This is a genomic window from Rhodococcus gannanensis, from assembly GCF_042681175.1.
In the GTDB taxonomy this organism is placed as follows: domain Bacteria; phylum Actinomycetota; class Actinomycetes; order Mycobacteriales; family Mycobacteriaceae; genus Rhodococcus_G; species Rhodococcus_G gannanensis.
In genome coordinates this window covers 1-115,343 of record NZ_JBHUFB010000002.1, presented here as the reverse complement: position 1 = coordinate 115,343, position 115,343 = coordinate 1, and the positions used below count along the sequence as shown (strand labels likewise).

82 protein-coding genes and 2 pseudogenes (1 of these 84 running past the window's edge) are annotated in these 115,343 nt (G+C 69.1%); 51 read left to right on the top strand and 33 right to left on the bottom strand.

The genetic code is table 11. From position 1 onward, the window contains the following. A protein-coding gene (locus ACFSJG_RS01560) for an FtsX-like permease family protein (RefSeq protein ID WP_378483443.1) crosses the window boundary here: on the bottom strand, positions 1–797 show its 5' portion. 271 nt of this gene lie to the left of the window's left edge; the window shows 797 of its 1,068 coding nt (coding positions 1–797); the start codon lies at positions 795–797; its stop codon lies off the left edge, out of view. Positions 798–924: 127 nt separating this feature from the next. Here ACFSJG_RS01560 and ACFSJG_RS01555 point away from each other — a divergent pair, with 127 nt between their 5' ends. The 3 genes from ACFSJG_RS01555 to ACFSJG_RS01545 all read left to right on the top strand — a co-directional run bounded on the left by ACFSJG_RS01555 (position 925) and on the right by ACFSJG_RS01545 (position 4,050). Continuing rightward, positions 925–2,109 carry a sensor histidine kinase gene (locus ACFSJG_RS01555; protein WP_378483442.1) on the top strand — a complete coding sequence of 395 codons (1,185 nt, stop codon included), beginning with the start codon at positions 925–927 and terminating at the stop codon, positions 2,107–2,109. Beyond that, positions 2,106–2,756 (top strand): response regulator, encoded by a 651-nt coding sequence (locus tag ACFSJG_RS01550; RefSeq protein WP_378483441.1) that lies wholly within the window; start codon positions 2,106–2,108, stop codon positions 2,754–2,756. The genes ACFSJG_RS01555 and ACFSJG_RS01550 overlap by 4 nt, the downstream gene beginning before the upstream one ends. A 94-nt stretch (positions 2,757–2,850) precedes the next feature. Beyond that, the gene (locus ACFSJG_RS01545) at positions 2,851–4,050 is read left to right on the top strand and encodes an arginine deiminase (protein WP_378483511.1); all 1,200 of its coding nucleotides are present in this window, start codon (positions 2,851–2,853) and stop codon (positions 4,048–4,050) included. A 21-nt stretch (positions 4,051–4,071) separates the two neighbouring features. On the opposite strand, the gene arsC is transcribed toward ACFSJG_RS01545, so the two are convergent. Next, positions 4,072–4,443, bottom strand: a complete 372-nt coding sequence (gene arsC, locus ACFSJG_RS01540) for an arsenate reductase (glutaredoxin) (RefSeq protein WP_378483440.1) — start codon at positions 4,441–4,443, stop codon at positions 4,072–4,074. A 57-nt stretch (positions 4,444–4,500) separates the two neighbouring features. Here arsC and ACFSJG_RS01535 point away from each other — a divergent pair, with 57 nt between their 5' ends. The 5 genes from ACFSJG_RS01535 to ACFSJG_RS01515 all read left to right on the top strand — a co-directional run bounded on the left by ACFSJG_RS01535 (position 4,501) and on the right by ACFSJG_RS01515 (position 8,087). Then, positions 4,501–4,941 (top strand): nuclear transport factor 2 family protein, encoded by a 441-nt coding sequence (locus ACFSJG_RS01535; RefSeq protein WP_378483439.1) that lies wholly within the window; start codon positions 4,501–4,503, stop codon positions 4,939–4,941. 73 nt (positions 4,942–5,014) lie between these two features. After that, positions 5,015–5,374 (top strand): GntR family transcriptional regulator, encoded by a 360-nt coding sequence (locus ACFSJG_RS01530; protein WP_378483438.1) that lies wholly within the window; start codon positions 5,015–5,017, stop codon positions 5,372–5,374. A 102-nt stretch (positions 5,375–5,476) separates the two neighbouring features. Then, a complete protein-coding gene (locus ACFSJG_RS01525; RefSeq protein ID WP_378483510.1) occupies positions 5,477–5,827 on the top strand; it encodes a DUF2784 domain-containing protein in 351 nt (116 codons plus the stop codon). Positions 5,828–5,913: 86 nt separating this feature from the next. Continuing rightward, a complete protein-coding gene (locus tag ACFSJG_RS01520; RefSeq protein ID WP_378483437.1) occupies positions 5,914–6,342 on the top strand; it encodes a DoxX family protein in 429 nt (142 codons plus the stop codon). Positions 6,343–6,422: 80 nt separating this feature from the next. After that, positions 6,423–8,087: a BCCT family transporter gene (locus ACFSJG_RS01515; protein ID WP_378483436.1), complete on the top strand. Its 1,665-nt coding sequence runs from the start codon at positions 6,423–6,425 to the stop codon at positions 8,085–8,087. 11 nt (positions 8,088–8,098) lie between these two features. Here ACFSJG_RS01515 and ACFSJG_RS01510 read toward each other — a convergent pair whose 3' ends face one another. Beyond that, positions 8,099–9,676 (bottom strand): dolichyl-phosphate-mannose--protein mannosyltransferase, encoded by a 1,578-nt coding sequence (locus ACFSJG_RS01510; protein ID WP_378483435.1) that lies wholly within the window; start codon positions 9,674–9,676, stop codon positions 8,099–8,101. A gap of 23 nt (positions 9,677–9,699) precedes the next feature. Here ACFSJG_RS01510 and rsmI point away from each other — a divergent pair, with 23 nt between their 5' ends. Next, positions 9,700–10,530, top strand: a complete 831-nt coding sequence (rsmI, locus tag ACFSJG_RS01505) for a 16S rRNA (cytidine(1402)-2'-O)-methyltransferase (RefSeq protein ID WP_378483434.1) — start codon at positions 9,700–9,702, stop codon at positions 10,528–10,530. A gap of 391 nt (positions 10,531–10,921) precedes the next feature. Further along, on the top strand, positions 10,922–14,965 hold the full coding sequence (locus ACFSJG_RS01500; protein ID WP_378483433.1) for an nSTAND1 domain-containing NTPase: 4,044 nt from the start codon (positions 10,922–10,924) through the stop codon (positions 14,963–14,965). Positions 14,966–14,973: 8 nt separating this feature from the next. Here the strand turns inward: ACFSJG_RS01500 and ACFSJG_RS01495 are convergent, their stop codons facing one another. The 3 genes from ACFSJG_RS01495 to metG are packed head-to-tail and all read right to left on the bottom strand — an operon-like array spanning position 14,974 to position 19,030. After that, positions 14,974–16,239 (bottom strand): aminodeoxychorismate synthase component I, encoded by a 1,266-nt coding sequence (locus ACFSJG_RS01495; RefSeq protein WP_378483432.1) that lies wholly within the window; start codon positions 16,237–16,239, stop codon positions 14,974–14,976. Between the two features lie 58 nt (positions 16,240–16,297). Next, positions 16,298–17,416, bottom strand: coding sequence for a DUF2786 domain-containing protein (locus tag ACFSJG_RS01490; RefSeq protein ID WP_378483431.1), 1,119 nt, complete (start codon positions 17,414–17,416; stop codon positions 16,298–16,300). Positions 17,417–17,473: 57 nt separating this feature from the next. Then, complete coding sequence (gene metG / locus ACFSJG_RS01485) at positions 17,474–19,030, bottom strand: methionine--tRNA ligase (protein WP_378483430.1); 1,557 nt, start codon at positions 19,028–19,030, stop codon at positions 17,474–17,476. Positions 19,031–19,050: 20 nt separating this feature from the next. Between metG and ACFSJG_RS01480 the strand changes: the two genes are divergently transcribed. Next, a complete protein-coding gene (locus ACFSJG_RS01480; RefSeq protein ID WP_378483429.1) occupies positions 19,051–19,878 on the top strand; it encodes a TatD family hydrolase in 828 nt (275 codons plus the stop codon). 1 nt (position 19,879) lies between these two features. Here the strand turns inward: ACFSJG_RS01480 and ACFSJG_RS01475 are convergent, their stop codons facing one another. Further along, complete coding sequence (locus ACFSJG_RS01475; RefSeq protein WP_378483428.1) at positions 19,880–20,632, bottom strand: amino acid ABC transporter ATP-binding protein; 753 nt, start codon at positions 20,630–20,632, stop codon at positions 19,880–19,882. Next, positions 20,629–22,122, bottom strand: a complete 1,494-nt coding sequence (locus tag ACFSJG_RS01470) for an amino acid ABC transporter substrate-binding protein/permease (RefSeq protein WP_378483427.1) — start codon at positions 22,120–22,122, stop codon at positions 20,629–20,631. Before ACFSJG_RS01470 ends, ACFSJG_RS01475 begins: the two co-directional genes overlap by 4 nt. 172 nt (positions 22,123–22,294) lie before the next feature. On the opposite strand from ACFSJG_RS01470, the gene ACFSJG_RS01465 reads away from it, so the two are divergent. The 3 genes from ACFSJG_RS01465 to ACFSJG_RS01455 all read left to right on the top strand — a co-directional run bounded on the left by ACFSJG_RS01465 (position 22,295) and on the right by ACFSJG_RS01455 (position 25,505). After that, positions 22,295–23,422 carry a transglycosylase family protein gene (locus tag ACFSJG_RS01465; RefSeq protein ID WP_378483426.1) on the top strand — a complete coding sequence of 376 codons (1,128 nt, stop codon included), beginning with the start codon at positions 22,295–22,297 and terminating at the stop codon, positions 23,420–23,422. A gap of 23 nt (positions 23,423–23,445) precedes the next feature. After that, complete coding sequence (gene rsmA / locus ACFSJG_RS01460) at positions 23,446–24,351, top strand: 16S rRNA (adenine(1518)-N(6)/adenine(1519)-N(6))-dimethyltransferase RsmA (RefSeq protein WP_378483425.1); 906 nt, start codon at positions 23,446–23,448, stop codon at positions 24,349–24,351. A gap of 467 nt (positions 24,352–24,818) precedes the next feature. After that, positions 24,819–25,505, top strand: a complete 687-nt coding sequence (locus ACFSJG_RS01455; protein WP_378483424.1) for an NrtR DNA-binding winged helix domain-containing protein — start codon at positions 24,819–24,821, stop codon at positions 25,503–25,505. Between the two features lie 57 nt (positions 25,506–25,562). Here the strand turns inward: ACFSJG_RS01455 and ACFSJG_RS01450 are convergent, their stop codons facing one another. From ACFSJG_RS01450 to ACFSJG_RS01440, 3 genes and pseudogenes are all read right to left on the bottom strand, one after another. Further along, the gene (locus ACFSJG_RS01450) at positions 25,563–27,800 is read right to left on the bottom strand and encodes a heavy metal translocating P-type ATPase (protein WP_378483423.1); all 2,238 of its coding nucleotides are present in this window, start codon (positions 27,798–27,800) and stop codon (positions 25,563–25,565) included. Positions 27,801–27,823: 23 nt separating this feature from the next. After that, positions 27,824–28,737 (bottom strand): annotated as a pseudogene (locus ACFSJG_RS01445) (hypothetical protein). Then, positions 28,734–28,937 (bottom strand): heavy-metal-associated domain-containing protein, encoded by a 204-nt coding sequence (locus tag ACFSJG_RS01440; protein WP_378483422.1) that lies wholly within the window; start codon positions 28,935–28,937, stop codon positions 28,734–28,736. The pseudogene ACFSJG_RS01445 and the gene ACFSJG_RS01440 overlap by 4 nt, the downstream one beginning before the upstream one ends. A gap of 611 nt (positions 28,938–29,548) precedes the next feature. Here ACFSJG_RS01440 and ACFSJG_RS01435 point away from each other — a divergent pair. Beyond that, positions 29,549–29,818: a hypothetical protein gene (locus ACFSJG_RS01435; RefSeq protein ID WP_378483421.1), complete on the top strand. Its 270-nt coding sequence runs from the start codon at positions 29,549–29,551 to the stop codon at positions 29,816–29,818. 251 nt (positions 29,819–30,069) lie between these two features. Here ACFSJG_RS01435 and ACFSJG_RS01430 read toward each other — a convergent pair whose 3' ends face one another. Together ACFSJG_RS01430 and ACFSJG_RS01425 are read right to left on the bottom strand one after the other, a co-directional pair. Further along, the gene (locus ACFSJG_RS01430) at positions 30,070–32,097 is read right to left on the bottom strand and encodes an acyltransferase family protein (RefSeq protein WP_378483420.1); all 2,028 of its coding nucleotides are present in this window, start codon (positions 32,095–32,097) and stop codon (positions 30,070–30,072) included. A gap of 142 nt (positions 32,098–32,239) precedes the next feature. Further along, positions 32,240–33,166 carry a UTP--glucose-1-phosphate uridylyltransferase gene (locus ACFSJG_RS01425; RefSeq protein WP_378483419.1) on the bottom strand — a complete coding sequence of 309 codons (927 nt, stop codon included), beginning with the start codon at positions 33,164–33,166 and terminating at the stop codon, positions 32,240–32,242. 634 nt (positions 33,167–33,800) lie between these two features. On the opposite strand from ACFSJG_RS01425, the gene ACFSJG_RS01420 reads away from it, so the two are divergent. The 10 genes from ACFSJG_RS01420 to ACFSJG_RS01375 all read left to right on the top strand — a co-directional run bounded on the left by ACFSJG_RS01420 (position 33,801) and on the right by ACFSJG_RS01375 (position 47,618). Next, positions 33,801–35,333, top strand: coding sequence for a sugar transferase (locus tag ACFSJG_RS01420; protein ID WP_378483418.1), 1,533 nt, complete (start codon positions 33,801–33,803; stop codon positions 35,331–35,333). Positions 35,334–35,419: 86 nt separating this feature from the next. After that, complete coding sequence (locus tag ACFSJG_RS01415) at positions 35,420–36,745, top strand: UDP-glucose dehydrogenase family protein (protein ID WP_378483417.1); 1,326 nt, start codon at positions 35,420–35,422, stop codon at positions 36,743–36,745. A 56-nt stretch (positions 36,746–36,801) separates the two neighbouring features. Further along, positions 36,802–37,764 (top strand): glycosyltransferase, encoded by a 963-nt coding sequence (locus ACFSJG_RS01410; RefSeq protein WP_378483416.1) that lies wholly within the window; start codon positions 36,802–36,804, stop codon positions 37,762–37,764. Positions 37,765–37,798: 34 nt separating this feature from the next. Further along, on the top strand, positions 37,799–38,848 hold the full coding sequence (locus ACFSJG_RS01405; protein ID WP_378483415.1) for a glycosyltransferase: 1,050 nt from the start codon (positions 37,799–37,801) through the stop codon (positions 38,846–38,848). Further along, the gene (locus ACFSJG_RS01400) at positions 38,845–40,323 is read left to right on the top strand and encodes a lipopolysaccharide biosynthesis protein (RefSeq protein ID WP_378483414.1); all 1,479 of its coding nucleotides are present in this window, start codon (positions 38,845–38,847) and stop codon (positions 40,321–40,323) included. The genes ACFSJG_RS01405 and ACFSJG_RS01400 overlap by 4 nt, the downstream gene beginning before the upstream one ends. Before the next feature lie 55 nt (positions 40,324–40,378). Further along, positions 40,379–42,664, top strand: coding sequence for a glycosyltransferase (locus ACFSJG_RS01395; RefSeq protein WP_378483413.1), 2,286 nt, complete (start codon positions 40,379–40,381; stop codon positions 42,662–42,664). A 50-nt stretch (positions 42,665–42,714) separates the two neighbouring features. Then, the gene (locus tag ACFSJG_RS01390) at positions 42,715–44,061 is read left to right on the top strand and encodes a hypothetical protein (protein WP_378483412.1); all 1,347 of its coding nucleotides are present in this window, start codon (positions 42,715–42,717) and stop codon (positions 44,059–44,061) included. Next, on the top strand, positions 44,058–46,112 hold the full coding sequence (locus tag ACFSJG_RS01385) for an acyltransferase family protein (protein WP_378483411.1): 2,055 nt from the start codon (positions 44,058–44,060) through the stop codon (positions 46,110–46,112). The genes ACFSJG_RS01390 and ACFSJG_RS01385 overlap by 4 nt, the downstream gene beginning before the upstream one ends. 68 nt (positions 46,113–46,180) lie before the next feature. Further along, on the top strand, positions 46,181–46,972 hold the full coding sequence (locus ACFSJG_RS01380) for a polysaccharide pyruvyl transferase family protein (RefSeq protein WP_378483410.1): 792 nt from the start codon (positions 46,181–46,183) through the stop codon (positions 46,970–46,972). A 133-nt stretch (positions 46,973–47,105) separates the two neighbouring features. After that, positions 47,106–47,618, top strand: coding sequence for a YdcF family protein (locus ACFSJG_RS01375; RefSeq protein WP_378483409.1), 513 nt, complete (start codon positions 47,106–47,108; stop codon positions 47,616–47,618). Positions 47,619–47,664: 46 nt separating this feature from the next. Here the strand turns inward: ACFSJG_RS01375 and ACFSJG_RS01370 are convergent, their stop codons facing one another. Next, entirely contained in the window at positions 47,665–49,449 is a 1,785-nt protein-coding gene (locus tag ACFSJG_RS01370) for a DUF4012 domain-containing protein (RefSeq protein WP_378483408.1), read from the bottom strand. Between the two features lie 256 nt (positions 49,450–49,705). Here ACFSJG_RS01370 and ACFSJG_RS01365 point away from each other — a divergent pair, with 256 nt between their 5' ends. Both ACFSJG_RS01365 and ACFSJG_RS01360 read left to right on the top strand, forming a co-directional pair. Next, a complete protein-coding gene (locus tag ACFSJG_RS01365) occupies positions 49,706–68,464 on the top strand; it encodes a non-ribosomal peptide synthetase (protein WP_378483407.1) in 18,759 nt (6,252 codons plus the stop codon). After that, positions 68,464–70,041 carry a tyrosine-protein kinase domain-containing protein gene (locus tag ACFSJG_RS01360; RefSeq protein WP_378483406.1) on the top strand — a complete coding sequence of 526 codons (1,578 nt, stop codon included), beginning with the start codon at positions 68,464–68,466 and terminating at the stop codon, positions 70,039–70,041. Before ACFSJG_RS01365 ends, ACFSJG_RS01360 begins: the two co-directional genes overlap by 1 nt. Here ACFSJG_RS01360 and ACFSJG_RS01355 read toward each other — a convergent pair. Beyond that, positions 70,021–70,545, bottom strand: coding sequence for an arsenate reductase/protein-tyrosine-phosphatase family protein (locus ACFSJG_RS01355; protein ID WP_378483405.1), 525 nt, complete (start codon positions 70,543–70,545; stop codon positions 70,021–70,023). The genes ACFSJG_RS01360 and ACFSJG_RS01355 overlap by 21 nt on opposite strands. 202 nt (positions 70,546–70,747) lie before the next feature. On the opposite strand from ACFSJG_RS01355, the gene ACFSJG_RS01350 reads away from it, so the two are divergent. Then, the gene (locus tag ACFSJG_RS01350; protein ID WP_378483404.1) at positions 70,748–71,053 is read left to right on the top strand and encodes a hypothetical protein; all 306 of its coding nucleotides are present in this window, start codon (positions 70,748–70,750) and stop codon (positions 71,051–71,053) included. Positions 71,054–71,125: 72 nt separating this feature from the next. On the opposite strand, the gene ACFSJG_RS01345 is transcribed toward ACFSJG_RS01350, so the two are convergent. Next, positions 71,126–76,597 (bottom strand): ATP-binding protein, encoded by a 5,472-nt coding sequence (locus ACFSJG_RS01345; protein ID WP_378483403.1) that lies wholly within the window; start codon positions 76,595–76,597, stop codon positions 71,126–71,128. Between the two features lie 701 nt (positions 76,598–77,298). On the opposite strand from ACFSJG_RS01345, the gene ACFSJG_RS01340 reads away from it, so the two are divergent. From ACFSJG_RS01340 to ACFSJG_RS01300, 9 genes are all read left to right on the top strand, one after another. Continuing rightward, complete coding sequence (locus ACFSJG_RS01340; RefSeq protein ID WP_378483402.1) at positions 77,299–78,672, top strand: WS/DGAT/MGAT family O-acyltransferase; 1,374 nt, start codon at positions 77,299–77,301, stop codon at positions 78,670–78,672. Continuing rightward, entirely contained in the window at positions 78,669–78,887 is a 219-nt protein-coding gene (locus tag ACFSJG_RS01335) for a hypothetical protein (RefSeq protein ID WP_378483401.1), read from the top strand. Before ACFSJG_RS01340 ends, ACFSJG_RS01335 begins: the two co-directional genes overlap by 4 nt. 102 nt (positions 78,888–78,989) lie before the next feature. Next, on the top strand, positions 78,990–79,931 hold the full coding sequence (locus ACFSJG_RS01330; protein WP_378483400.1) for a 4-(cytidine 5'-diphospho)-2-C-methyl-D-erythritol kinase: 942 nt from the start codon (positions 78,990–78,992) through the stop codon (positions 79,929–79,931). Beyond that, entirely contained in the window at positions 79,931–81,727 is a 1,797-nt protein-coding gene (locus ACFSJG_RS01325) for an ABC-F family ATP-binding cassette domain-containing protein (RefSeq protein WP_378483399.1), read from the top strand. Before ACFSJG_RS01330 ends, ACFSJG_RS01325 begins: the two co-directional genes overlap by 1 nt. Positions 81,728–81,853: 126 nt before the next feature. Further along, positions 81,854–82,348 (top strand): nuclear transport factor 2 family protein, encoded by a 495-nt coding sequence (locus ACFSJG_RS01320; protein ID WP_378483398.1) that lies wholly within the window; start codon positions 81,854–81,856, stop codon positions 82,346–82,348. A gap of 139 nt (positions 82,349–82,487) precedes the next feature. Beyond that, complete coding sequence (locus ACFSJG_RS01315) at positions 82,488–84,278, top strand: ABC transporter ATP-binding protein (RefSeq protein ID WP_378483397.1); 1,791 nt, start codon at positions 82,488–82,490, stop codon at positions 84,276–84,278. Then, the gene (locus tag ACFSJG_RS01310) at positions 84,278–86,017 is read left to right on the top strand and encodes an ABC transporter ATP-binding protein (RefSeq protein ID WP_378483396.1); all 1,740 of its coding nucleotides are present in this window, start codon (positions 84,278–84,280) and stop codon (positions 86,015–86,017) included. The genes ACFSJG_RS01315 and ACFSJG_RS01310 overlap by 1 nt, the downstream gene beginning before the upstream one ends. A 24-nt stretch (positions 86,018–86,041) precedes the next feature. Next, positions 86,042–86,692 (top strand): TetR/AcrR family transcriptional regulator, encoded by a 651-nt coding sequence (locus tag ACFSJG_RS01305; protein WP_378483395.1) that lies wholly within the window; start codon positions 86,042–86,044, stop codon positions 86,690–86,692. Positions 86,693–86,758: 66 nt separating this feature from the next. Then, positions 86,759–87,610: an SDR family oxidoreductase gene (locus tag ACFSJG_RS01300; protein ID WP_378483394.1), complete on the top strand. Its 852-nt coding sequence runs from the start codon at positions 86,759–86,761 to the stop codon at positions 87,608–87,610. Here the strand turns inward: ACFSJG_RS01300 and ACFSJG_RS01295 are convergent. Further along, a complete protein-coding gene (locus ACFSJG_RS01295) occupies positions 87,584–87,748 on the bottom strand; it encodes a hypothetical protein (RefSeq protein WP_378483393.1) in 165 nt (54 codons plus the stop codon). The genes ACFSJG_RS01300 and ACFSJG_RS01295 overlap by 27 nt on opposite strands. Positions 87,749–87,755: 7 nt before the next feature. Between ACFSJG_RS01295 and ACFSJG_RS01290 the strand changes: the two genes are divergently transcribed. Then, positions 87,756–87,923 carry a hypothetical protein gene (locus ACFSJG_RS01290; RefSeq protein WP_378483392.1) on the top strand — a complete coding sequence of 56 codons (168 nt, stop codon included), beginning with the start codon at positions 87,756–87,758 and terminating at the stop codon, positions 87,921–87,923. On the opposite strand, the pseudogene ACFSJG_RS01285 reads toward ACFSJG_RS01290, so the two are convergent. The 5 genes and pseudogenes from ACFSJG_RS01285 to ACFSJG_RS01265 form a co-directional block, all read right to left on the bottom strand. Then, positions 87,864–88,568, bottom strand: a pseudogene (locus ACFSJG_RS01285) (histidine kinase dimerization/phospho-acceptor domain-containing protein); the annotation flags it as partial. The gene ACFSJG_RS01290 and the pseudogene ACFSJG_RS01285 overlap by 60 nt on opposite strands. Positions 88,569–88,867: 299 nt before the next feature. Continuing rightward, positions 88,868–89,557, bottom strand: a complete 690-nt coding sequence (locus tag ACFSJG_RS01280; protein WP_378483391.1) for a response regulator transcription factor — start codon at positions 89,555–89,557, stop codon at positions 88,868–88,870. A gap of 25 nt (positions 89,558–89,582) precedes the next feature. Next, on the bottom strand, positions 89,583–89,999 hold the full coding sequence (locus ACFSJG_RS01275; RefSeq protein WP_378483390.1) for a hypothetical protein: 417 nt from the start codon (positions 89,997–89,999) through the stop codon (positions 89,583–89,585). Between the two features lie 94 nt (positions 90,000–90,093). Beyond that, the gene (locus tag ACFSJG_RS01270; protein ID WP_378483389.1) at positions 90,094–90,756 is read right to left on the bottom strand and encodes a nicotinamide mononucleotide transporter family protein; all 663 of its coding nucleotides are present in this window, start codon (positions 90,754–90,756) and stop codon (positions 90,094–90,096) included. A gap of 4 nt (positions 90,757–90,760) precedes the next feature. Further along, a complete protein-coding gene (locus tag ACFSJG_RS01265; RefSeq protein ID WP_378483509.1) occupies positions 90,761–92,389 on the bottom strand; it encodes a peptide chain release factor 3 in 1,629 nt (542 codons plus the stop codon). Between the two features lie 266 nt (positions 92,390–92,655). Here ACFSJG_RS01265 and ACFSJG_RS01260 point away from each other — a divergent pair, with 266 nt between their 5' ends. From ACFSJG_RS01260 to ACFSJG_RS01250, 3 genes are all read left to right on the top strand, one after another. Continuing rightward, positions 92,656–94,287 carry a fatty acyl-AMP ligase gene (locus ACFSJG_RS01260; protein ID WP_378483388.1) on the top strand — a complete coding sequence of 544 codons (1,632 nt, stop codon included), beginning with the start codon at positions 92,656–92,658 and terminating at the stop codon, positions 94,285–94,287. Positions 94,288–94,474: 187 nt separating this feature from the next. Continuing rightward, positions 94,475–94,960, top strand: a complete 486-nt coding sequence (locus ACFSJG_RS01255; RefSeq protein ID WP_378483508.1) for a flavin reductase family protein — start codon at positions 94,475–94,477, stop codon at positions 94,958–94,960. A gap of 12 nt (positions 94,961–94,972) precedes the next feature. Continuing rightward, complete coding sequence (locus tag ACFSJG_RS01250) at positions 94,973–95,677, top strand: alpha/beta fold hydrolase (RefSeq protein ID WP_378483387.1); 705 nt, start codon at positions 94,973–94,975, stop codon at positions 95,675–95,677. Here the strand turns inward: ACFSJG_RS01250 and pth are convergent. The 3 genes from pth to ACFSJG_RS01235 all read right to left on the bottom strand — a co-directional run bounded on the left by pth (position 95,674) and on the right by ACFSJG_RS01235 (position 98,445). Beyond that, positions 95,674–96,252: an aminoacyl-tRNA hydrolase gene (gene pth / locus ACFSJG_RS01245; protein WP_378483386.1), complete on the bottom strand. Its 579-nt coding sequence runs from the start codon at positions 96,250–96,252 to the stop codon at positions 95,674–95,676. The two genes, ACFSJG_RS01250 and pth, sit on opposite strands and share 4 nt — an antisense overlap. 93 nt (positions 96,253–96,345) lie before the next feature. Beyond that, positions 96,346–96,972: a 50S ribosomal protein L25/general stress protein Ctc gene (locus ACFSJG_RS01240; protein ID WP_378483385.1), complete on the bottom strand. Its 627-nt coding sequence runs from the start codon at positions 96,970–96,972 to the stop codon at positions 96,346–96,348. A 210-nt stretch (positions 96,973–97,182) separates the two neighbouring features. Further along, positions 97,183–98,445 carry a GAF domain-containing protein gene (locus tag ACFSJG_RS01235; protein ID WP_378483384.1) on the bottom strand — a complete coding sequence of 421 codons (1,263 nt, stop codon included), beginning with the start codon at positions 98,443–98,445 and terminating at the stop codon, positions 97,183–97,185. A 176-nt stretch (positions 98,446–98,621) separates the two neighbouring features. Here ACFSJG_RS01235 and ACFSJG_RS01230 point away from each other — a divergent pair, with 176 nt between their 5' ends. Next, entirely contained in the window at positions 98,622–100,457 is a 1,836-nt protein-coding gene (locus tag ACFSJG_RS01230) for an NAD(P)-binding domain-containing protein (protein ID WP_378483383.1), read from the top strand. Between the two features lie 36 nt (positions 100,458–100,493). Here the strand turns inward: ACFSJG_RS01230 and ACFSJG_RS01225 are convergent, their stop codons facing one another. Continuing rightward, positions 100,494–101,666, bottom strand: coding sequence for an aminotransferase class V-fold PLP-dependent enzyme (locus tag ACFSJG_RS01225; protein ID WP_378483382.1), 1,173 nt, complete (start codon positions 101,664–101,666; stop codon positions 100,494–100,496). Between the two features lie 150 nt (positions 101,667–101,816). Between ACFSJG_RS01225 and egtA the strand changes: the two genes are divergently transcribed. Genes egtA through ACFSJG_RS01200 form a run of 5 tightly spaced genes read left to right on the top strand, consistent with a single transcriptional unit; the run spans position 101,817 to position 106,698 of the window. Next, entirely contained in the window at positions 101,817–103,064 is a 1,248-nt protein-coding gene (gene egtA / locus ACFSJG_RS01220) for an ergothioneine biosynthesis glutamate--cysteine ligase EgtA (protein ID WP_378483507.1), read from the top strand. Beyond that, complete coding sequence (gene egtB / locus ACFSJG_RS01215; protein WP_378483381.1) at positions 103,061–104,371, top strand: ergothioneine biosynthesis protein EgtB; 1,311 nt, start codon at positions 103,061–103,063, stop codon at positions 104,369–104,371. Before egtA ends, egtB begins: the two co-directional genes overlap by 4 nt. After that, positions 104,364–105,131 (top strand): ergothioneine biosynthesis protein EgtC, encoded by a 768-nt coding sequence (gene egtC, locus ACFSJG_RS01210; RefSeq protein WP_378483380.1) that lies wholly within the window; start codon positions 104,364–104,366, stop codon positions 105,129–105,131. The genes egtB and egtC overlap by 8 nt, the downstream gene beginning before the upstream one ends. Continuing rightward, positions 105,128–106,099: an L-histidine N(alpha)-methyltransferase gene (gene egtD, locus ACFSJG_RS01205; protein WP_378483379.1), complete on the top strand. Its 972-nt coding sequence runs from the start codon at positions 105,128–105,130 to the stop codon at positions 106,097–106,099. Before egtC ends, egtD begins: the two co-directional genes overlap by 4 nt. Before the next feature lie 44 nt (positions 106,100–106,143). Next, the gene (locus ACFSJG_RS01200; RefSeq protein WP_378483378.1) at positions 106,144–106,698 is read left to right on the top strand and encodes a dihydrofolate reductase family protein; all 555 of its coding nucleotides are present in this window, start codon (positions 106,144–106,146) and stop codon (positions 106,696–106,698) included. A 10-nt stretch (positions 106,699–106,708) separates the two neighbouring features. Here the strand turns inward: ACFSJG_RS01200 and ACFSJG_RS01195 are convergent, their stop codons facing one another. Continuing rightward, positions 106,709–107,590 carry a hypothetical protein gene (locus tag ACFSJG_RS01195; protein WP_378483377.1) on the bottom strand — a complete coding sequence of 294 codons (882 nt, stop codon included), beginning with the start codon at positions 107,588–107,590 and terminating at the stop codon, positions 106,709–106,711. 405 nt (positions 107,591–107,995) lie between these two features. On the opposite strand from ACFSJG_RS01195, the gene ACFSJG_RS01190 reads away from it, so the two are divergent. Beyond that, complete coding sequence (locus ACFSJG_RS01190; protein WP_378483376.1) at positions 107,996–108,517, top strand: hypothetical protein; 522 nt, start codon at positions 107,996–107,998, stop codon at positions 108,515–108,517. A 212-nt stretch (positions 108,518–108,729) separates the two neighbouring features. Then, the gene (locus ACFSJG_RS01185) at positions 108,730–109,263 is read left to right on the top strand and encodes a glutathione peroxidase (protein WP_378483375.1); all 534 of its coding nucleotides are present in this window, start codon (positions 108,730–108,732) and stop codon (positions 109,261–109,263) included. 89 nt (positions 109,264–109,352) lie between these two features. Here ACFSJG_RS01185 and ACFSJG_RS01180 read toward each other — a convergent pair whose 3' ends face one another. Together ACFSJG_RS01180 and ACFSJG_RS01175 are read right to left on the bottom strand one after the other, a co-directional pair. After that, on the bottom strand, positions 109,353–110,231 hold the full coding sequence (locus ACFSJG_RS01180; protein WP_378483374.1) for an RNase H family protein: 879 nt from the start codon (positions 110,229–110,231) through the stop codon (positions 109,353–109,355). Between the two features lie 263 nt (positions 110,232–110,494). Further along, a complete protein-coding gene (locus tag ACFSJG_RS01175; protein ID WP_378483373.1) occupies positions 110,495–110,626 on the bottom strand; it encodes a hypothetical protein in 132 nt (43 codons plus the stop codon). Between the two features lie 481 nt (positions 110,627–111,107). Between ACFSJG_RS01175 and ACFSJG_RS01170 the strand changes: the two genes are divergently transcribed. Both ACFSJG_RS01170 and ACFSJG_RS01165 read left to right on the top strand, forming a co-directional pair. Continuing rightward, positions 111,108–111,644, top strand: coding sequence for an HNH endonuclease (locus ACFSJG_RS01170; RefSeq protein WP_378483372.1), 537 nt, complete (start codon positions 111,108–111,110; stop codon positions 111,642–111,644). Between the two features lie 19 nt (positions 111,645–111,663). Beyond that, entirely contained in the window at positions 111,664–111,894 is a 231-nt protein-coding gene (locus ACFSJG_RS01165) for a WhiB family transcriptional regulator (protein WP_378483371.1), read from the top strand. 31 nt (positions 111,895–111,925) lie between these two features. Here the strand turns inward: ACFSJG_RS01165 and ACFSJG_RS01160 are convergent, their stop codons facing one another. The 4 genes from ACFSJG_RS01160 to ACFSJG_RS01145 all read right to left on the bottom strand — a co-directional run bounded on the left by ACFSJG_RS01160 (position 111,926) and on the right by ACFSJG_RS01145 (position 115,180). Further along, positions 111,926–112,414: a GNAT family N-acetyltransferase gene (locus ACFSJG_RS01160; RefSeq protein ID WP_378483506.1), complete on the bottom strand. Its 489-nt coding sequence runs from the start codon at positions 112,412–112,414 to the stop codon at positions 111,926–111,928. Positions 112,415–112,446: 32 nt separating this feature from the next. After that, positions 112,447–113,124, bottom strand: coding sequence for a hypothetical protein (locus ACFSJG_RS01155; protein ID WP_378483370.1), 678 nt, complete (start codon positions 113,122–113,124; stop codon positions 112,447–112,449). A 163-nt stretch (positions 113,125–113,287) separates the two neighbouring features. Then, complete coding sequence (locus ACFSJG_RS01150) at positions 113,288–114,508, bottom strand: serine hydrolase domain-containing protein (protein WP_378483369.1); 1,221 nt, start codon at positions 114,506–114,508, stop codon at positions 113,288–113,290. Positions 114,509–114,547: 39 nt separating this feature from the next. Then, positions 114,548–115,180 (bottom strand): DUF2461 domain-containing protein, encoded by a 633-nt coding sequence (locus ACFSJG_RS01145; protein WP_378483368.1) that lies wholly within the window; start codon positions 115,178–115,180, stop codon positions 114,548–114,550. Positions 115,181–115,343: the final 163 nt, after the last annotated feature.

Genomic DNA, 115,343 nt, shown 5'->3' with positions numbered 1-115,343 from the left:
ACGGCGAGGTCCTGGCCGCGCTGGATCGTCCACACCGTGAAGAACGTGCCTACGACGAGCGAACCGACCACCACCAGCATGCCCTGCATCAGCAGCAGCGAGCCGCGTTCGGAGCTGTAGCCACCGATGGCGCCGAACGCGCCGGATTCGTCGGTGATCGCGGTGCCGGTGGCCGCCCCGGTCGCGGTTGCGTCGAATCCGGCTGAGGTCCGCAGGGCTACCGTGGTGCCGTCGCTGCCTGCCGCGGTCGGAAGTGTCCGCCAGTCCGCGAGGTCGAGCCACACGACGGGCTGATGGCTGTACGACGAGTTGTCGACGAGCGCGGTGACCGTGACGGCGCGGCCTCCGACGTCTACCTGCTCGCCCACCTGCCATCCGTGGTCCTCTGCGAATGCACGGTCCATCGCGATGCGGCCGGGATCGAGTGGGACCGGTGACGCGAACGACGCGCCGTCGACGCCGAACGCGCTGATTCCCACCTCCGTGCCGTTGACACCCACCCGGGACGGCGCAACGCCGACGAGGGTTGCCTCCTCGACGCCGGGTTGCGATGCCATGGCGCCGACCTGCGCCTCGGTGACGCGGGAGTCGGAGAACGACAGCGGCTGATCGGGTCCGGGCTCCGCGAACGCGTAGTGGTCCGCGCCCATGCGTTGGACGGCGGAGATCGACTCGTGTCCGAGCCCCGCCGTCAGGCCCGACAGCAGCACCACCATCAGGGAGACGAGGAAGCCGGCGGCGATGGTCAGGGCGAAGCGGCCGGTGGCGAAGCGGAGGTCACGAACAGCGAGGAACATGACTCCAGAGTCGTCGTCCGCGGCGCCGCATGCATCGCGCGACAGTAGGGTTCGGCGATCAATCGAAAGTTGGAATCCGCTGGTCGGAGCCCGTTCTTGAGCTGGGGTGGATGTTAGCGTGGACGAAATGCAGCACACGTCCGCTCCGATGTTGCGCGTCATGACAGTCGGCGCGCACGTCCTCTTCGTCCTCCTGCTGGGTGTCGGCGTCGCCCGCGTCGTCGTGGGCGCGTCGAATCCGGTGCCTGCGTCGGTGCTGGCGGCCGCGCTCCTCGGGTGGTACGCGCTCGGCGTCCGGTTCTCCAGCCGTGCGGTGTCCACGGCGTCCACCGGGCGGTCGACCGGTGGCCTGCTGTGGCTCGGTGTTCTCGTCGGAGGCTGGCTGGTTCTGGTACTGCTCGACTCGAGCTTCGTGTGGGTTGCGTTCCCCCTGTACTTCCTGTGCTTTCACCTGCTCCCGACAGGGCCGGCGCTCGCTGCGACGGTGGGGATCACAGCCGCCGGGATCGGTGCGACGCTGCTGCAGGGCGCGACGAACACTGTTGCGTCGATCCTCGGCCCGATCTTCGGTGCCGCCGCCGCGGCGGGGATGGCGCTGGTCTACCAGCAGCTGCTCGAGGACGCACGGCAGCGCGGCCGGCTGTACGAGGAGCTGTCGGTCGCGCACAACGAATTGCTCAGCGCCCAAGACGAACTCGCGGCGTTGCAGCGGAAGGCGGGTGCTGCAGAGGAGCGGGCACGGCTGGCCCGCGACATCCACGACACGCTCGCGCAGGGTTTCTCGTCGATCGTGTTGCTTGCGCGTGCCGGGCAGCGGGGAGACCCCGAATCCGCACTCGGCCAGATCGAGGAGACGGCCCGCGCCGGTCTCGACGAGGCCAGGCGGGTCGTCGGGGCGCTGACTCCCGCGGTGATGGACGGTGCGTCGCTGGTCTCGGCGCTCGACCGGGTGACCGCACAACTGCACGACCACACCGGGATCGACGCCACCGTCGTCGTCGACGGCGCCCCGGTGTCGGTGCCGATGGAGTACGACGTCGCGCTCCTGCGGGTGGCGCAGGGGGCGCTGGCCAACGTGCGTCTGCACTCCGAGGCCGAGCGGGTCCGGGTGACGCTGACCTACGGGGAGGACGAGGTTCGCCTCGACGTCGTCGACGACGGTGTCGGATTCGATCCGGCCGCACCGCGGGGTCGTTCGTTCGGGATCCGGTCCATGCGCGAGCGCCTCGACTCGCTGGGCGGCTCCCTCGTGGTCGAGTCGGCTCCGGGCGACGGGACCGCACTGGCCGCGACCCTCCCGGTGCCGTCGTGACGGCGCCGTCGGGGCCTGGGCAGGCTGCGCTCCGGGTGGTGCTGGTGGACGACCACCCCGTGGTCCGCGCCGGGATGCGGGCCCTGCTGTCCTCCGTCGACGGTCTGGAGGTGGTCGGGGAGGCGTCCTCGGGGGAGGCGGCGTTGGACGTGGTCGCGGAACAGCGGCCGGACGTCGTCCTCATGGACCTGCGGTTGGGGCCGGGGATGGACGGCGCGGAGGCGACGGGGGCGATCATCGCGGGCGACACGCCCCCGAAGGTGCTCGTGCTCACCACCTACGACACCGACGCCGACATCCTGAGGGCCGTGGAGGCGGGGGCGTCCGGCTACCTGCTCAAGGACAGTGACCCGGAGAAGCTGATCGACGCGGTCCGTGCCGCGGCCCGAGGGGAGACGGTGCTCGATCCTGGTGTGGCGCAGCGACTCTACCGCCGGATCCGGGCACCGCACGAGGATCTCAGTGCCCGCGAGACCGAGATCCTCACGCTGGTGGCGCGGGGGTTGTCGAACCGGGCGATCGCGCGGGAACTGTTCGTGACCGAGGCGACGGTGAAATCGCACCTGGTGCACGTGTTCTCGAAACTGTCGGTCGACAGTCGCACCGCTGCGGTCGCGGTGGCCCGCGATCGTGGCCTGATCCGCTGACGAGACCCGCGCGTCACCGCTCGCGGCGGCCGTCGGCTGGCACTACCGTCTACTCATGACGAGCGAGAATCCGGCCGCTCCACCGTCGACGCCTATGTCGCAGCCCCTCCGCGTCGATTCCGAGGTGGGCCGACTGCGGACGGTGCTGCTGCACCGGCCGGGGGACGAGCTCAAGCGCCTGACGCCGCGCAACAACGACCAACTGCTCTTCGACGGGCTGCCCTGGGTCGACCGCGCGCAGGAGGAGCACGACGCGTTCGCGGAGCTGTTGCGGTCGCGGGACGTGGAGGTGCTGTTGCTGGCGGACGTACTGACCGAGGCGCTGACGGTCAGCGGAGCGGCCCGGGTCCAGGGCATCGCCGCCGCCGTCGACCCGCGCCGACTCGGGCACCCCCTGGCGCAGGAACTCGCCGCACACCTGCGCACCGTCGAACCGGCGGTGCTGTCGACAGTGCTGACCGCGGGGATGACCTTCGACGAGCTCCCCATCGGGCCGAGCGGGTCGTCGCTGGTACGGCGGATGCACCACGGCGGCGACTTCGTCATCGAACCGCTGCCGAACCTGCTGTTCACCCGCGACTCGTCGTTCTGGATCGCGGACCGGGTCGCGATCACCGCCCTCGCATTGCCGGCGCGGGTGCGGGAGGCGTCGCTGACGGACCTGATCTACGCGTACCACCCGAGGTTCCGCGGTGTGCGCCGCGCGTACGAATCGCACACGGCCCCGGTCGAGGGTGGGGACGTGTTGCTGCTGTCGCCGGGGGTCATCGCCGTCGGGGTGGGGGAGCGGACCACACCGGCGGGAGCGGAGGCGTTGGCGCGCAGCGTGTTCGAGGACGGCCTCGCGCACACCGTCGTCGTGGTCCCGATCGAGCAGCGGCGAGCCTCGATGCACCTCGACACGGTGTGCACGATGGTCGACGTCGATGCGGTCGTGATGTACCCGGCTGTGGCAGACACTCTTTCGGCGTTCACCCTGCGGTTCGAGGGGGACGGGGTCACGATCCGCGGCGCCGAGCCCTTCCTGGACGCGGCGGCCGCCGCGATGGGAATCGGCAAGCTCCGCGTCATCGACACCGGGCTCGACCACGTCACCGCCGAGCGCGAACAGTGGGACGACGGCAACAACACCCTCGCCCTCGCGCCCGGGGTCGTCGTCGCCTACGAACGCAACGTCGAAACCAATGCGCGACTGGAGGCGTCGGGGATCGAGGTGCTGCGCATCGCCGGTTCCGAGCTCGGGTCGGGCCGGGGTGGTCCCCGCTGCATGTCCTGCCCGATCGCGCGGGACTGACACGGCCCGACGGTCGGCCGGCTACAGGATCGTGGTGACCTTCTCGACCGGACGGGCGAGGACGGTGCCGCGGTCGGTGACCACCAGGGGACGCTCGATGAGGATCGGGTTCTCGACCATCGCGTCGATCAGCTCGTCCTCGGTGGCGTCGGCGAGGCCGAGGTCCTTGTAGACGGACTCCTTCTTGCGGATCGCCTGGCTCGGTTCGAGACCGGCGTCGTCGAGGAGCTTGCGCAGTCCGTCCCGCGACGGTGGGGTGTCGAGGTACTTGACGATCGTCGGGACGATGCCCGCCTCCTCGATCAATGCGAGTACCTTGCGTGAGGTCGAGCAGCGCTGATTGTGGTAGATCGTGGCCCTGGTCGCGGGGGAAGTGGTTGCCATGAGGGACATTCTGCCTCGCGGCCCGAATCCGGGACAGCGGCGACCGCGGTGCGGTTACATGTCGGCATGGACCTCCGGACGATCGCCGACCGCATCGAGATCACCGACCTGCTGACGCGCTATGCGCATGCGGTCGACACCAAGGACTGGGCGCTGTACCGCACGGTGTTCACCGCCGACGCCGCCATCGACTACTCGACGACGGGCGGACCGGCGGGGTCCCTCGAGGAGGTCGTCGAGCAGCTGACGCCGATGCTCGACCTGTTCGTCCGCACCCAGCACTACGTCTCGAACATCGCGGTCGATCTCGACGGCGACACGGCAAGTGTGCGGGCCATGTTCTTCAACCCGATGATCCTGTCCGAGGCGAAGGACGGGGCTCCGGCCAAGCAGTTCTTCTGTGGCGGCTGGTACAACCACGAGCTCGTCCGGACCGAGGATGGCTGGCGCAGCCGCAAGCTGTACGAGGAGTCGGCGTGGTTCGACGGGCTGGACCGGCTGGCCTGAAGCGGCGGAGGCCGTACACGGCTCGATGGGCGTGTGGCGTGCCGTCGGGGCCCGGCGGGGTTAGCCTCGCGACATGCGCATCGACATCGAGCCGGATTCGTCGACGGCACCCTACGAGCAGGTGAAGTTGCAGATCCTCGATCAGGTGCGGAACGGCCGGCTGATCGCGGGGACGAAGCTGCCGACCGTCCGTGCGCTGGCCGAGCAGTTGGGTCTGGCGGCGAACACGGTCGCGAAGTCGTATCGCGAGCTGGAGGCGCTCGGCGCCATCGAGACCAGGGGCAGGCTCGGGTCCTTCGTCGCGGCGACGGGTGACGCGTCGGAGGGGGCGGCGGCGCGGGCGGCCACGGAGTACGTCGCGACGGTCCGCGGACTGGGGCTGTCCGACGACCTCGCCCGCTCGTTGGTCGAGGCGGCGATCAGGGGCGCATAGCGCCTGCTTGGGGCTACGCTCGAACCCGGACGTGCCGAACGCCGCGAGACCGCGTGCGTGACGGAGGTGAGGCCGGTGTACCTCGTCGTCGAGGTGTTGGTGATGGCGCTGCACTTCGCGTTCATCGGATACCTGGTGTTCGGGGGATTCGTGGCGTGGCGATGGCCGCGCACTCTCGTTCTGCACGTCGGAGCCGTCGTGTGGGGCATCGGGTCGGTCCTGGTCGGATACGAGTGCCCGCTGACCTGGTTGCAGAACTGGGCCCGGGAGTCGGACGGGCGTCCGCCGTTGCCGTCGTCGGGGTTCATCGCGCACTACCTGACGGGTGTGGTCTATCCGGAGTCCGCTGTGAACCTGGTGCGACTGCTGGTCGTCGTGGTGATCGTCGGGTCGTGGGTGGGATGTGTCCGGCGGGTGCGGCACGCGTGGTCGGCACCACACCCTGTTAGTTGACGCTTCAACTTAAATCGTGCCACAGTGGGTGCGGGTCGGCACCGGAACGTCGGCCCGAGCCCCGAACCGCAAAGGACGGCCACGACATGAAATCCAGCGCATTCCGCGACTTGTCTCTACTGATCGCCCGGGTCGGCATCGGTGTCATCTTCGTTGCCCACGGCTGGCAGAAGTTCTTCACCAACGGCATCGACGCCACGCAGCAGGCGTTCGACGGCATGGGCGTGCCGCTGCCCGACCTGTCCGCCATCGCGGCCGCCACGATCGAGCTGGTCGGCGGATTCGCGCTCATCGCCGGAGTCGCGACACCTGTCTTCGGCATCCTGCTCTTCCTCGACATGCTCGGTGCCTTCGTCATCGTGCATGTCGACAAGGGGATCTTCGTCTCCGAAGGCGGTTACGAACTCGTCCTCGCGCTCGGCGTCTCCTCGCTGTTGCTCGCGGCGACCGGCGCAGGGCGCCTCAGCGTCGACGGACTGCTGGGCGGACGGTCCCGAACCAGCGCAACCACCTAGCGTAGCCCTGCCGCGCAGTTATGCGGCATCACCGCGCGCCAGGTTGCATTTGCCGTCGCAGCCGAGCAACGTAGGTGATCATGGCTGCGAAAACCGATTCTCCGGGAATGGATTCCGGTCAGAGCAAACCCGACGACCCGGGCATCGGCAGTGTCGCGGCCACCGAAGCGGGTCCCGTCGATGCAGCTCCGAGCGGCCCGCAGGTACGCACCGACCGCGTCGTGTTCGGGGTCACCGCGGCGATCGTCGGCGTGATCCTCGTCTGGGGCCTGGTCTCCCCGGACAACCTCCAGTCGGTGACGGGTCACGTGCTCGACTGGATCGTCACGAACGTCGGCTGGCTGTTCATCCTCGCGGCCAGCGGTTTCGTGCTCTTCTCGCTGTGGCTGGCGTTCAGCCGGTTCGGCAGGATCCCGCTCGGTAAGGACGGCGAGAAGCCGGAGTTCAAGACGGTCAGCTGGATCGCGATGATGTTCAGCGCGGGCATGGGTATCGGTCTGATGTTCTACGGCGTCGCCGAACCGCTCGCCCACTACGTCACTCCACCACCCGGCACCGACGGCGGCATCGGCACCGCCATGGCCACCACGATGTTCCACTGGAGCCTGCATCCTTGGTCGATCTACGCCGTCGTCGGTCTCGCGCTCGCCTACGGCACCTATCGACGGGGCCGCAAGCAGCTGTTCAGCTCGGCCTTCGTGTCCCTGCTCGGGCGGCGGGCCGAAGGCCCGATCGGCAGGGTCATCGACATCCTCGCCATCTTCGCGACCATGTTCGGTACCGCCGCGTCGCTCGGCCTCGGCGCACTGCAGATCGGATCGGGCATCGAGGTCGCGGGCTGGGTCGAAGAGGCCGGGATCATGCTCCTCGTCGCGGTCATCGCCGTTCTGACCCTCGCCTTCATCGCGTCCGCAGTGTCCGGCGTCGCGAAGGGAATCCAGTGGCTGTCGAACATCAACATGGTGCTCGCGCTCCTGCTCGCGGTGTTCGTCTTCGTACTCGGTCCCACCGTGCTCATCCTCAACCTGATTCCGACCACGATCGGCGCCTACTTCGGCGAGCTGTTCGAGATGTCGGCGCGCACCGCCGCGTCCGTGAATCCCGAGGTCGGGGAGTGGCTGTCCTCGTGGACGATCTTCTACTGGGCGTGGTGGATCTCGTGGACCCCCTTCGTCGGGATGTTCCTCGCCCGCATCAGCCGCGGTCGCACCATCCGTGAGTTCGTCGCCGGCGTCATCCTCGTGCCCAGCATCGTCAGCCTGCTGTGGTTCTCGGTGTTCGGCGGTGCCGGTATCGCGGAGCAACGCGACGGCATCGACCTCGCCGGCCGGGACTCGTCCGAGGAACAGCTGTTCGGAATGCTCGACAACCTGCCGCTCGCGGGCATCTCGACAGTCCTCGTGATGCTGCTCGTCGCCATCTTCTTCGTCTCCGGGGCGGACGCGGCGTCGATGGTGATGGGCACCCTGTCACAGCGCGGCTCGCTCTCCCCACAGCGGTGGAACGTGGTGTTCTGGGGTGCGCTCACCGGCGGTGTCGCCGCGCTGATGCTGTGGACGGGTGGGGAGGACGCGCTCGACGGCCTGCAAACCATGACCATCATCGCGGCGGCTCCGTTCGTCCTGGTGATGATCGGACTGTGCATCTCGCTGTACCGCGACCTCTGTCACGATCCGATGATCCTGCGACCGCGGGAACGCCGTCGGCTGCCGCTACCGCTCCGCCGCCGCCGCGCTCCCGAGTGACCTCGCGGCGGTCATCGCCAGCTCGGTAGCCACAGCTGCTGCTGCCACAGCTCCGGGGTGATCGGCAGCGCCGTGAGGATCGGCCACAGCCAGACGAAGTTCGCGACCACCAGGCCCACGTAGAGCGCGACCGCAAGCAGGCCGGTGCCGCGGCGTTCGTCGGCCTGCACCCGGGTCGCACCGATGCGCCCGCGGGCCGCGCCGATCACCTCCCCGCACACCAGTGCCAGGCCCATCACCAGGAACGGGGCGAGCGCGACCGCGTAGAAGTAGTACATCTGCCGGTCCATCGTCACGAACCACGGCAGCCACCCTGCCGCATACCCGACCAGCACGGCTGCGTACCGCCAGTCGCGTCCGACGACCGAACGCCACAGCGCCCACGCCAGCATCGGCAACGACAACCACCACAGCGCGGGTGTGCCGATCAGCATGATCGCCTTGACGCAGCTCTCGGCGCCGCACCCGGACACCTGGTCGCCCTCGGCGAAGTAGTACAGCATCGGCCGCAGCCCCATCGGCCACGTCCACGGTTTCGACTCCCACGGGTGGTGGTTGCCCGCCGAATTGGTCAGACCGGAGTGGAACTCGAGGACGTTCGCGCTGTAGTACCAGAGCGAGCGCAGTGCGTCCGGCACGAACGAGAAGCTGCCGCCGAACCCGATCTCGTCGCCGACCGCATGCCGGTTCACCCCGGTCTCCGACGCGAACCACGCCCAGTAGCTCGCCAGGTAGACCCCGAGTGGGACCAGGACGAGCGCGTACAGGCCGGGACCGACGTCGCGCAGCGCGGCGCCCACCCACGGTCGCCGCACGCCGTGGTAACGACGCGCAGCGACGTCGAATGCCACGCACATCACCCCGAAGAACGCGATGAAGTACATGCCGGACCACTTCGTGCCGCACGCCAGCCCGAGCATGACGCCTGCGCCGAAACGCCACCACCGGACACCGAGACGTGGGCCGTACTCGGAGATCCCGATCCGGCCTTCCGCGAATGCGACCGCCATCCGTTCCCGCACCTGGTCGCGGTCGACGACCAGGCAGCCGAACGCGGCGACCACGAACAGCGCCATGAAGATGTCGAGCATCCCGATCCGTGACGAGACGAAGGTGACGCCGTCCGCGATCAGCAGGATGCCCGCGATCGCCCCGACCAGCGTCGACCGCGTCATGCGGCGCACGATCCGGATGACCAGCAGGACGAGGATCGTGCCCGCGACCGCCGACGCGAATCGCCAGCCCCAGCCGTTGTACCCGAACACGGCCTCACCGAGCGCGATCAGCTGCTTGCCGACGGGAGGATGAACGACCAGCCCGTATCCGGGGTTGTCCTCGACCCCGCCGCCGGTGAGCACCTGCCAGCCCTGCGGCGCATAGTGCTTCTCGTCGAACACCGGCGTACCGGCGTCGGTGGGGTAGCCGAGCATCGTGAAACGGGTGATCGCCGCGATCGCGGTGAGGAAGAGGGTGACCACCCAGCCGCGGAGCCGGTCGGCGGGCGGCGGGTCCGGTACCGGCGCGGCCGGACCCGGGCTGATCAGCACCCGGTCGTCCACCGCCCAGCGCTCGTCGGTCAACTGGGTCACCGATCGATCGTAGGCTGTCGAACATGAACGGTTGTCTCGTCCTCGCCGCGACCCCGATGGGGGAGGTCCTCGACGCCTCGGAACGGCTGCGGACCGCCCTCGCGACCGCCGACGTGGTCGCCGCCGAGGACACCCGCCGAACCAGGCACCTCGCGGCTGCGCTCGGCGTCACCATCACCGGTCGCGTCGTCAGCTTCTACGACCAGGTCGAGACGACCCGGCTGCCCGGGCTCGTGGAGGACGTCGCGAACGGGAAGACCGTGCTCCTGGTGACCGACGCCGGCATGCCCTCGGTCAGTGATCCCGGCTACCGGCTCGTCGCGGCGTGCGTCGAGCGGGACCTGCCGGTCACGTGCCTGCCCGGTCCCTCCGCGGTGACCACGGCGCTCGCGTTGTCGGGTGTGCCCGTGGAGAGGTTCTGCTTCGACGGCTTCCCGCCCCGCAAACAGGGGCCGCGCCGCGCGTGGCTGGAGACTCTGCGGACCGAGGCGAGAGCGTGTGTCTTCTTCGAGGCCCCGCACCGGCTCGCGGACTGCCTCGCCGACGCGGTCGAGGTTCTCGGTGGCGATCGCCGCGGTGCCGTGTGCCGCGAGCTGACCAAGACCTACGAGGAGGTTCGTCGCGGCACGCTCGCCGAGCTCGCGGAGTGGGCCGTCGACGGGGCGCGCGGTGAGATCACGGTCGTGCTCGAGGGCGCCCGCCCGGTTGCGGCACGGCCGGAGGATCTGGTCGCGGTCGTCGAACAGTTGGTCGCCGAGGGCGCTCGGCTCAAGGATGCGTGCGCGGACGTCGCGACCGACGGCGTCTCCAAGCGCGAGGTGTACGAGGCGGTACTCGCGGCGCGCCGAACGTGAGCCGTACGGCCGATGTCGATCCGGGGGAGCGACGGTCAGGTCGGCATCCCCGCGAGCACCACGATCAGTGCGACGGACGCCGCGATCACGAGTGCGGCCGACAGGGTCGGCGGTATGGCCTGGACGATCCTGATGGCGATGCGACTCACCCTATGCTCCTCACGTCGATGTGCGCTGCCCGGCGGGAACTACCCCTCGAACTTCTTCAGTTCCCGCCGGTGCTGCGACGTACGCAGGGCCTTGCCTGCGGTGCTCACAACTGTGCCGCCCCGAGCGGACCTGACCAATAGGTCTGATCCGCGGATCCGGTATTCTCCCAGTTCAATTGTGGTGAGGAACTATTCCGCAGCGGATTTTCCGCGGGTGGGAACAGGTGGAGACGGGCGGCCGGATGACCGACGAGCATGACGCGAGGCTGCACTTCGCCGACCAGTTGAGACTGCTGTTCGCGACCGCGGGTGGACCCCCGCTCAAAACCGTCGTGTCGGAGGCAGCCGCACTCGGGCGCGCGATCGGCGCCGAGAAACAGGTGTCGATCCAGCGCCTCAGTGACTGGCGTTCCGGCAAGCGGGTGCCCGCGAGCTTCGACGCGCTGCGCCCGGTTCTCGTCTCCCTGATCCGCACCGCCCAGTCGTTGCACGGCAGCCAGCCCCCGTCGCCGGGTCTGTACTCCCTCAAACAGTGGCAGCTGTGGTGGGAGGGTGCCCGCGACGGCGGCGGCGCCGCCCGGACGAACGTGGAATCCGACAAGCCCACCTCGGCCCCGATGTCCGGGGTTCGGCCGTATCGAGGACTCCAGCCGTACCGCGCCCAGGACGCCCGCCTGTTCTTCGGCCGCACCGAGAGCCTGCGGCGGCTCGTCGACGTGGTGACCGCGGCGCAGGGGCACGGCATCGCCATCGTCACCGGCGCGTCCGGTGTCGGAAAGTCGTCGCTCGTCCAGGCCGGCCTCGTGCCCGAACTGCTCGGGTCCGGTTCGCTTCGATCCGACGGAGCGCCCGGGACGGCGATCGTGCTGACCCCCGGCCCGGACCCCATGCGCTCGCTCGCCGCGGCGCTCCCCGAGCTCGGTGACCTGCGCCCGGGCTTCGGCCGGGAGGACGTCCGGCGCGCGGTCCGCGCGGCAGCGGTCCGTCTCGACGTCTCGCAACTGGTCCTGATCGTCGACCAGATCGAGGAACTGTTCACCCAGTGCGACGACCCGAACGCGCGCGACCGTTTCCTCGCGCTGCTCGACGCCGCCGCCTCCGAGTTGGCGCCCGACGAGACCTCGGATGCGGCTCCGGTCGTCGTCGCGACTATGCGCTCGGACTTCTACGCGCTGGCGTTGTCGCATCCGGTGCTCGCCGACGCACTGGAGCGGCGCAGTCGCGCGGTGTCCCCGCTGACCCGCGCCGACATGATCGAGGTCATCACCCGGCCCGCGCAGCTGATCGGGCTCAAGCTGGAGTCCGGTCTCGTGGACCTGATCCTGCACGACCTGGGTGTGCTCACCGTGGACGACGGCGGCAGCACGGTGCTGCCTCTGCTCTCGCACCTGCTCGACACCATGTGGGAGCGCCGCCGCGGCGGCCAGCTGACGGTCGCCGCGTATCGGGCGACCGGCGGTGTGCGCGGATCGGTCACCGCGACCGCGGAGCGCACCTGGGAGGGGCTCGACGAACGTGGCCGGGTTCTGGCACGGGCGGTCATGGTGCACCTGGTGTACGTCACGCAGACCGGCGCCGACGTCAAGATGCGCCGCACCCTGCCGGAACTGCTCGCCCTCACCGACGACCCCGGCGAGGTCCAGAAGGTGGTCGACCGGTTCATCGCGGCCCGGGTGCTCGTCGCCGACGCCGACAGCGTCGAACTGATCCACGACGCGGTGATCGAGGCGTGGCCCCGGCTGAAGGCATGGATCCAGGAGGATCGCTCCTACTCGGCGCTGAGGCAGCAGATCGAGGAGGACGCCGCGCGGTGGGAACAGTCCACCCGCGACGCCAGCCTGCTCTACCAGCGCGGACGCCTCGACATCGTGAACGAGGCGTCGCGTCTGGCGGCCGAGGGCAACGCCGGCGTCGGGTACGTCGGGTCGGGTGGAGTCGGACTGGTCGCGACGTCGATGACGCCGTCGGCGACCGAGTTCCTCGCCGCGTCGACCCGCCACTCCCGCCGCAGTACGTGGATTGCTCGCGGCGTGATGGCGGCGCTCGTGGTGTCGACCGTGGTCGCGATGGTCGCGGTGTCGATGGCGTGGTCGGCGAAGAACCGTGCCGAGTCCGAGAGCAACGCCGCCCAGTTCCGGCAGGTCATGGCGCTCGCGGATTCGCTGCGGACCACCGATCCGACGACGTCGGCGCGGCTGTCGCTGGCGGCCTGGCAGATGCGGCCCGGTTCGGACGACGCGTACTCCCGGTTGATCGCGACCGAGGCGACACCGATCGGTCGTGCCCTCGACGGCCACACGGGACCGGTGTACGGGGTTGCGGTCAACAGCACCGGCACCCTGATGGCCTCGGCCAGTGACGACCGCACGGTGCGCCTGTGGGCGCTGGGCGGCGCCGAGCCGACGCCGGTCGGGGTGCCGCTGACCGGCTCGGAGAAGTACATGGCCTCGGTGTCGTTCTCGCCGTCGGGGACGGTGCTCGCCGCGGGAGCCGGTGACGGCACGGTTCGGATCTGGGACGTGCAGGACCCGGCCGTTCCGCGTCTGCTCCTCGACGGTGTGCGCACCGGGACGAAGGCTGTCCACAACATCCGGTTCAGTCCCGACGGCCGAACCCTCGCCGTGCCGAACGACGACGGCACGGTGACGCTGATGGACACCTCGGCCGTGCTCGCTGCCTCGCCCGCGGCGGGCCCGTATCCGACGACTGTCCTCGCGGCGCATCCTGCCGGGGTCCGGACCGTGTCGTTCCGGAACGACTCGGCGGTGCTGGCGACGTCGAGCGACGACCGCAGTGTCCGGCTGTGGGACCTGTCGAACCGTGCGGCTCCCGTGCTGTTGCCGCCGGTCCCCGCCGAGTTCGGCGACGTCGTCCACTCGGTGGCGTTCGCGCCGGACGGACGCATGCTGGCGGCGAGCAGTGACGACGGCGTCATCCGACTGTTCGACACGACGGACGTCAGGGTGGTCCGGGAGGTCGGATCCCCGGTGCAGGCCCACACCGGTGCGATCTGGACGATCGCCTTCGAACCCCGGGGCACCACACTGGTCAGCGCGTCCTGGGACGGCACGGTCAAACGTTGGTCGGTGGGTGAGGACCGCAGCACGATGCGGCAGCTGCAGCCGCCGATGACCGGCAACGGCGGCGGCGTGCCCGCGCTGGCGTTGTCGCCGGACGGGGCGACGGTGTTCACCGGTGGCCAGGACTCCCGCGTGCGGGTGTGGACGCTGCCACGGACCGCGGTGGCGGCATCCGATTCGGCACTGACCCTGCCGTCGATCAGCCGCGACGGCACGTTGATGGCGACGGCCGGCTACGACTCGGTGGTCCGGCTCTGGCGCGTGAACGCGGTGGGTGGCGTCGAGGCAGCGGGGTCGGTGGAACTGCCGCGCCCCTTCGGCGGCGCGTACGTCGTCGAACTCGCCCCGGACGGGACGCTGATGGCGACCGCGCCGACGACCGGCGGGCAGGTGCAGATCTGGGACGTCCGAGACCGGGATCGTCCGGTCGCGCTGGGTGCGCCGATCGCGACGCAGACCCGTTTCACGTGGGAGCTGGCGTTCGGCCCCGACAGTCGCACCCTCGCCACGGGAGACGACGACACCAGCGTCCGGCTGTGGAATCTCGCCGACCCGGCGCGGCCGGTGCCGTGGGGTGAACGACTCGACGGGCCGACCAATCTGGTCCGAACGGCGACGTTCAGCCCCGACGGATCGTCGCTCGTCGCAGTCGACGCCGACGGCGGCATGTACGCGTGGCGGGTCACCGATCCCGGAGAGCCGGAGGCGCTGAGGGTCGGCGACGGCGGCGGGTCCGGCATCAACGCGGTGTCCTTCGCGCCGGACGGCCGGACACTGGCAACCGGAACGGACGATCAGACCGTCGTGTTGTGGGACCGTGCGGCGGACGGCTCGCTCACGGTCCGGGAACCGGAGTTGCGGGGCCACAGCGGCACCGTCTACTCGGCGTCGTACGACTCGACGGGGCGCTACGTGGTGTCGGGGAGCGACGACGGCACGGTCCGGCTGTGGGACGTCTCCGATCCCGCGGCCATGCGTGAGGTCGGTGGGCCGATCCTCGTCGACGGTCCGGGACGTCAGCAGGTCAAGTTTCTGCCGAACTCGAACACGGTCGCGTCGGCGGACGGCGACGGCGTGCTGCGGGTCTCGCGGCTCGACGTGGACGCGATCATCGACCGGATCTGCGCTGCCTCGTCGCCGCTGAGCTCCCAGCAGGAGGCCGACTACGAGTTGACGGGGTCGGCGCGTGGGGAGTGCTCGACGTAGTTCCGGCGTCAGAGGCGGGGTACGCCACCCAGTGCGAGGATGCTCGACGCCTTGTCGAGGCACTCCTGCCATTCGGCGTCGGGGTCGGAGTCGATGGTGATGCCCCCGCCCACCCCGAGCGTCGCGTGGCCGCTCGGATCGAACTCGACGGTGCGGATCGCCACGTTGAGTTCGGTTCCGGCAAGTGGTGACGCGAACCCGACGGTCCCGCAGTACACCCCGCGTGGGGTGGGTTCCCACGTCGAGAGCAGTTGTCGGGCACGGTGTTTCGGACATCCGGTGACCGATGCGGGTGGGAAGCTCGCGTCGAACAACTCCGGCGTCCCGGTGTCCGGCGGCATCGTCGCGGTGACCGTGGACACCAGGTGCCACACGCCGGGCGCGGGGTGCACCCCCAGTAGGTCGGTCACCGTCACCGACCCGGGGACGGCGAGATGCCCGAGGTCGTTGCGAACCAGGTCCACGATCATCACGTTCTCGGCGACGTCCTTCACGGAGGCCCGGAGTTCGTTCGGGTCGGCGTCGATCGACAGGGTGCCCTTGATCGGACTGGAGGTGACGCGGTCACCGTGCCGGGCGAGATACAACTCGGGGGACAGCGATGCCACCGCACCCCAGTCGCCTCCCACGTAGGCAGCGCGTGCCGGTCGGGTCGCCTCCGCCGCGTCCGCGAAGAAGTGCAGCGGGTCGCCGGTGACGTTCCCGGTGAACTGCCCGCACACGCAGGCCTGGTACACCTCGCCGGCGGCGATCGCGTCGAGGCACTGCAGGATGCCGGAGCGGTGTGCTTTCCGGTCCGGCGGCGTCCAGTCGATGTGCCACGGGGCGCGCGTCGCGCGAGGGGCGGTCACTGCGTCGGCCCAGTGCGTGGGGCACGGCGTGTCCGTCAGCGACTCGTACCACCAGCAGTCGTCGCCGTCGAGGCGCAGGACGGAATCGGTCCATCCGCCTGCGGCTTCCGGCAGCGCCGGTGTGCGTCCGTCGGAGGGAAGGTCGGGGTAGCCCCGGTAGCCGATCCATCCGCCGCCGATGGTGCCGGTCGGTCCCGCGTCCCGTGGCTCGGGATCGACGCGTGGCCGGTGGGAGGGAACGTCGAACGCGGTCCGCGGGTCGACCGGGCGGGTCGTGACGGCAGGCGCGAGTACGGCCCGTGCCCCGAACCAGTCGCCGATGAGTGCAGCCGGTGCGGGGAGGTCGCGCTCGGCGTTGACTTGCGCCAGGGCGCGCAACACCGCTGCCGGGGTACCGCCCCCGCCCAACCGTTCGACTCGCACCGGGAAAGGGTTTCACGATGCGGCGCGAGTACGAAAACGGCAGGTGGGATCCAGGGTCTCACCCTGTCACCGCCCGAGGTCCCGGAGTGAGGTTCGCAGCGTCGGCAGCGGTGCGGCCCGCCGCCATGCCGGCGTGGTCGCTGACGGTGAATCCCCAGGACCGCAGGGCGGGTCCGAACAGTCGGTCGACCTCGGCCTGGACCGCGTCGGAGCGGCGGGCGAGGAGCGGCAGCAGGTCACCGAAGGTGACGCCCGCATCCACCACCGCCTCGGCGGTGGCGGCCTTGTCGGCTTCGGTGAGTCGTTGCCCGATCCGGACGGCGAAGCCGTAGAGGAAGGCGCGCCGGAACGCGGCCGTGTTCGTCGTGTGGGGGTTCGCCGTGTGCGTGCCGGACGAGGGCAGGTCCGCGTCGCGCGTGGTTGCGGCGCGCATCGCCCGGGTGGCCTGGATCAGGAGCGACGTGAACAGGAGGTCGACCTGTTCGAGATCGGCGGGAGTTCCGACGACGGTCGCGATCGCGTCCACCGGATTGAACAGGGTCCGAACGTGATTGGCGTCGCCCACGGTGGTGAGGAGCAGGCCCTTGTGCTTGCTGTACGGCCGGTCGAGGTGAATCCGTCTGGCGTGCACCGGGACCGACCGATCCGGGGAGGTGGAATCGAGCAGCGCCGTCGTCACCGAGTGCCGCGTCATCAGCTCCTGGGCCTTGGCGGTGAGGGTCTCGGCTTCCTCGGTGAACTCGGTGCTCTCCGCTTTGGCGAGCAGCCCCCGAATCCGGCCCAGCACTTTCGCGTCCGTGCCGGTGCGGACCCCGTCGTCGGGGCGGATGTCGGGCCACTGCGACGGAGGTGGGCACAGTCGGCGCAGTGGTGCCAGCTGCCCGAGCAGACGGACGGCGGTAGTCGACAGCGGCGGCTCGTCGGGGCGGCGCGGGAAGGCGGACGCGATCGCCCTGAGCTGGTCCACCCAGTGCAGCGGGGCGCGGGCCCACGCGCCGCTGCGGTGCGCCTCCCGCTGGATCAGCAGAGCGATCGGCGCCAGTTCGACCGCTGCGAGGCCGCGCCGGGCGACGTGCAGCACGTCGCCCGGTTGCCAGCCGATCTCGTAGGCGTGACGCAGCAGCGCCGCGTCGTCACCGGTGTGTCCTTCTCGAAAGTCTGTTCGATTGCTCCCCATGCGGGCAGTGTGCCGCAGCGGTACGACAGATTCCGTCGGCCCAGGTCCGGCCTGGTTTCAGGCGTCCTCGGGCTCGACGTACCGGGGGAACACCGGCGCGGGCGCAGGCAGGGAGGTGCCGGCCACGATTCGCGTCGCGAGGTCGGGGAACTGCCGCGCCTCGGGCTGCTGCCCGAGGATCGTGAGGATCTTGTCCGCCGCGTCCGGCATCACCGGCTGCACGAGGATGCCCACGATCCGCACGACCTCGAGGGTCACGTAGAGGACGGTCTCCATGCGGGCCGGGTCGGTCTTGCGCAGCACCCACGGCTCCTGCGCACTGAAGTACCGGTTCGTCTCGGCGAGTACGTGCCAGATCGCCTCGAGGCCGAGGTGAATGGCCTGCACGTCGAACTCGGCACGGACCTTCTCCAGCAGTGCGTCGGCCTGCGCGAGCAGCGCGTTGTCGGCGTCGGTGAACTCGCCCGGGGTCGGGACCCGACCGTCGCAGTTCTTGGCGACCATCGACAGCGACCGCTGCGCCAGGTTGCCGAGTTCGTTCGACAGATCTGCGTTCATGCGGGTGACGATGGCCTCGTGGCTGTAGCTGCCGTCCTGGCCGAAGGAGATCTCGCGGAGCAGGAAGAAGCGGACGGCGTCGAGGCCGTACTCCTCGACCATCTCGAGGGGGTCGACGACGTTGCCGACCGACTTCGACATCTTCTCGCCCTTGTTGTAGAGGAAGCCGTGCACGAAGACCCGCTTCGGCAGCTCCAGGCCGGCCGACATCAGGAACGCCGGCCAGTACACGGTGTGGAAGCGGCTGATGTCCTTGCCGATGATGTGCAGGTTCGCCGGCCAGTACTTGCCGAACGCCTCGGACTCGGTGTCGGGGAAGCCGACGCCGGTGAGGTAGTTCGTCAGCGCGTCCACCCACACGTACATGACGTGGTCCGAGTCGCCGGGCACCGGCACACCCCAGTTGAAGGTGGTGCGCGAGACCGACAGGTCCTTCAGTCCGCCGGAGACGAAGCTGACGATCTCGTTGCGGCGGGTCGCGGGAGCGATGAACTCCGGGTGCGACTCGTACAGCGCGAGCAGCCTGTCCTGGTACGCGGACAGCTTGAAGAAGTAGGTGGACTCCTCGGTCCACTCCACCGGGGTGCCGGTGTCGGTGGAGATACGGCTGCCGTCCTCCTGCAGCGTGGTCTCGCCCTCGGTGTAGTACGCCTCGTCGCGCACCGAGTACCAGCCCGAGTACGTGTCGAGGTAGATGTCGCCTGCCGCGACCATGCGCTCCCAGATCGCCTTGCTGGCCGCGTAGTGGTCCGAGTCGGTCGTCCGGATGAACCGGTCGTAGGAGATCCCCAGGACCTTGTCCATCGCCTGGAAGACGTCGGAGTTGCGGGCGGCGAGGTCGCGGACCTCGATGCCCAGCTTCTCCGCGGTCTGCTGCATCTTCAGACCGTGCTCGTCCGTTCCCGTCATGAAGAACACGTCGAACCCGTCCAGCCGCTTGAAGCGAGCCAGGGCGTCCGAGGCGATGTACTCGTAGGCGTGACCGATGTGCGGGGCGCCGTTGGGGTACGCGATCGCGGTGGTCATGAAGAACGGGGGCCGGCTGGGTGCAGTCATGATGCGCATATCGTATCCGTGTGCCCAAGGATCGTCCGGCCCCGGACCTGCCCGCGCCCCTCGCGCCCCTCGTGGACGCTCACACCCACCTCGATTCGTGTGGCGCGCGCGACGCGGCGACGGTCGCGGAGATCGTCGATCGGGCCGAGCAGGTCGGCGTCGGCCGGGTCGTGACCGTCGCCGACGACATCGCCGCCGCCCGCTTCGCCGTGGACGCCGCGCACTGGGACCAGCGGGTGTTCGCCGCGGTCGCGATCCATCCGACCCGTGCCAACGCCCTCGACGACGCGACGAAGGCCGAGATCGAACGTCTCGCCGCGGACCCGCGCACGGTCGCGGTGGGGGAGACGGGCCTGGACTACTACTGGCCCGGCAAGCTCGAGGGCTGCGCCGGCATCGAGGAGCAGGTCGAGGGGTTCCGCTGGCACATCGACCTCGCGAAGCGGCTGCGCAAGCCGCTGATGATCCACAACCGCGAGGCGGACCACGATCTGCTCACCGTGCTGCTGGACGAGGGCGCCCCGGAGACGGTGATCTTCCACTGCTTCTCGTCGGACGCGACGATGGCGCTGGCCTGTGTCGAGGCCGGTTACGTGCTGAGCTTCTCCGGCACGGTCAGCTTCCGCAACGCCCGTGAACTGCACGAGGCGGCGAAGCTCGTCCCCGACGACCAGCTGCTGGTCGAGACCGATGCGCCCTACCTGACGCCGCATCCGTTCCGCGGCGCACCCAACGAGCCGTACTGCCTGCCGTACACGGTCCGGTCGCTTGCCGAGACCCGCGGCCAGGACCCGTTCGAGCTCGCCGCCGCCGCGACCGCCAACGCCGAACGCGTCTACCGCCTGTGAGTCACAGGACCTTCCGAAGGAAGTCCTGCGTACGCGGCTGCTGTGGGTTGCCGAAGACCCCCTCCGGTGTGCCTTCCTCGACGATGTAACCGTCCGCCATGAAGATGACGCGGTCGGACACCTCGCGGGCGAAGCCCATCTCGTGGGTGACGACGACCATCGTCATGCCTCCCGCGGCGAGGTCGCGGAGCACCTGCAGGACCTCGCCGACCATCTCGGGGTCGAGGGCGCTGGTGGCCTCGTCGAACAGCATCACGTCGGGGTTCATCGCGAGGGCGCGGGCGATGGCGACGCGCTGCTTCTGGCCGCCGGACAGGTTGGCCGGGCGGGCCTCCGTCTTGTCGGCGAGCCCGACCTGCCCGAGCAGGCGGATGCCGTTCTCACGGGCCTCCTCCTTGGTGGACTTCTTCGTCTGGACCGGTGCGAGCATCACGTTCTCGAGCGCGGTCATGTGGGGGAACAGGTTGAAGTGCTGGAACACCATGCCGATGTGCTGGCGGACCTCGTCGATGTCCACCTTCTTGTCGGTGAGGTCGACACCGTCCACGACGACCGATCCGCCGGTGATGTCCTCGAGTCGGTTGAGGCAGCGCAGGAAGGTGCTCTTGCCGGACCCGGACGGTCCGATGACGCAGACCACCTCGCCGGGGGCGATCTCGACGTCGATGCCCTTGAGCACCTCGTTGTCCCCGTACGACTTGACCAGCCCGGTGACGGAGATCTTCGGTTCGGTGCTGGTGACGCTCTCGCTCACGCGTTTATCCTCTTCTCCAGCCGGTCGGACAGTTTGGTCAGGGCCATGATGATCACGAAGTAGAAGATTCCGACGATCAGCCACATGTTGAACGACTCGAAGTTCCTGGCAATGATGATCTTGCCCGTCTGGGTGAGTTCCGCAATGCCGATCACCGACAGGATCGACGTGTCCTTCAGGGTGATGACGGCCTGATTGACGAAGGACGGCATCATCGTCCGTACCGCCTGCGGCAGGACCACCTTGCGCATCGTGGGCAGATAGCCCATGCCAAGGCTGCGTGCTGCCTCCGCCTGGCCCTTGTCGACGGACTGGATGCCGCCGCGGATGATCTCGGTGATGTAGGCGCCTGCGTTCAGACTCAAGGTGATGATGCCCGCCGTCATCGCCGGCATCTTGAAGTCGAGTGCCGCCGGGATGCCGAAGTAGATGAAGAACGCCTGCACGATCAGCGGGGTCCCGCGGAATATGTCGACATAGACGACGCCGATGCCGCGCAGGATTCGACTCGTCGAGACCCGGAAGAACCCGAAGACCAGGCCCAGCACCAGCGCGATCGCCAGCGACACGACGGTCAGGACGATGGTGAGCCAAAGTCCTTCCATGAGCAGCGGGAAGCTGTCGCGCAGCAGGGAGAAGAAGGTGTTGCCGCCCTGCGCGGCCTGGGCTCCCTCACCGAGGTAGGTGTCGATGATCTCGTCGTACTGGCCGCTCGCCTTCACGTTCGCGAGGCCGGCGTTGAACATGCTCAGCAGTTCGGCGTTCTGGCCCTTGGAGACGGCGAATCCGTAGGAGGCGCCCGCCTCCTTCTCGGTGACGGTCTTCAGTCCGTTGCCCTGCGCGATGCCGTAGAGGAGCACTGGGTAGTCGTCGAACACGGCGACCGAGTTCCCGGTGCGCACGTCGTCGTACATGGACGCCGAGTCGTCGAAGGTAACGGTGGTGAAGCCGTACCGGCCCTTGATCGAGTCGGCGAACGCAGCACCCTCGGTGCCGGTCTTGACGGCGACGCGTTGCCCGCGCAGGTCCTCGTAGGAGGCGATGTCGTCGTTGTCCTCCGACACCGCCATCTGCACGCCGGACTCGAAGTACGGGTCGGAGAAGTCGAAGACCAGCTTGCGTTCGTCGGTGATGGACATGCCGGCGATGACGCCGTCCACCTGACGCGACTGCAACGCCTGGACGGCCGCGTTGAAACCGAGTGGTTTGATCTCGTATCGGAAACCTTGGTCCTCGGCGATGGCGGCGAGCAGGTCCATGTCGATGCCGACGAAATCGCCCTGTTCGTTCTGGAATTCGAACGGCGCGAATGTGACATCGGTCGCAATTACGTACGTCTTGCCGGGGTCGGACTGGGCTGTCGCGGGGGCCACCCCGAGCAGGGTGCCGAGCACGGCAAACACTCCGACCAGCAGTGTTACCACGCCAGCCCGTCTGACCTGGCGATTGGGCGGTCGATTCGAACGCCGGTGCGGACTGGTCGTGGGCATCCCGACCCTCCTCGTCGTCATGCGCGGTGGTGGCCGTTCCCGACCCTAGTTCTGGATGTTCACGAAGTGGCGGTACGCGTCCGCGTGGTTGCCGGAGCTCAGCCCTTTCGTTACCGTGCTGTGATCGACTACGGATGCGGTCACGCTCCGGTAACCGAACTCAGGACTTCTCGTGTCACCTCTTTCTCGGATCAACACGGCAAACTCCCCGCTGTTGCGCATCGTCGCCGCCGCCCTCCTCCTCACCCTCATCGCGGGCGGCGCAATGGCCATCTCCCGCCACAAGACGGTCTATGTCGACGTCGACGGCGAGACGGTCGCGCTCAGCACCATGTCCTCCGACGTGGGCGCGGTCCTCGAGGACGCCGGCTACGGGATCGGCGAGCACGACGTGGTCGCGCCGGCCGGCGGCAGCGCGGTTGCCGACGGCGACACCGTCGTCCTGCGGCGGGCCCGTGAGCTGACCCTGACCGTCGACGGGCAGCCCCGCACGCTGTGGACCACCGCCCTGACCGTCGACGAGGCCCTGACCCAGGAGCGGCTCGCCGGTGACGTCCACGTCTCCGCGTCGCGCTCGGAGCGTCTGCCGCTCGAGGGTTCGGACCTCCAGATCGTGAGCCCCAAGGCGGTGCGCCTCGTCGACGGTGCGAGCGCGCCCGCCGACATCCGCCTCGCCGCTCCCACCGTCGGTGAGCTCCTGGAGGCGCAAGGCGCCCCGCTGGAGCAGCAGGACACGGTCGAGCCCGCCGCGGACACGCCGGTCACCGACGGCCTCGAGGTGTCCGTGACGCGCGTCCGCACCGAGACCCGCAACGAGACGGAGTCCGTCGCGCCGCCGGAGCAGCGCATCGAGGACCCGACGATGAACATGAGCCGCACGATCCAGGAGAGCGCCGGCACGCCCGGCGTTCGGGACGTGACGTACGCGGTGACCACTGTGAACGGTGTCGAGACCGGGCGTGAGGAACTGTCCGAGACCGTGACCACCGCGCCGACACCCAAGGTCGTGCGGGTCGGCGCGAAGCCCGGCACCGAGGTGCCTCCGGTGGCCAACGGCGCCACCTGGGATGCGCTCGCGCAGTGCGAGGCCACCGGCAACTGGAACATCAACACCGGTAACGGCTACTACGGCGGCGTCCAGTTCGACCAGAACACGTGGGAGCGCCAGGGCGGGCTGAAGTACGCGCCCCGCGCCGACCTCGCGACGCGCGAGGAGCAGATCGCGATCGCGTCGAAGACCCAGCAGACCCAGGGCTGGGGCGCGTGGCCGTCCTGCACCAGCCGACTCGGCCTGCGCTGACCTCGCTGCGCTAGATTCACCACGTGCCCGACGAACCCTCGACCGCTTCCGACCTGCCCGAATCCGCTCCACGAGGCCAGGCGGCCCTGCTCGGACCCGCCGAGGTGCGGGCGCTGGCGGCGGAGTTCGACATCCGGCCGACCAAGCAACTCGGGCAGAACTTCGTCCACGACGGCAACACGGTCCGCAAGATCGTCGCGGTCTCCGGCGTCACCCGTGACGACGTGGTCCTCGAGGTGGGGCCGGGTCTCGGCTCGCTGACGCTGGCTCTGCTCGACGTGGTCGACAGGGTCGTCGCCGTCGAGATCGACCCGAAGCTCGCGGCGCGGCTGCCCACGACCGTCGCCGAACGGGCGCCGGAGCTGTCCGGCCGACTCGACGTCGTCCTCGAGGACGCCATGAAGGTGATGCCGTCCCAGGTGCCCGCCGAGCCGACCGCGCTGGTCGCGAACCTGCCCTACAACGTCGCGGTGCCGGTGCTGCTGCACCTGTTCGCCGAGTTCCCGTCGCTGCGCACCGCGCTGGTGATGGTGCAGGCGGAGGTCGCGGACCGGCTCGCCGCCCAGCCGGGCAACAAGATTTACGGGGTGCCGAGCGTCAAGGCATGCTTCTTCGGCCGGGTTCGCCGGGCGGGGGCCGTGGGGCGTCAGGTGTTCTGGCCGGAGCCGAAGATCGAGTCCGGCCTGGTCCGCATCGACCGCTTCGAGGAGGCGCCGTGGTCCCTCGACGCCGAGCACCGCAAGCGCGTGTTCGCGGTCGTGGATGCCGCATTCGCCCAGCGCCGCAAGACACTTCGTGCCGCGCTCGCGACCTGGGCGGGCTCGCCCGCCGAGGCGGAACGCAGGCTCGTCGCCGCGGGTATCGAGCCGTCCGCGCGGGGCGAGGTTCTCGACGCCGCAGCATTCGTGCGGCTGGCGAACGTCGAGTAGCGCCCTTCGATTCGTTGTGTTGAACGAATCAACTTCTGGCGCATTGTCTTACGATCCAGTCCCTGGCTCGTCTCTGAGGCTGTAGGCTGCCGCGCAGCGTCGGTTCGACGCCGCCGGGTCGAAATCGTGAAACACCGACCGGGTATCCACTGGCCGAGGGGGTTTCATCATGTCTCGATTCGCGGGGCGTCGCATTGGATTCGCTGTTGTCACCGCGGCCGCGCTCGCCGGCGGCTTTGCTGCCGGTGGCGGCACCGCGATAGCCGACTCGCCCGTGTCGGAGGAGGGTGTGGGTATCGAATCGTTGTCGGTCGAGGGCGGTTCCGTCGATCGGACGATCGACGATCCGGTCGAGAACCTCCTGCTTCCGTTGGCCGACTTTTTCGGGAGGTTGGTGACTTTCGGAAGCGTGATGCCACCGAGCATGGGCGGAGTGGGTTAGATCGATATCGAGTTAGCATGCAGGTGTGCCGCTGCATCCAGACTCGAATGGAAAGACGTTCGCCGACTACGACCGCCCGTCTGTCGCGGTGGACGTCGCCGTCCTGACGTACGTGGACGGCGCGATCAAGGTTCTGGTGGTCGAGCACGAGAAGCTCGGCGGGCGGGCCTTGCCGGGGACGTTCCTGCACTCGGGAGAGCGGCTCGCCGATGCCGCAGCGCGCGCCCTCAGAGACAAGGCCCGCCTGTCCGGCACCTCGTTCCGGCAGTTGGCGATGTTCGACGATCCGGACCGCGACGACCGCGGGTGGGTGATCTCGATGGCGCACACCGCCGCCATCCCCGATCAGGATCTCCCCGGTGACGCCGTCCTCGTCCCGGTGACGGACGGGCGGTGCACCGGGGATCTGCTCTTCGACCACGCCGACATGGTGGCGCTGGCGGTGCGGGATCTGCGCGACCGCTACACCGAGCAGGTGGACCCGGACGGCCTTCTCGGAGAACAGTTCACGATGCTCCAGCTCAACGAGCTGTACCGCGTCGTGTTCGCGCTGGAGCGCCTGCAGAAGGACTCGTTCCGCAGGCACGTCATCGGGGCACTCGAACCGACCGGCGCGTGGTCGGCAGAAGGTGCGGGCCGTCCTGCCGAGTTGTTCCGACGGGCCGACGACGCATCGCTGTCCGTCAAGGCCGCAGCACTCTTCGCGAAATGACCTGTGCGCGTTTGTGGTAGCGGGAGCTACCACAAACGCGCACAGGGCGCGGAGCGCCTACCTGAAGCGGCGCAGCCGCAGGCTGTTGCTGACCACGAAGACGCTGGAGAACGCCATCGCGGCCCCGGCGAGCATCGGGTTGAGCAGTCCGGCAGCGGCCAGCGGCAGGGCCGCGACGTTGTAGGCGAACGCCCAGAACAGGTTGCCCTTGATCGTGCGGAGAGTCCTGCGCGACAGCCGGATCGCGTCCGCCGCGGCCCGCAGGTCCCCGCGCACCAGGGTCAGGTCACTGGCCTCGATCGCGACGTCGGTGCCGGTTCCCATCGACAGGCCGAGGTCGGCCTGAGCCAGGGCGGCCGCGTCGTTGACTCCGTCGCCGACCATCGCGACCACCCTCCCCTCGGACTGCAGTCGCTTCACCGTCTCGACCTTGTCCTGCGGCAGCACCTCGGCGATCACCTCGTCGATGCCGACCTGCGCGGCGATGGTGCGGGCTGTGTCGGCGTTGTCACCGGTCAGCATGATCGGGGTGAGCCCGAGGGCCTTCAGTTCGGCGACGGCCTGGGCCGACGTCGGCTTCACGGCGTCCGCGACCGCGAGCACCCCGCGGGCTTTCCCGTCCCAGCCCACAGCGACGGCGGTGCGCCCGGCGGCTTCCGCTGCCCGCAATCCTGATTCGAGGTGCGCGGGTAGGGGCATCGCCCAGTCGGCGAGCAGTCCGGGACGTCCGACGACGACCGCGCGGCCGTCCACGACGCCCTGCACTCCGAGCCCTTCGATGTTCGCGAACTCCGCGACGGCGGGCAGGGTGCCCGCTTCGGCTGCTGCGATGGAGATCGCCCGGGCGATGGGGTGCTCGGATGCGTGTTCCAGTGCCCCCGCGTACCGCAGCACGTACTCGGCGGTCTCGCCGTCGGCGGCGAGGACGTCCTGCAGGGTCATGGTTCCGGTGGTCACGGTGCCGGTCTTGTCGAGGACCACGGTGTCGACGCGGCGGGTCGATTCGAGCACCTCCGGTCCCTTGATGAGGATGCCGAGCTGCGCGCCGCGACCGGTACCGACCATGAGGGCGGTGGGGGTGGCGAGTCCGAGGGCACAGGGGCAAGCGATGATGAGCACCGCGACGGCGGCGGTGAAGGCGGCGGCGACGGATCCGCCGGTGCCGAGCCAGAAGCCGAGTGTCGCAACGGCGAGCGCGATGACGATCGGCACGAAGATGCCGGAGATCCGGTCGGCGAGCCGCTGGGCCTTGGCCTTGCCGGTCTGCGCGTCCTCGACGAGCTTCGCCATCTGGGCGAGCTGCGTATCGGATCCGATCCGGTTCGCGCGCACCACGATCCGTCCGCCGACGTTGACGGTGGCGCCGACGACGGCGTCGCCGACGGTGACCTCGACGGGCACCGACTCGCCGGTGAGCATGGATGCGTCGACGGCGGACGCTCCCTCGACGACCTCGCCGTCGGTGGCGACCTTCTCGCCGGGCCGGACGACGAACAGGTCACCGACGGCGAGCTGCTCGATCGGGATGCTCTGCTCGGTGCCGCCGCGCAGCACCGACACCTCCTTGGCGCCCATCTCGAGCAGTGCGCGCAGCGCGGCCCCGGAGCGACGCTTGGCGCGGGCCTCGAAGTAGCGGCCGGCCAGGATGAAGGTGGTCACGCCCGCGGCGGCTTCGAGGTAGATGTTGCCGGTGCCGTCGGTGCGGGCGATGGTCAGCTCGAAGGGGTGGGTCATACCCGGGGTGCCCGCGGTGCCCCAGAACAGCGCGTACAGCGACCAGCCGAACGCGGCGAGGACACCGATCGACACCAGGGTGTCCATGGTCGCGGTGCCGTGCTTGAGGTTCGCCCAGGCGGCCTTGTGGAACGGCCACGCTCCCCACACGACAACCGGCGCGGCGAGGGTGAGCGAGAGCCACTGCCAGTTGGTGAACTGCAACGCCGGGATCATCGCCATCGCGATCACCGGCACACTCAGTGCGAGCGAGATCAGCAGCCGCGTGCGGAGCGTTGCCGTCGGGTCGACCTCGACCGGCTCCTCCTCGTCCGTGCCGCGAGGAGGCTCCGGTAGGGCGGCGGTGTATCCGGCCGATTCGACGGTGGCGACCAGGTCGTCGGCGCTGACGTCACCGGTGTACTCGACGTGCGCCTTCTCGGTGGCGTAGTTGACGGTGGCGGTCACGCCGTCGAGCTTGTTCAGCTTGCGTTCGATGCGGTTCGCGCAGGACGCGCAGGTCATACCGCCGATCACCAGCTCGATCTGTCCCGCGGTCGGTGTTTGCGCGACGGGGTTCATCGGGGCTCCTCTCCGGTGTTCGGTCAGTGGCCGTGGCCTGCGGGCGCGACGGGGTCGGCTGGGACGGTTGTGGTGCTGGTGCTGGTGCTGTCGGCGTCGACGGTGAACTCCGCCGTGCGGACGGTGCCCTCGTGCCGGAAGTCGAGGAACAGTCGGTACGTGCCGCTGCTCGGTGCCTGTGAATGGAAGACGACGTCGGGGCCGGGCGCGGTGGTGCCGTCGCCGGGCTCACCCTCGGGGTGAACGTGCAGGTAGGCGAGGTCGCCGGTGCGGAGCGCCACCAGGTGTCCGTAGGCGCCCAGGTAGGGCTGCAGGTCGGTCACCGGGTTCCCGTCCCGGCTGACGGTGAGGGTGAGTGGACCGCCGGCGGTCGTCAGGTCGCCGGTGAGGTCGACGCGGTATCCGTCGACCTCCGCGGTCCGCGAGGTCGGGGGAGTCGCGACCGGGGTGAAGGCCCCGGCGACATCGACGTTCCGGCCCAGGGTCAGGGCGGGCCCGCCGGTCGGCTGGAAGTCCGCGAACACGCGGTACGTGCCGCCGGTCGGCCAGGTCCAGTCGATCGACCAGGTTCCGTCGGGTGCACGTGCCGGAACGCGGTGGTGTCGGTGCGCACGACGATGAGATGGAGCGGCTTCTCGTGCTGGTCGGTGAACGCGGTGACCGGTTCGCCGGTTGGTCCGGTGATCCGGAAGCTCAGTGTGCCCGGCGTGTTCGCGGCGGCCGGTGCGGAGACCTCGGTGAGCGTGTAGCCCTGTTCGGAGACCTGCAGGCCAGCGGGCGACGTGGTCGCGGGCCCGGTCACCGGTGCCGTGTGGCTCTCGTGCGTGGTGGTGGACATGTCGATCGGGCTCCCCACGGTCGCGCCCACCCCGAGGGCCGCCGCGAAGATCGCGGCGAGCCCTGCGGTGTAGGCGGCCAGCTTGGTTGCGGTGTTCACGGTTCGACGCTGTAGCCGGCCTCGTCGACGGCGGCGCGAACGGCGCCCTCGTCGACGGGTGCGTCGCTGGTGACGGTCAGTCGGCCGGTCGCCAGGTCCACGGCGACGTCGGTGACGCCCGCGACGGCTCCGACCTCCTCGCGAACCGAGGCCACGCAATGTCCGCAGGTCATGCCGGTGACGGTGTAGTTGCTCTGCATGGGACGCTCCTCTCGTGGACGAGTATACCGGGTGGGGGTATCTCGATGAGATGAACATACCCCCCATGGGTATGAGTGGCAAGGGTGTGACCGTGCCCCGTGCTCGATGTCGGCCCCGTGCGGGCGGGTGCTCCGTAGTGCCGAACCGAATTGCTCAGTGGCAAAACATGATTCGATACGCCGGCGGTGGGTTCGGCCCGCGGTGTCGCCTAGGCGGTGACGTTCGTCGCATTCGTCGAGGTCCCGGTGAGGTCGCGCGTGGAGCGACGGCAGATGCGGGTTCGCTCAGCAGTGACCCTCCGATGTGGCGGCGATGCCTGCCCGCCAGCCCGGGGCCCGACCTCGTTGCGGGGGCTTGACGGCGGTCAGGTCGACGCCGCTGCGAGTCAACACCCACGAGACGACGGAGCCGACGGAGGATCCGCCGGTGAACATCACTCTTGCACCGATGGCCACCGTGGCGGCGGCCTGCTTGAATTCTGACCATGAAACGGACAATCGCGACAGTTGTGGCCTTGGGTGCGCTGCCGCTCGCCGGGTGCTCCGCCGCGGGATCCGATGGCGCGTCGGACGGCCGAACGGTTTTCGACGTGACAGGGCGGCTGAGTGGAGTGAGTGGTGACCAAGGCGGTGCGGCGTGCTCCTCCGAGTACGGCCCCATCGAACCCGGCCTGGGAGTCAGGCTGACCAGCGACCGTCGGCTGGTCGGCTTCGCGGTCCTCGTGCGCGACGACGAAGCCGACCCCGCGTCGTGCGCGTTCACCTTCGTCATGCCCGGCGTCGAGCATCGCGACGGCGAGTACTCGCTGTCGGTCGCGGACCGTGACGCCGGCACCTTCGACGTCCACCAGCTTCGCGCAGGCCTGTCGCTGGCAGGTTGACGAGCCGAGCACTTCGACGGTGTCGGTCGGATTCGGAGATCCCGGAACCCCTGTGGTCATCGCGGCGGCTCTCGGCGCCGTCACCGTCTCCGGATTGGACCTCGTTGCGAACGTCGTGGTGTGGGGGACCGCCGCTGTGGGTGGGGCGCTGGCGCGCTCCTCGGCGAACGCCGCCGCTCGAGGTCTGTCACCCCGTAGTTCGCCACGTGCGCTTCGCCCGGACACCGCGATGGAGTCGGTGACGAACGCACTCAGTCAGTTGATCGAGCCGCATCGATACGGTCCTCGAGATGGTGTGAAAGAGACCTGGAGAAGGTTGCGCTGATGTGCCCTCCCGTGTCCCGGTACACGACAACGTTGCCGATCACCGCAGGACATCGCCCATCGGCGCAGTACAAGTCGGTCAGGTCCACGACCGACGCACCAGGAACGGAGCCGGCGGCCGCGATCAGCGGGTCCGCCTTCCCGGTGCCCTCCGACATCGTCATCCCACACGCGGCGATGTCGTCGGCCTCGGCACCGAATCTGGTCAGGCACTCGAGCGCGCTCTCGGTGACCGTGGGGTTGTCGGCGACGACGACAATCTTCGTGCCGCGCGCTGCGACCGGACTCCACGCCGAGGCGTAGTCGGCGGCGTTTCCGTACTTGCGCGATGCGGTGGTCAGGATCACGTCGTACGGCTCGTCGGTCAGGAGACGGTTCTGAACCGTCTGCATGACGTCCCCACAGTCGTCGTTGGGACTGGTGGCCCACTGGCAGTCGTAACCGACGAACGCCGTGAGGTTCCAGTTCTCGCTCACCAGGAACTCGCTGAGGGCAGGTAGCAGCATCGCGGCGTGCGAATCACCGACGAGCGCCACCTTGAGCGCATCGTCCTCGGTGGATCCGAACACGCAGCGCGGCATGGATCCACCCTGCTGCCGCCAGCACGAGTAGGCCCCCTGGGTGTCCTTGGCGAAGCTGTCCAGGCTGGGCTTCATCAGATCGAGGTCGACTGTTGCCGCGCAGTTCGGGTCGGCCATCGTTCCGGCACCGAGACAGGGGTCCTCGGGTGCGGTGAACTGTGCCGACTGTGCAACATAGAGGGACTCGTACTCCTCGCCGACGCGCTGGGCTCGATCGGACAGCTGGATGCCGATCAGTCCGGAGAGCATCGCGGCAGCTGCGACGAAGCCCGTGGTCCGCCACGTGCCGGGACGGATCGTGGCGATGGTTCTGCCGTGTCCGACCTCAGTGGGACGTTCGAGCCACGTGGACCTGCGAATCCGGTCCTCGAAGTAGGTGAACGACACATGCGACAGCAGCAGGGCAAGTGTCGCCGCGATTGCATGGTAGGCCGCGCCTGGCGGAACGATCACGGCGAGAACGACGATCACGGGCCAGTGCCAGAGATAGAGAGAGTACGAGACCTTGCCGAAGTACTGTGCGACGGGATTCGTCAGAATCGGCATCGCGCGGACGTCTGCTCCGTGGAAGGACGCGACGACGACCGCCGTCGCCATCACCGGCAGAGCCGCACCCGGGCCAGGGAACTGCGTCGTCTCGGTGATGAGGAACAGCGAGGCGGCGACGCCGGCCAGTCCCGCGTAGGCCAGCGTCGGACGGAGTGGACCGCGGGAAGGCAGCTTCGCGAGTAGGGGTCCGAGGATGGCCACGAGGGCTCCGACACCGAGCTCCCAGACCCGAGTGAGTGTCGAGAAGTAGGCACTCGCAGGTGAACTCCCGCTCTGCGCCACGGACCACGTGAACGAGATCAGCACGACGGAGCCCATACCTGCCGCCAGGACACCGGTCCGTATGTGTGCACGTCCGCGTCGCGCGGCTCTTCTGGTGACCAGGAAGAGCGCGAGTAGAAGCGCGGGCCATACGAAATAGAACTGTTCCTCGATGCTGAGTGACCAGTAGTGCTGGAGCGGCGAGGGTGGTTGGCCTTGCTGAAAATAGTCCGTTCCCACACTCTCGAATCGCCAGTTTGCTCCGAACAGCGCCGCGCACAAGCCGTCCAGCAGGGTTTCCTTGGCTCGTTGAGCAGGAAAGACGATGTATCCCGCGACAACGGTGACGGCAATGACGAGAAGTGCTGCCGGAATGATCCGCCGGACGCGCCGAATGTAGAAGTTGGAGAACGACAGGGACCCTGTCTCGGTCCGCTCTCGGATGAGCAGGGCGGTGATGAAGAATCCGCTGAGAACGAAGAAGATGTCGACACCCACGAAGCCGCCGGACGGCCATCCGAACAGGTGGTTGACGAACACCGCGAGCACTGCCACCGCTCGCATGCCTTCCAGGTCCGGGCGAAAGGTGGATCGTGGCAGCCGTGCTGCCCGCCCGTGAAGAGAGGATGGTGCCGGTGCTGCCATGGATGTCCTCAGGGTTTTCGCGCCAGGGATGACGAGGTGCGGCGGGTTTCGTTGTGGTGGCTCAGTCGTCGGTGGAAGGCAGTTCCAGACGTTCGGAGAGCCACGCCCGGAGCGTCGGTCCGTAGGTGGGGTGGTCGAGCGCATGATCGACACAGGCGCGGAGGTACCCGCCGGGGTTGCCGAGGTCGTGGCGGGGGCCACGATGAACGACAACGTGGACAGGATGGCCTTCGTCGATGAGGAGGGCGATCGCGTCCGTGAGTTGAAGCTCCCCACCGACGCCGGGTTCGACCCGTCGAAGGGCGTCGAAGATGGCACGGTCGAGAAGGTATCGGCCTGCCGCAGCGAGAGTGGAGGGCGCGTTCTCGAGCCTTGGCTTCTCGATCATTCCGAGAACCTTCATAACATTCGGGTTGGCGACACCGGGTACTTCCTCGACGTCGAAGATTCCGTACGAGCCGACCTGTGACTTCGGGACGTCGATGGCACAGAGGACGCTGCCACCGCGTTTGGCGCGGACCCGCGCCATGATGTCCAGGACTCCGCTGGGCTGGACGAGATCGTCGGGAAGCAGGACCGCGATGGCGTCCTCGTCGTCGGCGAGCGTTTGCTCGGCGCAGTTCACGGCATGGCCGAGGCCGAGGGGCTCCTCCTGAATCACCGACTCGACGTCGATCAAATTCGGTGCGCGGCGGACCTTCTCGAGCAGTTCGTGCTTCCCGCTCGCTCGCAGTCGTCCCTCGAGTACCGCATCCTCGACGAAATGCCCTACCACTCCCGCTTTCCCGGGAGCCGTGACGACGACCAGCCGCTCGGCGCCCGAGGCGGCTGCCTCGGAAGCGACGAGTTCGATGCCCGGTGTGTCGACGACGGGAAGCAATTCCTTCGGCACCGTCTTGGTGGCCGGCAGGAATCGGGTTCCCATCCCCGCTGCCGGAACAACCGCGGTTCTGAATGCGAGGGTTGGCGTGGTGGTCGGAGTGCCCATGAATGCTCCTCGTTGTCTTCTCGGCTGGCGCGAACCGATTCCGGCTTCGGTGGGGCGTGTCAGCGGGATCCCCTCGCGGGCTGCGTGATCGAGCGCGCACATCAATCGGGAGGGTGGTGATGCCGGAAGTGTAGAGCACCCTGAGCGACAACACCGCTCGGTGATCCTCGATCGTCCGCGTCGAGTCGTCGCCCGAACACGACTGCGCGGCGTGGTCGGTTCGCCGCGGTGCCGTGGATTGCGGGGGTCCGTGCTCCGTTCGGGCGCGGTCGCGGGCCCCGCACACGGAACGATCAGTCTGTGATCTTCGCCACAGAATCGAGAATCGGGAACCTGTGATCGGCGGAACATGTAACTGCAAGTTGCAGGTCATGACCAGGTGAATTGTCCGAGAGTTAGCTGTACTCAGGAGTATTCGGCCGGACAGTGGGTGGTGTGGCGACGCGCCGAAGCGTCGTCGGTGATGCGAGACCGGCCTTCATGCCTCAACATTTTGCTTACCGAAGGCAATTTTGTGGGCCGCGTAGGTGTGAGTCGCAGGGAGGCGATTCCCGCCGCGATACGTGGTGTCACTCGCATTGCCGACGGTCGCCGCGGATGTCCTGTCCGCGTCGGGGTCGGGGAGGTCGTGGGCATGAAAGTGGTAGCAGGAAAGGCAGATTGGGGATCGGAGGCAGCCGCAACGGAGCGGGTGTCCCGGACTCCCGCTCTGGTTGACGACAGGTCCGGGAACACACGATGGGCCTGGCAGAGGGCGTACGCACGGTGGCTCTTCTGGACGGACGGGCTGATCGTGCTCGCGGCCGTGGTGCTGGCACACGTCGTGCGGTTCGGAGAATCGGATCTACTGGCAGTCGGCACGGTCAGCGAGTCGAATTATGTTGTCGTGTCGGCATGTCTGGTGGTCGCGTGGACAGCGACGCTCGCGATGTTCCGCACGCGATCGCGCAGGGTGATCGGTAGCGGATACGACGAGTACCAACGAGTCGTGTCCGGGACGCTCTGGATGTTCGGTGCGGTTGCGATCGTCGCGTTGGTCGTCAAACTCGATCTGGCTCGCGGATATCTGGCGATCGCACTGCCGGTGGGATTGCTCGCGTTGCTGCTCAGTCGGTGGCTGTGGCGCAGAGTCGTGACGCATCGGCGACGCCGGGGTGCGTATCAGACATCGGTGCTGGTCGTGGGCGGTGAGCGTGCGGTCCGGCTGATGACTCGTACGTTCCAGCGAGGCGTGTCGGACGGATATCGGGTGGTGGGCGTGTGCGTACCTCGATATGCCGGAGCGGTCGGTCAGCACATGGAGGTTGACGGGAATCGTGTTGCGATCTACGGCGACGAGGGGTCGGTCGTGCCCGCACTGGCGGCAAGTGGTGCGGACACGGTCGTAGTCACCGCAACGGAAACGCTTGGGCACGAAGGTATTCGGGATCTGGTGTGGGAGCTGGAGCCGTACGCCGCAGATCTGGTGGTCGCCACCGGTGTCGTCGACGTCTCGGGGCCGAGGATGGAGATGCGTCCGGTTGCCGGGCTGCCGCTCATTCATCTGGAGAAGCCGAGCTATCACGGAGCCAAGCGCAGCGGCAAGCGCATCTTCGACCTCGTGTTCTCCGGGCTGGCGCTGCTGGTCCTCGCTCCGCTCTTCGCTCTGGTCGCGCTCGCGATCAAGATCGACAGCAAGGGTCCGGTGTTCTATCGCTCCGAGCGGATCGGCCTCGACGGAAAGCCTTTCGGGATGATCAAGTTCCGGTCGATGGTCACCGACGCGGACAAGCAGGTCGACACGCTCATTGCCCGCAACGAGGGTGCCGGGCTCTTGTTCAAGATGCGCGACGATCCCCGAGTTACACGAGTGGGCAGGACAATTCGCCGGTTCAGCATCGACGAGCTGCCTCAGTTCGTCAACGTGCTGCGTCGCGAGATGAGCGTGGTGGGGCCTCGGCCGCCGTTGCGGCGCGAGGTGGAGAACTACGACGGCGTCATCCGTCGCCGCCTGCTCGTGCGGCCGGGCGTGACCGGCCTGTGGCAGGTCAGCGGCAGATCGGACCTCTCCTGGGGTGAGTCGGTACGCCTCGACCTGGCGTACGTCGACAACTGGTCGATGGTCAGCGACGTGCTGATCATCGCCAAGACCATCAAGGCCGTCGTCGGCAGCGACGGCGCGTACTGACAGCCGCCGTCGGCGTCGGCGCGTTCCACAGGCGTCGGCAGGGCGGTCGTCCCATCAACAGACCTGGCCAGATCGGGGAGAAGTACATGACGAACATCGCGGTTTTCGGAACCGGGTACCTGGGCGCAACCCACGCGGCATGCATGGCCGAGCTCGGTCACGACGTACTCGGTGTCGATGTCGACGAGAGCAAGCTCGCCAAGCTGGAGTCGGGCGAGGTTCCGTTCTACGAGCCAGGTCTCGAGGAGGTGCTCAAGCGGAACATCGGCACGGGGCGCCTGCGGTTCACATCCTCGTACGAAGAGGCTGCGTCGTTCGCCGACGTGCACTTCGTCGGTGTGGGCACTCCCCAGAAGAAGGGTGAGTTCGCCGCGGACGTGACCTACGTCGACGCCGTGATCGACGGGCTTGCACCACTGTTGACGAGGCCTGCGGTGATCTTCGGGAAGTCGACGGTGCCGGTGGGAACCGCGGAACGGCTCGGTCGGCGGGCACGGGCGCTTGCGCCCGCCGGCGCCGAGGTCGACCTGGCCTGGAATCCGGAGTTCCTACGAGAGGGTTTCGCCGTCCAGGACACGTTGCACCCGGATCGCCTCGTGCTCGGAGTCGACCGTGAGGGTCCCGGCCGTGCCGAGGAGGTCGCGCGGGAGGTGTACGCAGATCTCCTCGCGGAGAAGATTCCGTTCATCGTGACGGACCTGGCGACTGCGGAGTTGGTCAAGACCTCGGCGAATGCCTTCCTTGCGACGAAGATCTCGTTCATCAATGCCATGTCGGAGGTGTGTGAGGCGGCGGGCGCGGACGTGACGGTACTGGCCGATGCGATCGGTCACGACGATCGCATCGGTCGTCGATTCCTCAACGCCGGTGTCGGGTTCGGAGGGGGCTGCCTCCCCAAGGACATTCGCGCCTTCATGGCGCGAGCCGGTGAGCTGGGCGCCGACCAGGCGTTGACCTTCCTCCGAGAGGTGGATGCGGTCAACATGCGCCGGCGCACCCGGATGGTCGAGATGGCGCGTGAGGCATGCGGGGGAAGCCTTCTCGGTGCCCGGGTTGCGGTCCTCGGAGCTGCGTTCAAGCCCGAGTCCGACGACGTCCGTGACTCTCCTGCACTGAACGTCGCCGGTCAGATCCAGTTGCAGGGTGCGACGGTCACGGTCTACGACCCCAAGGCGATGGACAACTCGCGCAAACTGTTTCCGACGTTGGGTTACGCGACCGACGTCTCACAGGCAGTCGAGGGCGCTGACGTGGTACTCGTCCTGACCGAGTGGAGGCAGTTCCGAGAACTGCAGCCCGGGCGGGTTGGTCCGCTCGTTCGGCAGCGGAGCATCATCGACGGCCGTAATTGTCTGTCCCCCAAGGGATGGCGAGAAGCGGGGTGGGTGTACCGGGGGATGGGGAGGAGTTGACGGATGCCGTTGTCGCGCAGGAACACCGAGACTCGGATGTCTGTTGAAGGAGATCGATGAACACGCCGCACCCCCTCGCCGACCTTGTTCCGGCCGGCGCCCGCGTTCTGTGGGTCGCCTCGTCCGGAGGGCACTTCGCCCAGCTGATGCGGATCGCGGATTCAGTGGATGTCGACCCGAAGTCGGCGTGGGTCACGTTCGCGAATCCGCAGACCGTCGGTGCGCTCGAAGGGCGCAACTCGCACTTCGTCGACTACATCGCCCCCCGCGACGTGAAGGGCGCTGCCAGGGCGGCGAGGTGGGCGGCGGGTCACCTCCGCACCGAGCGCTACGACGTCTGTATCAGTACCGGTGCCGCACTGGCGGTGTCGGTCCTGCCCATCGCCGCGGCGCGAGGGCTGGAGACCACCTACGTCGAGAGCATCTCCAGGGTCGACGGGCCGTCGCTGAGTGGCAGGATGCTGCAGTACTTTCCGCGGATCCGGACCTACACCCAGCATCAGGGGTGGGAATCGCGCCGGTGGGCGTGGAAGGGGTCGATTCTCGACAGCTGGAAGCCGCAGCCGCGGGAGCAGGACACCTCACCGAGGCGATTCTTCGTGACACTGGGGACGATCCGCCCCTACCGGTTCGATCGGGCGATCGATGCGGTGCTCTCGGTGCTGGCGCCCGGCGACGAGGTCACCTGGCAACTGGGAAGCAGCTACCGGGACGGCCTTCCCGGGACCGTCCATCGCGAGGTGGAGCCGCAGGAGTTCCGCAGGCTCGCCCTGGAGAGCGATGCCACCGTCACGCACGCCGGTGTGGGCAGCATCCTCGAACTGCTCGATCTCGGGGTCACCCCGGCCGTTGTGGTGCGCGCACGGTCCAACGCGGAGCACGTCGACGACCATCAGCGCCAGATCGCGCACGCGATGACCACGAGAGGTCTCGCATTCGAACTGGATCTCGACCGGCCGTCCCGCGACGCACTGCTGAGCTCGGCCGGACACGGCGCGGTCAGCACCGCCGCGGCCTGATCACGAACGCCGCGGAGCGACGGAGGCACACGAGATGAGCACTACAGAAGGTCGGCCAGGCATCACGGTGCTCCATGCCCTGGCCAAACCGGACGGCAAGACCCGGTACGTGGACCACATGATCGACTCTGCTCCCGGGGAGCTGACGGTGAAGACGTTCTCCTGGCCGGAGGCGATGTTCGGTCGCTACGACGTTTTCCACATCCACTGGCCGGAGAACCTGATCCGTACCCGCACCCGCTGGGCGGTCGTCCCCAAGCGTCTTCTGTTCGTGGCTCTCATGGCACGTCTCCGCCTGTCCCGCCGGGCCGTGGTCCGCACGATTCACAACGTCACTCCCCACGAGAGCGGGGGGCCCGTGGAAGACGGGCTGCTGAGGATGTGCGACGGGATGACCGACGGCTTCGTCAGGTTGAATCGGACGACCGAGGCGCCGGAGCGCGAGTACGTGGCGACGATTCCCCACGGGCACTACAAGGATCGACCGGAGTACCGACGAGCCCGCACGAGCCCGCCGGCCGAGAACCGGCTGCTCTACTTCGGCCTCATCCGGCCGTACAAGGGCGTCGATGATCTCGTCGACGCGTTCCGCACACTCGATCGTCCGGATACGACGCTGCGCGTCGTCGGCAAGCCGCAGGATCCGGACCTCGCGAGGAAGGTCCGGGAGGCCGGTGAGCGCCACGAGTCGATCTCGTGCCGACTGGAGTTCGTCCCGGATTCCGACCTGGGACGGGAGATTGCGCAGGCACGACTGGTCGTCCTCCCGTACCGGGAGATGCACAATTCGGGCTCCGCGATCCTGGCGCTGTCGATGGCTCGGCCCGTCGTGGTTCCGGCGACGCCGGTGAACCTCGAGCTGAGGGACGAGGTCGGACCCGGATGGGTGTACCTCTACGACAGCCCGGCCCTGGATGCTCCGACTCTGCAGTCCGTTCTCGAACAGGTGTCCGCCGACGACGCGATCCGGCCGGCCGAGCCCGATCTGTCGGGTCGTGACTGGAGTGCGGTGGGGGAGGGGCACTACGCCTTCTACCGCAGCGTCCTCGCTCCCGGTCCGGCGCCGGACAGTTCGTTGCGATGACCACGGAGCCAGAGGCAGGGGAGAGATCCTCCCTCGGAACGGTGGCCGCCCGAGGGGCCACCGTGACGGTCGCCGGGCAAGCCGCGAAGTTCGGCATCCAGTTCGGCGGCATCGTCGTGCTCGCCCGGTTGCTCGAGCCCTCGGACTTCGGACTCGTCGCGATGGTGATAGCGGTCGTCGGTGTCTGCGAGGTGCTGCGCGACTTCGGCCTCTCGTCGGCGGCGGTGCAGGCGAGAACCCTGACGGAACGTCAACGGAGCAACCTGTTCTGGATCAACACCGGGATCGGCGCCGGCCTCACCCTGATCGTCCTGCTGTGTGCACCACTGATCGCCGGCCTGTTCGACGAGCCGCGGCTGACCTCGATCACGCAGGTCCTCTCCGTCACGTTCCTCCTCAGTGGACTCGCCACGCAGTTCCGGGCGCACCTGACTCGGCAGATGAAGTTCGGCAGGCTGGCAGTGGCCGACATCGTCGCCCAATCCGGTGGACTGCTCGCCGGGATCGCATTGGCGGTCGGTGGGGCAGGGTACTGGGCGATCGTGGGACAGCAGGTCGTACAGGCACTGCTGATGCCGGCTGTCACCGCGGCATGGGGCCGGTGGATGCCGGGACTCCCGCACCGGCACGAGCCGATGCGCGACCTGCTCTCGTTCGGCTGGCATCTGATGGGCACGCAGCTACTCCAGTACGCCAGCAAGAATGTCGACTCGGTGATCGTCGGGCACCAGTTCGGCGCGACGAATCTCGGCTACTACAACCGCTCGTCCCAACTCGTCAACGGTCCGCTCAACCAACTCAACGTGCCGGCCTCCACGGTCGCGCTCCCCGTCCTCTCGAGGTTGCAGGACGACCCGCCCCGGTACCGCAGGTTCCTCCTGCACGGGCAGACCGCACTGATGACCCTCGTCGTCGGGGGATTCCTCTGTGCGGCAGCGCTGGCCGGACCGGCCGTCGAGATCCTGCTCGGCCCGTCCTGGACACCCGCGACCGACCTCTTCCGGTTGTTCGCGATCGGAGCCGCGTTCCAGGGCGCCGGCTACGCCACCTATTGGGTGTTCACGTCGAAGGGCATCACCGCCGCGATGCTCCGGTACGCGATCGTTGTTCGAACCCTGTCGATCTCACTCCTCGTCGCGGGCGCATGGTGGGGGATGATCGGGGTTGCCTGGGCGTACGTGGTGGGGGTCGCCCTCTCCTGGCTGCTCGGCCTGTTGTGGATCTCCCGGGCGTCCGACGCTCCCGTTCGGGAGATGTTCGCGAACGGACTCAGAACCCTTCTCGTGTACGGGGTGGCGTCCACGGCTGCATACACCGCGTCGAGGCTGGTGGACGGGCCGATTGCCGAGGTCGTGACCGGCATTGGCGCGCTGATCGCCACCTGCGCGGTGATCGCCGCCGGGTATCCGCGCTACCGAGGCGACCTCGTCTCCGTCCGTGGCATGGCCCGTCTCGTGAAGGAACGCGCCTCATGACATTCGATTCTGTTGCGAAGAAAAAGGTTTGCGGTTCGAGAGAGAGCAGCGGGGAATGATCTACTACTGGTGCGCGGGGCAGGACGACAACATCGGCGACGTGATACTTCGCCGCCGGATGCTCCGGACGTTGCAGTCGGCGGGTCCGCGTTGCGCCGTGTACGTCGGCAGCGCGTCCGACGGTTTCGTCGAGGCGCTCGCACTTCGCCCGGAGGACATCGTCCACCGGAACTTCCTCGGCTTCGTCGGCTCGGCGACCGTCCACAGTCTCCGGAAGAACTGGTTGTTCGGGTTCAATCCGGGTGAGATCAAGTGCAATCGGAAACAGAGCCTCATGCACGCACTGCTGATCCCGATGATGCTCGTCTCACTCGTTCACGGACGCCGGTGCATCCGGGTCGGCGTCGGCGTCGGTATGGACGGCTACCACGCGGTGTGGCGGGCCCTCATCGCCGTCACCGTGCGACTGTGCGGTGTCAACGTCTGGCGCGACGCGTCCTCTCGCGCCCTCTTCGGCACCGGCGACATCGCGCCGGACTGGGCCTTCGACGAGGGGCCGGACGACTCGACCGCACAGGACGTCGAACCCGACCGGGAGTACCTCGGTGTCGCCGTCCGATACGACGGTCCGGCGACGAGCGCGGCGTGGGTGGCGGCGGTCCGGTCCCTTGCCGACGGGCTCGGCATCACACCGGTGGTCCTTGTCCAGGTCCGGCGGGATTCACCGCGGGCGCACGAGCTCGCCGCGAGCCTCGGGTGCGAGGTCCTCGACTGGATCGACGAGTCGCACGCCGAACAGGAGAAGCGGCTGCGTGATCTCTACCGCCGTAGTGTGGCGGTGATCAGCGACCGGCTCCACGTGCTGGTGATGGCGCTCGGCGAGGGAGCGATTCCCCTCGGGCCGATGGAGCATCGCGACAACAAGATCGCGGGTCACTTCGCTGCTGCCGGTTTCGCTCCGGTCAGCTGGGACGTCCGCGGCTGGGTTCCGGACCGAATTGTGTCGACGGCGCGAGCGGTGATCGACGATCGGGATTCCGTCGACGATGCCGCTCGCACGGCCCGGAACCGGGTGCGAGAGGTCGGGCTTCGAGTGACCTCTCGCCGCGCCCGCGAGGGGGACCGGACCCGGGCGCCCGGCACCACTCCCTCCGTCCACTACATGGTCGGCGGCTTCCGCATCTCCCTCGGCGACAACTCGAACACGCCCGGTCCGCGCACTCACATCGTGAACTTCCTGCGAGGCCTGGAACAACAGGGCAGGCAGTCGGACCTGTACATTGCTTCGTCCTTCCCGATGATGGGAAGATTCAGCACGATCCGGCAATCCGACTACACGGGGGCGGGCGGCTCGACGATCTGGATCGCGGACGCCGTCCGGGTCGTATCCGCGATCTGGTGCGGGCTGAACGTCACCGCCCGCACGATCGTGAAGCCCGCCCCGCAGATCATCTACGAGCGGGTCTCGGTGCTGCAGTCGCTCACGAGCTTCCACGCACGCAAGGGTTCGGCGGTCAGGATCGTCGAGGCGAACGGCGTGCTGTCCCGCGAGACGGCGCAGGATCGGAAGGTGCTCAGGTCCGAGCGGCTGGCACGGGCTCTCGAACGGCGGGTGCTGCGCCGGGCGGACCTCGTGGTCGCGGTCAGTGACCGACTGGCCGACGAACTCGTCGACTTCGCCGACCTCGACCGTGGACGAATCCTCGTCGTGCCGAACGGTGTCGACGAGCGGCTGGTCGACCTTCCGCGAGAAGGGACCGCATGCCGGGTGATCGGGTTCGTCGGATCCGTCGTCAAGTGGCAGAACCTCGATCAGCTGATTCTCGCGGTCTCCCGAGTGGAGTCGGGCGCGTGTGACGACGTGCGGCTCGAGATCGTCGGCGACGGAGCCGAACTCGAGAACCTGAAGGAGATGGTGCAGCGCGCGAACCTCGGTGATCTCGTGACGTTCCACGGGAGGATGGCGCAGGCCGATGCGTTCGCGGTGATGACGAACTGGGACATCGGGATCGCCGGACACCAGAAGTCGTCGAGCAGTTCCATGTACCACAGTCCGCTGAAGCTGTACGAGTACGCGGCGCTCGGTCTGGCCATCGTCTGCACCGACTCGTCGGATGCACGCTCTCTCGCCACCTCGGGCGCCGACGTCCGCATCTTCGACGACACGAGCGAGTTCGAGTCGACGCTCCGCGAACTCGTCGCGGCGCCGCGGCGGCACCCGGCGGATGTCGAGCGGAGCAGGGCAGCGGTCATCCGGGATCACGCGTGGCGGGCGCGGGTCGGCACGGTCCTCGACGCGGCATCGAACCTCGCGTCCGGGGAACGGAGTTCGACGCGATGACCGGCCTCGTCGACCGACCGGCACGATCGGCCCACCGGGTGAGGCAGGCCGTGCCACGGCCCGCAGTGCGCCCGGTCGTCGGGTGGGTCGGGCTGCTGCTCGGGATCGCGGCCGCGATTCCCGGTGTGCCCGCGCTCGTTCCGGTCTTCGGTATCCGGCCCTGGCACATGCTCGTCGGCGCCGCCCTCGTCCTCGCGCTGATGCAGTGCGCACGGGGCACCATGTCGGCTCTTCGGATAACGGTGCTCGACGTCGTCGTCGTCGTGTACGTCCTCGCGTCGGTCCTCGTCGAGTACACGAACTCAAGCGACCTCGGCTTCGCGTTCGATCCGGTGAGTGCGATCACGCCGCTGTTCTACGTCGTCGGATACCTCGCGGCGAGGCTGATCATCGCGAGCCGGCCCGATGCCAGGACGTTCCTGGTCGCCTTCGCGCTCCCCGCGTTTCCGGCCGGGGTGCTGTCCGTGCTCCAACTCGGATCGCCGGCCTTCTCGCTCCTGGTCCTCCGGATCGCACCCGGCCCGGCCCTGTCCGAGCGAATCGTCGACGGCCGCCTGATCCGGGCCACCGGCTTCGTCGGTCACTGGACCGGGCTCGGGTTCTACTTCTGCACCGCACTCGCTGCCGCATGCGCGGCACTGCTGCTGAGCCCGCGAGGGGAGCGGCGGATCACCCTGCCGGTGGGCGCCGCGTTGATCGGGTCCGTGTTCGGGGCACTGTCCTCGCTGACCCTCTCGGTGCTCGCGACCGTGACCCTGATCGCCTTGGTGACCCTCGCCGTGTTCGGTATTCGGCTGGGCCGGGTGCTCGCGTTGGGGGCGGTCGCCCTGGTCTGCTACCTGCAGTTCGGCGACTACCTCGACGAGCGGTTCAGCCAGCAGACGGCCTACCGGCCGGAGTACCTGCCGGGGTGGGTGCCGAACACGATCGCCTACCGCTGGAAGATCTGGACCCAGCAGACGATTCCGGCAATCGAGGAGCGGATGTGGACGGGGTGGGGAACGAACCTGTACACGGGTTCGTGGCGTCCCCGGCAGTTGGTGTGGGGTTCACCCGAGTCCCAGTGGTTCGGCACGGCGGTCGCGTCGGGGGTCGTGGTGGCGGTTCTCCTCGGCCTGGTGTTGATCTGCGCCCTGGGGTACCTGCTGGTGGGCGTCCGCTCCGCCGAGGGATCCTGGAAGGCGCCCCTCGCCGCACTGCTGATCGCCGCGCTGATCGCATCGCTGACGGTGCCCGCGTTCTCGAATCGTGGGCTGCCGATCGGGCTGTGGGTGGTCTTCGGTGTCGTACTCGCAGTGTGGGAGGTCTCGCGCCGGGATCACGGTGTGCGGGTCGAGTGCGGTTCGCCGGTGACGGCCGGCGAGGGACCGCGCGGCGAGAGCGCGGTGGCGAGATGACCACCGCGGCGACCGTGGCGACGGAGGTGCAGGCGGCACCGCGTCGATTCCGGAACGACATCCAGGGTTTGCGTGCCGTCGCGGTCGGTGCCGTCGTCCTCTATCACGCCGGCATGCCCTGGCTAACCGGTGGCTATGTCGGTGTCGACATCTTCTTCGTCGTGTCCGGGTTCCTGATCGGCGGACACCTGCTCGGTGAACTCGGCCGGACGGGCTCGATCTCGGTGTGGGACTTCTACGGCCGCCGGATCCGACGGCTGATGCCTGCGTCGATCCTCGTCGTTCTCGCCACCCTCCTGCTGACGCGACTCTTCGTTCCCCCACTGGGTTTCGTCGACGTCGCCAAAGACGGCGCAGCGTCGGCCCTCGCGGTCGCGAACATGTGGTTCGCGGTGACCGGAACCGACTACCTCGCCAACGAGGCGCCGTCCGTGTTCCAGCACTACTGGTCGCTCGGCGTGGAGGAACAGTTCTACGTGGTGTTCCCGCTGTTCCTGCTCCTGGTCTGCCGGGTGTTGCGCGGGGGTCGAAAGGTGTTGGTGGCGGCGGTGTGGTCGGCGACCGTCGCATCGTTCGTCCTGTGCGTCGCCCTCACCGAATCCGATCAGCCGCTGGCGTTCTTTTCACTGCCGACCCGCGCCTGGGAGCTCGGCGCAGGCGTGTGTCTGGCGATGTTCGTTCCGCAGCTGACGACGCTCGGGCCGAGGGTGGCGGCGATGCTCCAATGGGCCGGACTGGCCGTCCTCATGGGAACGATCGTGACCTTCGACCACGCCACCACGTTCCCCGGCTTCCTCGCCGCGGTGCCCGCCCTGGGGACGCTCCTCTACATCGCGGGAGGGTGCTCTCAGCCGGAGGGCAGGCCACGCGCGTTCATGGAGAACCGGGCCATGCTCTTCATCGGCACGATCTCGTACTCGTTGTACCTCTGGCACTGGCCACTTCTGATCATTCCGGTGATGTACTCGACACGCCATCTCGGCCCCGGAGAGGCGGTTGGACTGGTGATCCTGGCGGTGGTCGCCGCAACCCTCACGGAGCGATACGTGGAACGGCCGTTCCGGGAATCTTCCTGGCTCGCCTCCTCTCGCCGCAGGACGTTCGGCTTCGGCGCGACGATCGCGGCCCTCGCGGCACTCGCCTGCCTTGCGACTTCGGTACTCCCGAGGCTGTCGACCGACACGGTCGGATCGGAATGGGTCGCAGGCGAGCTCCCGGCCGACGTCGTCGACACCGGGACCGTCCCGGCCAACCTGACTCCGGCTCTCGGAGTGTCCGCCGACAGTGTGCCCGCCATCTACGCGGACGGCTGCCACGGCGACTTCTCCGACACCGCACCGGATGCGCGTTGCGTCTACGGTGACGTGTCCTCCCGGCGGGCCATCGTGCTGCTCGGCGACTCTCATGCCGCGCAGTGGTTCCCGGCGCTCGAGAAGATCAGCGCCGAGCTCGGATACCGCCTGGTGACGATGACCAAGTCCTCGTGCCCGGCATCGGAGGTGCCGGTGTGGAGCAGTTCGCTGAACCGGGTCTACACCGAATGTGCGCAGTGGCGGGACAACGCCCTCGTCGCGATCGATGCGCTCGATCCCGATTTCGTCGTGCTGTCCAACTTTCAGGGCCAGAAGCCGTATCGCACCGGATCGCTCGATCCGGACGAGGTGTTCGCAACAGGCGTGGCGGATCTGGTCTCCGCACTACCCGCGCGCACGGTCCCGGTGCTGATCGGCGACACACCGATGCACGACGTCTCCCCACCGATCTGCCTGTCGGGCAACCTTCACTCCGCGAGCAGTTGTGCGAGCGATGCGGACCTCGCGGTGTCGGCGGCGTGGGCGACCGAGATCCGTGAGCGGGCGATCGGTGCGGGGGCCACGTACGTCGACCCGGTGCCGTGGCTGTGCCCACGGGGTTGGTGCCCCGCGATCGTGGGCAACGTGCTCGTGTACCGCGACCGTCACCACCTGACAACCGAAGCGGCGACGATGCTCGCCTCGCCGATGGAGGAGTCGCTCGCCTCCGCCGGACTGGGACCAGTGGCCCATGACTGAGTCGTGTCCTGCAGACCGACCGCGAGTGCGGCGGCCTGATCTCGTGTCCACCGGCGACGGGAGAGCCGATGTCTGTTGAAGTGGTGCACTGGAATCCACGCAAACCGAGGGCGAGCGGTCCACTCGGAAGGCTGCTGCCCAAACGGCCGCCGGTCAACAACTTCGGCGACCTGCTCGGCCCGCGCATCGTGCGCGAGGTCCTGTCTCGGCGCGTCGTCGATGCGTCACCCGGCGCCGAGGGGCGACGGTTGCTCGCGGTCGGTTCGATCCTGCGGCTCGCGCGCGCGGGCGACGTCGTGTGGGGCGCAGGCGTCAACGGCAAGAGCATCGACGCGCCGCACGAGCTCACGGCGCTCGACGTCCGAGCGGTGCGCGGTCCGCTGACGTCCCGGTTTCTCGCCGAACGGGGCGTGGCGGTTCCGGACGTGTACGGGGATCCAGGGCTGTTGGTCGGATCGTTGTGGCCACGAGAGAGCCTGCGGTGGGACGGACCTCCGGTCGGCGTCACGCTGATTCCCAACCTGAACGACGCCGACAGGTACCGAGGGCATCCGGACTTCTGGCATCCGTGCAGTCCGCTCGACGACACGGTGAGCCGAATAGCCAACAGCGAATTCGTCATCGGATCCTCGCTGCACGCGATCGTCCTGGCCGAGTCCTTCGGCATTCCCGCCCGGCTGATCAGGTCGGCCCACGAGCCCTCGTTCAAGTACGACGACTACTACCTCGGTAGCGGGCGTGACACCCCGGTCATGGCAGACGACGTCGACGAGGCTCTGACGATGGGCGGCGAGCCGGCGCTGCAGTGGGATCCGGGCGCGCTGTTGGACGCATTTCCCGTCGACCTGTGGATGCCGTGAAGGTGCCACTCCCGACTGGCGCGCAGACGATACGACCGTCGTGCGGAGGTGCGTGCCGGTGAACGGCATCGGCCCACGTGCCTTGCTGCGCCGTCGCAGAGCAGGAGTTGTCGCGCTGATCTCGATTCCGGCCATGACCCTCCTCCTGGCGCTGGCCGGGGCAGGTGTGCGCTTCTACACGTTCGCCCGGTTCGATCCCCTGCAGAACGTGGACGCCATAGTGGTGCTCGGGGGTGCTCACGACGGCAGGGAGAGGTACGGAATCGACCTGGCGCGCCGCGGCTATGCGAGCGAGGTCGTCTTGTCTGATCCCTACCGGTCGAGCGATGCAACCATGCGCGAACTGTGCTCGACGCAGGTCCCGGGAGTGCGGGTCACCTGCTTCGTTCCCGATCCGCGAACGACGAGAGGTGAGGCCGACGGTGTCCGAGAACTGGTCACCCGCAACGGATGGCACCGGATCATGGTGCTCAGCTGGCGGTATCACCTTCCCCGCGCGCGGTTCATCTTCGAGCGCTGCGTCGACGTCGAGGTCGTGACCCGTCCGGTTCCCCTCGACTACGACTACGGCCTCTTTCGATGGGCCCACCAGTACCTGTACCAGACGGGCGGCTTCGTCAAGGCCGCGTCGGTGGACAGGTGCTGATGGGCACGCCCGTCGGCGCCGTCCGGATACGTTCTCCCGGGGGCGATCACCCGCAGGTGGGCACATCGACCGACACGGCCGGATCGTCGACCAACGGCTGCACCGGAACCCGGGCCTCGCCCGCGGCGACTGGCTCGGTCAGCGAGTAGACGAACTCGGCGGTCTCGCCGCGGGGAATCGGCACCTGGACGGTGAACACCGGATGGCCGAGTTCTCTTCCGGTGAAGTGCAGCGTCGACTTGCCGTTCACGGTCAGCTTCTCGAGTTGGGCACCCTGTGTGGCCACCAGGGACACATCCGCCAGGTTGGTCCCGAACGGTGCGCCTACGGGGTTGTCGAACATCCCCGCAACGTAATTGGTGAACCGGTCCTCCGGAAGATCGTTCGTCAGCCGTACCGTGACCGTCGATTCGCGTGTCACGCCGTCACACGATGCCGCCGTGTACTCGATCTCGCGACGAAGGTGATAGTCCAGCTTGTTGCCACCGAGATTGTTCACGACCACGCCCGCATACGGTGCCGGGTCGTCGGGAACGGTGTGACCCAGTGGAGAGTGCGCAAGCACCGCCTGTTCACCGGGATTCGCACTCCACACTGCCAGTCGTCCCTCGCTGGTCGCCCTTCCCAACGCTTCCAGCAGTGCCTGGGGGCGGCCGATCCTGCCGGTCATCTTCTCCACCACGGCGGAAGCGACGGATTGCAGGTAGTTCTTGCGGGCCGCGTTGTCGTCGGCGAACCGTGTGTACGCAGTGGATTCGGTGAGTTCGACCACGTTCTCGGCCGTGATCCGCTCGCCACCCGGCAGTGTGACAGGTCCGACGACGTCGAGCACGTAGCTCAGCGCCACGGGATCGGTTGCGACGACGCCGTCGACCTGCTCACCGGACTCCTGGAGCCACAACGACCGCCAGATCTGCGCGGCGTACGGGAAGTGGGAACTGACGTTGCTGTTGCGGAAATCGGTGGTCGGCCGGCTCTGTCCGTAGATTCCGTCGAAGTCCGGTCCCAGGTCGATCGGCTGGTAATCGTCCGTCCGGAGTTCGCGATTGCTGGCCAGGTCGTCGACACGGACAGCTCCGTTCTCGGCCCGGACGACACCGAAACCACCGAGAAGGCCACCGGTGCCACGGGCTTCCGCGTTCGTCTGGAATCCGATGAAGTAACTCCGCGGGCCGTCGGCGCCCAGCATCGCCGGTGCCACCTTCGCGGCGGTGGCGGTGTTGCGAAGCAGGCTCGCGAGGTCCGCCGTCTGTGCCTGCAACTGCACGCGGGCATCGTCGACCGGCCCGAGGTACGTGGAGTCGACCTGACGTGAACGGGCGTCCAGTTCGGCGGCGGCAGTGGCGGTCTCGCTCAGGACGGGTTCCGCGTCCCGAAGAGCTGTGAGGTCGAGCCGCCCGCCGTCGTGGATCAATTGGTCGGGTGCGATTGCCGCGCCTGCATCGACAGCAGGTAGGAGCACATTCGTTGTGAGACCGGTCACTATGGATGTGAGCTGCTGGGTTGTGGTGAAGGGGCTTCCCAGAACCGGCAACGATGCAGCTAACTTCCAGGGGAGCGAGGTCGAGGCGTCCAGAGCGTCCTGCGCGTATCTGTCGGCGTCGGTTGCCGATGTCTCGGCGGCTTCCGAATCTCCGTCGATGAGAGAGTCTTTCGACTGGGTTGCGAAGTTCTTCGCCTTCTCCAGATTCGAGTTGACCTGTGCGCCTTCGTATGCAAGCCAACCAGCGAACCCAGCCACCGCGAAACCGGCAGTGCTGCAAGCGATGACGACCGTGCGGCGGCGTCTCCGCTCTGTGGCGATTCGCTCCGGGGACTTGCGTCGTCGCACTCGCCGCGGCTCCGGATTCGGCGAATGTGACTCAGTAGTAGCATCGTTCACGCGTCAATCCACCCCTTGTGATCGTGTCGTCGCGACCATAACCGAGATCTGCTCTTCGGGCTCGTGTCGAGTGGTGGGCGCCAATGTGAATCGCTAGTGTCAATTCATTCGATCGATTGGGATGTAGGAGGCGTCCCTGCGGTCGGTATCACCGGGCTCCACTGCGCGGCCGGGTGAACGAGATGAAGGTCGGGGGTGCAGTCGGGTGTACACACCTGTGTCCGTTGGGCAACGCGGACTTTGGTATGCGCAACAACTGAATCCTCACCTGCCGTTCACCGTTGCCCAGTACGTCGAGCTGCGAGGACCGCTCGACACCGGTCTGGTCGCGGCAGCCTGTGATCGCGCAGCTCGCGAGGTCGAGTCCGGAGTGCTGTTCATCGAATCCGTCGGCGGCGAGCCACATCAGCGCCTCGAACCCGACGTGGACGATGCTCCCGGGTATCTCGATCTCGGCGGGTCGCCGGATCCGGCGGTCGCGGCGATGCGATTCATGGTCGAGGTGTACTCGCGCCCGCTCGATCCACTCCGTGATCGGCTGATCGGCACGACACTCATCCGGCTCGGCGACGATCACCACTACCTGTTCACCCACGTTCACCACCTCGCACTCGACGGCCACGGTGGGATGGTGCTGCTCACCCGGGCCGCGGAGCTGTACACGGCGTGGGCCACCGGCCTCGAACCGCCGCCACTGCGTGCGATGACACTCGCCCGGATCACCGAACACGAACTCGCCTATCAGGGCAGCGCCCGACAGGCCACCGATCGGCAGCACTGGGCGCAGCGGCTGGACCGCCTGCCCGCACCTGTCACGCTGTCCGACGGTGCCGCACCTGCCGCGCCCACGTGCCGGCACGTCAGCGCGACTCTCGGGGTGGACACCGCTGCGGATGTCGCGGAGCTCGCACGGGTTCACAACTCCACCGACGTACCTGTCGTGATCGCGGCCTTCGTGTCGTATCTCGGTCGGTTGACCGGTGCCACGGACATCGGACTCAGCCTCCCGGTCTCCGCGCGGACCACAGCGGCTCTGCGGAGGTCGGCCGGGTCGATGTCGAACGTCGTGCCCCTTCGCGTGCGGGTCGAATCGGGAGTCCGCGTCGCCGACCTCGTTCGCCGCGTCCAGGTCGAGCTGACCGGCGCGTTGCGTCACCAGCGGTACCGCTACGAAGACATGCTTCGTGACCTGCATGCGGTCGGGGACCAGCGAGAGACCCGGAGCGCGTTCGGTCCGGCGGTCAACATGATGATGTTCCAGCCCGAGATCGTCTTCGGGTGTGTCACCGGGGAGTTGCACGTGCTGTCGACAGGCCCCGTCGACGACCTGTCGCTCAACGTGTACCCGGCCGTCGCCGGCCGCAGCCTGAGGGTGGACTTCGAGGCCAACCCCGTGCGCTACGACGACACCGAACTCTCCCGCCACCATCGGTACTTCCTCGACCACCTCGCCGCGTTCGCACGCTCCGCGCACCTCCCGGTCGAGGCGGTGCCGCTCGGCGTGCCCGCCGAGACGGCGACGGTCGCGCCCGCGCGCGGTCCACGGTCCAGCGGCACCGCGATGCTGCCCGACCTGCTCACCCGGCATGCCGACTCGGATCGCGTGGCGGTCCGCGACGGCGACCGGACGCTCACGTACCGCGAGCTCGATGCCCGCTCCAGCGCACTCGCCCGCGAGATCGCCGGCGCCGGTGCCGGCCCCGACGACTGCGTCGCGGTGCTGTTGCCGCGGTCGGTGGCCCTCGTCGTCGCGGTGTGGGCCGTTGCGAAGGCCGGCGCGGCCTACACCCCGGTGGATCCCGCGAGTTCGGAGCAGCGTCTCGCGACGCTGCTACGGCACGCGAAGGTCGCGATCTGCGACGACGACATCCGCCTCCCCGACGGCGTGACGAGGCTGCGGGCCTCGGATGGGGAGGTCCCGGACGAACCGTTCGCCCCCGGCGAGAGAGTGCGCCCACTTCGCCCGGATCACGTCGCGTGGGTCATCCACACCTCGGGGTCGAGCGGCACCCCGAAGGCAGTGGCAGTGACACACCGGGGACTCGCCGGACTCGTCGACTCGCTGCGGACGCACTATCGCGCCGACGAGGACTCACGGGTACTCCTGCTCGCCGCACCGAGTTTCGACGCGTCCATGGAGGAGCTGCTGCTGGCCGCGAATGCCGGTGCCACGCTCGTCGTGGGTCCGGCAGATGCCGTTGCCGGGGCCGATCTCGCGGCACTTCTGCGCGAACAGCGCGTCACCCACCTCGCCGCGACCCCCTCGGTACTGGCGGTGACGGATCCGGTCGACCTGCCCGCGCTCCGCCTCGTCGACGCGGGTGGTGAGGCGTTGCCGCCGGACGTCGCCGGCCGCTGGTCCACCGGGCGAACACTGCTCAACACGTACGGCCCCACCGAGGCCACCGTGTTCGCCACCCTCGGCGGTCCACTGCGGGCCGACGGGGGAGTACCCATCGGCCACCCGGTGCACGGCATGGCGGCCGTCGTCCTCGATGCCAGGCTCCGTCCCCTTCCGATCGGGGCTGTCGGGGAGCTGTATCTCGTCGGGCCTGCTCTCGCGCGTGGATACGTCGGCGACCCGGCACAGACCGCGACCCGGTTCGTCGCGTCCCCGTACGGCCGCGCATACCGAACCGGCGACCTGGTGCGGTGGAGGGAGAACGGACTCGTCTTCGTCGGGCGTTCCGACAGGCAGGTCCAGATCCGAGGCCAGCGAGTCGAACCCGCGGAGGTGGAGGTTGCGCTGACCGGTCTTCGCGCGGTCACCGCTGCCGCTGTCGTCGCCCGTGGGGACCGACTCGACGCCTACGTCGTCGCGAGCGCGGCAGCCGAGGACATTCGGCGGAGTCTCGCCGACCTGCTTCCGGCGTACCTGGTTCCGAGCACCCTCACCGTCCTGGGCGCACTGCCGCTCACCGTGTCCGGAAAGCTCGATCGCCCTGCCCTGCCCGCCCCCGTCGTCGTAGCCGGGACTGGTTCCCGCCCTCTCACGGGCGCGACCGAGACCCTCGTCGGCAGGCTGTTCGCCGAGCTGGTGGCAGACGAGCCGGGTCGCTCCGAACCGGCGGGTCCCGCCACGCTGGGCGCAGACACCAGCTTCTTCACGGTCGGTGGACACTCGCTCGGCGCCGCTCGGCTGGCAGGCCGGTTGGCCGCCGCCACCGGACGTGAGGTGCACCTGCGGGACGTGTTCGACCATCCGACGATCGCGGAACTGGCCGCCTTCGTCGACACCGCTCCGGTCCTGGCGCCATCGCGGGTCGCATCCGATGCCGGAGGGCTCGCGCCACTGGCACCGGCACAGCAGCGGCTGTGGCTGATCTCGCAGTCGGGTGGTGCCGCCTACCACCTGTCGGTGGCGTTGCACTTCGACGGGGATCTGGACCTCCGAGCCCTGCGCGCCGCTCTCGGCGACGTCATCGACCGGCACGAGCCGTTGCGGACGGTGATCTCCGAGCCCGGGCCACACCAGGAGGTGCGGCCGACGGCGCAGGTGCTCCCTGCGCTGCTGCCGGAGCCCACCGATGCCGATGTCGACGACCTGGCGACCCGGGTGGCCGGCTGGACCGCGCTCCCGTTCGATCTCACTACCGACATCCCCCTCCGGGTGCGACTGCTGAATCTCGGTCGCGGCCGGTACGTGCTCGTGGCCGTGGCGCACCACATCGCGGTCGACGGTGCATCTGTCGCCGTCCTCGTCGGGGACCTGGCCGAGGCATACACCGCGCGGCTCGCGGGCCAGGCGCCGGCCTGGTCTCCGCTGCCATTGCGATTCGTCGACCACGCCGCCGGACAACACGCCACACTGGGCGACCCCGCGGATCCGTCGTCGCGCGCAGCGCACGAGATCGCGTACTGGACAAGGCGCTTGAACGGACTGGGAGAGGCCGAGGGAGTCCCGGCCGACCATCCGCGCGGGCCGGTTCCCGGCCCTGCCGTAGCCATCGACCTCCATGTTCCGGCCGAGACCCTCGCGCCGCTGCGACGACTCGCCGCCGAGCACGAGGCCACACCGTTCATGCTGGTGCACACAGCAGTCGCCGTGTGGATGTCCCGGTGGACGGGTGGACGGGATGTCGCCGTCGGCACCGGGACCGCCGGCCGCGACCGCCCCGAGCTCGATCGACTGGTCGGAATGTTCGTGGGCACCGTGACCCTGCGCGTCGACGTCGACCCGGGAGCGTCCTTCTCCGAACTGCTCGCCTCGTCTCGGGCAGCCGTGCTCGACGCTCACACACACGCGGCGGTGCCGTTCGATCAGGTCGTGGAAGCACTCGGCTACTCGCCCTTCCAGGTGATGCTCGCGTTCGACGACGTCGGGACACCGGACGTGGTGCTGCCTGCGGTTACCGTCGGAGTGCAGGAGATGAACTCTCCGACAGCACGATTCGACGTCGAGCTGTCGGTCGGGCAATCGGCTGACGGAACACTGATCGGACGTCTGATCTACGACTCGAGCCGCTTCGAGCACGACACCGTGACGGCGGCGGTCGCCGATCTCCACGACGTGGTGACCGCGCTCGCGTCGGCACCGCACTCTCCTGTCGGGGAGTTGGCCGTGGGCGACCGGCCCGTGGCCGTCGAGCCCAGCGGCCCCGCGGTGACCCTCCCCGATCTGCTCGTCGCCTCCGGGCTCAGGATGGCCGAGCCCGGAGGCGAGGCGCTCGACGCGGTGCAGGCCGCGACACCGCTCGCGTGGCGACTGATCGATCGGGGACTCGGTCCGGAGGACCGCGTGGCGGTGGTCCTGCCCCGGTCGCTGGACTCGGTACGTGCGGTCGTCGCGGTGACGCTGGCGGGGTCCGCCTTCGTCGCCGTCGACCCCGCCCAGCCGGAGTCGCGGATCCGTGCGCTGCTGCGTGGTTCTCAGGTCCGGGCCGCGATCGCCCCTCCCGGCACCGCCCTGCCCGAGGGTGTGGAACGGATCGACCCGACGACGGAGGACTCGGGTCGCGGACCTGTCACCGCGGCGGATCGGGTACGTCCACTGGTCCCCGATCATGCCGCGTACCTCGTCCACACCTCCGGATCCACCGGCATCCCGAAGGCCGTGGTCGTCACGCACCGAGGCCTCGGACCCCTCGCCGGGGACCTGCGCACCCGGATGAGCCTGGACGGATCCGCCCGTGTGCTGCACTGCGCCTCACCGACTTTCGATGCCTCGATGCTCGAATACCTGATGGCGGCCGCCGGCGGGGGAACTCTCGTCGTGGCGCCGGCCGATGTGTACGGCGGGGACGAGCTGCTGGACCTGGTCCGCGAGGAGCGCATCACACATTGGTTCTCGACACCTGCGATTCCCGCGCAGCTCGACCCGTCCGGACTGGACACGCTGCGAGTTCTCGCGGTGGGAGGGGAGGCGTGGTCGGCGGAGACCGCCACACGATGGGCGCCGGGGCGCACCATGCTCAACGTGTACGGTCCCACCGAGACGACCGTTCTCGCCACGGCCGGCTCACCGCTGCGTCCCGGTGAGCCGCTCACGCTGGGAGACGGCCTCGACGGCGTCACCGCGCTCGTGCTGGGGCCACGTCTGGCACCGGCGCCCGTCGGATCGATCGGCGAGCTCTACCTGATGGGGCCGGGGCTGGCCCGTGGATACCTCGACGATCCCGCCCGGACCGCCGGCCGCTTCGTCGCATCCCCCTTCGGGGCCGGACGGATGTATCGCACCGGCGACCTCGTGCGTCGGGTACTGCGGGGAGAGCGAGTGCAGCTCGTGTTCGCGGGCCGGGCCGACGAGCAGGTCAAGGTTCGCGGCTTCAGAATCGAGCCCGGGGAGGTGGACGCGACACTCGCCGTCCATCCCGGTGTGGCGGCCGCGGTGACCGTCATGCACGGGGACGGTCTGGCGTCGTACGTGCACGGGCCCGGCCCCCTGGTTGCGGCCGAACTGCGGGCCTTCCTCGCCGCCCGCCTGCCCCGGCACCTGGTGCCGGCCACCGTCACCGTCCTGGAATCCCTACCGTTGACCCGGACCGGCAAGATCGATCGAACGGCGTTGCCCGAACCCGAGATCGTGTCGGCGGCAACCGGTTTCCGAAGCGCTGCGGAGGAACTGGTCGCCTCGATCGTGTCGGAGGTGCTGTCCCTGCCGTCCGTCGGCGCGACCGACGACTTCTTCGCACTCGGTGGCAACTCGCTGTCCGCGACCCGGCTGGCCGCGAGACTCGGCGCCGCGGCAGGACGTCGCGTCGCGGTTCGGGAGGTGTTCGACCACCCCACGGTCGCCGCTCTCGCGGTGGCCCTCGCCGACCCGGCAGCTGCTCGGCGTCTCCCGCTGCTACCCGCCGGCGGCAACGAACCGGCGCCGCTCGCAGCAGCGCAGCAGCGACTGTGGCTGGTCAACCGCATCGACGTCGCGGACGGAGTTCCCGGTGATCTGATCGCATTCGCGGTCGACCTCGACGGCTCGACCGGTCCGGACGTTCTCGCCGCTGCCGCGTCGGACGTACTCGACAGGCACGCCGTGCTGCGCACGATCCATCCCGACGGTGCCGACGGCCCTCGCCAGCACGTGCGGAACACCGTCGCCCTCGACCTCACTCCACGCCCCGAGCCCGCCGACCTCGACGCCCACCTCGCCGATTTTGCCTCCACCGGCTTCGATCTCACCGTCGAACCCCCGCTGCGAACTCGGCTGTACCGCCGCGGACCCGGGCACACCCTCGCAGTGGTGCTGCATCACATCGCAGTCGACGGACTCTCGCTCGCACCGCTCGGACGCGACCTCGCTGTCGCCCTGGCCGCTCGCCTCGAGGGACACGCACCCGCCTGGCCGCCGCTCGCGGTGAGCTACCGGGACTACACGCTCTGGCAGCGCGAGGTGCTCGGCGACCCGGCTGATCCGCAGAGTCTCGCCGGCCGCCAGCTCGCGTACTGGTCCCGGGTGCTCGCCGATGCATCGCCGGTACTGACGCTGCCCGCCGACCGCCCCGGTGCCGACTCACCCGGGGCCGCGGGCCGGATCACGTTCACCGTGCACGCCGAATTGCACTCCGCGATAGACAAGCTCGCCCGCGAACACGACGCCACACCGTTCATGGTGATGCACGCCGCGCTCGCCCTGATGCTCGCCGGGGTGGCGGCCACCGAGGACGTCATCGTCGGGACGCCCGTGTCGGGACGGGTCGACGAGCTGCTCGACGACGTGGTCGGGATGTTCGTCGGCACCACCGCACTGCGGCTGCCGGTCCGCCCACGTGCCACCTTCGCGCAGCTCCTCGACGCTGCTCGCCACGTCGACCTGGATGCCCTCGCCCACGCGGACGTGCCCTTCGACCTTGTCGTCGACGCACTCGGCCGGTCCGCATCCACCCACCACCCGGTGTTCCAGGTGATGTTCTCGTACGAGGGCTTCGCAGCCCTTCCCTCCGAGATACCGGGCATCAGCGGGGTACGGGAGCTGGGTACCGGCACGGCCCGTCTCGACCTCGATGTCACGGTCCGCGAAACCCGTTCCCAGACAGGTGCACCCACCGGTCTGGACGGCGTCCTGACCTACGACGCCGGCCGGTACGACCACGAGACCGTGGACGAGTGGGCGTCGATGCTGGTACGGGTACTCGACGCCGTCACGGCCGATCCCACCGTCCAGATCGGTCGCATCGATCTGCTCGGTCCGGACGCCGCGGCCGGAACCGGCGTCGAATGGGTGACCGGACCGCCGTCGATCGTGCGAGTCGCCGAGCAGGTGCGTCTGCGACCCGACTCGGTCGCGCTCACGCACGACGACGCCGTCCTGACCTACCGCCAACTGTGGTCGCGGTCCGGTGCGCTCGCCGAGATGCTCGCCGGGCGAGGGATCGGCACCGAGGACCTCGTGGCGGTGGCGCTGCCGCGCTCGGTCGACCTCGTCGTCGCGATCGTCGCCGTCGCCCGCACCGGCGCGGCCTACCTGCCACTCGACGTGTCGCATCCGCCGACCCGGCTGGCGGCGTTGATCGCGGACGCGCGGCCGGCACTGGTTCTCGAGTGTGCCGAGGTGGCGGTCGAGACCGACGTCTGCCGGCTGCGGGTGGACACGCCCGAGTTCGGCGAGCGGCTGCGAGTGGGCGGCAGCTACGACCGAACGACCCATCCCGATGCGATCGGCTACGTCATCCACACGTCCGGTTCCACCGGGGCGCCCAAGGGTGTCGCCGTGCCGAATTCGGCTCTCGCCTCGCTGTTCACGGCGACTGACTCGATGGGCTTCGGGGCGGGAGACGTGTGGCCTCTCGTCCACTCACCCGCCTTCGACGTGTCGGTGTGGGAAATGTGGGGTGCGCTGACGACGGGCGGTCGTCTCGTAGTGGTCGACCACTACACCGTGCGCGACCCCCAGGCCCTGACCGCGCTGGTGGACCGCGAGGGCGTCACCGTCCTCAATCTCACGCCGACCGCCTTCTACCAGTTGGCGTCGGTCGACGCCCGCCTGCCCTCGCTGCGGCTGCTGAACTTCGCCGGCGAGGCATTCGACCCGGAACGTGCACGCGCCTGGTTCACGAGCCATCCTCACGTGGTCGCGACCAACCTGTACGGCATCACCGAGACCACCGTGCACGCCACTCGCGGACCCGCTGCGGCGGCCGGTGTGGGAACGGCCCTGCCCGGCCTCGACATCGCGGTTCTCGACTCGTCCCTGCGTACCGCGCCCACCGGCACCACCGGCGAACTCCATGTGTCGGGCCCGCAACTCGCGCGCGGATACAGTGGCAGACCGGGCCTGACCGCCACCCGGTTCGTCGCCGCTCCCGGCGGCAAACGCCGATACCGCAGCGGCGACCTCGGTCGCCGCGACCGCAGTGGCGTCCTGCACCACCACGGTCGTGCGGACCAGCAGATCGAACTGCGAGGCCACCGGGTCGAACCCGGTGAGGTCGAGGCCGCACTGCTCCGGTGTCCCGGCGTCACCCAGGCCGCAGTCGTCCTACGTGGCGACCGGCTCGTGGGCTATCTCGTCGGCGGCGAACCAGCCTGCGCACTGAGCACCCTGAGGTCCGCGCTCCCGGACCACATGGTGCCGTCCGCGCTGGTACCGCTGGAAGCGTTGCCCCGCACGGTGAACGGAAAGCTCGACCGCGCGGCATTGCCGGATCCCGCCCCCCACCACGGGCACGGAACCGCTCCGCACAGCGCGCTCGAGGAACTCGTCGCCGAGGTCTTCCGGGAACTCGTCGGGGGTGCCGTGTTCGCCGCCTCCGACGACTTCTTCGCCGTCGGGGGAAATTCACTGCTCGCCACCCGGCTCGCCGGCCGGCTCGCCGCGATCGCCGACGTGGACGTGACCGTCCGCGATGTCTTCGAGGCGCCGACCGTGGCCGCGCTGGCTGCGGTGCTGGGCGCCCGTTCCGGACGCGAACGCCTCCGTCGCCCACTGGACGTCGCGCCGGAAGGTGCCGCGACACCGCTCGCGCCTGCACAACAGAGGCTGTGGTTCCTCTCGCGCCTCGATCCCGATGCCACCGGCTACATCCTGCCGTTCACCGCCGTCCTCGACGGCGAGCTGGACGTTGCGGCCCTCGGCGCCGCGATCGCCGATGTGCAGCGACGGCATCGCACGCTGCGCACCGTCCACCCCGACATCGAGACACAGGTCGTGCTTTCCCCACACGCATCCGGCGTCGACCCGGTCGACGTGCAGTCCTCGGACATCGACACGGTCGTCCGCGACTTCGTGTCCGTGCCGTTCGACCTCACGACCGACCTGCCCCTGCGGGTGCGGCTGTTCCGGACAGCTCCACGCCGTCACGTTCTCGCGGTCGTCATCCATCACATCGCAGCCGACGGCTGGTCCCTCGACGTGCTCCTCCGCGATCTCGCTTCCGCGTACACCGCGCGACTCTCCGGTGACGAGCCGCGCTGGACGCCACTGCCGGTGCACTACACGGATTACGCACGCCACCAGCAGTTCACCGCGGACGACGTCCTCGAGGACTGGCTCGCAGAACTCGCGGACCTGCCTGCCGAGGTCACCCTTCCCGGCGACCGGCCCAGGCCGACCCGGCCGAGTGGGCACGGCGCGACGCACCGGCTGACGCTGGACCCGCCGCTGTCGGAGGGAATCACGCGGCTCGCTCGCGACGGGCGGGCGACGGTATTCATGGTCCTGCACACCGCGCTGGCGGTTCTGCTCACCCGACACGGCGCAGGACGCGACATCGCCATCGGTACGGCCGTGGCGGGACGCGACGACCCGCGGCTCGACGATCTCGTCGGGATGTTCGCAGGCACCCTCGTGCTGCGCACCCCCGTCGACGCCGACAGCGCTTTCACGGACCTGCTGTCCGAGGTCCGGCGACGTGACGTCGCCGCGTTCACCCGCCCCGACGCGCCGTTCGAGACACTCGTCGAACGGCTCGCGCCGCCGCGCCGGTCCGGCCGACACCCCCTCTTCCAGGTGGCGCTGTCGTTGCGCGGACCCGCTGCCGAGACCGTCCGGCTACCGGGGCTCGAGGTGCAGGTTCTGCCGTTGGAGTCCGAGTACAGCAATTTCGACCTGCAGCTGACGGTCACCGAGCGGGGCGCCGACATCGAGGTCGAATTCGCCTACGCCACCGACCTGTACGACGCGGAAACGGTCGCCGCATTCGCGGATCGGTTCGACCGAATCCTCCGATCCGCGGTCGCCGATCCGTCGGTCCGGGTCGGCGACATGGAGCTCGCCACCGACGGGCGGGTGAGCGGGCCGGTGCCGGCACCGGCCCGAAGCCTGTGGTCCCTGCTCGCCGCCGGTGCGGGTCGGGGCGGTGACGGCGTTGCGGTGAGCGGCGACGAGGACGTCACCTATGCAGAGCTGTTGACGACCGCCGAGACGCTCGCCGCCTGCCTGATCGCACGCGGTGTGCGACCAGGCGACGCGGTCGCCTGCGCGATCCCGCGGTCGCACCTGTCGGTGGTCGCGGTCTGGGCCATGGTGCGTGCGGGCGCTGCTCCGATGTTCGTCGATCCGGAACAGCCCGGCGCACGCGTCGAGTCGATGCTCGCGGGCACCGTCGTCGGCATCACGACGTCTGCGTACGCCGCGACGCTGCCCGCCTCGGTTGCCTGGATCGACGTGAGCCGTCCCGGGAACGAGCCGGCGTGCCCCGCCTGCCCATCCGCGGCCGATCCGGCCCCGGACGAGGCCGCCTACTTCGTGTTCACGTCGGGTACCACCGGGAATCCCAAGGCCGTCGCCGTCACACATCGTGGGGTCTCCGCACTCGTCGACGACCTCTCGGAACGATTCGGCACCGTCCCGGGCGACCGCATGTTGCACGTCGCCTCGCCCACCTTCGACGCCGCGATGCTCGAGATCCTCGTTGCGGGAACCACCGGAGCGACGCTGGTCGTCGCCCCGCTCGACACATTCGGCGGTGCGCCACTCGGCGAACTGATCGCCGAACGGGGTGTCACGCACGCCTGCCTGACACCTTCTGCCCTCGCGTCCCTCCCGGCCCGCGATCTCCCGAGCCTGCGCGTGCTCATGCTCGGTGGTGAATCGGTGCCGCCCGATCTCGTCGACCGATGGGGGAGCGGCCGGCGCCTGTACAACGGGTACGGACCCGCTGAGGGCACCGTCTTCGTCACCTGCTCACCTGCCCTGACACCCGGCGACGTTCCGGTGATCGGCACCCCGGTGCGCGGTGTCACCGCCGAGATCCTCGACGAGCGGCTACACCCGGTGCCCGTCGGTGTCGCCGGTGAGTTGTACGTGTCGGGAGATCGGGTCGCCGGCGGGTACCGCCGCGATTCGGCACGCACCGCGTCACGGTTCGTCGCCGCCGGTGCCGGTCGTCGCCGCTACCGCACCGGCGACGTGGTGCGGGTCCGACGCGACGGAGCCCTCGAGTACCTCGGCCGCACGGACGCGCAGGTGAAGCTGCGCGGAGTGCGGATCGAGCCCGGCGAGGTCGACACCGCACTGCGTGCCCTGCCCGCCGTACGGCGCGCAGCCACCGTCGCGCGCCGCGGCGCGCTCGTCTCCTACGTGGAGCCCGCCGAGACGTCCGCAGTCGATCCCGACAGGGTCCGGGAACGCCTACGCGAGGTCCTTCCCACCCATCTCGTACCGGTCGCGGTCGTGGTGGTGGACACGATGCCACTGACCGCACACGGCAAGCTCGACCCCGGCCGGCTGCCCGACCCGCCGGGTGCCGACTGGACGGCACCGGTGTCGGCCACGGAGGAACTGGTCGCGTCCACGTTCGCCGACGTCCTCGGAACCACCTCGCAGGCAGGACGATTCGACGACTTCTTCGCGGTCGGCGGAAACTCGCTGCTCGTCACCGAACTGATCGGCAGGCTGCGCGAAGCGACCGGTCTCGCGGTGCCGCTTCGACTGGTCTTCGAACACCCGACGGTGGAGGCCCTCGCCGCCGCCGTCGACGCCGGTACATTCGAGCGCGTTGCCGGCCCGGCTGCCGTGCATCCCAGGCCCGATCGCATTCCGCTCAGCCGCGCGCAGCACCGCCTCTGGGTGTCCGGCAGCCTCGACCCTTCCGCCTATCGCCTGCAGGTGGAGGTGACCTTCACCGGGCCGGTCGACGAGGGCGCACTCGACGCAGCCGTGACAGACGTGATCGAGCGCCACGAAATCCTCCGCAGCAGTGTCGAAGTGGACGAACACGGACCCCACCTGGTGGTGCACGATCGGGCCGCTGTGGACGTCCGGGCCTCCGAGACCACACCGCTGCGACACGGCCGCGTCCTGACCGTCGACCACACCGCAGCCGACGGAGCCTCGCTGGCTCCGCTGCTGCGCGATCTCGCCACCGCCTACACCGCCCGCTCCGTCGGTTCCGAGCCGCACTGGGCCGCGTTGCCCCTCCAGTACGCCGACTACGCCCTCTGGGAGCGCGACCGCGACATCGACCACGGCGAACAGGAGCGGGTGGAGCGTTCCCTGGACGAACTCGACCCGGTCGCGCTGCCCACCGAGGACACCGGCGTCGAGCCGGGCACTCGCACAGTGAACTTCGAGATTCCCGCCGAGACACGCGCGCGGATCGCACAACTCGGGCGTGCGCACGGAGCGACCGAGTTCATGGTCGTCCACGCCGCGCTGTCGGTGCTCCTCTCCCGTCTCGGCGCCGGAACCGATGTCACGATCGCCGCGGTCGTCTCCACCCGTCGCTGGGCTGTGCTCGCGGATGTCGTCGGACCCTTCCTGCAGACGCTGCCACTACGCGCCCACGTCTCACCCGATCTGTCGTTCGGTCGGGTGCTCGACCACGTGCGGGACGTCGACGTCGCTGCCTTCGACAACGCAACGGCGCCGCTCGACCCCCTGGCCGTGGGCGCGGTACCCCAGGTCGCGCTCGCAATACAGGACTTCGCGCCCGGGCCGGTGCGCATCGGTGACGTCGAGGTCGAGGCCCGCGAGATCGTCCCCGACAGCGCACCGAAGTTCGACCTCCACATCGCGCTCACCCCGACCCCCGACGGATACACCGGTGCTCTCGTGTACGACGCCTCCCGCTTCGGCGCAGCGACGGTCCGGCGTCTCGCCGACCGATTCGTTGCGGTCGTCCGCGCGGTCGTCTCCGCGCCGCAAGCCGAGGTCGGCGACATCGCCGTGGACACCGCCGCGCCCGCCCTCGTCGGCTCTCGTCCCGGTGCGCCCGCCACGCTGCCGGAGCTGCTGCGCACCGCCGCCGCCGCGCACCCCGATCGGGAGGCGCTGCGGGAGGGCGACCGCACGCTCACCTACCGGGAACTCGACACCCGAACCGACGCTCTCGCAGAGGAACTCCGGACCTCGGGTGCCGCTCCCGGTGTGGTGATTCCGATCGATCTCCCCCGCGGACTCGACCACGTCTGCATGCTGTGGGCGGTCACCAAGACCGGGGCGGCGTTCACCAGCGCCCGGGACGCCGCCCGCGAGGTACCCGAGCACGTCGCGTACATCGTGGCGACCTCCGGTTCCACGGGCACGCCGAAACTCGTCGCCGTCACCCACCGGGGGCTCGGTCCGCTCGCCGCGGAGGGTGCCGTCAGGTACCGCGTCGGTCCCGGCGACCGCGTTCTCCACGGCTACGACCCGGCTTTCGATGCCGCGCTTCTCGAGATCCTGCTTGCGCACACGACCGGTGCCACGCTGGTCGTCGCGCCGGCAGCGGTCTACGCGGGTGAAGAACTGCAGGCACTGCTGCAGCGGGAACGTGTCACCCACTACCTCTCGACTCCCGCCGTGCTGGGCACCCTCGACCCGGCGACGCTTCCGGATCTGCGGGTGGTCGCCTCGGGTGGGGAGACCCTCCCGGCAGCCCTCGCCGCCCGGTGGACCGCCCGCGGCCGCCGGATGCTCGACGCGTACGGCCCGACGGAAGCCACGATCGTTGCCACCCTGACCGACGTCGACGGTCGCGGAGGGATCGGCAGGCCGATTCCGGGGACCGGCGCGGAGGTCCTGGACTCCCGACTGAGTCCCGTCCCGGTGGACGCGGTCGGTGAGCTGTACCTCTCGGGTACCTCGCTCGCGGCAGGCTACCTGGGAGAGCCCGGCATGACTGCCGCACGATTCGTCGCGGCGGCAGGCGGCGGGAGACGTTACCGCACCGGTGATCTCGTGCACCGCCGTACCGACGACACACTCGCGTACCGGGGACGCACCGACCGGCAGGTCAAGGTCCGCGGCGTGCGCGTCGAACCCGGGGAGATCGAGGCAGCACTGCTCCGCGATCCCGCCGTACGAGCAGCGGTCGCGATGCTGTCCCGGGATGCACTGGTGGCGTTCGTCGCCGCCGATGCGCTCGACCCCGTCGCCGCGCGCGCGGGCCTCGCGGATGTCGTACCCCCGCACCGGATGCCGACCCGAGTGCGAGTGGTCCCGCAGCTCCCGACCACGCGGAACGGCAAGGTCGACACGGCGGCGTTGCGGGCCCTCGACGCCGCCGCGCTGCGGGCCTCCGACATCGCGGTGCCGAGCGTGGCCGATCGTCCGGTGACCAGCGCCGAGCGTCGCGTCCTCGCCGTTGCCGAGAGTGTGATCGGGATACTGCCGCATCCGGACTCCAGCTTCTACGCCGCGGGCGGTGACTCACTGTCCGCCGTGACGGTCGCGGCCCGACTGGCCGGCGAGTTCGGCGTGGCGGTCCCCGCCCGCTCGATCCTGCGGGCGCCCACTCTCGCGGCACTGGCCGTCGAGCTCACCTCGGGTGCACCGGCTCCGTCGATCCCGTTGCGGCGCTTCGAGGACGAACTCCCGGTTCCGCTCGCCCCCGCCCAGGAGCGACTGTGGGTGCTGGCCCGCGGCGGGACGGACGACGGAGCGTATGCCGTCCCGGTGGCCCTGCATCTGACCGGTGATCTGGACACCCAGGCCCTGGCAGCGGCGGTCGCGGACGTCGTCGACCGGCACGAGGTGCTGCGCACCGCCTACCCGAATGGTCGTGCGACGCCCGTGGACCCTCCGCACCTGGTGCAGCTGCCGTCATCGGATCCTGGCGCCGTGGTCGCGGATCTGCTCGCCGGTCGCTTCGATCTCACCATCGAGCCGCCACTGCGCATTCGGCTGATCGCCGTCGGCGACCACGAGTGGGTCCTCGCCGGCGCGTTACACCACAGCGCGTTCGACGGCGCCTCCCTCGATCCTCTGCTCGGCGATCTTCGCGCCGCGTATACCGCGCGCTCGGCGGGAACCACCCCACGCTGGCAGCCGCTCCCGGTGCGGTACCGGGACTTCGCGCACTGGCAGCACGCACTGCTCGGCGATCCCACCGACGCCGGATCGCTGGCGGCCCGTCAACTCGACCACTGGGCCGACGTTCTCGCCGGGCTGCCGGAGTCACCGCTGCCACTGCCGGCGGACCGCATCAGGCCCAACCGTCCGAGTGGTCGGGGCGGAGCGGTCACCGCCCATCTCGACGCGACCCTCCACCGTCGGGCGATGGAATTCGCGCAGAAGCACGATGTCAGCCTGTTCATGGTGCTGCATGCGGCCCTTGCGGTGATGCTCGCCCGTCGCAGCGGACGGGCGGACGTCGCGGTGGGCACCGTCGTCTCGGGACGAGACGATCCGCGGCTGCGGATGCTGGTGGGCATGTTCGTCGGCACCCTCACCTTGCGCACGCGAATCGACGCAGCCGAACCGTTCGCCGGACTGCTTCGCCGGGTCCGTACCGTCGACCTCGACGCGATCGCGCACGCCGACGTTCCCTTCGACCGAGTGGTCGAACGGCTTGCGCCGGTACGTGGCGGGCACCATCCGCTGTTCCAGATCCTGCTCGCGCACCGACTGGTCGACGCAGGGGGCGAACGGCTTCCGTCGTTCCCGGGTCTCACGGTGCGCGAGTACGACGCCGGTGAACCTGCCGCGCAGTTCGATCTCGCCTTCGACGTGGCCGAGCGTGGTGACATCGGCGGCGTGGACGTGCGCGTGGTGTACGCGGCCGACCTGTTCGACCGGGACACCGGTGCCGCCATGCTCGCCGAGTACATCGCCGTCCTGGTCGACGCGGTCGAACATCCCGATCGGGAGGTCGGCGATCTGGCGGTGGTCGCGCCGGCTCCCGTGGCAACCCCGGCGGTGGCCGCCCGCACGCTCCCACGGATCCTCGCCGACACCGTCCGCGCCCATCCCGGAGCCATCGCGATCCGGTCCGGAACCCTCGCCTGGACGTATGCGGGACTGGACGCCCGTGCGTCGGCGCTCGCCGGAGAGCTGTACGCACGCGGCGTCGGGCGCGGCGACGTTGTCGCGATCGCCCTCCCTCGGGGGCCGCACTGGCCGCTGGCAGTGTGGGCGATCACACGGATCGGGGCCGCCTGGATGTCGATCGACCCGGCGCACCCGCCGTCCCGGATCGCGTCGATGCTGCAGGACGCGGACGTACACGTCGGTCTCGCCGAGCCCGGCGTCGAGTTCGAGGCCCCTGGCGTCGAGTGGCTCGATGCGACCGCGGACCGGGAGGCACGGGAGATTCCCCTCACCGACGCGGATCTGGACGACGTCGCCTACCTCGTACACACCTCGGGCAGCACGGGAATCCCGAAGGCTGTCGCCGTGCCTCACCGCGGTCTCACCGCGCTGGTGGACATCCAGCGACGCGTCCTCGGTCACGGTCCCGGCCGGCGGATCCTCGCGGTGTCGGCGTACACGTTCGATGCGGCCGTGTTCGACCTGCTCGCCGCACATGCACACGGGGCAACGATGGTGATCGCACCTCCCGACGTGTACGCGGGCCGGCCGTTGCAGGACATGATCGTCGACGAGGGGATCACGCACCTCGGGGTGACGCCGACCGTCCTCGGAACGCTCGATCCGGATGCGCTGCCGATGCCGGTCACCGTGGTGTCCGCGGGGGAGTTGCTCCCGGCACCGTTGGCCACCCGGTGGCACCGGCACCGACTGTTCAACGGCTACGGGCCGAGCGAGAGCACGGTGGCGGTCTCGATGGGCGGGCCGAATCCCACGGGAACCCGACCCGTCGTCGGTGCTCCGGTCGCGGGTACCACCGGCCACGTCCTCGATGGGCGCCTGCACCCCGTTCCCGTCGGGGTGATCGGCGAACTGTACGTCACCGGGGCCGGTCTTGCCCGCGGATACCACCAGCAGAGTGGGCTCACCGCAACGCGATTCGTCGCCGATCCGTACGGAGCGCACGGGGGTCGCCTGTATCGCACCGGCGATCTCGCCCGCATCACGCAGAGCGGCGAGCTCGACGTCGTCGGCCGGATGGACAACCAGATCCAGCTCCGCGGCATCAGAGTCGAGCCGTCGGAGGTGGACGCCGTCCTGGTCGGACACCATGGCGTCGACGCGGCGGTGACCGTCGCCGTCACCGGTCCGGCGGGGGATCGGACACTCGTCTCCTATGCCGGCGGGACCGCCGGAGTCGCCGAGCTCCGGGCGTTGGCTGCGGCGCGCCTGCCGCGTGGAGTCCGCCCGACGGCGATCGCCGTGCTGCCCACGCTTCCGTTGCTGCCGTCCGGCAAGGTCGACCGAAGTGCCCTGCCCGCACCGGTGTTCGGGCGACACGAGGACGAGTACGTCGCGCCCCGCGGTTCGACAGCGGAGACGATCGCAGCGATCATCGCCGGACACCTCGCCGTCGATGCCGTGTCGGCCGATCTGAACTACTTCGATCTCGGGGGCACATCGCTCGGCGCCCTCGACGTCGTTGCCGACCTGCGTACGGAGTTCGGGAACGACCTGCCACTCGAGTGGCTGATGACCTCACCGACACTCCAGGCATTCGCGGACCGTGTCGACGGCAGGAGCGACGACGGCGGCGTGGGTGGCCACGACGGCGACCCGCTCGGAACCCTGGTCCCGCTCGGTGGCCGACCGGACGCAGCGCCGCTGTTCTGCGTGCACCCGATCAGTGGAATGTCGTGGTGTTACGCGGGTCTGGCGACTCACCTACCGGACGCCGCTGTCCACGGAGTGCAGGCGACGGCACTGCAGCCGCTGCCCGGCACCCTGACCGGATTCGCGAGGCGATACGTGGAGCGGCTGCGCAGTGTCCAACCCGAGGGGCCCTACCGATTGTTGGGCTGGTCGGTCGGGGGTGTCGTCGCGCACGAGATGGCGGTGCAACTGCAGGAGGCGGGTCACGAGGTGAGCGTGTTGATCCTGCTCGACAGCTACTCGGCGGACATGCTGCCCGAACGGGCTCCGCACACGGCCGTGCCCTACGTCGAACTGGACGTACCCGGACTGACCGACTCAGTCGTGGACGACATCCGGTCCCGTGCGATGGCTGCCGGCGAGGCGATCGAGTCCGCCGCAGTCGCGCACCGCCCGCGTCGCTTCAGCGGTGACGCGCTGGTGATTCGCGCAGGTGTCGACGACCACGGCACCCGGCCGGACTGGGACCGGTACATCGACGGTGCGGTCGCGGAACACAGTGTCCCGCACGCACACGCCGACCTGACCACTCCGGCCGCGCTGACCGCGGTCGGCCCGATCGTCGCCGAGTACCTGGCGGCCCGAGGATGTTCCACGCCCGGACGGGCACCGAACAGTGTTACAGCAACGAGGGAGACAGCCTGATGGAAGTACGCGACTATCTACGAGTCCTGCAGACACGATGGAAGATCGTCGCCGTCACCACGGTGGTGGCAGTGCTGGGCGCACTCGTGGCCTCGCTGATCTCCACACCGATCTACCAGGCGAGCACGAGATTGTTCGTGTCGACCGCGTCCGGGTCGTCCGTGAACGAGATCTATCAGGGAAACCTCTTCTCCCAGCAGCGCGTGGCGTCGTACACCAAGCTGCTCACCGGAACGAGTCTGGCGCAGCGTACCGTCGATCGACTGGGCACCGATCTGACCGCAACACAGCTCGCTGCGAAGGTGACGGCGTCGTCCGCGCCGGACACGGTCCTCGTCGACGTGAAGGTGTCGGACCCCTCACCTGAGCGCGCCCGAGACCTGGCGAACGCACTGTCCGACGAGTTCGTGGTGATGGCACGAGAACTCGAGACACCCGAGAACGGCGGCGAACCCACCGCCCGCGTGGTCGTCGAGCAGCATGCAGACACACCGGCGACCCCCGTCAGCCCGAAGACCAAACGAAATGTGGCGCTGGGTCTCGCACTGGGGCTGCTGGTCGGGATCGCACTCGCGGTCTTGCGTGATCGTCTCGACAACACCGTCAAGGATCGCAGCGTCGTCGAGGAGATCGTCGGAGCGGGGCTCGTCGGAACCATTCCGCTGGAGAAGGACCGGCAGAACGAACCCGCGATCACCTTCCACACCGCGAACTCGGGCGGCGCAGAGGCGTATCGGGAGCTTCGCACCAACCTGCAGTTCCTCGACGTGGACCATCCGCCTCGAGTGATCGTCGTGACGTCGGCCCTTCCGGGGGAGGGCAAGACCACCACGGCCATCAACATCGCGCTCGTCCTTGCCGAGTCGGGTAAGAAGGTCGCACTGGTCGAGGGTGATCTACGCCGACCGCGCGTGTCCAAGTACCTCGGAACACTCGGCGACGTCGGGCTGAGCACCGTTCTCTCCGGGCAGGCTTCGCTCGACGACGTCCTGCAACCCAGCCGGTACGAGAACCTGTCGGTGCTCGGATCCGGTGCATTGCCTCCCAATCCGAGCGAACTCCTCGGCTCCGACGCGGCAAGGCAGGTGGTCGACGACATGCGTGCGCGGTTCGACTACGTCATCATCGACGCCTCGCCGTTGCTGCCCGTCACCGATGCGGTGGTCCTGACCCTGGCCGCCGACGGTGCCCTGATGATCGCCCGGCACGGCAAGACCACCCGAGATCAGCTGTCCCAAGCGGTGACGAATCTGCACAATGCCGGCGGTGCAGTGCTCGGCAGCATCATCACGATGACGCCGTCCGGTGGGCGCGGGTCCTACTCCTACCGCTACTACTACGACGCGAGCCCGGGCACGCCGGGGCAACGACCCGCTCCCGCCGGGTCCACGTCCCCCGCGGAGTCCGCTGCGCCCTCGCGCCCCGTGGGCGGCACGGCAGCACATCGCTCCCGTGAGGCGGAACCCGCGGTACCCGTGGCGTACGCGACGTCGGCGAAGGAGCCTCATTCCGCGGGGTCGAACGGGCACGGCGGTACGCCGCCGTCACTGGGGCGTTCAGCCCCGGACGCGCCGTAGCACCGGCACCAGGAGATCCGCGATCTCGGAAGCCACCCGCGCGAACGTCTCGTCGTCCCGGCCGATCGGATCGTCGATGTCCTCCGGTCCGGCCGGGACCGGAACGTCATGCCGAGCACGGGCATCCGCGAGTTCGGCAACGGTCGAGGCGCCCGATGCCTGCTGCAGTCGGGCGGCCTCGCGGAGGGTGAACGTGGTCCGCAACATCCGCGGAGCCATCGTGAGTACGGCGCTCCGGTGCTGTTCCGTCATCGTGAGGACGAGGTCGGCGTCCTGTGCGATCGCTGGGGTGAGGCGGCGTGCCCGGAATCCGTCGGGGTCACCTCCCAGCCGTCGGAGCACCTGGGCGGCAGTCGGTTCCACGCCGTGATCGACGAGTGCGCGCGTTCCCGCACTGTGTGCAGACAGGTCGCCAGCCCCCGATTCCCTGGCGTACGCCGCTGTCAACAGCTCGGCAGTGGGGGAACGGCAGATGTTTCCGGTGCATACGAAGAGAACGCGCATGAGTCGATCGTAGGTGTGCACGGACCCCGTGTGTGGTTCCGAGACCGTGAAGTTCGACCGGGCGACGACGTCCGACAGGACCGCGCGTTTCGGACCACGGGCCGTCGGTGACCGCCTACGATGTCGCCGCGGCGGTGTCGTTCGGTGCATTCGTCGAGAGCTGAGGAGTGCCGCGCCGCCGCTGTCATCCGAGGGGGTTCACATGTCTTCACGTTCGGGGCGTCGCCTGCTGGCGTCCGTCGCTGTCGCCGCTGTGATGGCAGTGGGGATCGGTGCCGGCGCTGGTGCAGCAGCGGCGCAGGCCACCGACTATTCGTCATCTTCGTCCGCCGCCGAGTCGGGCTCGTCATCGAGTGAGTCCGTGGCAGTTGCCATCCGGCTCGCGATGTGGCCGATGAATGCGGTGGCGCTCTTTGCAGGCTGGATCGCCATCGGGAACAGCTCGGCCGACTACCCGCCCTGTCTGTGGTTCAGTCCGAGCTGCTATCCGTCCGGCGGACAACAGTAGCCAACACCAACGGCGCCTTCGGAGCGAACTCCGATGGCGCCGTTCGTGTCTGAAGTATCAGTGTCTGGCGGGTCAGCCCTGAGCGGTCAGCGTCCGCGCGATGCCGCGCTCGACGGCGTCCACGAGTCGCGGCCGCAGGTCGGCGGCCGGCACGATCGCGTGCACCGATCCGACCTCGCGTGCCCGCTCGATGTTGTGGATGCCCTCGAACTCCGCGGCGACCTCACCGAGCTTCGCGTTGCGGACCTCGGCCTTCTTCGCGGCGAGGTCCACCCGCAGCTGGGCGCGCTCGGCGTCGTCGGTGGCCTCGGCGAGGCTCGCCTCCAGTGCCTTGAGCGCCGGGTCGGCGGCGGTGCGGGCGTTCACCTCGCGGGTGAACACCACCGCGGCGGCGGGTGCGCCACCGAGCACCGAGGCGAACGAGCCCTCGACCGCGAGTACCTCCATGTTCTCGTTCAGCGCTCCGGAGAACACCACGAACGCGCCACCGTGGTAGCGGGAGATCACGACGAACACGATCGGGCCGTCGAAGTTGACGATCGCGCGGCCGATCTCGGCGCCGTACTCGAGCTGCAGGTTCCGCAGCGACTCCGGGGAGCCGTCGAAGCCGGACAGGTTCGCGAGCACCACCACGGGACGGTTGCCGGAGGCCGCGTTGATCGCGCGGGCCGTCTTCTTCGACGAGCGCGGGAACAAGGTGCCCGACGTCCACTGGTCCGGGCCGTCCGTCGGGAACCAGCCCTTGCGGGCGATGGCCCGGGACTCGATGCCGACGACGGTGACGGCGTTGCCTCCGAGGTGCGCGTCGAACACCACGGAGGTGTCGGCGTCGGCCATGTCGGCCCAGCGCTCGAGCACCGCGTGGTCCTGGTCGACGACGGCGCGCATCACGGTGCGGATGTCGAACGGCTTCTTCCGGTCGGGGTTGGTCTCCGCGGAGAAGATCTCCCCGACGGTGGTGAACTCGCTCGCCGGGTGCACGTGCGGGAAGCACCGCACGTCCCGCTCGATCGGGTCGGTGGACTCGGCCTTGCGCGGGAAGCGTTCTCCCGGAACGAGGTACGCGTGGTCGTAGTGCGAGAACAGCACGTCGATCGCGGCGGTGAGGTCCGGTGCCCAGTACTGCGCCTGGCCGTTCGGGCCCATGACGCGGTCGTAGCCACCGATGCCGAAGTTGTCCTCGGCGGAGACGCCACCGGAGTAGTCGAGCGACTGCTTGCCGGTGAGGACCATCGCCGACTCCGGCGTCATCACGAGGATGCCCTTGGTGTGCATCAGCATCGTGGCCTCGGCGTTCCAGTACGGCTGAGCGCCGACGTTGATGCCCGCGACGATCACGTTGATCTCGCCGCCGTTCTGCGTGAACGTGATGATCCGGCGCAGACCGCGCGAGACCCAGTCCATGTTCTCGGTGCCGGACTCCATCGAGATGGTGGCGCCGGAGGACAACGCGAACCACTCGACCGGAGCACCCAGGGACTCCGCGAGGTCGATCGCCGCGACGAGTCGCGAGCACTCGGCCTCGGCGACGGTGCCCAGTGCCCGGGTCGGGTCACCGAACAGGGCGACGCGGGTGATGCCCTCGGGATGGCGCTCGGTGGCGGTGGTGACGACACCGACGATGAGGCCGGCCTTGTTGCGGCCGTACGGACGGTCGACGGGCACCAGGGACCCGGTCTCGTCGAGGTCGTACTCGACGAAGCTGCCGCCCGCGCTCAGCGCCGGGATCAGCTCGTACGGATAGACGGTGCCGCGGGCCTTCGACCGCTGCACCTTCAGGGTGTAGTCGTCGAGCGGCTTGAGCGGCTCGGTCGGCGGCTCGGTGACCGCGACCTGCAGGCCTGCGCCGGACCGGTAGGAGAATCGGAGCGCGACCTGACGCGGAGTCGCGTTGGGGGACTCCTGGATCCGGCAGATCAGGGTGATCTGCTCGATGCCCGCGCCGACCGTCAGCGGCGCGACGTGACCGGCGATCGCGGCGATCCGGTCCACCGCGATGTCGAGGCGCGGCCACACGTAGAGCACGACGCGGTTGTTGTCGAGACGCTTGCGACCGCGGGCGGCCTGGGCGTTGCGGATGCCGGCGAGGCAGGACGCGACGGCCCGCTCGATGGCGGGTGCGGCCTCGATCTCGCCGTCCTCGTCGAACTGCAGTGTCAGGTCACGCACCTGCGCCATCGCGATGAGGCGTTCGTCGGAGGGGTTGTCCTTCGCCGCGAGGTGGTAGACGTACGTGTCGGCGGGCGCGGCGAGGCGGGTGCCGTTGAAGTTCTTCAGGCGCCACATGTCGAGTCGCTGCGCCGTCAGCGGGTGCATACCGCGGATGATGCGGTCCTCGTCGAGGCCGCCGTCTGCCGCGGGGCGGAACGTCACCTGACGCTGGGTGGTCATCGCGCCGGGCACGGTGACGGTGACGGTGACCCGCCGCCACGGCACGGACGCGTTGTGCGCCAGCAACTCCGCGCGGAGTGTCCCGGCCAGTTCGTCGTCGTCGGCGGGGGCGTCCGGCCACGTCAGGTACAGGTCGGCGACGAGGTTCACCGGGGCGGGGCCCGCGACCGAGTCCACGACGGCGAGGGCGTCGGTCAGGCGCGACCGCTCGGCCGCGACCGACACCAGGTTCAGGTGCTCACCCGACAGCTCGAAAATGCCGGTGACACAGGGCAGTCCGTGCCCGTCGACGGCTTTGACGTCCGACAGGCCGCGGATCTTGTAGTACTGCCGCGTGACGACCTCGAGCAGGTCGCCGGGCGCGGACCAGGGCTCCGCCAGCAGACCGACGAGCGGCTCCGGGGTGTCGACCATCGCGTCGATGCGTGCGGCGCGATCGGTCGCGCCCGGCTGCTTCGCCAGGTACTGCAGGCTGCCGCGGACACCGTCGTAGATCGCGTCGCGAGCGCGCTTGACGACCGGCTCGTCGAAGATCCGGAAGTGCAGACCGCGTGCCATGTCGCCGAGCAGCGGGTAGCGCAGCTGGGTGGCCACGACCAGACGGTCGAGGACCTCGCCGACCTCGGCGGTCTGCGCGTCGCCGACCGGGAACTCACGGAGCCAGTGCGAAAGCAGTCCGGCGACGACCGGAACCTGCTGCTCGAGGCGCTGCAGCGCGAGGAACAGCCGGAAGACGGCCTCCTCCAGCTCCGGGGTGCGGTCCAGTTCGACGATGTCGTAGTGCACCAGCGAGCGGGACAGCCGGGCTCGGAAGGACTCCGGGAGTCCTTCGAGTTCGACGTCGAGTGAGCGGAGGAACGAGTGGAAGTGCTCGCGAGGGGAGTGCACGCGCTCGTCGCTCTCGCCGCCCGCCGGACGGTTCCGGGACAGCTCGCACAGGTCGGCGAACGTGGTCAGCAGCGCCAGTTCCGCGCGCACCAGGGTCGGGTCCGACTCGGGCAGGCGGTCACGGAGCGTCTCGTACTCGGCGAGCAGCGCCTTCGCGCGGGTGTCGTCGACATCGAATCCGGTGATCATCGCGGTGAGCGAGTCCAGCCGGGACAGTGCCTCGGTCAGGTCGTCGCGTTCGGCTGCCTCGGGAGCTGCGAACTCGACGCGCGGCGCGGTGGCGGTCACGGTCTCCTCGGCGACCTGGTCCACGCGCAGCAGCGCCGCACCGGCGTCGACCTGGCCGTTGACGATGGCCAGGACCTCGCGGACGGTGCCCGCGTACGGCGAGCGGATGGCGGTTTCCATCTTCATCGCCTCGAGGACGACCAGGGTGTCGCCTGCCTCGACCTCGTCGCCGACCGCGACGGGCAGCGCCACGACGACGGCGGGCGACGGCGCGCGGACCACGCCTGCCTCGTCCTGGCTGATCTGGTGGCTCACGCCGTCGACCTCGACCAGGTGGTGGGCGGGACCGGTGACGGAGACGACGTGGTGGCGGCGGCCGCCGACGGTGAGCCTGCGCTCGAACTCGCCGAGCACGTCGACGTCGCACTCGACCTCGCCGCTGTCACCGTCGACGCGGTAGCGGTGCGGTCCGACCTGTCCGACCTCGAACTGGTAGGCCTGGCCCTGGTAGCTCAGTTCGACGCTGCGGCCGACGGTGTTCTTCGTGCGGGGGCGTCCGCCGCGGGCGGAGGTGAGGAACGCGGCGCGCTCGCGGGCCTCTTCGGCGTCGTAGACGCCGATGGCGGTGGCGAGCAGTGCGATCGCGGCGGCAGGGGTCGGGCCGTTGTCGGTGCCGGCGCCGGTGCGGTCGAGCCAGCCGGTGTCTGCGGACGCGGAGATGACCTCGTCGCGGTCGAGGAGGTCGAGCAGGAAGGACTTGGTGGTGGTGCCGCCGTCGAGGACGACGGTGGTCTCGCGGAGCGCGGTGCGGAGGCGGGCGAGTGCCTCCGAGCGGTCGCGGCCCCAGGCGATGACCTTCGCGACCATCGAGTCGTAGTCGGGTGGGATGACGTCGCCCTGGGCGATGCCGGTGTCGACGCGCAGTCCGGAGCCGAGCGGGAACTTGAGCAGCTGCACCGTGCCTGGCGCGGGCGCGAAGCCGTTGTCGGCGTCCTCGGCGTTCAGGCGGGCCTCGACGGCGTGGCCGAACTCGGTGGGGCACTCGCCTTCGAGAGCCTTGCCGCTGGCGACGTGGATCTGCAGCTTCACCAGGTCGAGGCCGGTGGTGAACTCGGTGATCGGGTGCTCGACCTGCAGGCGGGTGTTGACCTCGAGGAAGGTGAACACCTTCTGCGACGGCTGGTACAGGTACTCGACGGTGGCGGCGCCGCAGTAGCCGGCGGCCTTGACCAGTTCGGCGGACACCTTCCGCAGCTCGGCGGACTGCTCGCCGGTCAGCAGCGGGGACGCCGACTCCTCGATGACCTTCTGGTTCTTGCGCTGGATGGAGCAGTCGCGGACGCCGGGCGCCCACACGTTGCCGTGTGCGTCGGCGATGACCTGGACCTCGACGTGGCGGGCCTCGGTGACGAGCCGCTCGATGAAGACGACCGGGTCGCCGAAGGAGCGCTCGGCCTCGCCCTGGGTGCGCTCGAGGGCGAGTTCGAGCTCGTCCTCCGAGTAGACCTTGCGGATGCCGCGTCCGCCGCCGCCGGAACGGGCCTTGATGATCAGGGGGTAGCCGATGGCCTGGGCGTGCCGGCGGGCGTCGGCGCGGGTCTCCACGGGACCGCCGGACCACGGCGCGACGGGGACGCCGACCTTCTCGGCGAGCAGTTTGGCCTCGACCTTGTCGCCGAGCAGTCGCATGGCCTCGGCGGACGGGCCGATGAACGTGATGCCGAGTTTGGCGCAGACCTCGGCGAAGCCCGGGTCCTCGGCGACGAAGCCCCAGCCGACCCACACGGCGTCGGCGCGAGCCTCGAGGAGGGCGCGCTCGAGCTCGGCGTGATCGAGGTAGGGGGTGGCTGCGGTGGTGGAGGGGCGCAGCGTCACGCCTTCGTCGGCCTGCCGGACGAACATCGCACGGCGTTCGGCCTCGGTGTGCAGGGCGATGACCGTGATGCCGTGGTTGCCCTCTGCGTTGAGTTCCCGGACGGCGCGGATCAGGCGCACTGCCGCCTCGCCACGGTTGACGACTGCGATTCGTCTGAACATCTGGTTGGCCACCATTCCCTCGTACATCGTTTCTCACTTGTGTCGCCCGCGGTGAGTGGCGGGCACTCGGTGCGGACATGCGGCAGCCGTGTCGGACACCTGTGAGCCGGGGCCCCCTCGACTGCCTGCGACCTCCGAGCCCCGTGTGTCGGGGAGGTCGCCGGATCACCGGACGCCGCGCGGTGGAGGGGGTCGGCGATGACCGTTCTCGGCCGGGAGAACCCGGTCGCCCTCCGGTGCGTGATCGGCGCTTCCGGAATGCCAGCATGCATTATTTCGGCGGTGGTGTCATGTCGTTACAAGGTCACTCAACATCGTTTCGCGGCAACGACATTCGACCACTGATCGGCTCTTTCTACCCTGCACCGATGGCTACTTTCGAGTAGGTTTTCGCGTACTCGCGAGTAGGTAGTTCGAGTGGATGAATTTCTTCCCCGCCTGCTGTCTGTGACGTCCGGTACCGCGTGGCTAACCTACGGGTGCGTAGGTGCAGGTCGGCGGGGTGCGTGGTGCGCCACCCGCGCCGCGTGAGATGTCAAGGGGTGGGTTCACAACCGGATAGTGACGGTATCTGGACGTTTGCCCATGTGGTGCTGCGTGTCGTGATGCGGTACAAAACCATCGTCACCACAAAATCGTGACCTTTATCACATCTACTTGTGATCTGCGGTGACACACATCACTGAGGGGGATTCCTGACCATGTTGCTTCCGATGTCGCCCACCGACTCGATGTTCCTGATCGGTGAGTCGCGCGAGTGCCCGATGCACGTCGGCGGACTCGTGCTCTTCGAGCCGCCCGAGGGTGGAGAAGCGAGCGACGTCCGCGCGATGCTCGACACCGCGCTCACCCGCGACCTGGTCGCCCCCCAGCTCCGCCGCCGTGCGCGGCGCTCCCTCGGGACTCTCGGGCAGTGGGCATGGGAGACCGTCGCCGACGTTGACCTGGTCCACCACGTCCAGCACGACGCTCTGCCGCAGCCCGGCGGTATGCGCGAGCTGATGGACCTCGTCTCCCGGCTGCATGCGAGCCTCCTCGACCGCAGTCGGCCGCTCTGGGAGATGCACCTGATCGAGGGTCTGGCCGACGGCCGGTTCGCGGTGTACATGAAGGTCCACCACGCCCTCGCCGACGGCATCTCGGTCATGCGGATGCTGCGGCGTGCCCTCAGTGACGACCCCGACGCCCGCAACCTGCGCGCACCGTGGGAGCCGGGGGCGCCGCGGCTGGAGGTGGTCTCCCCGGTCACGGGCACAGTCGACTTCGCCGGTGCCGCGGTTCGCGTCGTCCGGGAGTCGGTCGGTGAGGTGGCCGGGCTCGTGCCGGCGCTCGTCGACACCGTCGACCGCGCGCTGCACGGCCGCGGGGGCGCGCTGACCCTGGCGGCGCCGTCCTCACTGCTGAACGTGTCGATCGGTGGCGCCCGCCGCTTCGCCGCGGGTACGTGGCGGCTGGAGCGACTGCGCCTGGTCGCCAAGTGCGCGGACGCCACCGTCAACGACGTGGTGCTCGCCATGTCGTCGGGGGCGCTGCGCACCTTCCTGGCGGGCGTCGACGCGCTGCCCGGCGACCCGCTGCGGGCGCTGGTGCCGGTGTCCATCCGCGGTGAGCGCACCGAGGGTGGTAACGAAATCGGTGTTCTCACTTGCAATCTCGGCACCCACCATGCCGAGGCAGGAGACCGCCTCGCCGCCGTCCGGGCGTCGATGCGGGAGGGGAAGGAGACGATGCGTACTCGTAGTGCCACCCAGATCCGGGCAATGAGTGCACTGGGTGTGGCACCACTCGCCCTCGGCATGTTCCTGGGCCGGAGTCTCCCGATCCGCCCGGCCAACGTGATGATCTCGAACGTGCCGGGACCGGATGTGCCCCTCTACTGGAACGGAGCTCGCATGACCGCCCTGTATCCACTGTCCATCCCCGTTGCCGGGCAGGCGCTCAACATCACCTGCACGAGCACCGACCACGAGATCTCGTTCGGGCTCACCGCCTGCCGAAGCCTGCCCGACCTGGCTCCGATGGTCGCCCACCTCGACGACGAGCTGGCCCTGCTCGAACGGGCGGTGGGACTGTGACCGCCCCGCACGGGCGGGTGGCCGTCCCGCACGGCAGGCACCGGCTGCCCGAGAGCGTCGAGACCGTCCGGCTGCGGTCCACGAGGCTCATCGCGTCGACCTCCGCGGTCGCGGCAGCGGTCCCCACGGCCGCGGTCAGTGGCTCGTTCCCGCTGGCGTTGCTCGTCGGGCTCGGTACCGTGCTCGGGGTGGGTGCCGCGGCCATCGTCATCTGATCGTTCGAAAACGGTCGCACCGCAGTCGAACTCGGCCGTGTTGCGGTGCCGGGCGGATGCGACGGCGCGGGTGGCCCGGCCACTCAACTAGGCTGTCTGGTTGTGCTGTCCGTCGTTCCTCGCCCCGTGATCGTCCGGGCCCCGTCCAAGGTGAACCTCCACCTGGGAGTCGGTGACCTGCGTGAGGACGGCTATCACGAGCTGACCTCGGTGTTCCAGGCGCTCTCCCTCAGCGACGACGTCCACCTGACCGAGTCGGACGCCCTCACGGTGCGGGTCCGCGGTGTCGACGCCGACTCGGTGCCCACCGACCGGGGCAACCTGGTGTGGCAGGCCGCCGAACTGCTGGCCCGTCGAGCCGGGCGGTCCGCCGACGTCGCGATCACGATCGTCAAGGGCGTCCCCGTCGCGGGCGGGATGGCGGGCGGCAGCGCCGACGCAGCCGCCACGCTGGTCGGCCTGAACGAGCTGTGGCGTCTCGGTCTCGACCGGGCCGAACTGTTCGAACTCGGCGCCGAACTGGGCAGCGACGTGCCGTTCACCTTGCACGGCATGACCGCGCTGGGGACCGGCCGCGGCGAGAAACTGCTTCCCGTCCTGTCCCGCAACAGCTTCCACTGGGTCATCGCGCTCGCCAAGGGCGGGCTGAGCACGCCGGCCGTGTTCCGTGAGCTGGACCGGTTGCGCGCGGAGGGGGACCCGCCCCGGATCGGCGACCCGGACGAGCTGATGCACGCGCTCGCGGCAGGTGACGCCACCGCGCTCGCGCCGCTGCTCGGCAACGACCTGCAGGCCGCGGCGCTGTCCCTCAAGCCGGAGCTGCGCCGCACCCTCCGTGCGGGGGTCACGGCCGGAGCCCTCGCGGGCATCGTCTCGGGATCGGGACCCACCTGCGCCTTCCTGTGCTCGGACGAGGACGTGGCCGTCGAGGTCGCGGCCGAACTCGCCGGTGCGGGCGTGTGCCGCACCATCCGGGTGGCGCACGGGCCGGTCCCCGGCGCCCGCGTCCTCGCCGACGACATCTCCCGCGGAACGGAACACTGATGGCCAATCTGATCAATCTGGAGCAGGTCTCGAAGTCGTACGGCGTCAAGCCACTCCTCGACTCCGTGTCACTCGGCGTGCAGGAGGGCGAACGCATCGGCGTCGTCGGCCTCAACGGCGGCGGCAAGACCACGATGCTCGAGGTCCTCGCAGGTGTCGAGGAGCCGGACTCCGGCCGGGTCAGCCGGGTCGGCGGTCTGCGGATGGCCGTCGTCACCCAGCGCGGTGCCCTGCCGGACGGCGCGACCGTCGCCGAGGTCGTGCTCGCGCCGCTCGGGCTCGCGGAACACGAGTGGGCCGGTGACGCCCGGATCCGGTCGATCCTTGCGGGAATCGGCATCGACGCGCTCGGCCTCGATCGCACCGTCGAGGGGCTGTCCGGCGGCGAGCGTCGCCGCGTGGCGCTGGCCGCGGCCCTCGTGCGGGACCTCGACCTGCTCGTCCTCGACGAGCCGACCAACCACCTCGACGTCGAGGGTGTGCAATGGCTGGCCGAGCACCTGCTGACCCGGCGCAGCGCGCTCGTCGTCGTCACCCACGACCGGTGGTTCCTCGACACCGTCGCCTCGCGGACCTGGGAGGTCGTCGGCGGCAGGGTCGAGAGCTACGAGGGCGGCTACAACGACTGGATCTTCGCCCGCGCCGAGCGTGCCCGGCAGGCCGACGCCGCGGAGGAGCGGCGGCAGAACCTCGCCCGTAAGGAGCTTGCGTGGCTTCGCCGCGGCCCGCAGGCTCGCGCGTCCAAGCCCCGCTACCGCGTCGAGGCCGCCGAGGCGCTGATCGCGAACGTGCCGCCGCCGCGTGACTCCATCGCGCTCGCGTCCTTCGCGAAGCGTCGCCTCGGCCGCGTCGTCATCGAGCTCGAGGACGCGAAGCTGACCACTCCGGACGGCCGGGAACTGGTCCACGACCTGACGTGGCGGCTCGCGCCGGGCGAACGGGTCGGTCTCGTCGGTGTCAACGGCTCCGGGAAGACGACGTTGCTGCGGACCCTCGCCGGCGAGCTGCAGCCGGCGTCGGGCAAGCGGATCCAGGGCCAGACCGTCAAGATCGGCTGGCTCCGCCAGGAACTCGACGATCTGCCGACCGACATGCGCGTGCTCGACGCGGTCAAGGACGTTGCCGAGCGGATCATGTTGGGCGACAAGGAGGTTTCCGCCGGACAGCTGGCGGAGCGGCTCGGGTTCACCCCGGCGCGCCAGCGGACGCCGGTCGGCGATCTGTCCGGTGGCGAGCGTCGCCGCCTGCAGCTGACACGCGTGCTGATGGGCGAGCCGAACGTGTTGCTCCTCGACGAGCCCACCAACGACCTCGACATCGACACCCTGCAGCAGCTCGAGGACATCCTCGACGGCTGGGCGGGCACGATGGTGGTGATCTCGCACGACCGCTACCTGATCGAGCGCATCTGCGACAGCACCTGGGCGCTGTTCGGTGACGGCAAGCTCACCAACCTGCCCGGCGGGATCGAGGAGTACCTGCGTCGCCGGGCCGCGGTGGTCGAGGCCGCCGCTCCCGGCCCGGCTCCGGTGCGGGTCGCGGTCGCCCAGGCCGACGGCTGTCCCGCAGTGGTCCGTGACGGCGCCGCCGACCGGGCCGCCCGGAAGGAACTGAGCCGGATCGAGCGTCAGGTCGCGAAGCTGTCGGAGCGGGAGGCCGTGCTGCACGAGGCGTTGGCTGCGGCGGCCACGGACGTTCAGGAGCTGCAGCGGCTCGACGGCGAACTGCGGTCGGTCGTGGCGGAGAAGGAGTCCGCGGAGGAGCGCTGGATGGAACTGGCCGCGGACCTCGACTGAGCAGGTGGGCGGTGGTCGCCGCAACGCGCACGGAGACTGTTCATCCCGCGAGTGGGCCGGAAGGCGACTAGGCTGCGGCTCAGGTCGTTCTTGTCGTTCATGGTCCCGTCGTGAAAGGCGCGCGTCATGGATCTGGATGCTCTAGCCGAGATCACCAGGCTCAAACACCGCTACTCGCGCGCCCTGGACACGAAGGACTGGCCGCTCTTCCGTGAGACACTCCTCCCCGATGCCACCGCGACCTACGGCGAACACCTCCGGTTCGAGGATCGCGACGCGCTCTGCTCGTTCATGGAGATCACCCTCGGTCCGCACGTGTTGTCGGAGCATCTGTGCGCGCAGCCCGAGATCGAGATCGACGGTGACGTCGCCACCGGAACGTGGTTCCTGCAGGACATGGTGATCATTCCCGAGGACGGAATGATGTTGCGCGGCGCGGCTTTCTATCACGACAGGTATGCACGCAACGAGGCAGGCGAGTGGCGGATCGCGCACACCGGATACGAACGGACCTTCGAGCTGGTGCTCTCGCTCGCCGACCTCCCGAGCCTGCAGTTGACCTCGAACAGGTGGTCATTGACGCTCAACTCCACGCCCCCGCGCGAGCCCGTCACCGAGTGATCCGGCTGCCGGACTGGGTGCGCACTCCGCTGTCTCCGCACGACCCCTTCTCGACGTAGTCCACCCATGAACCTCCAGGAAAAGCTAGCCTGTCCTAACCAAGACAGGCTGTAACTAAGTCGGATCCCTGGAGCTCACCATGACGTCCACTCAGACCCTGCCGGTCGACGAGCCGCGGGCCGTCGACGGACCCGCCGCCGATCCGCCCGGCACCACCGAGCGAGCGGCGCTGCGAGAACTGCTGGCGCCGGTACGAACTCGGACCCGCGTTGCGATGGCGATGCAGGTGGTGGCGGCGTTCGCGACGATCGTCCCTTACGTCGCCATCGCCGAACTCGGCAAGACCCTGCTCGCCGCCGGACCGGTGGACTCGGAGCGGGTGTGGACGATCGTGTGGGTCGTTGTAACCGGCCTCGGGCTCCGGGCGGGCTTCGGCGGTGGCGCGCTCATGGTGACTCACTTCGCCGACGTGCGATTGCAGGCGATCCTTCGTCGGCGCATCGCCACCACCCTCGGGCGACTTCCGCTCGGGTGGTTCACCACGCACTCGTCGGGGCAGGTCCGCAAGGCCGCGCAGAACGACATCGGCGACATGCACTACCTGGTCGCGCACAGTGCCGTCGAGACCACCGGCGCGGTGGCGGTACCGCTCGCCGGTCTGGCGTACGTCATCTCCGTCGACTGGCGCCTCGCACTGCTCGCCGTCGCGACCCTGCCCGTGTACGTCGTCGCCTACGCGGTGATGACGCGGGGCATGACCGAGAAGATGGAGGAGATGAACCGTGGCCTGGCTGCGATCAGCGCCACTGTCGTCGAATTTGTCACCGGTATCGCGGTCGTCAAGACGTTCGGGCAGACCAGGCGCGCACACTCGCGCTACCGCGACGCCGCCACCGAGACAGCGCAGGCGTACGACGGATGGGTGCGGCCGATGCTGCGGACGGAGGCGCTCGCGTCGATGGCGCTCAGCGCGCCGGTGGTGCTGCTCGTCAACCTCGGGGTCGGCGCGCTCATGGTGCAGGCCGGGTGGGTGTCGGCGATCGACCTCTTCAGCACCACTCTGGTTGCCCTGATCATCCCGGTTGCGGTGACGTCCATCGGCTTCGGTATGCAGGCTCGGCGCGAGGCCTCGGCGGCGGCGGGGCGCCTCCTCGAGCTGTTCGGGGCGCCGACGCTCCCCGAACCCGAGCGGCCGCGGCACCCGGTCGGCCACACCGTCGAGTTCGACGGCGTCGGGTTCTCCTACGACGGACGCACCACCGTGCTGTCCGAAATCGACCTCGAACTGCGTCAGGGCACCGTCACCGCGCTCGTCGGGCCGTCCGGCTCCGGGAAGTCCACCCTCGCGACGCTGGTGCCGCGCTTCCACGACGTGACCTCGGGCGCCGTTCGGCTCGGTGGCGTGGACGTACGGGAGATCGCCTCCGACGAGTTGTACCGGCACGTCGGATTCGTGCTGCAGGACGTGCAACTGTTGCGGGAGTCGGTGCTCGACAACATCCGCCTCGCCCGCCCCGACGCCGATCTCGACACGGTCCGCTCCGCCGCGCGGGCCGCGCGGATCGACGACCGCATCATGGCGTTGCCGCGAGGGTACGACTCGGTGGTCGGGGAGGATGCCCTGTTCTCCGGCGGTGAGGCGCAGCGGGTGTCGATCGCGCGGGCGCTGCTCGCCGACACCCCGGTACTGGTACTCGACGAGGCCACCGCGTTCGCGGATCCGGAGTCGGAGGCCGACATCCAGGCGGCGCTCACCCGGCTCGCGGTCGATCGGACCGTTCTCGTCATCGCGCACCGGCTGAGTTCGATCGTCGGCGCCGATCAGATCGTCGTCCTCGACCGGGGTCGCGTGGTCGAACGTGGATCGCATGACGAACTGACAGCCGCGGGCGGCCGGTACGCCCGCATGTGGGAGCGAGGGACCAACTGATGATTCGTGACCTGATGCGCATTCTCGGCCCGGGGAACGACGCCCGCTACCGGGTGTTCCTGGCGTGGGCGGTGGCATACGGCGTGCTGCAGGGTGTGTCGGTCGCTCTGCTGGTGCCTGTCACGCGTGCCCTGTTCGACGCCGACTGGCCGTCGTTCTGGCGGTGGCTGGGCGTGATGGCGGCGACCACCCTGCTCTGCATGGTGGCGCACTACGTACAGGCCATGAAGGGCTTCGAATCGGCGCTGGTGCTGCTGCGCACCATGCACCTGAGGCTCGGAGACCACCTCGTCACGCTCCCGCTCGGCTGGTTCGGCGCCACCCGGGTGGGGCAGGTGTCGCAGATCGCGACGAAGGGCACGATCAGCGTGATGGGCGCGATCGCGCACCTGATGACGCCGCTGATCAGCGGCGTCGTCACGACGGCGACGATCGCGGTCTCGATGTTCTTCTTCGACTGGCGTCTCGGCGTCGCGCTGGTGGTCAGTGCTCCGGTGATCTGGGTGGCGGCACGGTTCGCGACCGACATGACGGCTCGGGTCGACGACCGGATGCACGCGGCCTCGGTGGAGTCGAACAACAGGGTCCTCGAGTACGCCCGTTGTCAGCAGGCGCTGCGTGCCTTCGGTCGCACCCACGGTGTGTACGAGCCGTTGGACGCCGCGATCGAGGAACAGCGCGTCGCCGGCCGCAGGCAGATGTGGCTGGTGGTCGTCGGGTCCGTCGTCAACGGTTTCGCACTCCAGTTGGTGTTCTCGGCGCTGATCGTGCTCGGCGCCCTCCTTGCACTCGACGGGGAGATCGACCCCGTCACCCTCGTCGCGTTACTGGGCCTCATTGCCCGATTCATCCAGCCACTCAACGAGATCGGGGACCTCGGCGCGGCGATCCGACTCGCGCGCAACGACATCCGCCGGATGTCGGAGGTGCTCGAGGCGGAGCCCCTGCCCGAACCCGACCACAGTGCGCCCGCCGCCCACGAGGCGCCGGCCGTCGAGTTCGACGCCGTCCGCTTCGGTTACGACGATGCCGCGCCGGTGCTCCGCGGCATCGACCTCACGGTGCCGCGGCGGTCGATGATCGCGCTCGTGGGGCCGTCCGGCTCCGGCAAGACCACCGTCACCCGCTTGATCGCCCGCTTCTACGACGTCGACGGCGGCACGGTCCGCGTCGGCGGTGTCGACGTCCGTGACCTCACCACCGCCGACCTGATGTCGCAACTGTCCCTGGTGTTCCAGGACGTGTACCTCTTCGACGACACCCTGAGAGCGAACGTCCGGGTCGGAAGGCCGGACGCCACCGACGACGAGGTGACCGCCGCGGCGCGTACCGCAGGTGTCGGGGAGATCGTGGACCGCCTGCCCGACGGCTGGGACACCCGGGTGGGTGAGGGCGGTGCCGCGCTGTCGGGAGGTGAGCGCCAGCGCGTCTCGATCGCTCGCGCCCTGCTCAAGCAGGCGCCGATCGTGTTGTTCGACGAGGCGACCGCCGCACTCGACCCCGACAACGAGGCACACCTGCAACAGGCGATGGAGGTGCTCAAGCAGAACAGCACGTTGCTGGTGATCGCGCACAAGCTCACCACCGTCACCGCTGCGGACCGGATCGTGGTGCTCGGCGACGACGGCACAGTCGCGCAGTCCGGAACGCACGTCGAACTGCTCGCCCGCGGCGGCCGCTACGCCGACTTCTGGGAACTCCGCACCCGCGCCACCGGCTGGCAGTTGGTGAGTGGCTGACGGGCGAATGGCAGGGTGGTGGGCGTGGCTGATGCACGAGTGGGCAGACGCACGGGCCGCCCCCCGACCCTGACCGCGGACGACATCGTCACCGCGGCGCTGGGCGGGGATCTCGCCGCGCTGAGCATGCCCGCGGTGGCGAAGCGTCTCGGCGTCAGCCATTCGGCGCTGTACCGGTACTTCCCGGACCGGGAATCGCTGCTGCGCGAGTGTGCCGACCGCGTGGTGCGGGAGACCTCGTGGCCGGATGTCGACCAGCCGTGGCGTGAGCTGCTGCTGTCGATGTCGTCCGCCCTGTGGTCCTGCTTCGACGCGCACCCCGGTCTCGCTCAGGTGGCCTTGGCGCTGCCTGGCACGCCACCGGCGCTGGTGACCGTGGTGGATGCGATCGTCGAGTCGCTGTGTGGGCAGGGCTTCGCCATCCACGACGCGGTCCTCGCCGTCGACTTCGTGTCGGAGGTGACGATCCTCCAGTACGCGTCGATGTCCGCACTCGACGACGTCGTGAGCGATGCCGATTCGCGGTCGACCAGGCAGGCTCATCAAGACAGTTGGCGCGAGTCCGGAGTGGTGTCGGCGGGCGGGATGGACGAGGCCGCGTGGCACGGCCGCGGATGGCTCGACGGCAAATTGGCGGTCGTCCTCGACGGGCTCGAACGACGCCTCGAACGCTGACTTGCCGTAGCGGACCGCGATTCGCCGATCCTCGCCCGCGCCGTTGCGGACAGGCACACTCGTCACATGATCGCTGCACTGCTGACCCGCGCGGCCCTCAACCCGCCACCGTCCCTGCGCTCCCTCGCCACCCGGGTTCGGCCGGGTCCGGACCGGATCGAGGGCGCGACGATCCTCGTCACCGGGGCCTCCTCGGGTGTCGGGGAGGCCGCGGCGACCGCCTTCGCCGAGCGCGGCGCGTCCGTGATCCTGGTGGCACGCGGCGCCGAGGACCTGGCGGGGGTGCGGGACCGGATCGTCGCGGCCGGCGGTGACGCGACGGCCCTGCCGTGCGACCTGACCAGCGCCGCCGACGTGGAGTCACTGGTGAAGCGGGTGAACTCGGAGTTCGGCCCACTCGACGTCCTCGTCAACAACGCAGGCCGGTCGATCCGGCGCACCGCCGTCGAGTCGCTCGACCGGTTCCACGACTACGAGCGGACCATGGCGCTCAACTACTTCGGGCCGGTCCGGCTGACGTTGGCGTTGCTGCCGGGGATGCTGGAGCGGGGCCACGGTCACGTCGTCAACGTCGCGACGTGGGGCGTCCCCGGAGGCGTGATGCCCCGGTTCGGCGCGTACCACGCGTCGAAGGCCGCGATCAGCGCCTTCGGTCGCGATCTCGGGGCGGAAGTGGACGGCACCGGTGTCGCGGTGACGACCGTGCACTTCCCGCTGATCCGGACGCCGATGATCGCCCCGACCGAGGACTACGACCGCATGCCCGCGCTGACCGCGGAGCAGGCGGCGGGCTGGCTGGTCGAGGCCGTGCGGTCACGCCCGGTCGAGATCGCGCCCGCCTACGCCGAGCTGCTGCGCTACGTCGGGGCCGTGTCCCCGACGCTGGCGAACTCACTGGTCCGCCGCGCCGGAATCTAGGGAACTCCGTGGAAGTCGCAGTGTCAGCCGGGCGCCGCCGAGGGGACTGTCCTCGAGCAGGGCCGTCCCTCCGTGCAGCAGCGCCTGCTGCGCGACCAGTGCGAGGCCGAGTCCCGAGCCGTCCGCGGATGTTCCCACGCCGCGCGTGAACTTTTTCGAACATCGCGGCGCGCTCGGTCTCGACGACCCCGGATCCGTCGTCGTCCACGGTGAGGACGACTGCGTCCGGTTGGGCTGCGATCGTGACCTGCACCCGGTGCGCGCCGCCGTGCCGGACCGCGTTGGTGACGGCGTTGTCGAGTACCAGTCGTAGGCCGGTGGGCACGCCGCGGACGAGCACCGCGCGCTCCGGCGCGGCGAAGTCGATGTCGACGTTCCGGTGGATGCGCGCGGATTCCTGCACGCAGCGGTCGATGAGGTCGACGAGGTCGACGTCCTCGTGATCGGCGGCGTCGGCCAACTCGCCCAGTGCGAGCCGCTCCAGGTCGGTGAGGGTCGTCTCGACCTGTCGTTGGGTGTCGAGCAGGTCGCGCAGGACCTCGTCGCGTTGCTCGCCGGTGAGCCGCATCGTCGCGAGCACTTCCAGGTCGGTGCGCATGGAGGTCAGCGGGGTACGCAACTCGTGGGCGGACACCGCGGCGAAGTCCCGGGCAGACCCGAGCGCCTCCTCGGTCCGCCGCTGCGCCGTACCGATCCGGTCGAGCATCTGGCCGATCGCGTCGGAGAGTTCCTCCGCCTCACGCGCACCGCGCACGTTCGGCCGGTGGGAGCCGGGTGCGTCGCCCACTGTGTGGGTTGCCGCGGCGAGTCGTTGCAGCGGCCGCACCGCGCGGCCGGCGAACGTCCAGCCGAGCCCTGCGGCGGCGGCGATCGCGGTGGCCGCGGCCGCGGCCACCCACACCTGTTGCCGTCGAATCGCGTCGATCAGTGGATCCTCCGGGACAGCCACCGACAGCATCGCAGGCGGACCACCCTCGACGGCGACGGTTCGGGCCCGCACCGCGACACCGGCGATCGACTCCGACCTCGCCGCCTCGACCGTCGGAGTTGCAGGCATGGCCACGGCCGGCATCGTGAGCGTGTCAGCCGGGGCCCCGAGCGGGGCGGCCAGGATGACCGAGTCGAGTGTGCGGTCGATCTGTTCGGTGCCGTTCACCCGGAGGAACGCCGCGAACGCGACCGCGATCGCTCCGATCACGATCGCCGCACTCAGCGCCGACGCGATCGCGACGCGGGCCTGCAGGGACAGTGACCGCCTCACGGCTCGGTCCTCAGGACGAAGCCGACACCTCGGACGGTGTGCAGGACTCGCGGCACCGCGTTCGCCTCCAGCTTCTTGCGTAGATAGGTCACGAAGACGTCGACGACGTTGGTGTTCGCGTCGAAGTCGTAGCCCCACACCAGGCGCAGCAGTTGTGTGCGGCTGAGGACGATGCCCGCGTTCTGCGCGAGCACGGCCAGTAGGTCGAACTCACGTTTGGTCAGGACCAGTGAGTGGCCCTCGACACGCGCCCGGCGGCCGGGCAGATTCACCTCGAGCGGGCCGACGACGATGTCACCGGCAGCGGTGCGCTGCGGGGCCCGGCGAAGCAGCGCCCGCAGCCGGGCCACCAGCTCGCCGAGCTCGAACGGCTTGGTCAGGTAGTCGTCGGCGCCTGCCTCGAGGCCGACGATCCGGTCGTCGACCGACGTGCGCGCGCTGAGCACACAGATCGGTACCTCGTTGCCCATCGCGCGCAGCGCGGTCACCACGCTGACGCCGTCGAGGCCCGGCATGTTGACGTCCAGGACGATGGCGTCCGGAGTCGAGCGGGACACCGATGCGAGCGCGGAGGCCCCGTCCGTCGCAGTCTCCACCACGAAGTCGGACAGCCGGAGCCCCCGCTCGAGCGAGGTCAGGATCTTCGCGTCGTCGTCGACGACCAGGATTCGGGCAGCGGTGCTCACCCGACAATCTTGCCCGCGGACCAGATCAGCAGGGCTGGGCCTGACCGATCACGACGCCGGGCGCGGCATCGGCGGGAAGTGCCGGCAGGGTCGGAAGCGCCGGTACACCCGGGACGTCGAGCCGCTCGATCGTGATCGTCGCGGCAGGGACATCGCCGGGCGCGATGCCGAGAGCCTGGACCGGAACCGCCTGGTCGAGGGGGATGGCGCGGACAACCGCTCCTTCGTCGATCAGCCGCTGCAGTTCGGCGTCGTCGAAGAACACTGCGCCGCCGCAAACCGCGGTGGTCCGGGCCTGCGCGACGACCTCGGCCGGTTCACCGGACGTCGACCCGGTGTCCGCCGCGGACGCCACCGCGGGCGCCGCGAGCGCCAGTGCGGCGACACCTGCGGCCGCGAGGCCGAGGCCGCGGGCGGTTCGGTTGGTGAGGGGCTTGCGCATGTCGCTCTCCTTCGTTTCGGGGCCCGAACGGCCCGGCACGAACGAAGGTATGGACGCAAAACTGGGCGCCGATTGGCGAATCGTTAGGGTTCGGTTAGAGCGGGTGTGCCTGCACCTCGGTGCCCCGGCGTTGGATCCGCAGCCACACCGCGAATCCCCACACCACGAATCCCGCGTACACCAGGTAGAGGATGGCCGACGGGTAGTACCCGGCCTTCAGCAGCAGCGGCACTCCGACGACGTCGACGCCGATCCAGATCAGCCAGAACTCGGTCCATCCGCGGGCCATGCCGTAGGTGGCGAGCATCGAGCCCATGAAGATCCACGCTTCGGCCCACGGGCCGTATGACCCGAGCCAGGCGAAGAGCTGCGCGAACGCGACGGTGCCCGCGGCCATCGCGAGGATCAGCAGGATGCGGTCCCGGCCCGGTGCCCACCGCGGCAGCACTGCGTGGCCGGACACCTTCCTCGATCGCAGCCACTGCGTCCAGCCGTAGATGCTGACACTGATGAACATCAGCTGGCGGCCGGCCTGGCCGTAGAGGTTCAGTTCCTGCGGCGTGTGGAACAGCGCGCCCATGAAGACCGTGAACAGCAGGGCGTTGCCGGCGATGCCGACCGGCCAGGCCCACACCACGCGCTTCATCCCGCCGATCGCCGACGCGATACCGAACGTGTTGCCGACGATCTCGCGCCACAGGATGGTTGCCCCGCCTATGTGCAGCTCTGCGTCGAACAGGGTGAGCAGCGGGTTCACGGAGTCAGTCGGCGGTCGCGACGAGCGGCTCGAGGGTGAGTTCGGGCATCTCCTTCTGGATGTACTGCAGACGCCACTTGTCGCTGACGAGGGCGAGCAGAACACCGTCCGAGCGGGTGAACACCTCGACGCCGCGCTGACGGCCCAGTTCGGCCGCCGACTCGGCGTCGGTGCGCCGCGCCAACTGGTACGGCAGGCCCTCCATCCGCGCCTCGACGTTGAACTCGGCCTTCATCCGGGCCGCGACGACCTCGAACTGCATGGGCCCGACCGCGGCCATCACCGGGGACGCGTCGCCGCGGACGTCGTTGCGCAGGATCTGCACGACACCCTCGGAGTCGAGCTGGTCGACCGCGCGGCGGAACTGCTTGTACTTGCCCGCGCTCTCGGCGCGCAGCGTCGAGAAGTGCTCCGGTGCGAAGGACGGGATCGGCGGGAACTCCACCTTCTTGTCCGTGAACAGGGTGTGCCCGGGCGCGAGAGCGGTCGCGTTGACGAGGCCGACGACGTCACCGGGGTAGGCGCTGTCGACAGTGGAACGCTCGCGGCCGAACACCGTCTGCGCGTACTTCGTGGCGAACGGCTTGCCGGTCTGCGCGTGCGTGACGACCATGCCGCGCTCGAACACACCGGACACGACGCGCATGAACGCCAGCCGGTCCCGGTGCGCGGTGTCCATGCCCGCCTGCACCTTGAACACGACCGCGCTGAACGGATCGGTGACGTCGCGGTCGTTGCCTGCGAGGTCTGTGCGTGCGCCCGGGGACGGCGCCAGCTCGACGAGCGTGTCGAGGATCTGCCGGACACCGAAGTTGAGCATCGCGGACGCGAAGATCACCGGCGACGTCTGGCCGGCGATGAACAGCTCCTGGTCGTGGTCCTGCCCGGACGCGGACAGCAGTTCGCTCTCCTCGACCGCGGTCTCCCATTCGCTGCCGTCGCGGGAGGCGGCGCCGTCGGCGTCGAGGATCTCCTCGGGTGCGATCTTCGCGCCACCGGCAGTGCGGGTGAAGCGGATGTACTCGCGGGGTGCGCCGTCCTCGCCGCGGCGCAGCAGCCCGCGGAAGTCGCCTGCGATGCCCACCGGCCAGTACAGCGGCGTCGGCGTCAGGCCGATGCGCTCCTGGATCTCGTCGAGCAGTTCCAGGGGGGACTGGCCGGGCCGGTCCCACTTGTTGATGACGGTGACGACGGGGATGCCGCGGTGCCGGCACACCTGGAACAGCTTCAGAGTCTGCGGCTCCAGGCCCTTGGCGGCGTCGATGAGCATGACTGCAGCGTCGACCGCGGTGAGCACTCGATAGGTGTCCTCCGAGAAGTCGGAGTGGCCGGGGGTGTCGACGAGGTTGACGACGTTCGGCTCCTCCTCCGGGTCCGTCTCCGGCGACTTGTAGTTGAACTGCAGCGCGGTGGAGCTGACGGAGATGCCGCGGGCCTTCTCCATCTCCATCCAGTCGGAGACCGTGGACTTGCGTCCCGCCTTGCCGTGCACGGCGCCTGCCTCGGCGATCATCTTCGCGTGCAGCGCGAGGGCCTCGGTCAGGGTCGACTTGCCGGCGTCCGGATGCGAGATGACGGCGAAGGTGCGGCGCCGGCCCGCCTCGGCGGCGAGGGCGCGCGCGGACCTGTCGATCGTGCCCGCGCCTGCCTCGGACTCGGACGGGGAGGCAGGTGTCGTCGACGCGGGCTCGGTGGTCACCGGGGAATTTCCTTTGCTTGGCGGAGTCGGGTCGCGCACGGGGACGCCGTCGCGAACGGCCGGTAGTCCAGGTTACCCGCCGTGAAGGCCACCGATTCGCCACGGTTGCCGCATCCGACGACCCGGCCGCGCCGTGACGTGTAACACATCGACGGCGGGAGGTGGAAATACCTTGTAGGGACCCGGTGAGGAGTCGTGTCATGAGCAGATTCACCGACGAGATGTACGAGACCGCCGCGAGCAGCGACGCGGGGATCGTCATCGGCGAGCCGGAACACCCCGCGCGGCACCCCTGGGGCCGGATCCATGTCGTCGCCCGGCACGTCGCCGGCGGGCTCGCGGCAGCCGGCGTGGGGCCGGGGGACTCGGTCGCGGTCCTGGCCGGACTGCCCGTCGACATCGCGCCCGTCTGTCAGGCGATCTGGATGCGCCGCGCTGCGGTGACGATGCTGCACCAGCCGACGCCCCGCACCGACCTCGAGACGTGGGCACGGGACACCGAGGTGGTGGTCCGGATGATCGGCGCGCACGCCGTCGTGCTCGGATCGCCGTTCGAGGCGGCCGCGCAGGTGCTGGCCGCGCACGGGATTCCCGTGGTCACCGTCGGCGAGCTCCGCGGTGCACACCCCGTCGACGCGCTGGACGCGCTGGAGAGCGACGTCGCGCTGCAGCAACTGACGTCGGGTTCGACCGGATCGCCGAAGGCGGTGCGGATCACGCACGCCAACTTCCACACGAACGCGTACGCGATGCTGGACCGGATCAAGTTCGATGTCGACAGCGACGTCATGATCAGCTGGCTGCCGCTGTTCCACGACATGGGCATGGTCGGATTCCTGACGGTGCCCATGCAACTCGGGGCCGAGATCGTCAGCGTCACACCCCTCGACTTCCTGCGAACGCCGATGCTGTGGGCCGAACTGATGGACCGGTATCGCGGAACGATCAGCGCCGCACCGAATTTCGCGTACTCCATGCTCGCCCGTCGACTGGAGCAGGCGCCCGACGGCGCCGTCGACCTCTCCTCCGTGCGCTGTCTGCTCAACGGCGCCGAGCCCGTCGACGCCGACACCGTGCTGACACTGGCCGCGGCAGGGGAGCGATTCGGACTCGATCCGGCGGCGCTGGCGCCCACGTACGGGATGGCGGAGGTGACGCTCGCGGTGTCGCTGCCCTCACCCGGTCAGGGCATGGTGCTCGATCCGGTGGATCCGGACCTGCTCGCGGCCATGCACCGCGCGGTACCGTCCACCCGCAGCAACGCCCGCAGGATGGTCACCCTCGGCAAACTCGTCTCCGACCTGGAGGGCAGGGTGGTCGACGAGGACCGCAACGAACTGCCCGCGCGCTGTGTCGGGGTGCTGGAGGTGCGTGGTCCCTCCGTCACCCCCGGCTACCTCACCACCGAGGGGCCCCGGCCGGCGCAGGACGCCGACGGGTGGCTCGACACCGGCGACGTCGGCTACTTCACCGAGGACGGACTGGTGGTGGTTTGTGGCCGCATCAAGGACGTCATCATCATGGGCGGCCGGAACGTGTATCCCACCGACATCGAACGGGCCGCGCTGACCGTGCGGGGCGTGCGCCCGGGCAACGCGGTCGCGGTGCGCCTGGACGCCGGGCAGAAGCGGGAGTCGTTCGCCGTCGCCGTGGAGACCAATGCGATCGACGATCCGGCGGAGGTGCACAGGATCGAACGTGAGGTGGTGCACGCCGTGGTGTCGGAGGTCGGCGTGCGGCCCCGAACGGTCGCGGTCCTCGGTCCGGGCAGCATCCCGAAGACGTCCTCGGGAAAGCTGCGGCGCACCCACTCGGCGTCGCTGCTGAGCTGACGTCGGCACGCACCGAGGATAGGGCCCCAGGAGCTGTTCGGCAAGGATTCGAATCGTCCTGAATCGAATGCCGATCCGTTGACAATCACTGTGCCGCAACCGAGTTCGACTTCTTGCCGAGGTCGATCTAGGGTGGGTGGCCGATGTGCCGCGCCGTGACGCGGACCGGAACGGAGAAGTCGTGAGCGTGACCGTCGCCCCGTTGGATCAGGCCTCGCTGCGCGAGGTGTTCGGCCATGTCCCGAGTGGGGTCGTCGCCGTCTGTGCGGAACTGGACGGGCTCCGGGTCGGCCTCGCGGCGAGCACCTTCGTCCCGGTCTCGCTCGATCCGCCACTCGTCGCGTTCTGTGTGCAGAACACCTCGACCACCTGGCCGAGGCTCCAGGGAGCCCCGCGCATCGGCGTCAGCGTGCTCGGGGAGAACCACGACCGGGCAGCCCGAACCCTCGCAGCCAAGACCGGTGACCGTTTCGAGGGACTGGTCACCGAGACCGCGGACGGCGGAGCGGTCTTCGTCGACGGCGCGTCGGTGTGGCTGGACACCTCCGTCGAACAGCAGGTGCCGGCGGGTGACCACGCCGTCGTGATCCTCCGCGTCCACGAGGCGCGGCTGCGATCCGGGGTGGAGCCGATAGTGTTCCACCGCAGCCGGTTCCGCCGGCTCGATACCTGAGGAGAGGTCGAGATGACGCTGCACGTGCAGGAGTGGGGGACCGGCGACCGGATCGCGGTCCTGATCCACGGACTCGGCAACTCCAGCGATTCCTGGTGGCGGGTCGGTCCTGCCCTCGCCGACCACGGTTACCGAGTGCTGGCCGTCGACCTGCCCGGGCACGGGAAGAGCGCGCCCCTCGACGTCTACACCAGCGTGGCGCTCGCGGCGGCCGTCCTCGCGGCCGTGCCGCACCGTCCTGCGCTCGCGATCGGACACTCCCTGGGAGGTCACGTCCTCGCGCACGCGGTCGCAGAACTGGCCCCCGAGATCGCCGTGTACGAGGATCCCGCGTTCGTCACGACGCCGGACCCGGCGGTGGCCGCCCACTTCCGCGCGCAGAAGTCGTGGGGCCGCAAGGAGGTCGCGCAGGAGAACCCACGATGGGACGAGGGCAGCGTCGACCGTAAGGTCGCTGCGCTCGAAGCATGGGATCCGACGATCGTCGACCACCTCGGCGGCTTCGTCGCCGCGCCCGTCGACACGGCGGCGGTTCCGTCCGCGCTGGTGCTCGCGGACCCGAGTGCCCTCGTCCCACCGCCGTTCGCGGGCGCACTGGCCGCCCGCGGGTTCGCCGTCGACGTGGTCCCGGGCTCGGGGCATGTGATCCATCTCGACGATCACGACGGTTTCATGGCCGCGCTGGCCCGCCGCGGAATCGTTCCTGCTGCCGGCTAGTGCAGCTGGTTCTGCGCCGCCTCCAGGCCGACGCGCAGCAGCAGCTCGACCGCATCCGCAGCCTCCTCGCACACGAGGTCGAGTTCTTTGCGTTCCACCGACGAGAACGGCTTGAGCACGTAGTCGGCGGGGTCCATGCGGCCCGGCGGGCGGCCGATGCCGACGCGGGTGCGCAGGTAGTCCTTGGTGCCGAGCGCCTGCGAGATGGACCGCAAGCCGTTGTGCCCGCCCTCGCCGCCACCGAGCTTCAGTCGCAGGGTGCCGTAGTCGAGGTCGAGTTCGTCGTGGACGACCACGAGATTCGCGGGGTCGACGGAGAAGAACCGGGCGAGCGCGGCGACGGGACGTCCCGACAGGTTCATGTACGACCGGGGCTTGGCGAGGATCACCTGGCGGCCCGCGAGCCGGATGGTGACGGCGTCGGCACCGGACTTCTTGTGCACGCTGAACCGCGACCGCTCACGGGCGGCGAGGGTCTCGACCACCATGAATCCGACGTTGTGCCGGGTCTTCTCGTACTGCGGTCCGGGATTGCCGAGGCCGACGACGAGTGCGGTGTCCGTGGAGTCGCTCAACGCGTTCGTTCCTGTCCTGTGAAACGCGACGACGCGCCGCCCGCAGTGGGGCGACGCGTCGTCGACGTCAACTGATGTGGTCCGCGGAGCGGATCAGGCCTCTTCGCCCTCGGTGGCCTCGGCAGCCTCGGCCTCGGCGCCCTCTTCGCCCGCGCCCTCGAGCGCCTCGGCGGAGGGTGCCTCGACGATGTTGACGAGCAGCAGCTCGGCATCGTCCTGCAGCGTGACGCCGGAGGGCAGCTCGACGCCACCGGCGAGGATCTGGGTGCCGGCCTCGGCGCCCTCGATCGAGATCTCGACCTGCTCGGGGATGTTCAGGGCGTCGGCCTCGACCTTGACGGTGGTGACGTCCTGGGTGACGAGGGTGCCGGAGCCGGCCTCACCGGTGAGGACGACGGGGACCTCGACGGTGACCTTCTCGCCCTTCTTCACGACGAGCAGGTCGGCGTGCTCGATGTGGCGACGGATCGGGTGGACGACGACCGACTTCGTCAGCGCGAGCTGCTCCGCGCCGTCGATGTGTAGGTTGATGACGACGTTGGTGCCGTGGGCGCGCAGGATCGCGGCGAACTCACGGGCGTTGACGCTCAGGTGCTGCGGGTCGGTGCCGTGGCCGTACAGGACGGCGGGCACGTTGCCGTCACGGCGGGCGCGGCGGGCAGCGCCCTTGCCGAACTCGGTGCGGACAGCGGCGTTGAGGTTGCTTACGTCGGTCGACATGGGGAAACAGCTCCTACGGCTCACATCAGGGATTTGCTGGGTACTCAGGTTTGCTTGGTATCGGCTCTACGGGGGCGACTGACGCGCACGGCCCCGGAGCATCGCTCACTGGTGTAGCCGTGGCCGCGTCGATCACGGAGAACCTGCACCAAGCGGGTCCGCCCTCGCCGAGACAACGCAGGACAGCCTACCGGAACGCGCCGCCGACGGCTAATCGTCGGCCAGGGCGCGGATGGCGGGACTGGTCGAGCGGCGGACGAGTTCGCATTCGGCGAGCCGATCGGTGGCGCCGAGGTCCAGTGACAGACGTACCGAGTCGGCAAGTCGGTACGGTCTGCCGTCGATCACGGAACCGAGGGTGCGGCGCAGCCGCGAGATCTCCGCGCGAATCGCGACGGCGTGATCGGGGTCGCCGTACAGGCCGCGGCTCAGCTCGGTGACGGACAGTCCACGCACTCCGGCGCGATGCAGCAGGAGCAGGATCTCGGCGTGCCTGATCGACAGCGGCGCGCGCCAGGAGCTGTCGGAGCCGGACACCACGATCACCGGCGAGCCCGACAGGTCCAGTCGCATCACGATGCGGGAATCCCCGCCTGCCGGGCGGATCACCCAGCCGCCGGTAACCCGTTCCGGGGAGCACGGTCCGAGCCCGGGAACGGTGACGGTTCGGTCGCTGCGCGGCACCGCGACACGTTTCGTGGCCGCGACGCCGGACGCGTGCGCGACCCACCCGTTGTCGTCGACAACGAGGACCGGTCCTGAACTCGACGCCAGTACGGGTGCCGCGGTCGTGCGGAGGCGTTCGAGCCGCGACTCGTGGTGCCGCCACAGCTGTGCCTGCGCGAGTCGAACGGCGGTCTCGACGAGTGCGATGACTGTGGGGTGCAGGGTGAGTGCGGGCCCGCTGACGTCGACGACGCCGAGGAGATCGCCGGTGCGGGGGTCGTGGACCGGAGCGGCCGTGCAGTACCAGGGATGCTGGGTCTGCTCGAAGTGCTCACCCGAAAAGAGCTGCACCGGTGTGCTTTCGGTGATGGCGGTACCGATCGCGTTGGTTCCGACGGACTCCTCGGTCCAGGTGGCGCCTTCCCGAAATCCGAGCGCGTCCGCCCGGGCGCGCACCCGTGCCGAACCCGAGCGCCAGAGGATGACCCCGTCCGCGTCGGTCACGACCATCAGCAGGTGGGAGGCGTCGGCGACCGCGGAGATCACCTGGTCGAGGTCGACGATCACCTCGGCGAGGACCGACTGCCTGCGGCGTCGCTCGACCTCGTCGAGGGGGAGCAGCGCCCGCGGGTTGGCGCCGTCGGGGGTGAGCCCGGAACTCAGGGCCCGACTCCACGAGCGTTGCACCACCGCGCGCGGTTGCAGGGCCGGCCGGCCGCCGCTGATGACGGCATCGTGCATCCGCACCAGGTCGCGGGCGCGGAGGGAGAGGTCCGTGCCCGGTTCGATCGCGCTGAAGCTGCCCACGCACTCCGTCTCTCGTCGCCGGTGTCGCGAGCATATGCCGCAACTGTGTCAGGTGTCACACATGCTGGTGTGTGCAGCCGGGGTCGCCGAGGCCCGTGCAACGCGGTGCAACGCTTGTCGCCCGCATCCGCCCGGGGTGTGCTCTGTATCACACACATGACGAAGGGATTGGCGCCATGACACAGACACTCGACCCCGCGGTTCGTGCCGGCATCGGATCGCCGAGGGAACGCGTCGACGCCTGGTTGGAGGCGTTCGAGGCCGCGCTGGTGGCGCGTGACGTCTCGGCCGCGGTGGACCTGTTCGCCGTCGACGGCTTCTGGCGCGACCTCGTCTCGTTCACGTGGAACATCAAGACGGTCGAGGGGCGCGACGGCGTCGCGAACATGCTGCGTGAGCGCCTCGACGACACCGACCCGTCCGGATTCCGGGCCACAGAGGAACCCACGGAGGCGGACGGGGTGGTGTCCGCCTGGATCGCCTTCGAGACGGCGACCGGACGCGGCGAAGGTCATCTGCGGCTGCGCGACGAGGACGGGCGTGACCTGGCGTGGACCCTGCTGACCACGCTGCAGGAGCTCACCGGTCACGAGGAGGGCAAGGGCTCCCGCCGCCCGATGGGTGCGCAGCACGGCGCGGACCCGAACCGCGTCACCTGGTCAGAGCAGCGAGAGATCGAGGAGCGGGAACTCGGCTACACGACCCAGCCCTACGTCGTGATCGTCGGCGGCGGGCAGGGCGGCATCGCGCTCGGCGCCCGGATGCGGCAACTGGGCGTGCCCACGCTGGTGCTCGACAAGCACGACCGCCCCGGCGACCAGTGGCGGGGGCGGTACAAGTCGCTGTGCCTGCACGACCCGGTCTGGTACGACCACCTGCCGTACATGCCGTTTCCCGACAACTGGCCGGTGTTCGCGCCGAAGGACAAGATCGGCGACTGGCTGGAGATGTACACGCGGGTGATGGAGGTGCCGTACTGGTCGAAGACGACCTGCACGTCCGCCTCGTACGACGAGAAGCTCGGCACCTGGACCGTCGAGGTGGTCCGCGACGGCGAGCCGGTCACGTTGCGGCCGAAGCAGTTGGTGCTCGCGACCGGGATGTCCGGCAAGGCGAACGTCCCCGCGTTCCCCGGCGCGGAGAAGTTTCGCGGCGACCAGCACCACTCCAGCGCGCATCCCGGTCCCGACGCATACGCGGGCAAGAAGGCCGTGGTGATCGGCGCGAACAACTCGGCCCACGACATCTGTGGCGCACTGTGGGAGCACGGTGCGGACGTGACGATGGTGCAGCGTTCGTCGACGCACATCGTGAAGTCGGATTCGTTGATGGACCTCGGGCTCGGCGACCTGTACTCCGAACGGGCCTTGGCGGACGGAATGACCACGCACAAGGCAGATCTCACGTTTGCGTCCCTGCCGTACCGGATCATGCACGAGTTCCAGATCCCGATCTACGAGAAGATCCGTGTCCGCGACGCCGACTTCTACGACCGGCTGGAGGCGGTGGGCTTCCAGCACGATTTCGGTGACGACGGCTCCGGACTGTTCATGAAGTACCTGCGCCGCGGCTCTGGCTACTACATCGACGTCGGGGCTGCCGAGCTTGTCGCGAACGGTGACATCGCGCTGGCGCACGGCAACGTTCGCGAACTCACCGAGAACTCGGTGATCCTCGAGGACGGCACCGAGCTCGACGCCGACGTCGTGGTCTACGCGACCGGGTACGGGTCCATGAACGGCTGGGCCGCGGACCTGATGGGGCAGGAGATCGCCGACAAGGTCGGCAAGTGCTGGGGCCTGGGTTCGGAAACCACCAAGGATCCAGGGCCGTGGGAGGGCGAGCAGCGCAACATGTGGAAGCCGACGCAGCAGGAGGCGCTGTGGTTCCACGGCGGCAACCTGCACCAGTCACGCCACTACTCTTTGTACCTCGCCCTGCAGCTCAAGGCCCGGTACGAGGGAATCCCGACGCCGGTGTACGGGCTGCAGGAGGTGCACCACCTGAGTTGAGCCGATCGACGTCCTCCCTCGGGCCGGGGGAGGACGTCACAGCCCGGCGACGGAGACGACGAGGCGTTCCACGTCCTCGAAGGTGTTGAAGTAGTGCGGCGACGCGCGCAGCACCCCGTCGTCGAGTCCGCGGCGCGTCATGTCGACCCAGGTGGACCCGCGACCGCTGACCGTGACGGTGACGTCGTCGGCGGCCAGCGACTCCCGAACCGCGGCGGGGTCGATCCCGTCCACGGTGAACGAGACGATGCCGCTGCGATGCCCGCCCAGGTCACGGACGGTGATGCCCGGGAGGGACGCCAACTCGGTGCGGGCGAACTCGGCTCGCGCCGACACCGCCGAGGCCACCTCGTCGATGCTGAGGTCGAGCAGGTACCGCACCGCCGCGCCGAGTCCGAGCCGGCCCGCGACCGAACACTCCCAGAACTCGAACCGTGAGGCGTCGGGCGCGAGCCGGTAGCCCGTCTCCTCGGCCCACTGCGCGCCGTGCAGGTCCAGCGCCGCCGGTTCCATGGTCCGGGCCAGTTCGGGGCGCAGGTACAGGAATCCGGTGCCGCGTGGTCCGCGGAGCCACTTGCGTCCCGTCGCGGACAGGGCGTCGACGCCGAGTTCGCGGACGTCGACCGGCACCTGCCCGACGGACTGGCAGGCGTCGAGCAGGACGAGTGCGCCGACGCCGTGGGCGAGGTCGACCACCTCCCGGACCGGGTTGATCAGGCCGCCGTTCGTCGGGGCGTGGACCAGCGAGACCAGCCGCACCCGCTCGTCGAGCATCCGGTGCAGCGCGTCGACGTCGATCTCGCCGGACGGCGCCGACGGCACCACCTCGACGCTCGCGCCGCTCGACCGAGCCCGTTGGAACGCCGCGATCGCGTTGCTGGCGTACTCGACCTCGGTGACGAGGATCCGGTCGCCCGGCCCGAGTGGGACGGAGTAGAAGAAGTCGGCCCACCCGCGGGTGGCACTCTCGACGAGTGCCAGATCGGCCGGCTGGGCACCGATCAGCTGGGCGATCGCGACCTTGACGTCGGCCAGGTCGTCGGCGCGTTCGGCCGCGGCCTGATAGCCGCCGACCTCGGCCTCACGCCGCAGATGCCCGATCACCTCGTCCAGAACGGGAACGGGTGGCAGGGACGATCCGGCGCTGTCCAGGAACACCCGATCCACGCATCCGGGAGTGTCGGCGCGGACGCGGTCCAGATCGAGCATCGGCCCTCCAACGAATCGGTCGAGGTCTGGCTCGACGCTACCCGGGCACGGTGGCGCGCGCGTGATGACAGGGACGGCGAATCCGGTCTACCCTCGGTCACGTTCTGTGATCCGCACATGCTGTCCGATGATCGGAGCGCGGCGATGACCATGGCGACACGCACGGGGTCCGCCCGGCTCACCACCAGGGCCGCGGCGGAGGCATACGTCGGTGGCGTCTGCTTCAAACTCGGACCACCGCGACTCGTCGGTGCGGAACTGGAATGGCTGACGAGCACCCCCGACGGGGGACGTCCGCGTGCGGAGGATTTCGCCGTCGCACTCGGGCCACACGCACCCTCCTCGATCGTCCCGGACACACCCGCGCGGCCACTCCCCGGCGGCAGCGTCGTGACCCTCGAACCGGGCGGTCAGATCGAACTCTCCAGCGCCCCGATGTCCTCGGTCGAGGAGCTGAGCGCGGCGCTCACCGCCGACGCCGACCGGCTGGAGCGACTGCTCGCCGGATCGGGAATCTCCATGCGATCGGGCGCCGCGGACACGGACCGCACCGCGGAGCGCATCCTCCCCGCCTCCAGATACCGGGCGATGCAGGCCCGGTTCGACCGTATCGGCCCGTTCGGGCGACTGATGATGTGCAACACGACCGCCACCCAGGTCAGCGTCGACGCAGGCGCGGACGAGGACGAGATCGCGCGACGGTGGCGCGCCCTGTACGCGATCGGCCCGGCGTTGCTGGCGGCGTTCGCGTGCTCACCGAGCCTGGCCGGAATTCCCGGTGGCCGGTGGGCGTCGCAGCGGATGCGTACGTGGTTCGAACTCGATCCCGGACGCACCGCCCCGCCGCCGCTGGCCGACCCGATCCGGGACTACGCGGCGTGGGCGGTGGACGCCCCGCTGCTGTGTGTGCGGGGCGGGTGCGGCGACCGGTCCGCGGACGACTGGTCGGTTCCGGGGGACGCTAGTTTCGCGGACTGGATTGCCGGAGAACTCGATTCGCTGATCGGACGAGCTCCGACGCTGGCCGATCTGGACTACCACCTCACCACGCTGTTCCCGCCGGTGCGGGCCACCGGGTACTTCGAGGTGCGCTACCTCGATGCGCAACCCGGCACGGGATGGCGGATCCCGGTGGCCGCGCTGTGCGCCCTGCTCGGTGATCCGGCAACCGTCGACGAGGCCACCGTGATCGCCGCGCCCACCGCGGGACGGTGGCGCTGCGCCGCCGAGGTAGGACTGCTCGAACCTGAATTGCGCACCGCCGCTGCCGGTCTGCTGGACCTCGCCGCGTCCCGGGCGACGACGTTCGCGCCGGATCTCGCCGCGGCCGCGGACCGATGTCGTCGCGGCCGCACCGTCACCGAGGAACCCGAAGGAACGAAGGTGGCCCGTCGATGACCACACCGGAGGACGTCCGCAGCCGCCTCGCCGACGTGCTGACCAGGGCCCGCGACCGCAGCAGGGCGCTCACCGACTGCGTCGACGACGACGATCTGGTCACCCAGCACTCGCCGCTGATGAGCCCCCTCGTGTGGGATCTCGCGCACATCGGGAACCAGGAAGAGCTGTGGCTGGTCCGCGACGTCGGCGGTCGTGAGCCGGTCCGCCGCGACATCGACGAACTGTACGACGCGTTCGCCCATCCGCGATCGACGAGACCCGCTCTGCCCCTGCTGAATCCGACGGAGGCACGGAACTACGTTGCGCAGGTCCGCGACAAGGCCTGGGACGTCCTGGACCGCTCCCCACTGCGGGGGCGCAGGCTCGAGGACGAGGGCTTCGCGTTCGCGATGATCGCCCAGCACGAGCAGCAGCACGACGAGACGATGCTCGCCACGCATCAGCTCCGCCGCGGTCCCGCCGTCCTCGCCGCACCCGCGGCGCCGCGGACGGCGGCGATCCCCCGCGGTGAGGTCGTCGTACCCGGCGGCGAGTTCGAGATGGGCACCTCCACCGATCCGTGGGCGCTCGACAACGAACGTCCCGCACACCGCGTCTCCCTGCCCGCGTTCGCGATCGACGCGGCCCCGGTCACGAACGCGCAGTACGTGGAGTTCATCGCGGACGGCGGCTACCGCAGGCGCGAGTTGTGGAGCGAGCGTGGCTGGGCGCATCGTGTCGACGCCGAACTCGACGCGCCCCAGTTCTGGGTCGACGACGGCACGGGGTCGTGGTGGCGTCGCGCGTTCGGCACGATGGAGCCGCTCCGCGACCACCAGCCGGTGGTGCACGTCTGCTGGTTCGAGGCGGACGCGTATGCCCGGTGGGCGGGCAGGCGGCTGCCGACCGAGGCGGAGTGGGAGCGGGCGGCCCGCTGGGATCCGGTGTCCGGACGGTCCCGCCGGTTCCCCTGGGGCGATGCCGAACCCACACCGGAGCACGCGAACCTGGGTCAGCGGCATCTCGAGCCGGCGGAGGTCGGGGCCTACCCGGCCGGGGCGTCACCGCTCGGGGTGCACCAGCTCGTCGGTGACGTCTGGGAGTGGACGTCGTCCGACTTCCTTCCCTACCCGGGCTTCTCGGCGTTCCCGTACCGCGAGTACTCGGAGGTCTTCCACGGCGGCGACTACAAGGTGTTGCGTGGCGGATCGTTCGGGACGGACGCGGTGGCGTGCCGGGGGACCTTCCGGAACTGGGACCACCCGATCCGCCGACAGATCTTCGCCGGATTCCGGTGCGCGCGGGACCTGGAGCGGGATGTGTAGACATCTCGCGTATCTCGGTCCGCCGAGGGCGGTGTCCGCGGTGCTGACCGACGGCTCGCACAGCCTGTACCGGCAGTCCTGGGCGCCCGACGACATGCGCGGCGGCGGCACGATCAACGCCGACGGTTTCGGGGTCGCGTGGTGGCCCGGGAACGGTGTCGGCGCAGTCGGATACCGCAATGCCGCCCCGATCTGGTCCGATCCGGCGGTCGGCGGGGTGCTCGCCCAGGTGAGCTCGTCCGGGGTCGTCGGTGCTGTCCGGTCCGCGACCGACGGCATGCCGATCACGACCGAGGCGTGCGCGCCGTTCACCCACGGCCCGTGGGCGTTCAGTCACAACGGTCGCATCGACGACTGGCCGGATTCGGTTGCCGCGCTGGCCGAATGGCTACCCGCCGTCGAGCTTCTACGCATGCCTGCGCTCACCGATTCGGCCCTGCTGTGGACGCTCGTGCACCGCCGCCTCGCCGCGTCGTCACCGGGTGACGCACTGCGTCAGGTGGTGGGGTCGGTGCTCGAGGCGGCACCGGGATCCCGGCTGAACCTGCTGCTCAGCGACGGCGCAGGAATCTGGGCGACGGCCGTCGACCACGCGCTGTCGGTCCGCGTCGACGACCGTCACGTGATCGTCGCGTCCGAGCCGGTCGACGACGAGGACGGCTGGGTCGAGGTGCCGGACCTGCACAGCGTGGAGGCCTGGCCGGGTCATCTGCAGATCACCGAGATACCGGGTTCGAGACCGGGGGAGGACGGGACGTGAGCGAACCGACGATCGAGGTCCACCTTGCGCCGGAGCAACTGGACGAGAGCCTCCGAGAGGACGCTCGGGTGGGGCTGACGGCGTCACCGAAGTGGTTGCCGCCGAAATGGTTCTACGACGCGCGGGGCAGCGAGCTGTTCGACAGGATCACCCGGCTGCCCGAGTACTACCCCACCCGCACCGAGCGGGAGTTGCTACGTGCCAGTGCCGCCCGCATCGCGGAGGAGTCGTCCGCGCAGATCCTCGTGGAACTGGGATCGGGTTCCTCGGAGAAGACCCGGCTGCTGCTGGACGCGCTCACCGCGCACGGCACGCTGGAGCGGTACGTGCCGCAGGACGTGTCCGTTGCCGCCCTCGACGCGGCGGTCCACCAGCTGGCCGAGGAGTTCCCGACGCTGACCGTGCACGGCATCGTCAGCGACTTCACCGACACACTGCACTCGCTGCCGCGGGGTGGGCGGCGAATGATCGCGTTCCTCGGCGGGACTCTCGGGAATCTCGTACCCGAGGAGCGCGCCCAGTTCCTGGCCTCGGTGGCGGAGGTGCTCGAGCCCGGCGAGCAACTGCTGCTCGGGGTCGGGCTCGTCACCGATCCCGCCGTGATGCTGCCGGCCTACGACGACGCCGAGGGTGTCACCGCGCAGTTCAACCTGAACGTCCTCTCGGTGCTGAACAACAGGCTCGGAGCGAACTTCGACCCGTCGAGGTTCCGGCACCTGGCGTTGTGGGACGAGGTGGACGACTGGATCGAAATGCGTCTGGAGGCAATCGAACCCGTCACCGTCACGCTGCCGGCACTCGATCTGGAGGTGTCCTTCGACGCGGGGGAGGAGATGCGGACCGAGATCTCCGCGAAGTTCCGCGTCGAGGGCATCTGCAAGGAGCTGGGGGAGGCAGGATTCGGCAGTGACCGGGTGTGGACCGACCCGGACGAGCGGTTCGCGCTGATCCTCGCCGACCGGGTGTGACGCCGGACCAGTTGTCCAGGGGAATCGACAGAGGAGGGCATTCGATGCGCAGAGTCACCTACTCGATGGGCATGTCGCTCGACGGGTTCATCGTCGGACCGGACGGCGGGTTCGACTGGTCGGGACCCGACCCCGACGTCTTCCAATTGTCAATGGACGAGATTCACGACGTCGACGTCCACCTGATGGGGCGGCGGCTGTACGAGACGATGCTGTACTGGGAGACCGCCGATCAGGATCCGACGCTGAACGCCGCCGAGCGTGAGTGGACCGTCCTGTGGAATGCCCTTCCGAAGGTGGTCTTCTCCACCACGCTGACCGAGGTGGTGGGCAACGCCCGCCTGCTCTCCGGCGGCGTGGCCGAGGAGATCGAGCGCCTACGCGCCGAACCCGGAGACGGTGAGATCGCCATCGGCGGGGCCGGTCTCGCCGAAGCCGCGGCCGACCTGATCGACGAGTACAAGATCCGGGTGTTCCCGGTGCTCGTCGGCGGCGGTATCCCGTTCTTCGCCCGGAACGAGCGGTACGTGAACCTCGAACTCGTCGAGAACCGGACAGTCGGGAAGGTCGTCTACATGCGGTATGTCGTGGTGCGCTGACCGCATCCGGTCACCGGTACTCCTCGTCCCGCCACGAGTACAGGTCGGTCAGTGCCTCGACGGTCCGGCCATCGGCGGTCCAGGCGCGCGTCTCGGGCGACATGTGCAGTGTCTGGAGCAGGTGCAGCAACACCGCAGGGTCGATGTCGTGCGCAAGCGGGTTCACCCGCACGTTGCGCTCGCCACAACCGATCTCGATGCCAGGTAACACCCGCTCGCGAGCCTCGGACCGCCGCGACCGCAGGGAGGGGAGTCGCCGTCCGGTCGGTTCGACGGCGGTCACGTCGTTCCAGGAGATGCCGTCCGACGAGAAGGTTCTGTGAACCCACAGGGTATCGGGCGTGGCGACGATTCGGAATGGGTTGCGGAGCAGTCGCGCCGTGTAGACCACGCCGAACAGCACGAGACCCGACACCACGGTCGCCACCGCGACCTTCGCCACCGGGTAAGCGCCGGCGCTGTGCATCTCGGACCAGAACGTGAACACGAATCCGGTGGCGAGCAGCGTCGTGATCGCCGCGCACGCAGTGCGGACAACCGGCCTCGCCGGGACCACGGTCCCCATGCTGCCGGGGACGTACTCGTCGCCGAGGGCCCTGCCGGTCTCGGGATCGACGCTGATCGTCATGATCCGGGTGGACGGGGTGCCGCGTTGTCGGGTGACGTTTGTCAGGTAGAAGCCGGCGAACACAGCGCACACAGCCGCCGTCGCGAAGCGGCCGGGCATCGTCTCGTCCACCGCGCCGGCCAGGCACGCGACCGCACAGAACGCCCAGAAGACCGCGGACGTGTATGTGAGGTTGGCGGAGGTCTCGGTGCCCCACTGGACCGGCCACTCCACGGGACCGCCGTGGCGCCCGTCGTCCGCTCGCCTGATGTTTCGGGTGGACACGCTTTCCGCCTCTCTCGTGATCCGTCACGGTATTGGACGGTGAAGGACTGGAAACGGTTCCGCCCGGGGGTGCGGCGCGCCCGAGCGCAGGCGCTGTGGCACACTTCGCGGGTGCGGACCATCTGGTCTGGCACCGGGGGAGTATCAGAACACGAGTACTGGGGGAATCGTGAACGTTCGGCGTATCGCCGTGCGCGCAGCAGCAATTGCGGCCGCAGTGCCTGTCATCCGCGTCCGGACATCGATGTCCGTGCAGGCGTAGTCGACGTCGGTACCGTCTCGGGCGGCTCTCACAGGGGTGGATCGTCGGTGGAAGTCGACACCGACGACCGAGTGAGGTCTCTCGATCACCCGAGTACGCGCTGTCCTTTCTCGGGCATCACGCAACCAAACAACAGGGGAAACATGAACATTCGTCGTAGTCTCGCGCGCGCCGCAGCGGCTGCCGCAGTGGCGGTGTCCGCCGTCGTCGGTGGGGTCGGTGCCGGAACCGCCACCGCCGCACCTGTCCCGGGCCTGTTCTACTACGGACAGACAATCGCGGTCGTGGGACAGAACTCGGGCTGCAACGGTCTGGTCGACTACAGACTGGACTCCGACCCGGCGAAGCCGGGCGTCGTCATAGTCACCCTCACCTCGCGAGGCATGAACGGAATCGGGCCGGAATGGGAGGCCAACCCGGTCTGCCCCATCGACTTCGACATCATCTGGGATGCGGCGTACTTCGGCTTCGGGTCTGTCGCCAGCCATCAATACAAGGCCATCGAGTTCAGCCCGACACGAGCACCGGGTGACACCGTCCGCACCGAGGTCGTCACGGGTCCCGGACTTCATATTCTCGGAGTGACGGCGAGCTACCTGAACCCGTTCTACGAGTTCCGGCCGCAGTATTCGCTCTCCGCTGGCGGCTACATCATCGTCCCGTAAGTGGAGGTCTCCGCTTCGAGTCATGCCGTGCCCGGCTCACATCGCGTCCCTCGAACCGAGGAACTGCGCGATCGTGGGACCGGGCACGCCGCCGTTCGCGGCCGAAATCTGCGCCCTGGCTGTTCCGCGTGGAACCGGTGTGCGCGAGACTGCGAGTGCACGATCGGAAGCACCCGATTCGTGTCACCCGCACGACAACCGGAGGAAGGTTCATGAGCGTCCACAGCTTCACCGTCGCGACCGCGGACGGCACCACCGAGGACCTGGCCGGTTACGCCGGCAAGTACCTGCTCATCGTCAATGTCGCCAGTAAGTGCGGCCTGACCCCGCAGTACGAGGGCCTCGAGGCGCTGAACCGCAAGTCCGACGAGCTCGGTGTGCAGATCATCGGGTTCCCCTGCAACCAGTTCGCTGGTCAGGAGCCGGGCACCGACGCCGAGATCCAGGACTTCTGCCGCGTCAACTACGACGTCACCTTCCCGGTGTACGGCAAGATCGACGTCAACGGCGACGACGCGCACCCGCTGTACCAGCACCTGCGTGCCGAGGCGCCCGGCGACTTCGGCCCGGACCACGGCTTCCTGTACGAGCACGTCAGCAAGACCATGCCGGAGACGATCGGGACCGACGCCGTGAAGTGGAACTTCACCAAGTTCCTCGTCGACCCCGAGGGCAAGGTCGTCAAGCGTTTCGAGCCGACGGTCCTGCCGTCCGACATCGAGGCGGAGCTCGCCACCCTGGGGTAGCGGGTCGAGGTGACGGCAGTGATGCCCCGGCGGTCGTCCGCCGGGGCATCACGCGTCTCACGGCCGGTTCGTGGATCGCGACGAACGGTTCAGGCTGCGCGGCCGGTACGCAGGCCGTGCGTCGTGCCAGGCGGTGTCGCGATCAGGCTCGAAATGATGTTGTCGGTCACTGCATTTCGTGTGTCGGTCGGTAGGTCGGCCTCGTGGCCGCGCCGCGCCGCGACGGCCAGACGGTGTGCCGCCTCGTTGAGCGGGTGTCCGTCGTGTCCGCGAACCCACGAGTAGCGGACGGCACGGCCCCGGGTCAGCAGTCGGATCCGCTCGACGGTGCTCGCCACGTCACCGAGCTTCGGGTGATCGCCACCGAGGCAGGCGAGCGCGGCCTGGCTGTCGGTCAGGACGTGGAGCGGACGGTTCGCGAAGCCGGCGACTGCGAGCTCGATCGCAAGGAGTTCGCCGTGCAGAACCGACCGGACGTCCGGCAGGAACTTCTGCCTGTGCGCGCCGTCGACCCGGACGCAGGCGACCCCGACGCCCCGGCGGCCCGTGCACTTCGAGGCATCCGTGGCGACCGTCGTCTCCGTCGGCGGTGTGGACGCGCGTGCACGACGGGGCGTCAACTCGGCGAGGCGTGTGGAGATCGCGGCGCCGGCGATCTGCAGAAGGGCCGGAACCCGGCCACGTGCGGATGTGAGGATGTCGACGGCGGGGAACGAGCCGCCTGCCGCGAGGAGTGCGACGCGAACCTCGGCATCGTTCACGTGCAGTGCGACGGGCTCCGCTGCAGTGGTCGCCTGCTCGTACACGGCTTCGAAGGCGTCGAGCGCGACCGCATGTCGGCTGTCGTCGCCCGTGCCGGTCCGCACCAGGACCTGGGTCCGAACGGTCGTGCCGTCGCTCACGGCCACGCCGGCGAAGCTGAGGCCGAGGCGGGTGGTCTGGCGGGAGAGGATCACGGCGAGGGTCATCGGCTGCTCCTGTCGGTCGCTGGTGGTTCCACAGCGGTGCGACCGAGCAGTGATCCCGACGTCCGGCGCCTCGAAGGCGAGGTGTGCTGGACCGGGGAAACCCGTTGATTCCTCTCGTCGGAGATGGATGCTCGAATGTCGTCCCGCTGCGTCAGACCGTAGGAGAGGGGTACGACATGTTCGTGCCAGGAGAGTCGATCAACGAACTCGGCCGGGCCCGTCACCACTGAGGGTGGTGACGGGCCCGGCCGATGCGTTCAGGCTCAGGCCAGGAACGGCAGCAGTGCGAGGCCGAGGCCGACTGCAGCGCCGACGCCGACAACGACGCCACCGGCGGCCGTGATGACCTTCTGGATGTCTCCGGCCATCTTCAGGTCTGCTTCGCTGGAACCCATGTGAGGTCTCCTGTATTCGTGGGGGTGAGTGACGCACGTCTCAGCGTCACGGAATATTCGTACCACACACGAACTACCGATCAACTATGCGTATCAATATCTGAGAAAGTCCAGGTTGAACGGGTGAATTGCGAGTAACAGGTACCTGAATTGCGTTGCAGTACCGGACTTTTGGCGCATTCCGTTGGCAGGTCTCGCTGAGTGGGACCTTCGCTGATTCGCGACAATGGGCGGCTCCGAATATTGGGATGCGGCGTCCGGTCGGCTCGTGCCACCATGGGCGTCCCCACCGAGTGAGCGTCGAGAGGAGTCAGGCCGTGCGCGTCCACGAACCACGAATCACCGCCTGCCCGACGCTGTCGCCGATCCGGCGGCGCATGTACGCCGGCTCCCAGCCGAAGCACCCACTCGTCACCTGACGCGTCTCGTACCGACCCCGGTTCTCGGCGCGCTCCGTCCGCACCAGAGAACGAGGAGTCCGATGCGCGCCCCACCCGTCACCGTCGACAGCAGGAACTGGCACCGCACCCGTGTGCTCGTGCTGAACGCGACGTTCCAGGTGCTGTGCGAGGCACCCGCCGAACGTGCGGTCGCCCTCGTCGCGATCGGTGCAGCCGAGTCCGTCGTCGATCACGAACCGCTTGTGCCGATCCGGTCGCAGCACACCGAAATCGCTCTGCCCGTGACGATCCGACTCTTCCAGTACGTCTACGTGCCGCACGTCGTCACCGTCACCGACGGCACTCGTGCCACGTACGCGGGAGTGTTCCGCCGTGACCGCCACAGCTGCGCGTACTGCGCCGACCGTGCCGCGACGACCATCGATCACGTCGTACCGCGCAGCCGCGGCGGGCCGAACAGCTGGGCGAACCTGGTGGCCTGCTGCGGGCCCTGCAATCAGCGCAAGGCCGACCGCACCCCGGAGGAAGCCGGGATGGCCCTGCTGTGGGAACCCAAGGTGCCCAACCACATCGAGAAGGCGCAGCAGAGGATCTGGCGCCGGTTGGCGGCGATCTGACGACCGAGAGGAGAACGACATGACCACGACGCTGCGTGCGGAGCCGCCCACGCGCTGGCGCGACGCGGCCTGCCGGGACGATCCGAACCCCGAGAGCTGGTTCCCGTTCCCGGCGGACGACTTCCCACACGCGCGGGCCGTCTGCGCCGGCTGTCCGATCCGGCTGGAGTGCACCCACTTCGCCGTCGCGACCGGGCAGACCGGCGTGTGGGGCGGGGTCGAGTTCGACCGTGGCCGGATCCGCCGGTGAGCGCGGCGCGCCCGGCCCGGGGTTCGGAGGCTCAGAGGTTCAGCTGCATGAACGTCATGTCGAGCCATCGGCCGAACTTGATGCCGACCTCCGGCATCACGCCGACCACCTGGAAGCCGAAGCGCTCGTGCAGGGCGATCGACACGGCGTTCCCGGATTCGATGCTCGCCACCATGACGTGGATGCGGCCGGCGCGGGCGCGGGAGATCAGCTCGGTCATCAACGCCGACGCGATCCCGCGCCCGTGGTGGTCGGGGTGCACGTACACGGAGTTCTCGACGGTGTGGCGGTAGCCGCTCTTGGCCCGCCACACCCCGTACGACGCGTACCCCGAGACCCTGCCCCCGGACACCGCGACGAGAACGGGGAAACCGTTGGCGTGACGCTCGTGCAGCCAGGCGCGGCGGTCGTCGACGTCGACGGTCTCCTCGTCCCAGATCGCGGTCGTGTTCCGGACGGCCTCGTTGTGGATCTCGAGGATGCCGGGCAGGTCCTCGTCGCGGGCGTCACGGATCTCGATGGTCACCGCTCCATGGTGCCCCAGACTCGGGGTCAGCGCTGAGCGCTGAGTCGGGCCTTCTCCAGGGCGCCGAGGGTGCGCATCACGGTCGCCTTCTGCTTCTCGAGATCACTGCGACGGGCACGGGCGGCGAGCCCACCCTGACCGTCGAGCTGCGACAGCTCGCTGTCGATCTTCGACATCTGGTCGAGCAGTGCCAGCGCGCGCGTCTGGATCTCGTCCAGGTCCACGGAATCGGTGCGTACCGGCGCAGCGGACGCGGTCGGTGCCTTCGGTGCCCGAGCCCGCGCGGACGCCGCGACGGACGAGCTGGGGGCCGAAGGGGACTCGGCGACGACGGCGGCAGCCCGTGGACGCAGCGCCTTGCGAACGAGCGCCGGGTCCGGCGGCGTCGCCAGCTTGATCTGGTTCAGAACCTGACGGGCGTCGCGAGCGTTGACGCGCCACTCGCGCTCTTCCTCGTCGTCGGACTGGAGGGTGCCACCGAGGGGACGCAGACCGTACATCCCGAGGAATCGGCGCGCGCCCTCGATGATCTCTTCCTTCTCGCGGCAGGTGCCGCAGCGCGGCTCGTTGCGGTACATCTCGACCGCATCGTCGTCGCCGCACCAGACACATGCCCCGGGAACCCACGCTCGTCGCGATGTCGGCCGGTCCGTCTGTGTGTGCGTGGTTTCGGCCGGAGCATCGAGAGTCTGCGCGTCAATCACGACGTAGGACAATAAAGGAGACCGGCAACGCGCCGCACACCGGCTCCGTCACTCGCCGACGTTGCACCTGCAGGTTCCCGCCGCGGCCGTGAGTAATGTCATGTTTGCCCAGGTCGCGCGGTGGCGTGGCGCACTTGAACAGTTGTCGCGCAAGCAGTTCCGGTCACCCCTCTGGTGTCGGCGGTGCCTGCTCGGGTGCGAGCACCGCGCCGATCTTCTGGAACAGATCCTCCGCCTTGTTCGACGTGTTCCCCGATCCGTCGAAGGCCTCCTCGCCGTACGTGACGGCGACGGCGATCGCCACCTTGTCCGACGGCAGGTACGCCATGACACCGGACTCACCGGAGAAGAACGGGTTCTGTATCAGCCAGTCGCCAGTGCTGACGATCCCCAGTCCGTACGAGTACTCGTCGGACTGCGCGAAGCAGGTGGCACAGCCGTCCAGCGTCGTCGTCTTGCCGATGAGGTTTCGCGTGACCATCTGCAGGTACGACTCGGCCGTCAGCAGGTCCCCGTTCCCGATCGCGATCGCGGAGGCGTGCATGTCGTCGATGTCGGTGGTCTGGATCGCACCGCGCGCCATCGTCCACGACGGGTTCCAGTACGTCGACTCCTCGTAGAACCGGACCTCCTGCGGAATCTTCAGAGCGTCGCGGCGCTCCGAAGTGAACGCGTGCAGGGCCGGATCGGCGATTGCCGGTGTGCCCGGATCGGTGGTCTGGTCCAGACCCATCGGTCCGAGGACCTTCTCCTGCAACGCCTCGGCCAACGGTGTCCCGGTGATCTTCTCGAGTGCCAGGCCGAGGATCACGTAGTTGGTGTGTGCGTAGTTCCAGTTGGTCCCCGGGTCGTACAGCAGCGGCTGCGAGACGGGATAGGAGATCAGTTCCTCCGGCGTCCACTGCCGGAACGGGTTCGCGTCCAGTTCGGCGTTGAACTCGGCGTTGCCGAGCACGTAGTCGCGGTAGCCGGAGGTCATCTGGGCGAGCTGACCGAGCGTGACGCGATCGCCGTTCGACAGGTCCGGCAGCCACTCCGACACCTTGTCGTCCAGGCTCACCACACCCTGGTCGACGAGCACCAGCAGCAGCGTCGCGACGTAGGACATGGCGACGGAACCGTTGCGGAAGTGCATGTCCGTGCCGGCGGACACGCCGGACATCGATTCGCCGACCGCCTCCTCGACGACGACGTCGCCGTCGACCGAGGCCTTCACGATCACAGACTTGAGGTGCGCGTCCTCCATGGTCTCGCGAACCACCCGCATGATCTCGTCGGCCTTCGCGGGATCTGCCGAACCCGAGCCGGAGGAGTCGTCGGAGCCACAGGCCGCCACCAATCCGACGGCCAGTGCCAACGCGGACATTCGACGAACGAAGCCCATGTGACCATGGTGACAGGATTACGCCGCCACGTCAGCCCTTCACGCGGCACCCATCACGTCGGTGACCCACTCCACCAGGGGTCGCATCGACTCCCAACCTGCACGAACCTCGCTCAGTGTGCGGGTGCTGTCGATCCAGTCCGGGGACGCGAACAACCGGCCCGCCGTCAGCGACTTGTGGCGGAGCAGGTCGATCCGGGGATGGTCCGCCGTGAATCCGCGGGGTGCGGTCTTGAGGGTGTCACCACCGATCTCGAAGCCCGCCGCCCCGAGGTCGGCGACGATGGCCTCCAACTGTCCGCCGCGGAGATCGGTGTCCACCGCAGTGCGGTACGCCGCCAGCTGGGCCGACGTCGCCGAGTAGAAGCCGCCGGCGAGGAACAGCCCGCGCGCGTCGACCTGCACGTACCAGCCGCCGCTCGGGCACACCGACACGAACCCGCCCTGATGGGTCTTGTAGGGCGACTTGTCCTTCGCGAACCGGACGTCCCGGTACGGCCGGAACACCTTGCCCGGACCGAACTCCGGTTCGAGCTCGTCGAGCAGCGCGACCATCGGTGCCCGCACGGCGTCGTCGTACAGGGCCTTGTGCGTGGTCCAGAACTGTTTGCTGTTGTCGGCCTCGAGGTCCTCGTAGAAGTCCAGCGCCGCGACAGGGAAACCGGTGAACACACGAAAACCCTACGCCTGTGCGCGCTTTTGGTAGCGCGAGCTACCAAAAGCGCGCACAGGCCCTAGTAGGACTTTGTTAGGTCTGCCACAGCTGGTGTGGGAGCTCGAGTTTCGGAGTGGTTCTCGAGACGATGACCGGGTGGATGCTGCAGCCCTGTCCGAG

Coding starts and splice junctions, on each gene's coding strand:
- ACFSJG_RS01555 (WP_378483442.1), top strand. CDS start 925: ATGCAGCACACGTCCGCTCCGATGTTGCGCGTCATGACAGTCGGCGCG.
- ACFSJG_RS01545 (WP_378483511.1), top strand. CDS start 2,851: ATGTCGCAGCCCCTCCGCGTCGATTCCGAGGTGGGCCGACTGCGGACG.
- arsC (WP_378483440.1), bottom strand. CDS start 4,443: ATGTCCCTCATGGCAACCACTTCCCCCGCGACCAGGGCCACGATCTAC.
- ACFSJG_RS01535 (WP_378483439.1), top strand. CDS start 4,501: ATGGACCTCCGGACGATCGCCGACCGCATCGAGATCACCGACCTGCTG.
- ACFSJG_RS01530 (WP_378483438.1), top strand. CDS start 5,015: ATGCGCATCGACATCGAGCCGGATTCGTCGACGGCACCCTACGAGCAG.
- ACFSJG_RS01525 (WP_378483510.1), top strand. CDS start 5,477: ATGGCGCTGCACTTCGCGTTCATCGGATACCTGGTGTTCGGGGGATTC.
- ACFSJG_RS01520 (WP_378483437.1), top strand. CDS start 5,914: ATGAAATCCAGCGCATTCCGCGACTTGTCTCTACTGATCGCCCGGGTC.
- ACFSJG_RS01515 (WP_378483436.1), top strand. CDS start 6,423: ATGGCTGCGAAAACCGATTCTCCGGGAATGGATTCCGGTCAGAGCAAA.
- rsmI (WP_378483434.1), top strand. CDS start 9,700: ATGAACGGTTGTCTCGTCCTCGCCGCGACCCCGATGGGGGAGGTCCTC.
- ACFSJG_RS01500 (WP_378483433.1), top strand. CDS start 10,922: ATGACCGACGAGCATGACGCGAGGCTGCACTTCGCCGACCAGTTGAGA.
- ACFSJG_RS01490 (WP_378483431.1), bottom strand. CDS start 17,416: ATGGGGAGCAATCGAACAGACTTTCGAGAAGGACACACCGGTGACGAC.
- metG (WP_378483430.1), bottom strand. CDS start 19,030: ATGACTGCACCCAGCCGGCCCCCGTTCTTCATGACCACCGCGATCGCG.
- ACFSJG_RS01470 (WP_378483427.1), bottom strand. CDS start 22,122: ATGCCCACGACCAGTCCGCACCGGCGTTCGAATCGACCGCCCAATCGC.
- ACFSJG_RS01450 (WP_378483423.1), bottom strand. CDS start 27,800: ATGAACCCCGTCGCGCAAACACCGACCGCGGGACAGATCGAGCTGGTG.
- ACFSJG_RS01440 (WP_378483422.1), bottom strand. CDS start 28,937: ATGCAGAGCAACTACACCGTCACCGGCATGACCTGCGGACATTGCGTG.
- ACFSJG_RS01430 (WP_378483420.1), bottom strand. CDS start 32,097: ATGCGAGCGGTGGCAGTGCTCGCGGTGTTCGTCAACCACCTGTTCGGA.
- ACFSJG_RS01425 (WP_378483419.1), bottom strand. CDS start 33,166: ATGGGCACTCCGACCACCACGCCAACCCTCGCATTCAGAACCGCGGTT.
- ACFSJG_RS01420 (WP_378483418.1), top strand. CDS start 33,801: ATGAAAGTGGTAGCAGGAAAGGCAGATTGGGGATCGGAGGCAGCCGCA.
- ACFSJG_RS01415 (WP_378483417.1), top strand. CDS start 35,420: ATGACGAACATCGCGGTTTTCGGAACCGGGTACCTGGGCGCAACCCAC.
- ACFSJG_RS01410 (WP_378483416.1), top strand. CDS start 36,802: ATGAACACGCCGCACCCCCTCGCCGACCTTGTTCCGGCCGGCGCCCGC.
- ACFSJG_RS01405 (WP_378483415.1), top strand. CDS start 37,799: ATGAGCACTACAGAAGGTCGGCCAGGCATCACGGTGCTCCATGCCCTG.
- ACFSJG_RS01400 (WP_378483414.1), top strand. CDS start 38,845: ATGACCACGGAGCCAGAGGCAGGGGAGAGATCCTCCCTCGGAACGGTG.
- ACFSJG_RS01395 (WP_378483413.1), top strand. CDS start 40,379: ATGATCTACTACTGGTGCGCGGGGCAGGACGACAACATCGGCGACGTG.
- ACFSJG_RS01385 (WP_378483411.1), top strand. CDS start 44,058: ATGACCACCGCGGCGACCGTGGCGACGGAGGTGCAGGCGGCACCGCGT.
- ACFSJG_RS01380 (WP_378483410.1), top strand. CDS start 46,181: ATGTCTGTTGAAGTGGTGCACTGGAATCCACGCAAACCGAGGGCGAGC.
- ACFSJG_RS01375 (WP_378483409.1), top strand. CDS start 47,106: ATGACCCTCCTCCTGGCGCTGGCCGGGGCAGGTGTGCGCTTCTACACG.
- ACFSJG_RS01360 (WP_378483406.1), top strand. CDS start 68,464: ATGGAAGTACGCGACTATCTACGAGTCCTGCAGACACGATGGAAGATC.
- ACFSJG_RS01355 (WP_378483405.1), bottom strand. CDS start 70,545: ATGCGCGTTCTCTTCGTATGCACCGGAAACATCTGCCGTTCCCCCACT.
- ACFSJG_RS01350 (WP_378483404.1), top strand. CDS start 70,748: ATGTCTTCACGTTCGGGGCGTCGCCTGCTGGCGTCCGTCGCTGTCGCC.
- ACFSJG_RS01345 (WP_378483403.1), bottom strand. CDS start 76,597: ATGTTCAGACGAATCGCAGTCGTCAACCGTGGCGAGGCGGCAGTGCGC.
- ACFSJG_RS01340 (WP_378483402.1), top strand. CDS start 77,299: ATGTTGCTTCCGATGTCGCCCACCGACTCGATGTTCCTGATCGGTGAG.
- ACFSJG_RS01325 (WP_378483399.1), top strand. CDS start 79,931: ATGGCCAATCTGATCAATCTGGAGCAGGTCTCGAAGTCGTACGGCGTC.
- ACFSJG_RS01320 (WP_378483398.1), top strand. CDS start 81,854: ATGGATCTGGATGCTCTAGCCGAGATCACCAGGCTCAAACACCGCTAC.
- ACFSJG_RS01315 (WP_378483397.1), top strand. CDS start 82,488: ATGACGTCCACTCAGACCCTGCCGGTCGACGAGCCGCGGGCCGTCGAC.
- ACFSJG_RS01310 (WP_378483396.1), top strand. CDS start 84,278: ATGATTCGTGACCTGATGCGCATTCTCGGCCCGGGGAACGACGCCCGC.
- ACFSJG_RS01300 (WP_378483394.1), top strand. CDS start 86,759: ATGATCGCTGCACTGCTGACCCGCGCGGCCCTCAACCCGCCACCGTCC.
- ACFSJG_RS01275 (WP_378483390.1), bottom strand. CDS start 89,999: ATGCGCAAGCCCCTCACCAACCGAACCGCCCGCGGCCTCGGCCTCGCG.
- ACFSJG_RS01260 (WP_378483388.1), top strand. CDS start 92,656: ATGAGCAGATTCACCGACGAGATGTACGAGACCGCCGCGAGCAGCGAC.
- ACFSJG_RS01250 (WP_378483387.1), top strand. CDS start 94,973: ATGACGCTGCACGTGCAGGAGTGGGGGACCGGCGACCGGATCGCGGTC.
- ACFSJG_RS01240 (WP_378483385.1), bottom strand. CDS start 96,972: ATGTCGACCGACGTAAGCAACCTCAACGCCGCTGTCCGCACCGAGTTC.
- ACFSJG_RS01230 (WP_378483383.1), top strand. CDS start 98,622: ATGACACAGACACTCGACCCCGCGGTTCGTGCCGGCATCGGATCGCCG.
- ACFSJG_RS01225 (WP_378483382.1), bottom strand. CDS start 101,666: ATGCTCGATCTGGACCGCGTCCGCGCCGACACTCCCGGATGCGTGGAT.
- egtA (WP_378483507.1), top strand. CDS start 101,817: ATGGCGACACGCACGGGGTCCGCCCGGCTCACCACCAGGGCCGCGGCG.
- egtB (WP_378483381.1), top strand. CDS start 103,061: ATGACCACACCGGAGGACGTCCGCAGCCGCCTCGCCGACGTGCTGACC.
- egtC (WP_378483380.1), top strand. CDS start 104,364: ATGTGTAGACATCTCGCGTATCTCGGTCCGCCGAGGGCGGTGTCCGCG.
- ACFSJG_RS01200 (WP_378483378.1), top strand. CDS start 106,144: ATGCGCAGAGTCACCTACTCGATGGGCATGTCGCTCGACGGGTTCATC.
- ACFSJG_RS01190 (WP_378483376.1), top strand. CDS start 107,996: ATGAACATTCGTCGTAGTCTCGCGCGCGCCGCAGCGGCTGCCGCAGTG.
- ACFSJG_RS01185 (WP_378483375.1), top strand. CDS start 108,730: ATGAGCGTCCACAGCTTCACCGTCGCGACCGCGGACGGCACCACCGAG.
- ACFSJG_RS01180 (WP_378483374.1), bottom strand. CDS start 110,231: ATGACCCTCGCCGTGATCCTCTCCCGCCAGACCACCCGCCTCGGCCTC.
- ACFSJG_RS01175 (WP_378483373.1), bottom strand. CDS start 110,626: ATGGGTTCCAGCGAAGCAGACCTGAAGATGGCCGGAGACATCCAGAAG.
- ACFSJG_RS01170 (WP_378483372.1), top strand. CDS start 111,108: ATGCGCGCCCCACCCGTCACCGTCGACAGCAGGAACTGGCACCGCACC.
- ACFSJG_RS01165 (WP_378483371.1), top strand. CDS start 111,664: ATGACCACGACGCTGCGTGCGGAGCCGCCCACGCGCTGGCGCGACGCG.
- ACFSJG_RS01150 (WP_378483369.1), bottom strand. CDS start 114,508: ATGGGCTTCGTTCGTCGAATGTCCGCGTTGGCACTGGCCGTCGGATTG.